General features: G+C 67.9%; 105 protein-coding genes, 1 tRNA gene and 5 pseudogenes (2 of these 111 cut by a window edge). 52 read left to right on the forward strand and 59 right to left on the reverse strand.

Annotated features, from left to right (window positions below; genetic code table 11):
- The 10 genes from H1D24_RS04765 to H1D24_RS04810 all read right to left on the reverse strand — a co-directional run.
- Positions 1–130, reverse strand: partial view of an alpha/beta hydrolase gene (locus H1D24_RS04765; RefSeq protein ID WP_181656090.1) — the start only. Its footprint begins 740 nt before the window's first position; 130 of the gene's 870 nt are visible here — the first part of the coding sequence; the start codon lies at positions 128–130; its stop codon lies beyond the left edge, outside the window.
- A 121-nt stretch (positions 131–251) separates the two neighbouring features.
- Positions 252–1,514 carry a kynureninase gene (gene kynU, locus H1D24_RS04770; protein ID WP_181656091.1) on the reverse strand — a complete coding sequence of 421 codons (1,263 nt, stop codon included), beginning with the start codon at positions 1,512–1,514 and terminating at the stop codon, positions 252–254.
- Positions 1,507–2,352, reverse strand: coding sequence for a tryptophan 2,3-dioxygenase family protein (locus H1D24_RS04775; RefSeq protein WP_181656092.1), 846 nt, complete (start codon positions 2,350–2,352; stop codon positions 1,507–1,509). The genes kynU and H1D24_RS04775 overlap by 8 nt, the downstream gene beginning before the upstream one ends.
- A 154-nt stretch (positions 2,353–2,506) precedes the next feature.
- A complete protein-coding gene (locus tag H1D24_RS04780; protein ID WP_181656093.1) occupies positions 2,507–2,920 on the reverse strand; it encodes a DUF3151 domain-containing protein in 414 nt (137 codons plus the stop codon).
- A gap of 102 nt (positions 2,921–3,022) precedes the next feature.
- Positions 3,023–4,045, reverse strand: coding sequence for a class II fructose-bisphosphate aldolase (gene fbaA / locus H1D24_RS04785; RefSeq protein WP_181656094.1), 1,023 nt, complete (start codon positions 4,043–4,045; stop codon positions 3,023–3,025).
- Between the two features lie 262 nt (positions 4,046–4,307).
- On the reverse strand, positions 4,308–4,856 hold the full coding sequence (gene pyrE / locus H1D24_RS04790) for an orotate phosphoribosyltransferase (RefSeq protein ID WP_181656095.1): 549 nt from the start codon (positions 4,854–4,856) through the stop codon (positions 4,308–4,310).
- A 43-nt stretch (positions 4,857–4,899) separates the two neighbouring features.
- Complete coding sequence (locus tag H1D24_RS04795; RefSeq protein WP_181656096.1) at positions 4,900–5,688, reverse strand: aldose epimerase family protein; 789 nt, start codon at positions 5,686–5,688, stop codon at positions 4,900–4,902.
- Positions 5,689–5,811: 123 nt separating this feature from the next.
- The gene (locus H1D24_RS04800; protein WP_181656097.1) at positions 5,812–6,723 is read right to left on the reverse strand and encodes an SRPBCC domain-containing protein; all 912 of its coding nucleotides are present in this window, start codon (positions 6,721–6,723) and stop codon (positions 5,812–5,814) included.
- A 230-nt stretch (positions 6,724–6,953) separates the two neighbouring features.
- On the reverse strand, positions 6,954–8,603 hold the full coding sequence (locus tag H1D24_RS04805; RefSeq protein ID WP_181656098.1) for a polyamine aminopropyltransferase: 1,650 nt from the start codon (positions 8,601–8,603) through the stop codon (positions 6,954–6,956).
- Positions 8,604–8,849: 246 nt separating this feature from the next.
- The gene (locus H1D24_RS04810; protein WP_181656099.1) at positions 8,850–9,368 is read right to left on the reverse strand and encodes a DUF2617 family protein; all 519 of its coding nucleotides are present in this window, start codon (positions 9,366–9,368) and stop codon (positions 8,850–8,852) included.
- 877 nt (positions 9,369–10,245) lie between these two features.
- Between H1D24_RS04810 and H1D24_RS04815 the strand changes: the two genes are divergently transcribed.
- Positions 10,246–11,499: a pyridoxal phosphate-dependent aminotransferase gene (locus H1D24_RS04815; RefSeq protein WP_181656100.1), complete on the forward strand. Its 1,254-nt coding sequence runs from the start codon at positions 10,246–10,248 to the stop codon at positions 11,497–11,499.
- 185 nt (positions 11,500–11,684) lie between these two features.
- Positions 11,685–12,797: a putative hexosyltransferase gene (locus H1D24_RS04820; protein WP_181656101.1), complete on the forward strand. Its 1,113-nt coding sequence runs from the start codon at positions 11,685–11,687 to the stop codon at positions 12,795–12,797.
- A gap of 9 nt (positions 12,798–12,806) precedes the next feature.
- On the opposite strand, the gene H1D24_RS04825 is transcribed toward H1D24_RS04820, so the two are convergent.
- Together H1D24_RS04825 and clpB are read right to left on the reverse strand one after the other, a co-directional pair.
- On the reverse strand, positions 12,807–13,334 hold the full coding sequence (locus tag H1D24_RS04825; RefSeq protein ID WP_181656102.1) for a YbjN domain-containing protein: 528 nt from the start codon (positions 13,332–13,334) through the stop codon (positions 12,807–12,809).
- A gap of 236 nt (positions 13,335–13,570) precedes the next feature.
- A complete protein-coding gene (gene clpB / locus H1D24_RS04830) occupies positions 13,571–16,168 on the reverse strand; it encodes an ATP-dependent chaperone ClpB (protein WP_181656103.1) in 2,598 nt (865 codons plus the stop codon).
- Between the two features lie 107 nt (positions 16,169–16,275).
- On the opposite strand from clpB, the gene H1D24_RS04835 reads away from it, so the two are divergent.
- Entirely contained in the window at positions 16,276–16,689 is a 414-nt protein-coding gene (locus H1D24_RS04835; RefSeq protein WP_181656104.1) for a pyridoxamine 5'-phosphate oxidase family protein, read from the forward strand.
- Positions 16,690–16,859: 170 nt separating this feature from the next.
- Here H1D24_RS04835 and H1D24_RS04840 read toward each other — a convergent pair whose 3' ends face one another.
- A complete protein-coding gene (locus H1D24_RS04840; protein ID WP_181656105.1) occupies positions 16,860–17,207 on the reverse strand; it encodes a Rieske (2Fe-2S) protein in 348 nt (115 codons plus the stop codon).
- 298 nt (positions 17,208–17,505) lie between these two features.
- Here H1D24_RS04840 and H1D24_RS04845 point away from each other — a divergent pair, with 298 nt between their 5' ends.
- The 4 genes from H1D24_RS04845 (at position 17,506) to H1D24_RS04860 (ending at position 22,074) form a co-directional block, all read left to right on the forward strand.
- On the forward strand, positions 17,506–18,516 hold the full coding sequence (locus tag H1D24_RS04845; RefSeq protein WP_181656106.1) for a helix-turn-helix transcriptional regulator: 1,011 nt from the start codon (positions 17,506–17,508) through the stop codon (positions 18,514–18,516).
- Between the two features lie 86 nt (positions 18,517–18,602).
- The gene (locus tag H1D24_RS04850; protein ID WP_181656107.1) at positions 18,603–20,153 is read left to right on the forward strand and encodes a circularly permuted type 2 ATP-grasp protein; all 1,551 of its coding nucleotides are present in this window, start codon (positions 18,603–18,605) and stop codon (positions 20,151–20,153) included.
- Positions 20,154–20,245: 92 nt separating this feature from the next.
- Complete coding sequence (locus H1D24_RS04855) at positions 20,246–21,178, forward strand: alpha-E domain-containing protein (protein WP_181656108.1); 933 nt, start codon at positions 20,246–20,248, stop codon at positions 21,176–21,178.
- A 5-nt stretch (positions 21,179–21,183) separates the two neighbouring features.
- Positions 21,184–22,074 carry a transglutaminase family protein gene (locus H1D24_RS04860; protein ID WP_258563829.1) on the forward strand — a complete coding sequence of 297 codons (891 nt, stop codon included), beginning with the start codon at positions 21,184–21,186 and terminating at the stop codon, positions 22,072–22,074.
- Positions 22,075–22,140: 66 nt separating this feature from the next.
- On the opposite strand, the gene H1D24_RS04865 is transcribed toward H1D24_RS04860, so the two are convergent.
- Both H1D24_RS04865 and H1D24_RS04870 read right to left on the reverse strand, forming a co-directional pair.
- Positions 22,141–22,800 carry a Uma2 family endonuclease gene (locus tag H1D24_RS04865; protein WP_181656109.1) on the reverse strand — a complete coding sequence of 220 codons (660 nt, stop codon included), beginning with the start codon at positions 22,798–22,800 and terminating at the stop codon, positions 22,141–22,143.
- Between the two features lie 129 nt (positions 22,801–22,929).
- The gene (locus H1D24_RS04870) at positions 22,930–23,358 is read right to left on the reverse strand and encodes an ATP-binding protein (protein WP_181656110.1); all 429 of its coding nucleotides are present in this window, start codon (positions 23,356–23,358) and stop codon (positions 22,930–22,932) included.
- Between the two features lie 254 nt (positions 23,359–23,612).
- Between H1D24_RS04870 and H1D24_RS04875 the strand changes: the two genes are divergently transcribed.
- From H1D24_RS04875 to H1D24_RS04885, 3 genes are all read left to right on the forward strand, one after another.
- On the forward strand, positions 23,613–24,494 hold the full coding sequence (locus tag H1D24_RS04875) for a helix-turn-helix domain-containing protein (protein WP_181656111.1): 882 nt from the start codon (positions 23,613–23,615) through the stop codon (positions 24,492–24,494).
- 10 nt (positions 24,495–24,504) lie between these two features.
- Entirely contained in the window at positions 24,505–24,699 is a 195-nt protein-coding gene (locus tag H1D24_RS04880) for a DUF397 domain-containing protein (RefSeq protein WP_181656112.1), read from the forward strand.
- Between the two features lie 102 nt (positions 24,700–24,801).
- Positions 24,802–25,221 carry a VOC family protein gene (locus H1D24_RS04885; protein ID WP_181656113.1) on the forward strand — a complete coding sequence of 140 codons (420 nt, stop codon included), beginning with the start codon at positions 24,802–24,804 and terminating at the stop codon, positions 25,219–25,221.
- Between the two features lie 141 nt (positions 25,222–25,362).
- Here the strand turns inward: H1D24_RS04885 and H1D24_RS04890 are convergent, their stop codons facing one another.
- Positions 25,363–26,919: a hypothetical protein gene (locus tag H1D24_RS04890; protein ID WP_181656114.1), complete on the reverse strand. Its 1,557-nt coding sequence runs from the start codon at positions 26,917–26,919 to the stop codon at positions 25,363–25,365.
- Between the two features lie 414 nt (positions 26,920–27,333).
- Between H1D24_RS04890 and H1D24_RS42095 the strand changes: the two genes are divergently transcribed.
- A complete protein-coding gene (locus H1D24_RS42095; protein ID WP_181656115.1) occupies positions 27,334–29,307 on the forward strand; it encodes a PA14 domain-containing protein in 1,974 nt (657 codons plus the stop codon).
- 60 nt (positions 29,308–29,367) lie between these two features.
- Here the strand turns inward: H1D24_RS42095 and H1D24_RS04900 are convergent, their stop codons facing one another.
- From H1D24_RS04900 to H1D24_RS04925, 6 genes are all read right to left on the reverse strand, one after another.
- A complete protein-coding gene (locus tag H1D24_RS04900) occupies positions 29,368–29,820 on the reverse strand; it encodes a heat shock protein transcriptional repressor HspR (RefSeq protein ID WP_181656116.1) in 453 nt (150 codons plus the stop codon).
- A gap of 4 nt (positions 29,821–29,824) precedes the next feature.
- Positions 29,825–31,009, reverse strand: coding sequence for a molecular chaperone DnaJ (gene dnaJ, locus H1D24_RS04905; protein WP_181656117.1), 1,185 nt, complete (start codon positions 31,007–31,009; stop codon positions 29,825–29,827).
- A gap of 54 nt (positions 31,010–31,063) precedes the next feature.
- On the reverse strand, positions 31,064–31,732 hold the full coding sequence (grpE, locus tag H1D24_RS04910; RefSeq protein WP_181656118.1) for a nucleotide exchange factor GrpE: 669 nt from the start codon (positions 31,730–31,732) through the stop codon (positions 31,064–31,066).
- Positions 31,729–33,579: a molecular chaperone DnaK gene (dnaK, locus tag H1D24_RS04915; RefSeq protein WP_181656119.1), complete on the reverse strand. Its 1,851-nt coding sequence runs from the start codon at positions 33,577–33,579 to the stop codon at positions 31,729–31,731. Before dnaK ends, grpE begins: the two co-directional genes overlap by 4 nt.
- A 364-nt stretch (positions 33,580–33,943) precedes the next feature.
- Positions 33,944–34,519 (reverse strand): arsenate reductase/protein-tyrosine-phosphatase family protein, encoded by a 576-nt coding sequence (locus H1D24_RS04920; protein WP_181656120.1) that lies wholly within the window; start codon positions 34,517–34,519, stop codon positions 33,944–33,946.
- Positions 34,516–36,012 (reverse strand): tyrosine-protein kinase domain-containing protein, encoded by a 1,497-nt coding sequence (locus tag H1D24_RS04925; protein WP_309484200.1) that lies wholly within the window; start codon positions 36,010–36,012, stop codon positions 34,516–34,518. The genes H1D24_RS04920 and H1D24_RS04925 overlap by 4 nt, the downstream gene beginning before the upstream one ends.
- A gap of 308 nt (positions 36,013–36,320) precedes the next feature.
- Here H1D24_RS04925 and H1D24_RS04930 point away from each other — a divergent pair, with 308 nt between their 5' ends.
- The 3 genes from H1D24_RS04930 to H1D24_RS04940 all read left to right on the forward strand — a co-directional run bounded on the left by H1D24_RS04930 (position 36,321) and on the right by H1D24_RS04940 (position 39,652).
- Positions 36,321–36,911, forward strand: coding sequence for a sugar transferase (locus tag H1D24_RS04930; RefSeq protein WP_258563830.1), 591 nt, complete (start codon positions 36,321–36,323; stop codon positions 36,909–36,911).
- A 421-nt stretch (positions 36,912–37,332) separates the two neighbouring features.
- Entirely contained in the window at positions 37,333–38,712 is a 1,380-nt protein-coding gene (locus tag H1D24_RS04935; protein WP_258563831.1) for a glycosyltransferase family 4 protein, read from the forward strand.
- Positions 38,713–38,887: 175 nt separating this feature from the next.
- Entirely contained in the window at positions 38,888–39,652 is a 765-nt protein-coding gene (locus H1D24_RS04940; RefSeq protein ID WP_181656124.1) for an FkbM family methyltransferase, read from the forward strand.
- A gap of 58 nt (positions 39,653–39,710) precedes the next feature.
- Here the strand turns inward: H1D24_RS04940 and H1D24_RS04945 are convergent, their stop codons facing one another.
- Complete coding sequence (locus H1D24_RS04945; RefSeq protein ID WP_181656125.1) at positions 39,711–40,802, reverse strand: GDP-L-fucose synthase family protein; 1,092 nt, start codon at positions 40,800–40,802, stop codon at positions 39,711–39,713.
- A gap of 286 nt (positions 40,803–41,088) precedes the next feature.
- Here H1D24_RS04945 and H1D24_RS43935 point away from each other — a divergent pair.
- A pseudogene (locus tag H1D24_RS43935) lies at positions 41,089–41,462 on the forward strand (hypothetical protein); the annotation flags it as partial.
- A 212-nt stretch (positions 41,463–41,674) separates the two neighbouring features.
- Here the strand turns inward: H1D24_RS43935 and H1D24_RS04955 are convergent.
- The 3 genes from H1D24_RS04955 to H1D24_RS42105 form a co-directional block, all read right to left on the reverse strand.
- Positions 41,675–42,736 carry a glycosyltransferase family 4 protein gene (locus tag H1D24_RS04955; protein WP_309484202.1) on the reverse strand — a complete coding sequence of 354 codons (1,062 nt, stop codon included), beginning with the start codon at positions 42,734–42,736 and terminating at the stop codon, positions 41,675–41,677.
- A gap of 191 nt (positions 42,737–42,927) precedes the next feature.
- Positions 42,928–43,710 (reverse strand): TylF/MycF/NovP-related O-methyltransferase, encoded by a 783-nt coding sequence (locus tag H1D24_RS04960; protein ID WP_181656127.1) that lies wholly within the window; start codon positions 43,708–43,710, stop codon positions 42,928–42,930.
- Positions 43,711–44,082: 372 nt separating this feature from the next.
- Positions 44,083–44,484 carry a hypothetical protein gene (locus H1D24_RS42105; RefSeq protein ID WP_258563833.1) on the reverse strand — a complete coding sequence of 134 codons (402 nt, stop codon included), beginning with the start codon at positions 44,482–44,484 and terminating at the stop codon, positions 44,083–44,085.
- 277 nt (positions 44,485–44,761) lie between these two features.
- Here H1D24_RS42105 and H1D24_RS04970 point away from each other — a divergent pair, with 277 nt between their 5' ends.
- On the forward strand, positions 44,762–45,688 hold the full coding sequence (locus H1D24_RS04970) for a hypothetical protein (RefSeq protein WP_181656128.1): 927 nt from the start codon (positions 44,762–44,764) through the stop codon (positions 45,686–45,688).
- Positions 45,689–46,095: 407 nt separating this feature from the next.
- Here the strand turns inward: H1D24_RS04970 and H1D24_RS04975 are convergent, their stop codons facing one another.
- A complete protein-coding gene (locus tag H1D24_RS04975; protein ID WP_181656129.1) occupies positions 46,096–46,899 on the reverse strand; it encodes a class I SAM-dependent methyltransferase in 804 nt (267 codons plus the stop codon).
- Between the two features lie 392 nt (positions 46,900–47,291).
- Between H1D24_RS04975 and H1D24_RS04980 the strand changes: the two genes are divergently transcribed.
- The 4 genes from H1D24_RS04980 (at position 47,292) to H1D24_RS43485 (ending at position 51,578) form a co-directional block, all read left to right on the forward strand.
- Entirely contained in the window at positions 47,292–47,819 is a 528-nt protein-coding gene (locus tag H1D24_RS04980; protein ID WP_181656130.1) for a glycosyltransferase family protein, read from the forward strand.
- A 266-nt stretch (positions 47,820–48,085) separates the two neighbouring features.
- The gene (gene gmd / locus H1D24_RS04985; RefSeq protein ID WP_181656401.1) at positions 48,086–49,120 is read left to right on the forward strand and encodes a GDP-mannose 4,6-dehydratase; all 1,035 of its coding nucleotides are present in this window, start codon (positions 48,086–48,088) and stop codon (positions 49,118–49,120) included.
- Positions 49,121–49,124: 4 nt separating this feature from the next.
- Positions 49,125–50,069 (forward strand): glycosyltransferase family 2 protein, encoded by a 945-nt coding sequence (locus H1D24_RS04990; RefSeq protein ID WP_309484203.1) that lies wholly within the window; start codon positions 49,125–49,127, stop codon positions 50,067–50,069.
- Between the two features lie 54 nt (positions 50,070–50,123).
- Positions 50,124–51,578, forward strand: coding sequence for an O-antigen ligase family protein (locus tag H1D24_RS43485; RefSeq protein ID WP_181656132.1), 1,455 nt, complete (start codon positions 50,124–50,126; stop codon positions 51,576–51,578).
- A gap of 88 nt (positions 51,579–51,666) precedes the next feature.
- Here the strand turns inward: H1D24_RS43485 and H1D24_RS05000 are convergent, their stop codons facing one another.
- The gene (locus H1D24_RS05000; protein ID WP_181656133.1) at positions 51,667–52,329 is read right to left on the reverse strand and encodes a class I SAM-dependent methyltransferase; all 663 of its coding nucleotides are present in this window, start codon (positions 52,327–52,329) and stop codon (positions 51,667–51,669) included.
- A gap of 233 nt (positions 52,330–52,562) precedes the next feature.
- On the opposite strand from H1D24_RS05000, the gene H1D24_RS05005 reads away from it, so the two are divergent.
- The gene (locus tag H1D24_RS05005) at positions 52,563–53,297 is read left to right on the forward strand and encodes an FkbM family methyltransferase (RefSeq protein WP_181656134.1); all 735 of its coding nucleotides are present in this window, start codon (positions 52,563–52,565) and stop codon (positions 53,295–53,297) included.
- A 261-nt stretch (positions 53,298–53,558) separates the two neighbouring features.
- Here the strand turns inward: H1D24_RS05005 and H1D24_RS43940 are convergent, their stop codons facing one another.
- From H1D24_RS43940 to H1D24_RS05055, 10 genes and pseudogenes are all read right to left on the reverse strand, one after another.
- Entirely contained in the window at positions 53,559–53,831 is a 273-nt protein-coding gene (locus H1D24_RS43940) for an IS3 family transposase (protein ID WP_181656135.1), read from the reverse strand.
- Entirely contained in the window at positions 53,777–54,073 is a 297-nt protein-coding gene (locus H1D24_RS43945; protein ID WP_181656136.1) for a DDE-type integrase/transposase/recombinase, read from the reverse strand. Before H1D24_RS43945 ends, H1D24_RS43940 begins: the two co-directional genes overlap by 55 nt.
- A 121-nt stretch (positions 54,074–54,194) precedes the next feature.
- A pseudogene (locus H1D24_RS05020) lies at positions 54,195–55,047 on the reverse strand (IS701 family transposase); the annotation flags it as partial.
- Between the two features lie 107 nt (positions 55,048–55,154).
- Positions 55,155–55,799, reverse strand: coding sequence for a class I SAM-dependent methyltransferase (locus tag H1D24_RS05025; RefSeq protein ID WP_181656137.1), 645 nt, complete (start codon positions 55,797–55,799; stop codon positions 55,155–55,157).
- 508 nt (positions 55,800–56,307) lie between these two features.
- Positions 56,308–57,882, reverse strand: a complete 1,575-nt coding sequence (locus H1D24_RS05030) for a lipopolysaccharide biosynthesis protein (protein WP_181656138.1) — start codon at positions 57,880–57,882, stop codon at positions 56,308–56,310.
- On the reverse strand, positions 57,879–58,496 hold the full coding sequence (locus tag H1D24_RS05035) for an O-methyltransferase (RefSeq protein ID WP_181656139.1): 618 nt from the start codon (positions 58,494–58,496) through the stop codon (positions 57,879–57,881). Before H1D24_RS05035 ends, H1D24_RS05030 begins: the two co-directional genes overlap by 4 nt.
- Before the next feature lie 374 nt (positions 58,497–58,870).
- Positions 58,871–59,704, reverse strand: a complete 834-nt coding sequence (locus H1D24_RS05040) for a glycosyltransferase (RefSeq protein ID WP_181656140.1) — start codon at positions 59,702–59,704, stop codon at positions 58,871–58,873.
- A gap of 101 nt (positions 59,705–59,805) precedes the next feature.
- Complete coding sequence (locus tag H1D24_RS05045) at positions 59,806–60,735, reverse strand: glycosyltransferase family 4 protein (RefSeq protein WP_309484205.1); 930 nt, start codon at positions 60,733–60,735, stop codon at positions 59,806–59,808.
- A gap of 546 nt (positions 60,736–61,281) precedes the next feature.
- Positions 61,282–62,160: a WecB/TagA/CpsF family glycosyltransferase gene (locus tag H1D24_RS05050; RefSeq protein WP_181656142.1), complete on the reverse strand. Its 879-nt coding sequence runs from the start codon at positions 62,158–62,160 to the stop codon at positions 61,282–61,284.
- Between the two features lie 53 nt (positions 62,161–62,213).
- Positions 62,214–63,224 (reverse strand): UDP-glucuronic acid decarboxylase family protein, encoded by a 1,011-nt coding sequence (locus H1D24_RS05055; RefSeq protein ID WP_181656143.1) that lies wholly within the window; start codon positions 63,222–63,224, stop codon positions 62,214–62,216.
- A 659-nt stretch (positions 63,225–63,883) separates the two neighbouring features.
- Between H1D24_RS05055 and H1D24_RS05060 the strand changes: the two genes are divergently transcribed.
- From H1D24_RS05060 to H1D24_RS05110, 11 genes are all read left to right on the forward strand, one after another.
- On the forward strand, positions 63,884–64,372 hold the full coding sequence (locus H1D24_RS05060) for a hypothetical protein (protein WP_220136379.1): 489 nt from the start codon (positions 63,884–63,886) through the stop codon (positions 64,370–64,372).
- A gap of 18 nt (positions 64,373–64,390) precedes the next feature.
- Positions 64,391–66,238, forward strand: a complete 1,848-nt coding sequence (locus H1D24_RS05065; protein WP_181656145.1) for a DUF4012 domain-containing protein — start codon at positions 64,391–64,393, stop codon at positions 66,236–66,238.
- Between the two features lie 207 nt (positions 66,239–66,445).
- Positions 66,446–67,291, forward strand: a complete 846-nt coding sequence (locus tag H1D24_RS05070; RefSeq protein WP_309484206.1) for a glutaminyl-peptide cyclotransferase — start codon at positions 66,446–66,448, stop codon at positions 67,289–67,291.
- Positions 67,292–67,515: 224 nt separating this feature from the next.
- Positions 67,516–69,816, forward strand: a complete 2,301-nt coding sequence (locus H1D24_RS05075; RefSeq protein ID WP_181656146.1) for a (Fe-S)-binding protein — start codon at positions 67,516–67,518, stop codon at positions 69,814–69,816.
- Positions 69,817–70,007: 191 nt separating this feature from the next.
- On the forward strand, positions 70,008–71,408 hold the full coding sequence (locus H1D24_RS05080) for an FG-GAP repeat domain-containing protein (protein WP_181656147.1): 1,401 nt from the start codon (positions 70,008–70,010) through the stop codon (positions 71,406–71,408).
- 74 nt (positions 71,409–71,482) lie between these two features.
- Positions 71,483–72,910: an FG-GAP and VCBS repeat-containing protein gene (locus H1D24_RS05085; protein WP_181656148.1), complete on the forward strand. Its 1,428-nt coding sequence runs from the start codon at positions 71,483–71,485 to the stop codon at positions 72,908–72,910.
- 304 nt (positions 72,911–73,214) lie between these two features.
- Positions 73,215–74,660, forward strand: coding sequence for an FG-GAP-like repeat-containing protein (locus H1D24_RS05090; protein WP_181656149.1), 1,446 nt, complete (start codon positions 73,215–73,217; stop codon positions 74,658–74,660).
- A gap of 14 nt (positions 74,661–74,674) precedes the next feature.
- On the forward strand, positions 74,675–76,078 hold the full coding sequence (locus H1D24_RS05095; protein ID WP_181656150.1) for an FG-GAP-like repeat-containing protein: 1,404 nt from the start codon (positions 74,675–74,677) through the stop codon (positions 76,076–76,078).
- 273 nt (positions 76,079–76,351) lie between these two features.
- Complete coding sequence (locus tag H1D24_RS05100; RefSeq protein WP_181656151.1) at positions 76,352–77,827, forward strand: FG-GAP and VCBS repeat-containing protein; 1,476 nt, start codon at positions 76,352–76,354, stop codon at positions 77,825–77,827.
- 131 nt (positions 77,828–77,958) lie between these two features.
- On the forward strand, positions 77,959–79,407 hold the full coding sequence (locus H1D24_RS05105; RefSeq protein WP_181656152.1) for an FG-GAP-like repeat-containing protein: 1,449 nt from the start codon (positions 77,959–77,961) through the stop codon (positions 79,405–79,407).
- 21 nt (positions 79,408–79,428) lie between these two features.
- Entirely contained in the window at positions 79,429–79,599 is a 171-nt protein-coding gene (locus H1D24_RS05110; RefSeq protein WP_181656153.1) for a hypothetical protein, read from the forward strand.
- Positions 79,600–79,821: 222 nt separating this feature from the next.
- Here the strand turns inward: H1D24_RS05110 and H1D24_RS05115 are convergent, their stop codons facing one another.
- Together H1D24_RS05115 and H1D24_RS05120 are read right to left on the reverse strand one after the other, a co-directional pair.
- Complete coding sequence (locus tag H1D24_RS05115) at positions 79,822–80,013, reverse strand: DUF397 domain-containing protein (RefSeq protein WP_181656154.1); 192 nt, start codon at positions 80,011–80,013, stop codon at positions 79,822–79,824.
- Between the two features lie 11 nt (positions 80,014–80,024).
- Positions 80,025–80,861, reverse strand: a complete 837-nt coding sequence (locus H1D24_RS05120; protein ID WP_309484207.1) for a helix-turn-helix domain-containing protein — start codon at positions 80,859–80,861, stop codon at positions 80,025–80,027.
- A gap of 232 nt (positions 80,862–81,093) precedes the next feature.
- On the opposite strand from H1D24_RS05120, the gene H1D24_RS05125 reads away from it, so the two are divergent.
- The gene (locus tag H1D24_RS05125; RefSeq protein ID WP_181656156.1) at positions 81,094–81,513 is read left to right on the forward strand and encodes an ATP-binding protein; all 420 of its coding nucleotides are present in this window, start codon (positions 81,094–81,096) and stop codon (positions 81,511–81,513) included.
- Positions 81,514–81,682: 169 nt separating this feature from the next.
- Positions 81,683–82,621 carry a Yip1 family protein gene (locus tag H1D24_RS05130; RefSeq protein ID WP_181656157.1) on the forward strand — a complete coding sequence of 313 codons (939 nt, stop codon included), beginning with the start codon at positions 81,683–81,685 and terminating at the stop codon, positions 82,619–82,621.
- Between the two features lie 60 nt (positions 82,622–82,681).
- On the opposite strand, the gene H1D24_RS05135 is transcribed toward H1D24_RS05130, so the two are convergent.
- Positions 82,682–84,082, reverse strand: coding sequence for an FAD-binding oxidoreductase (locus tag H1D24_RS05135; protein ID WP_181656158.1), 1,401 nt, complete (start codon positions 84,080–84,082; stop codon positions 82,682–82,684).
- Between the two features lie 267 nt (positions 84,083–84,349).
- On the opposite strand from H1D24_RS05135, the gene H1D24_RS05140 reads away from it, so the two are divergent.
- Both H1D24_RS05140 and H1D24_RS05145 read left to right on the forward strand, forming a co-directional pair.
- The gene (locus H1D24_RS05140; RefSeq protein WP_220136380.1) at positions 84,350–85,660 is read left to right on the forward strand and encodes a sulfite oxidase; all 1,311 of its coding nucleotides are present in this window, start codon (positions 84,350–84,352) and stop codon (positions 85,658–85,660) included.
- 89 nt (positions 85,661–85,749) lie between these two features.
- Complete coding sequence (locus tag H1D24_RS05145; protein ID WP_309484218.1) at positions 85,750–86,019, forward strand: DUF5988 family protein; 270 nt, start codon at positions 85,750–85,752, stop codon at positions 86,017–86,019.
- Between the two features lie 283 nt (positions 86,020–86,302).
- Here H1D24_RS05145 and H1D24_RS05150 read toward each other — a convergent pair whose 3' ends face one another.
- The 4 genes from H1D24_RS05150 to H1D24_RS05165 form a co-directional block, all read right to left on the reverse strand.
- Complete coding sequence (locus tag H1D24_RS05150) at positions 86,303–86,890, reverse strand: hypothetical protein (RefSeq protein ID WP_181656159.1); 588 nt, start codon at positions 86,888–86,890, stop codon at positions 86,303–86,305.
- Positions 86,891–87,032: 142 nt separating this feature from the next.
- Positions 87,033–87,548 carry a phosphoribosyltransferase gene (locus tag H1D24_RS05155; RefSeq protein WP_181656160.1) on the reverse strand — a complete coding sequence of 172 codons (516 nt, stop codon included), beginning with the start codon at positions 87,546–87,548 and terminating at the stop codon, positions 87,033–87,035.
- A 5-nt stretch (positions 87,549–87,553) separates the two neighbouring features.
- On the reverse strand, positions 87,554–88,129 hold the full coding sequence (gene dcd / locus H1D24_RS05160) for a dCTP deaminase (protein WP_181656161.1): 576 nt from the start codon (positions 88,127–88,129) through the stop codon (positions 87,554–87,556).
- 97 nt (positions 88,130–88,226) lie between these two features.
- Positions 88,227–88,385 (reverse strand): hypothetical protein, encoded by a 159-nt coding sequence (locus H1D24_RS05165; protein WP_181656162.1) that lies wholly within the window; start codon positions 88,383–88,385, stop codon positions 88,227–88,229.
- A 438-nt stretch (positions 88,386–88,823) separates the two neighbouring features.
- Here H1D24_RS05165 and H1D24_RS05170 point away from each other — a divergent pair.
- Positions 88,824–88,897: transfer RNA gene (locus H1D24_RS05170), tRNA-Gly, on the forward strand.
- Positions 88,898–88,987: 90 nt separating this feature from the next.
- On the opposite strand, the pseudogene H1D24_RS05175 reads toward H1D24_RS05170, so the two are convergent.
- Both H1D24_RS05175 and H1D24_RS05180 read right to left on the reverse strand, forming a co-directional pair.
- Positions 88,988–89,562: pseudogene (locus H1D24_RS05175) on the reverse strand (tyrosine-type recombinase/integrase); the annotation flags it as partial.
- 26 nt (positions 89,563–89,588) lie between these two features.
- Entirely contained in the window at positions 89,589–90,272 is a 684-nt protein-coding gene (locus tag H1D24_RS05180) for a GntR family transcriptional regulator (RefSeq protein ID WP_181656163.1), read from the reverse strand.
- 12 nt (positions 90,273–90,284) lie between these two features.
- On the opposite strand from H1D24_RS05180, the pseudogene H1D24_RS05185 reads away from it, so the two are divergent.
- Positions 90,285–91,211: pseudogene (locus H1D24_RS05185) on the forward strand (DUF1152 domain-containing protein); the annotation flags it as partial.
- 539 nt (positions 91,212–91,750) lie between these two features.
- Positions 91,751–92,161 carry a RidA family protein gene (locus H1D24_RS05190; RefSeq protein ID WP_181656165.1) on the forward strand — a complete coding sequence of 137 codons (411 nt, stop codon included), beginning with the start codon at positions 91,751–91,753 and terminating at the stop codon, positions 92,159–92,161.
- A 236-nt stretch (positions 92,162–92,397) separates the two neighbouring features.
- Here H1D24_RS05190 and H1D24_RS05195 read toward each other — a convergent pair whose 3' ends face one another.
- Both H1D24_RS05195 and H1D24_RS05200 read right to left on the reverse strand, forming a co-directional pair.
- Positions 92,398–93,105: an alpha/beta hydrolase gene (locus tag H1D24_RS05195; protein ID WP_309484208.1), complete on the reverse strand. Its 708-nt coding sequence runs from the start codon at positions 93,103–93,105 to the stop codon at positions 92,398–92,400.
- 1,004 nt (positions 93,106–94,109) lie between these two features.
- The gene (locus H1D24_RS05200) at positions 94,110–94,880 is read right to left on the reverse strand and encodes an SDR family NAD(P)-dependent oxidoreductase (protein WP_181656166.1); all 771 of its coding nucleotides are present in this window, start codon (positions 94,878–94,880) and stop codon (positions 94,110–94,112) included.
- Between the two features lie 105 nt (positions 94,881–94,985).
- On the opposite strand from H1D24_RS05200, the gene H1D24_RS05205 reads away from it, so the two are divergent.
- Positions 94,986–95,639 carry a TetR/AcrR family transcriptional regulator gene (locus H1D24_RS05205; protein WP_181656167.1) on the forward strand — a complete coding sequence of 218 codons (654 nt, stop codon included), beginning with the start codon at positions 94,986–94,988 and terminating at the stop codon, positions 95,637–95,639.
- Between the two features lie 18 nt (positions 95,640–95,657).
- On the opposite strand, the gene H1D24_RS05210 is transcribed toward H1D24_RS05205, so the two are convergent.
- The 3 genes from H1D24_RS05210 to H1D24_RS05220 form a co-directional block, all read right to left on the reverse strand.
- The gene (locus H1D24_RS05210) at positions 95,658–96,218 is read right to left on the reverse strand and encodes a CGNR zinc finger domain-containing protein (RefSeq protein WP_181656168.1); all 561 of its coding nucleotides are present in this window, start codon (positions 96,216–96,218) and stop codon (positions 95,658–95,660) included.
- 61 nt (positions 96,219–96,279) lie between these two features.
- Complete coding sequence (locus tag H1D24_RS05215) at positions 96,280–96,474, reverse strand: hypothetical protein (RefSeq protein WP_181656169.1); 195 nt, start codon at positions 96,472–96,474, stop codon at positions 96,280–96,282.
- A 66-nt stretch (positions 96,475–96,540) separates the two neighbouring features.
- Positions 96,541–97,593, reverse strand: a complete 1,053-nt coding sequence (locus tag H1D24_RS05220) for an alpha/beta fold hydrolase (protein WP_181656170.1) — start codon at positions 97,591–97,593, stop codon at positions 96,541–96,543.
- 424 nt (positions 97,594–98,017) lie between these two features.
- Between H1D24_RS05220 and H1D24_RS05225 the strand changes: the two genes are divergently transcribed.
- From H1D24_RS05225 to H1D24_RS05240, 5 genes are all read left to right on the forward strand, one after another.
- The gene (locus tag H1D24_RS05225) at positions 98,018–98,230 is read left to right on the forward strand and encodes a hypothetical protein (RefSeq protein WP_181656428.1); all 213 of its coding nucleotides are present in this window, start codon (positions 98,018–98,020) and stop codon (positions 98,228–98,230) included.
- A complete protein-coding gene (locus H1D24_RS43950; protein ID WP_374064166.1) occupies positions 98,227–98,349 on the forward strand; it encodes a CPCC family cysteine-rich protein in 123 nt (40 codons plus the stop codon). Before H1D24_RS05225 ends, H1D24_RS43950 begins: the two co-directional genes overlap by 4 nt.
- Before the next feature lie 105 nt (positions 98,350–98,454).
- On the forward strand, positions 98,455–98,739 hold the full coding sequence (locus H1D24_RS44470) for a VapC50 family PIN domain-containing toxin (RefSeq protein WP_508476899.1): 285 nt from the start codon (positions 98,455–98,457) through the stop codon (positions 98,737–98,739).
- A complete protein-coding gene (locus H1D24_RS05235; RefSeq protein WP_181656171.1) occupies positions 98,732–98,965 on the forward strand; it encodes a hypothetical protein in 234 nt (77 codons plus the stop codon). The genes H1D24_RS44470 and H1D24_RS05235 overlap by 8 nt, the downstream gene beginning before the upstream one ends.
- On the forward strand, positions 98,965–99,357 hold the full coding sequence (locus H1D24_RS05240) for a type II toxin-antitoxin system VapC family toxin (protein ID WP_181656172.1): 393 nt from the start codon (positions 98,965–98,967) through the stop codon (positions 99,355–99,357). Before H1D24_RS05235 ends, H1D24_RS05240 begins: the two co-directional genes overlap by 1 nt.
- A gap of 101 nt (positions 99,358–99,458) precedes the next feature.
- Here the strand turns inward: H1D24_RS05240 and H1D24_RS44475 are convergent.
- The 5 genes and pseudogenes from H1D24_RS44475 to H1D24_RS05265 all read right to left on the reverse strand — a co-directional run.
- Positions 99,459–99,815 (reverse strand): annotated as a pseudogene (locus tag H1D24_RS44475) (tyrosine-type recombinase/integrase); the annotation flags it as partial.
- Between the two features lie 438 nt (positions 99,816–100,253).
- Complete coding sequence (locus tag H1D24_RS05250) at positions 100,254–101,711, reverse strand: FG-GAP-like repeat-containing protein (RefSeq protein ID WP_181656173.1); 1,458 nt, start codon at positions 101,709–101,711, stop codon at positions 100,254–100,256.
- A gap of 242 nt (positions 101,712–101,953) precedes the next feature.
- Positions 101,954–103,168 carry an NAD(P)/FAD-dependent oxidoreductase gene (locus H1D24_RS05255; protein ID WP_181656174.1) on the reverse strand — a complete coding sequence of 405 codons (1,215 nt, stop codon included), beginning with the start codon at positions 103,166–103,168 and terminating at the stop codon, positions 101,954–101,956.
- Between the two features lie 152 nt (positions 103,169–103,320).
- Positions 103,321–104,268 carry an RNA polymerase sigma factor SigJ gene (gene sigJ / locus H1D24_RS05260; RefSeq protein WP_181656175.1) on the reverse strand — a complete coding sequence of 316 codons (948 nt, stop codon included), beginning with the start codon at positions 104,266–104,268 and terminating at the stop codon, positions 103,321–103,323.
- Between the two features lie 223 nt (positions 104,269–104,491).
- Positions 104,492–106,015 (reverse strand): glycosyl hydrolase family 28 protein, encoded by a 1,524-nt coding sequence (locus tag H1D24_RS05265; protein WP_181656176.1) that lies wholly within the window; start codon positions 106,013–106,015, stop codon positions 104,492–104,494.
- 218 nt (positions 106,016–106,233) lie between these two features.
- Here H1D24_RS05265 and H1D24_RS05270 point away from each other — a divergent pair, with 218 nt between their 5' ends.
- On the forward strand, positions 106,234–107,502 hold the full coding sequence (locus H1D24_RS05270; RefSeq protein ID WP_181656177.1) for an ROK family protein: 1,269 nt from the start codon (positions 106,234–106,236) through the stop codon (positions 107,500–107,502).
- 203 nt (positions 107,503–107,705) lie between these two features.
- On the opposite strand, the gene H1D24_RS05275 is transcribed toward H1D24_RS05270, so the two are convergent.
- Positions 107,706–108,404, reverse strand: a complete 699-nt coding sequence (locus tag H1D24_RS05275; protein WP_181656178.1) for a TetR/AcrR family transcriptional regulator — start codon at positions 108,402–108,404, stop codon at positions 107,706–107,708.
- 213 nt (positions 108,405–108,617) lie between these two features.
- Here H1D24_RS05275 and H1D24_RS05280 point away from each other — a divergent pair, with 213 nt between their 5' ends.
- From H1D24_RS05280 to H1D24_RS05300, 5 genes are all read left to right on the forward strand, one after another.
- Positions 108,618–109,295 (forward strand): SDR family NAD(P)-dependent oxidoreductase, encoded by a 678-nt coding sequence (locus tag H1D24_RS05280; protein WP_181656179.1) that lies wholly within the window; start codon positions 108,618–108,620, stop codon positions 109,293–109,295.
- A 365-nt stretch (positions 109,296–109,660) separates the two neighbouring features.
- Entirely contained in the window at positions 109,661–110,212 is a 552-nt protein-coding gene (locus H1D24_RS05285; protein ID WP_181656180.1) for a tellurite resistance TerB family protein, read from the forward strand.
- 509 nt (positions 110,213–110,721) lie between these two features.
- Positions 110,722–110,925, forward strand: a complete 204-nt coding sequence (locus H1D24_RS05290) for a cold-shock protein (RefSeq protein ID WP_037734387.1) — start codon at positions 110,722–110,724, stop codon at positions 110,923–110,925.
- Between the two features lie 299 nt (positions 110,926–111,224).
- A complete protein-coding gene (locus H1D24_RS05295; RefSeq protein WP_181656181.1) occupies positions 111,225–112,745 on the forward strand; it encodes a DEAD/DEAH box helicase in 1,521 nt (506 codons plus the stop codon).
- A gap of 140 nt (positions 112,746–112,885) precedes the next feature.
- Complete coding sequence (locus H1D24_RS05300) at positions 112,886–113,200, forward strand: SCO5918 family protein (protein WP_181656182.1); 315 nt, start codon at positions 112,886–112,888, stop codon at positions 113,198–113,200.
- A gap of 157 nt (positions 113,201–113,357) precedes the next feature.
- Here H1D24_RS05300 and H1D24_RS05305 read toward each other — a convergent pair whose 3' ends face one another.
- Positions 113,358–113,732: a GvpU-like protein gene (locus tag H1D24_RS05305; protein ID WP_181656183.1), complete on the reverse strand. Its 375-nt coding sequence runs from the start codon at positions 113,730–113,732 to the stop codon at positions 113,358–113,360.
- Positions 113,733–114,236: 504 nt separating this feature from the next.
- Here H1D24_RS05305 and H1D24_RS05310 point away from each other — a divergent pair.
- Positions 114,237–114,288 carry the 5' end (the start) of a helix-turn-helix domain-containing protein gene (locus tag H1D24_RS05310; protein WP_181656184.1) on the forward strand. 296 nt of this gene lie beyond the right edge of the window, so only the first 52 of its 348 coding nucleotides appear in the window; it begins with the start codon at positions 114,237–114,239; its stop codon lies beyond the right edge, outside the window.

The raw sequence follows: 114,288 nt of genomic DNA on the forward strand, positions 1-114,288 counted from the left end.
CTCGGGGCGCATAGAGGTCGATCACATGGTCGGGATGGTCGCCGTAGGTGACGGTGGCGTCCGGCGGGACGGCGGGGTGCGAGAAGGCCGACTCTTCCTCGGCGGCGCTACGCGCGGCGTCCTCCGACATGATCCAACCTCTCAGCGCTCCGGCGGTTGGCCGGGACATTATCAGCGCCACGGCACACAGCCGCCGCGCCCCCGTTGTGTGCAGGCGCCCTGCCGGAACGCCTGCCCACAACGGGCGCCGGTCAGCCCAGCACGTCCCTCAGCACCCGAGCCGCCCTCTCCACCTCGGCGAAGCTCACGTACAGCGGTGTGAAGCCGAACCGCAGGATGTCCGGCGCACGGTAGTCACCGACGACCCCGCGCTCGATGAGACGCCGCATCACGTCACCCGCGCCCTCACAGCGCAGCGCGACCTGGCTGCCGCGTTCCGCATGAGCCGAGGGCGTGACCGACTCGACGAGCCCCCGAGGAACATACGCGTCCACGCACTCCAGGAAGAAGTCCGTCAGCGCGAGCGACTTGGCCCGCACCGCCTCGATCGAGACGCCGTCCCAGACCTCGAGCGCCGCCTCCAGGGCGAGCATGGACAGGATGTCCGGCGTGCCGACCCGGCCCCGTACCGCGCCCGATCCGGCCTCGTACTCGGGACGCATCCCGAACGGCTCGGCGTGCGAGTTCCAGCCCGGCAGCGGCGAGTCGAAGCGCGGCTGGAGCTCCCGGCGCACGTACAGATACGCAGGTGAACCCGGCCCGCCGTTGAGGTACTTGTAGGTGCAGCCGACCGCCAGGTCCACACCGTGCGCGTCGAGTTCCACGGGCAGCGCGCCCGCGCTGTGGCACAGGTCCCACACGGCCAGGGCGCCCGCGGCGTGCACGGCGGCGGTGAGCCCGGGCAGGTCGTGCAGCCGGCCCGTCCGGTAGTCGACGTGGTTGAGCAGCACGGCGGCCGTACGCGGACCGAGAACGCCCGGCACGTCGGCGGGGAGGACCGGAACGATCCGGCACCCCGTCATCCGTGCCGCGGACTCCGCGATGTACCCGTCCGTCGGGAACGTCGAGGCGTCCACGACGATCTCGTCGCGCGGAGCGGCACCGGCAGAACCGCCCTCCCCCGCCATACGCACAGCGGCCACCAGCGCCTTGAACACATTGACGCTCGTGGAGTCGCCGACCACGATCTGCCCGGGCGCGGCCCCGACCAGCGGCGCGATACGGTCGCCGATCCGCTCCGGCGCCGTCCACCAGCCGCTCTCGTCCCAGGACCGGATGCGCAGCTCGCCCCACTGTCGGCGTACGACGTCCTCGATGCGCCCGGGAACCGCGCGCGGCAGCGCACCCAGCGAGTTGCCGTCCAGATAGACGCCCGCGGCGCCGCCCGCATGATCAGACGCGGTGTCGAGCACGAACCGGTCGCGCAGGGCCGCCAGTCCGTCAGCGGCATCCAGCTTGGCGGCCTGCGCCGCCTTCTCCTCGTACTTCTCCGCGAACTCGTACGTCTCAGACATGGCTGCGCGCCGTCCACAGCTCGGGGAACACGTTCTTCGAAGCGCGCTTCTCCAGCCAGGCCACGCCCGCCGAGCCGCCGGTGCCGGTCTTGGCGCCCATCGCCCTGCGGGTGGCGACGAGATGGTCGTTGCGCCAGCGCCACACCAGTTCGGCGACGTCGGTGAGCGCCTCGCCGAGCCGTACGAACTCGGCGTCCTGGTCGCCGCGGTACAGCTCCGTCCACACGGCCTCGACCCCGGCCGACGGCTCGTAGCGCAGCGCCAGGTCCCGCTGAAGGACCTCCGCCGGGATCGCGTACCCGCGGCGCGCCAGCAGCCGCAGCACCTCGTCATAGAGGCTCGGCTGCTGCAGCGCCTTCTCCAGCTCGGCGTGCACGCGCGGCGCGCCCCGGTGCGGGACCAGCATGGACGCGGACTTCTCGCCGAGCAGGAACTCCATCCGCCGGTACATCGCGGACTGGAAACCGGAGCCCTCGCCGAGAGCGGACCGGTACGAGTTGAACTGTGCGGGGGTCAGCCCGGCGAGCGGCGTCCAGGAGGCGTTCAGCGCCTCGAGCTCGCGCACGGACCTCTTGAGCGCCGCCAGCGCCACCGGCAGGTCGTCCTCGCGCAGCGCCCGCGACGCCGTCTCCCACTCGTGCACGATGACCGTGAACCACAGCTCCATGACCTGGGTGGTCACCAGGAAGACCATCTCTCCCGGATCGTCCGAGAGCGGGTGCTGGAGGTGGGTGAGGACGTCCGCCTGGACGTAGTCCTCGTAAGGGGTGGTTCCTTCGAAGTCGAGGTTCGGGGTCTCGGGCTGCTCCTGAGCCCCGTCGAAGACCTCGTGGGACATTGCTGTCTCCTGCGTACTCCGGGTAGCGGTCCGCCCCTGCCGTGACGGCACGGGGGCCCCGGTCCCCACCGCGCATTCTTACGCAATCGTCCCCGGAGACGGCAAGGCCCGCCTGGTCACAGGGGCCAGGCGGGTCTCAGGGTCACCGCGGGACTCAGCTCAGCGTCTGGGCCGCCGTCGGCGAGGAGTCCTTCAGGAACTGGCTGCAGCGCTCGTACTCCTCCTGCTCGCCGATCGCCTGCGCGGCGCGGGCGAGGGCGTGCAGGGCGCGCAGGAAGCCGCGGTTCGGCTCGTGCTCCCACGGCACGGGGCCGTGGCCCCTCCAGCCGCTGCGGCGCAACGCGTCCAGGCCCCGGTGGTAGCCGGTGCGTGCGTACGCGTACGACTCGACGACACGACCGCCCTGGAACGCGTCGTCGGCCAGCTGGGCCCAGGCCAGCGACGATGTCGGGTGCTTCGCGGCGACGTCGGCCGGCGCGGTACCGCTCGCCAGGAGCTCACGGGGCTCCGGGTCGTCGGGCAGATGGGTCGGGGGCGGTCCCCCGAGCAGGTTCTCGTGAATGGCCATGGCCCCAGTCTGCCTTGCCGCGCAGACGGGCCCGGCACCCCTGGGGGGTGCCGGGCCCGGATACGCACAGGCGGCCGACGAATCAGCCGGTCATGCAGGCTGTTACTTCAGCTTGGTGCCGGCGGAGCGCAGGTTGGCGCAGGCCTCGCTGACGCGCTTGGCCATGCCGGCCTCGGCAGACTTGCCCCAGGTGCGCGGGTCGTAGGTCTTCTTGGAGCCGACCTCGCCGTCGACCTTCAGGACACCGTCGTAGTTCTTGAACATGTGGTCCGCGACGGGCCGCGTGAAGGCGTACTGGGTGTCGGTGTCGAGGTTCATCTTCACGACGCCGTTCTCCAGGGCGGTGGCGATCTCCTCGGCCGTGGAGCCGGAACCGCCGTGGAAGACGAAGTCGAACGGGTCGGCCTTGCCGTACTTCGCCGCGACACCGGCCTGCAGGTCCTTGAGCAGCTCGGGGCGGAGCACGACGTTGCCCGGCTTGTAGACGCCGTGGACGTTGCCGAAGGAGGCGGCCAGCAGGTAGCGGCCCTTCTCGCCCAGGCCGAGCGCCTCGGCGGTGCGGATCGCGTCCTCGACGGTGGTGTACAGCTCGTCGTTGATCTCGTGGCTGACGCCGTCCTCCTCACCGCCGGTGGGCGTGATCTCCACCTCGAGGATGATCTTGGCGGCGGCGGCCTTGGCGAGGAGCTCCTGGCCGATGGCCAGGTTGTCGGCGAGGGTCTCGGCGGAGCCGTCCCACATGTGCGACTGGAAGAGAGGGTTCTGACCGGCCTTGACGCGCTCGGCGGAGATGTCGAGCAGCGGGCGGACGTAGCCGTCGAGCTTGTCCTTCGGGCAGTGGTCGGTGTGCAGCGCGACGGTGATGTCGTACTTCGCGGCGACGATGTGCGCGAACTCGGCGAGCGCCACGGCGCCGGTGACCATGTCCTTCTTGTACTGGCCGCCCAGGAACTCCGCACCACCGGTGGAGATCTGGATGATGCCGTCGCTCTCCGCCTCCGCGAAGCCGCGCAGCGCCGCGTGCAGGGTCTGCGAGGACGTCACGTTGATGGCCGGGTAGGCGAACTTGCCTGCCTTCGCCCGGTCGAGCATCTCGTTGTAGACCTCGGGGGTTGCGATGGGCATCTGTCCGCTCCTTGTGATGTGCGGGTGTCTTCTTGGCCCTGACCTAGGGGGGCGACGTCATCGTCGTGCCACATCTTTCCAGACCTGGCGGATTCCTCCAGCCACGGATGGGACCTTCTACGCGCAAAGGGCGGAAGGTTCCACGTGAAACCTTCCGCCCTCGACTAAAACCCCAGGTCAGAAGCCTGGTGACCGCCCCATGGCGACACGTCACGAGTTGACGTCGACCGCGTGCGCTCAGTGAGGACCGCTCGGTCGGCCCTCAGTCCAGCCCCAGCTCGTCCTTGGAGAAGGCGAAGAGATACGGCACGCCGGCGCCCTCGGAGATCTTCTCGGCGGCCCCGGTCGCGCGGTCGACGATCGTCGCCACGGCGACCACCTCGGCACCGGCCGCCCGGACCGCCTCGACGGCGGTGAGCGGCGAGCCACCGGTCGTCGACGTGTCCTCGACGACGAGGACGCGGCGGCCCTTGATCTCCGGACCCTCGACCTGTCGCTGCAGGCCGTGGGCCTTGGCGGCCTTGCGTACGACGAACGCGTCGAGGGACTTTCCGCGGGCGGCGGCCGCGTGCAGCATCGATGCGGCGACCGGGTCGGCGCCCATGGTGAGGCCGCCGACCGCGTCGTAGTCGAGCTCGGCGGTCAGGTCGAGCATGACCTGACCGACCAGGGGTGCGGCGACGCCGTCAAGGGTGACCCGGCGCAGGTCCACGTAGTAGTCGGCCTCCAGACCCGAGGAGAGGGTCACCTTGCCGTGCACCACGGCCTTGTCCTTGATCTGCTGCAGCAGCGCGCCGCGTACGTCACTCATGTCTGTCAGCTTAAAGGCACGCCAAAGCAGTGCAGGCTGTCGGCTAGAGGCGCCGCCAGCTCCAGGTCGTCGCGGTCTCCAGCGGCTCAAGAGGGGTGACGAAGCGCGGGGTGGAGTTGAGGCCGTCGGGGGGCCCGGTCTGCGGCTCCACGCACACGGCCTCCTTCTGCTCGTCGTACACGACCACCCACTGCTCGCGGCTCTTGACGTTCAGCTCCAGCTGCCCGGGCCAGGTCAGGGTGACATCGACGCCGTCGGGCATCCCGAAGCAGTCGTCCCAGGGACCGGGCCGCGGCGCGATACGCCGCCCGGTCGGCAGATGATCACTCCCACGCTCCTCCTGCCACGCCGCGGCGAAATCGAGGCGTACGTCCTCGCCGCCCAGGTTGCGGTTGAACCAGGGGTGCCAGCCGGCCTGGGCCGGGAAGGAGGACTCATACGTCTCGATGGACATGGTCAGCGTCAGCGCGTCCTCGGCCAGCTCGACGACCTGGCTGACGCGTCCCTGGTACGGCCAGGGGTCCGCGAGGTCGTATGTGAACACGGCCGACGACTTCTCCACACGGGCCGCCCGCCACTTGCCGTCGCGGGCCGTGCCGTGGATGGCGTGCGGCGCGGCGTTGAGCGGCATCTGGTGCACGACGGCGCCGTCCCGGAAGCGGCCGTTCTTGATCCGGCCGCACCACGGGACCATGGGGAAGCAGCCGTAGCGGTCGCCCTGGCGCAGGAGTTCGATGCCGTCGGTCCGCAGAATTCCGAGTCGGCAGCCGTTGGAGGGCTGCACGGTCACCTCCGCGTTGCCCGCGGTCAGCGTGATGTCTCCACTACTCACGTTGCCGACCCTACGCGTCGTGGGGGCCTGTGCCGCCCGGGTCCCCCGGACAGGGCGCCGCCCCAACGGTCAGCGGCCCCAGCCGCTCAGCGGAACCGGCCACCGGCCGGAAGAGAGCCGGAGTCAGCGGCGCCGGCGAAGCGCTCGGGTCACGATGATCGCCGAGGCGACGACGAGCGCCGCGGCCGGGGCCACCCACCGCAGCGTTGCGGTGGTGGAGATCGACTCCGGCGCCGGCACCGGCGCGTACCGACCGCGCGGCGGAGCGTGGTCCACCTCCTCCGCGCTGCGGCCGATCATCGTCCGCCGCGCATGCGCGGCCTCCGCCGGAGGCTCCTCCTCCGCCCCCTCCTCGTCCTCCACGAAGGGATCCAGCGACGACGGCGGCACCTCGGCCTCGAAGACAGAGACTTCGGGCTCCTGGGCCTCCTCGGGCAGTCCACCCGCGGGCCCGGGCGCCCCGGCGGGCTCCGATTCCGCGCCCTCGGAGTCGTCGGCTCCCTCAGCACCCTCTGACTCCGCGCCCTCGGAGTCGTCGGCGCCCTCAGCACCCTCTGACGCTCCTGGCACCTCTGAAGCGGCACCAGCCGCCCCTGCGGACCCCGTCCCGGCACCGGCGCCCGCCCTCAATCCCTCCCCGAACCGGTTCAGCAGCCGTCGCGCCGCCGACTCCACCGACTCGGGACTGAGTTCGGCGGCGCGGCCGTCCACGGTCGTGTTCGTGGTGAAGGTGAGCGTCGTGCCCCCGTCCGTAGGGGTGAGGCGGAGCATCAGCGCGAGTTTGACACCGCCGGTGCCACGGGCCTCCGTGGCCTCGCCCTCGACCGCGTACGAACCGTCGGCCTGCCCGCTGAGCCGCAGGGCACCGCGGTACGTGATCGTATGGCCGGCGATGCGGACCTTGAGGCGGCCGGACACGGGCGGCTCCCCCGCGTCCTGTTGGAGCCCGGGGACCGCGCGGGCGACCCGCGCGGGGTCTCCCAGCACCTCCCGCAGAGGCTCTACCGGAACCGGAACGAACACCTCATGCTCCATGCCGCCGAGCCTACTCACGACAACCGCCCCCTGTACCTGCGTCGCGCAGAAGTCCCGCACATTGCGAACCCGGCGGCCCACCAACCCAACTCATCCATTCCAGCAACCCACCGACCCCGGCCACCACCGAGCCCAAGCACCCGTCCACCCCGGCCCCCACAGACCCCGGCCACCACCGAGCCCAAACACCCGTCCACCCGCGCCCCCACCGCCCCGCCGAACTCAGCCCCTCAGCTCCCCGCCCCGTACCGCGGATGCACCAACGTGGAAGGCCGCAGGCCGTCCACCCGCGTACGGCCGAGCTCCCGCGCGCCCGCGTCCAGCACGGCCTGGGTGAGCGAGTCGGGCCGCGGCGCCGACGGGTCGAGCGCCAGGCCCGGCCGCGTACGCCCGGCCAGCACGAACGACCAGTCGTGCGGCGCGGGCGAACCGCCCGACGCGCTCTCGAACGCGGCCGCGGAGCGGGTGAGCCGCCCCTCCACGCGGTACGGCGTGGTCCGCAGCCCGGCGGCGCGGACGGTCGTCTCGACCGTCCAGAAGACGCGCGGGCGGGAATCGGCCGAGCCCGCGTGGACCACGAGCCGTCCCTCCTCGGCCAGCAGCCGGGAGGCCAGCCCGTAGAACTCCTGGGAGTAGAGCTTCGCGCTCCTCGTGAGCGCGGGGTCGGGGAGGTCCGAGATCACCACGTCGTACGTACGGTCCATGCCGCGCAGCCGGCGGAAGGCGCCGCCGTCGATGACATGCACCCGCGGATCCCGGTACACATGCCCGTTCAGCGCGCTGAGCGCCGCGTCGGTGCGCGCCAACCGCACGACGCCCGAGTCGAGTTCCACCACGTCGACCCGCTGCACCCCGGGATGCCGCAGCACTTCGCGGGCCGCGAGGCCGTCGCCACCGCCGAGGATGAGCACGCGCGCGTGCGGCCCGTTCATTGCGGGGTGGACCAGCGCATCGTGATAGCGGCGCTCGTCGCGGCTGCTCATCTGCAGGCGCCCGTCGAAGTAAAGATCCAGAGAACCGTTACTGCCACCGGTGAGAACGATCTCCTGTTCGTCGGTCCGGACGACGGCCCGCACATCCGGACCGTACAGCGCCTCCCGTGCCGCCTGCTCGAAGTCGTCGACGAGGACGATGCCCGTGGCGAGCACACCGAGCACGGCCGCATTGACGGCGATCAACCCGCGTCGGCTGCGCACCGAGAGGTCCCGCCGGAACAGACCGAACACCAGCGCGGTGCCGGTGAGCGCATTGACAGCGCCGGTGACCAGCGCACCCGTCAACTGGCCGCAGAGCGGCAGGAGAAGAAAGGGGAAGGCGAGCCCCCCGATCAGCGCACCCACATAGTCGGCGGCGAAGAGATCGGCGACCGCGCCCCCCGCGTCCTGCCGCCGGATGCGCTGGATCAGCACCATCAGAAGCGGCACTTCGGCGCCGATGAGCACACCGATCAGCAGCGCGAATGCCACCAGCAGATAACGGGGCCCGCCGGACCAGGCTCCCCCGAGGCCTCCGGTCCAGACGAAGACCGCATACAACGCCATCGCGCTGCACCCGCCGACCAGCGCGAGGACCGCCTCGATCGCGCCGAATCCGGCCGCCGCCCGGCATCGCAGCCGCTTGGCGGCGAGCGAGCCGATGCCCATGGCGAAGACCATCACGGACAGGACGACGGAGGTCTGGGTGACGGAGTCGCCTGTCAAGTAGGTCGCGATGGCGACCAGTTCGAGTTCGTATACAAGACCACAGGCCGCGCAGATGAAGGCGCCGAGGAGGACCAGAGACCTGCCCGTCCCGGACCGCACGGGCAGGGGAGCCGGGCTCTGTCTTCCCCGGGAGGGCGGGGCGCCCGTCGGTGCGGCGCGCGCTGACGTTTCGACCACCCTGCGAACGCTACGTCACCGCACATCCGCGTCCAGTCACCCACACGCGTGGAAACTGGTGCGGCGAACGCATACTCGGCAACACCTCAACACCACTGCCACGCAAGGGCGTTCACCATACGAGGACACAACAGGCCGACAAAGGCATAGCAGGCAAAAGAGGACGAATGTCACGACCTGCATGGCAGAGGGAGCCGCCGGACGAGAGGACAAGCGCTCACAACAAGGCGGCCTCGACGCGGCCCGTCACAACGCGACCGGCACCCTGACACCCACGCGCGTACGCGTCGCCACAAGCTGCCCTTCCTGCGGATACGCATGCCACGTACGCCAGTGCACCTGCCCCTCGTGGCGCTGCGCCAGCATCGCGGTGAACGCGTAAGGACTGCCGGGAAAGACGCCTGCCAGGCCGTTCGGATGATCGGCGACCAGCGCCAGGAGCTCCTGTGCGCGCCCGGCGAACGAGCCGGGTGAGAGCGTCTCGACGCGCGCCGCGAACTCGTACTCCCAGTCGCCGACGCGCTTGGCGACTCCCAGCGGAAGCGGTGTCCTGCTGCCCGGGATGCAGGCGACCGTCTCCGAGCAGGTGCCGTGCTCCTCCTCCAGAAGCACTTGATGGGAGGCACCCAGGAGCCGCAACTGCAGGCCGACGCCGGGAAGTTCGACGTCGAGAGTGGCGAGCGCGGGGAGCGGCTCCCTTCCGAGGGCCCAGGCCAGGTCGGCCGCGCGCGTGTCGGTATAGGCGGTGTTGAGGGTGGTGAGCATGGGGGGCTCCGCATAGCACGCAAATGAGGGGGAGGCCGGCGCGCCCCGGAGACACCAGGAGATCGGCCCGGTTGGGAACCGGGCGACCGGTGAGCCGGCTCGTGCCCACGAGAAGGTCCCCCGAGGGCTGCGTTGACGGTCACGGAAAGCTGTGTTGACGGTTAAGGACGACTATGTTGACGGTTAAAAGGAAATCATGAACAACAGCGGTGTCACAGCGCTTTTACCCAACTTCGAAAGCTTTCCATCCGCGCGAGGGCTCCACTGTTCACCTGTTCAACTGCGCAGCGCCCGCAGGGGACTTGCCCTGCGGGCGCTGCTCTGCACTCCACGGCCGGACCGCTTCACACGGCGAACCGGCGTCGCACGTACGGGTGTGTCACGTACAGATGTAGCGCGCTCCAGCAGCCCGGATTCGCGCCGGGAACCGCCCTTCGCGTCCCGGGTATTCGCAACGCTGTGTAGCGCGTTCCAGTCGCCCCCGTGTCAGCCGACCTCATGAGCGACCGGCCTCAGCTGCCGCCTCCGCAGCCGCCTCCACCGCCGCACGAGGACCCGCCCCCGCAGGACGAGCCGCTGCTGCAGGACGACGACCCGCCTGAATCACCGGCCCACGAGGCGGTGTCCGACGAACCCCGCGAACGTGAACCTTTCCGGACGGGAGTGCTGCTGCCGCCCAGTTTCGCCGCCCCGATCACGAGGACGATCACGACCGCGATCACTGCCACCAGGATGATGCCTACTGCCATGGCTTCACCCCTCCTCTCATTCCCCCGAAGCAGGCCCCCGTGGGTCTCCGCTTTCTGCGTGGCATGGGGATGCCCCCGGCCTGTCGAAGCCAAAGCAGAGTTGAGCAAGTCCAGAGCTTCGGCGCAGGATGGCCGTCATGACCTCCTCTTCCGGCGCCCCCGCCGCTTCCGGCACGGGACGACGCCCGCTGCTCAACCGCCGTCTTGCCGAGTTCGGTACGACGATCTTCGCGGAGATGTCCGCTCTCGCCGTACGGACCGGCTCGATCAACCTCGGCCAGGGCTTCCCCGACACCGACGGCCCGGAGGAGGTCCGCGAGGCCGCGGTCAGGGCGCTGCGCGACGGGCGCGGCAACCAGTACCCGCCGGGCCCGGGCGTGCCGGAGCTGCGCCAGGCCGTCGCCGCGCACCAGCAGCGGCGGTACGGGCTCTCGTACGACCCCGACACCGAGGTCCTCGTCACGGCGGGCGCGACCGAGGCCATCGCCGCCTCGCTGCTGGCGCTCCTCGAGCCGGGCGACGAGGTGGTGGCGCTCGAGCCCTACTACGACTCGTACGCCGCGTGCATCGCGATGGCGGGCGGCACCCGCGTGCCCGTGACGCTGCGCCCGCACGAGGAGGCGCCCGAGGGCCCCGACGGGGACATGGACGACGCTGCCCGGAGCTTCCGGCTGGATCTCGACGAGCTGCGTGACGCGGTCACGGATCGCACGCGCGTGCTACTGATCAACACCCCTCACAACCCGACCGGCACGGTCCTCACCCGCGAGGAGCTCACCGCGATCGCGGAGCTGGCCGTGGAGCGCGATCTCCTCGTGGTCACGGACGAGGTCTACGAGCATCTGGTCTTCGACGACGCGGAGCACATCCCGCTCGCCACGTTCCCGGGGATGCGTGAGCGCACAGTCACCATCGGTTCCGCGGGCAAGACGTTCTCGTTCACGGGCTGGAAGGTCGGCTGGGTGACGGGATCGCCGGAGCTGATCGGGGCGGTCCGCTCGGCCAAGCAGTTCCTGACGTACGTCTCGTCGGGGCCGTTCCAGTACGCGGTCGCCGAGGCGCTCGCGCTTCCCGACACGTACTTCGAGAGCTTCCGTCAGGACATGCAGGCCAAGCGCGACCTGCTCAGCGAGGGGCTCAGGGAGGCGGGATTCGCCGTCTACCAGCCGGCCGGCACGTACTTCGTGACGACCGACATCCGGCCGCTTGGCGAGTCCGACGGCTTCGCGTTCTGCCGGGCCCTGCCTGAGCGCGCCGGGGTCGTCGCCATCCCGAATGCCGTGTTCTACGACCACAGGGCCGCGGGTGCGCCCTTCGTCCGCTTCGCGTTCTGCAAGCAGAGGGAGGTTCTCGAGGAGGCCGTGAAGCGCCTGAGGTCGTAGGGGCCGCGCACCCTATTGGGGGATTTCCGCTCGCGCTGGCGTGTCGGTCGACGGAGGGTGCGGATGTGACCTTCACGCGCACTGTTGCCCCTGCTCCGCTCGAGGCGGCCGGTACCGCGAGTTGTGCCCAACCGTTCGTCCCGCAGCGCCTCAGGCGCCTGGTGGGGCCCCGGACGGAACGCCTCATGGCGACGGCGGCCACGGCTCTCGGGCTGTTCGTCGCGGCCCGGCTGTGCGGCGTGCTCGTCCTCGCCGCCACCGCGCACCTCACCGGAAAGAGCACGTTCGCGCTGCTGGGGCGCTCCTGGGACTCCCTCTGGTACCTCGGGATCGCCACCAACGGGTACGGCCGGACCCTGCACTTCGAGCCGGGTGTCGTCCACAGCGACCTGGCGTTCTTCCCGCTCTATCCCGCCCTCGTACGGACCGTCACCGCCGTCGTCCCGCTGAGCGGAGGCGCCGCTGGACTGCTGGTCTCATGGGCGGCCGCCATGGCCGCCGCATGGGGCATGTACCGGGTCGGGGTGCTGCTCCACGGACACGGCGTGGCCACCATGCTGGTCCTTCTGTGGGGTCTGCTCCCCCACTCGGTCGTCCTCTCCATGGCGTACACCGAACCCGTGCTCACCGCCTTCGCCGCCTGGTCGCTGTACGCGGTGCTCACCGGGCGCTGGCTGTGGGCGGGGACTCTGGCGGCGCTCGCCGGGGCCTCACGGCCGAACGGGTTCGCGGTGGCCGCCGCGGTCATCGCCGCGGCCGGGTGGGAGGCCTGGAAGCGCCGCGGGCGCGTTCCCCGCACCCTGTGGACGGGCGCCGCGCTCGCGCCGCTCGGCTGGTGCGCCTTCGTCCTGTGGGTGGGATTCCGCAAGGGCGATCCGCTCGACGGCTACTTCGCGGTGCAGCGCGGCTGGGGCTCACGCTTCGACTTCGGGGCGGACTCGCTCGACTTCGTCAGACATGTGCTGCTCGAAGGCGACCGCATGGTCTTCCCCATGACGATGGTGATCGTCGCGGCCGCCGTACTCCTGTACGCGCTGCTGATCGCCGACCACGCGCCGCTTCCGCTGCTCGTCCACAGCGGCACCCTGCTGCTCATCACGGTCGCAGGATCGGGCTTCTTCGAGTCCAAGCCGCGCTTTCTGCTGCCGGCGTTCCCGCTGCTGCTGCCGCTCGCGTGCGCGCTCACACGAACGGCGAGAGCCCGGCCCCTGCACGCCGTCCTGGTGGTCGGCGCCCTGGCCGGGCTCTCCATGGCGTACGGCACGTATCTGGTAGCGATCGCGGATACGCCTCTGTGACTGCCGGCCCTACTCGTCGTCCTCGGGCTTCTCGGTGTTGTCGATCTCCTTCTCGAGCCCGAGCTGCTCGACGAGCCAGCGGTCGAACTCGATGGCGGCCCGCACCCAGCTGACGGTCGACGACACGAAGTGCTCCAGGCTGACGCCGGTGCCGACCAGCATCTGCGCCTCGCCGATGAGACGGACCGTGCCGTCGTCGTGCGTGTGGCTGTACACCTTGGGCCACAGGGTGCGGCGGTTCCAGTCGTCGATGGACTCGAGCAGCTGCGGCTTCTCGTCGATCTGGTGCGGACGGTCGTAGAACGTACGCACAGAGAAGATCTGCTGGTCACCCTCGCCGCGGAACATGAAATACGTACGGAACTGCTCCCACGGCGCCGCGAGGTCACCCTCGTCGTCGACGACGTACTTCAGCTCCATCTGCTCGAGGAGCTGCTTCACGAGGTCCTGATCCGGGACGACGGGGCCGGCCGGCCCTTGGGGCTGCGGCTCTGGCTGGCCCCCGAAGTTCGGAATCGAGGACGGGTCGATGCTCACCGTGATTTTCCCTTCGTACGGATCCCGCCATCCTCCCTCAGGAGGGGCGGGGCATGGCAAGCCCCGCCCCCGGTGGTTCGGGTTCTGTGGCCGGATTCCGCTGAGAGCGTCCCGCCGGTGGCCCGGACCCGTGTTCAGACGGTCCGGGCGGCGGCCGGACAGGTGGCGCTCAGAGGGTCCGGGCGGCGGCCGGACAGGTGGCGCTCAGACCGTCCGGGCGGTGGCCGGACAGGCGCTCAGAGGGTCTTGCCGGTGGCCGGGCCGACCAGCAGTCCGTCGCCGAAAGTGTCCACGCGGACCGTGTCGCCGTCCTTGACCTCGCCGGCGAGGATCTCCTTCGCGAGCCGGTCGCCGATGGCGGTCTGCACGAGGCGGCGCAGCGGCCGTGCTCCGTACGCCGGGTCGTTGCCCTCGTCCGCGAGCCAGGCCAGTGCCTCGGGCGTGACCTCCAGCGTGAGGCGCCGTTCCGCGAGCCGCTTGGCGAGCCGGTCGATCTGGAGCCTGGCGATGCGCTGCAGCTCGTCCTTGTCCAGGGCGGAGAAGACCACGATGTCGTCGAGCCGGTTGAGGAACTCCGGCTTGAAGGACGCGCGGACGATCTCCAGGACCTGCTCTTTCTTCTCCTGCTCGCCGGTCGTCGGATCGACGAGGAACTGGCTGCCGAGGTTCGAGGTCAGGACGAGGATGGTGTTGCGGAAGTCCACCGTCCGCCCCTGGCCGTCGGTCAGCCGCCCGTCGTCGAGGACCTGCAGCAGGATGTCGAAGACCTCGGGGTGCGCCTTCTCGACCTCGTCCAGCAGGATCACGGAGTACGGACGACGGCGTACGGCCTCGGTGAGCTGGCCGCCCTCCTCATAGCCGACGTAGCCGGGAGGAGCGCCGACGAGACGGGCGACGCTGTGCTTCTCGCCGTACTCGCTCATGTCGATGCGGACCATGGCCCGCTCGTCGTCGAACAGGAAGTCCGCGAGGGCCTTGGCCAGCTCCGTCTTGCCGACGCCCGTCGGGCCGAGGAAGAGGAACGAGCCCGTGGGCCGGTCCGGGTCGGCGATGCCGGCGCGGGTGCGGCGCACGGCGTCGGAGACCGCCCGTACGGCCTCGGTCTGGCCGATGAGGCGCCTGCCGATCTCGTCCTCCATGCGCAGCAGCTTCTGCGTCTCGCCCTCGAGGAGACGGCCTGCGGGGATGCCGGTCCAGGCGCCGACCACCTCCGCGATGTCGTCGGGGCCGACCTCGTCCTTGACCATGGTGTCCTTGGCGACCTCCTCCTCGGCCTCGGACGCGGCCTCCAGATCGCGCTCCAGGGCCGGGATCTCGCCGTACAGCAGCTTGGACGCGGTGTCGAAGTCGCCGTCGCGCTGGGCGCGTTCGGCCTGGCCGCGCAGGTCGTCGAGCTTCTCCTTCAGCTCACCGACGCGGTTGAGGGACTGCTTCTCCTTCTCCCAGCGTGCGGTCAGCCCGCGCAGCTCCTCCTCCTTGTCGGCAAGGTCGCGGCGCAGCTTCTCGAGGCGCTCGCGGGAGGCCGGATCGGTCTCCTTCTCCAGCGCGAGCTCCTCCATCTTCAGCCGGTCGACGGCGCGCTGGAGCTCGTCGATCTCGACGGGCGAGGAGTCGATCTCCATACGGAGCCGGGACGCGGCCTCGTCGACGAGGTCGATGGCCTTGTCGGGGAGGAACCGCGAGGTGATGTACCGGTCGGAGAGGGCCGCGGCGGCCACGAGGGCGCTGTCCGCGATCTGCACCTTGTGGTGCGCCTCGTACCGCCCCTTGAGGCCGCGGAGGATCGCGATGGTGTCCTCGACGGTGGGCTCGGCGACCAGGACCTGCTGGAAGCGGCGCTCCAGGGCCGGGTCCTTCTCGATGCGTTCGCGGTACTCGTCGAGCGTCGTCGCGCCCACCATGCGCAGCTCGCCGCGCGCCAGCATGGGCTTGAGCATGTTGCCCGCATCCATGGAGGAGTCGCCTCCGGCGCCCGCGCCCACGACGGTGTGCAGCTCGTCGATGAACGTGATGATCTGCCCGTCGGAGTCCTTGATCTCGGCGAGGACGGTCTTCAGGCGTTCCTCGAACTCGCCGCGGTACTTCGCCCCGGCCACCATGGCGCCGAGGTCGAGCGCGACGAGCCGCTTGTTCTTGAGGGACTCGGGTACGTCGCCCTTCACGATGCGCTGGGCCAGCCCCTCGACGACGGCCGTCTTGCCGACGCCGGGCTCGCCGATGAGCACGGGGTTGTTCTTCGTACGGCGGGACAGCACCTGCACCACGCGCCGGATCTCCTGGTCCCGCCCGATGACGGGGTCGAGCTTGCCCTCGCGCGCGGCCGCGGTGAAGTCGGTGCCGAACTTCTCCAGGGCCTTGTACTGGCCCTCCGGGTCCGGTGTGGTCACGCGGCGCCCTCCCCTGGTCTTCTGGAACGCGTCCAGCAGTTTCTTGGCGCTTGCGCCCTGTTGGGAGAGTACGTCCCCGGCCTGGCCGCCCTTGGCGGCGATGCCGATGAGCAGGTGCTCCGTGGAGATGTAGTCGTCGCCCAGCTCCTTCGCGCGCTCCGTGGCGTCGGCGATGACGGCCAGCAGGTCACGGTTGGGCTGCGGCGGTGCGACGGTGGAGCCGGTGACGCTGGGCAGCGCGGAGAGCAGGCGTTCGGTACCCGCGCGCACGGCGGCCATGTCGGCCTCGACCGCCGCGAGCAGGTCGGTGATGTTCTCGTTGTCCTGCCCCTCGAGCAGCGCGAGCAGCAGGTGGGCAGGGGTCAGATCCGGATGCCCGTCGGTCACGGCCCGGTTGCTCGCCGCGCCCAGCGCGTCCCGGCTCCTGTTCGTCAGCTCGGCGTCCACGTTCGCTGTCTCCTCCTTGCGTCAGGCCATCCTCAAGCTGACCTGGCCAACGTACACAAAGTTGAGTCTATTCCACTCAAGGGGGCCGGGGAAGTAGATTCGCACCCATGGCTGCGTACCCCGTCGATCCGCTCCGACCCGACCCCGCCTACCTCAGCTTCTGGCGCGAGCGGCACCTGTGCACGTTGACGACGCTCCGGCCCGACGGCACGCCACACGTGGTGCCGGTCGGGGTGACGTACGACCCGGAGACGGGCCTCGCACGCGTGATCACGAACAAGTCGAGCGCGAAGGTCGGGCACGTGCTGGCCGCCGGACCCGAGGGGGCGCGGGTCGCGGTCTGCCAGGTCGACGGCCGCCGCTGGGCGACCCTCGAGGGCCGCGCGACCGTATGCACGGAGCCGGAGCGGATAGGAGAGGCCGAGCGGCGGTACGCGGAGCGGTACGGCCGCGTACCGTCCCCGAACCCCGACCGCGTGGCGATCGAGATCCAACTGACGGCGGCGATGGGCCGCGGCTGACCCCGCTGCGGCCGGCCGCCGTGGGCAGTTGTTCCGCTAGGGCGGAACGTCTGCCCACAACGGGAAGCCGCGCGCCAGCGCAAACTGCAGCGGCGCCACCGTGTTCAGGTCACGGTGGCGCCGCTGCGGGGGGAAGCACCTGAGCGATCTGTTACGACGGGGGAATCGCGTCAGGCACTGCGGGGGGTGGCGGAGAAGGTCTGTAGAGCTTGCGGGGCTTGCGGGGCTTCCGGCTCGACCAGCTGGTGATCCCGCTGATCGAGGTTCACGAAGATCATTCCGTACCGGACAGCGCACCGCACGGGCTGGGGAGCCCCGCGGGGCCGGCGCAGGCACCGGTAGGCCCGTACGTCCTCGTCCTCGTCGCGTACGACGACGATCGGCTCGCCGACCAGGGTGACCATCAACGAATCGCCACGGTCGGGGACCGCCGTGACGAGGTCGATGAAGTGCCACCCGGAGCGACGGGCCACCGCCATCTCGCGCCGGAAGGAACGGTCGTCGGGTGGGGTGGTCATGCGTCTGCCGAGGCCGAGTCAACCGGAATGCTGTCCCAACCCACGTCATCCTGCTGAGCGGCCTGGGCCACGCTGCCGTTCGTGGTAGCAGGAGTGGAATCCCAGCCGACGTCGGGGGGGCCACTCACCCCGAGCGCCAGTGCAGCAGCAGCTATGGCGGTGGCAAGTACCGAGCGAAGCAATCTCTTGCACATAGTCGGCTTCGTCCTCACTTGATGGGCTTCCTTTCCCCCGCGCAACAAGACGATGGCTCATTCAGGCACGTCAATGCCACAGGGGCGATGCATCATGTTCCTGCATGTTCAGGACCCTGGGGGGTGGAGATTTGCCCACAATCAACTCAAAACCGACACACCCTCACCCCATTACGGAACTATGTGAAGCCGGGGCGAGGCTCTACGCAAGTGCCCTGGGCACCGGGCGGATCGCCCGGGCCGAAGTCGAGCCTGCCCCCTGCCTGCTCGAATACGCACTGCTCCATCCCGATCCGGACGACCCGAACTGGCTCCGTCCCGTGCCCCCGACGGCCGCGCTCGCGCAACGCCTCCACCCCATAGAACGAGAGATTCAGGATCGCCGACGGCTCTCGGTGGAACTGACGGACGCTTTCGAGCCGTTCCTGGCCATCAGCGCCCAGAAGCGCGCGACCACCCACGCGATCACGGTGCTGGAGGGCTTCAACCGGATCAATGCGGCACTCGACGCGGCCATCGCCGAGAGCCAGACCGAGGTGCTCACGGTCCAGCCTGGAGGCGGCCGCAGCGAACATGTCCTGAGCGAGGCGCTGGAGCGCAGCAAACCCCTGATAGAGCGCGGCATCAGCGTCCGCACGCTCTACCAGCACACGGTCCGCTACAGCCAGAGCACCTTTGCGTACGTGGAACACATGGCCGGCGCCAAGGTCGAGATCCGCACCCTCGAGGAGCTCATCGAGCGGCTCATCATCTGCGACCGGACCGTCGCCTTCATCCCCGCCCGCGACGACCGCCAGGTCGCCCTGGAGCTCCGTCACCCCGGCTTGGTGCAGTACCTGACCAAGGTCTTCGAGCAGCTGTGGCGCCGCGCCACCCCGCTCAGGGACGAACTCCCCTACGAGTCCACCCCAGACGGCATCACCGGCGTCCAGCGCTCCATAGCCAAGCTCCTCGTCGAGGGCCACGTCGACGAGGCCATAGCCCGCCGCCTCGGCATGAACGTACGCACCTGCCGCGCCCACATCGCCAAACTCGCCGCCGCCCTGGGCAGCGGCAGCCGCGCACAACTCGGCTACCTCATCGCCCAGTCGGGGATCCTGGAACAGGACCACTGATGCGTCAGCGGCCGGCCCGAACCCCCGTGAGCTGCCGGAAACCACCGGGAGACCGGGATGTTACGTATCGCATCTAACGTCGCGCCATGGCGGACATATTCGACGCATACGCGTTGGCCGATGCATGGGACGAAATGTTTGAGCGGCCGGGTGAAGTCAGGACCGCCTATGAGCCGGTGCTGGCGGCGCTGCAGCCGATGGATCCGGCCGAGCTGCGGTTCAGGGCGGACCAGATGGCGAGGTCGTTCACGGACCGGGGTGTGACCTACGCCTTCGCGGGCGAGGAGCGGCCCTGGCCGCTGGACCTCGTGCCGCGGATACTCGACGCGCTCGAGTGGGACCTGATCTCGCGCGGGGTCGCCCAGCGTGTGAAGGCGCTCGAGGCGTATCTCACCGATGCCTACGGGTCGTGCCGGGCCTTCGAGGACGGTGTGGTGCCCTGGCGGCTGCTGCTGAACTCGCCGCACTTCCACAGAGCGGCGGGACCTGTCGAGCCACCGGGCGGGGTGCGTATCCACGTCGCCGGGATCGATCTCGTACGGGATGAGCAGGGCGATTTCCGGGTGCTCGAGGACAACGTACGGGTGCCGTCCGGGGTTTCGTACGTCATCGAGAACCGGCGGGCGATGACGCGGATCTTCCCCTCGCTCTTCGCCGAGCAGCATGTGCTGCCGGTCGACGGCTACGCGCACCGGTTGCTGGCCGCGCTGCGGGCCGCCGCGCCCGACGGGGTTGCCGACCCACGGGTGGTCGTGCTGACGCCCGGGCCGAGCAACGCCGCGTACTTCGAACACGCCCTGCTGGCCCGGCTGATGGGTGTGCAGCTGGTCGAGGGGCACGATCTGGTCTGCCGGAACAACCGGGTCTGGATGCGTACGACGCGCGGTGAGATGCCGGTCCATGTCGTATACCGGCGGCTCGACGACGACTTCCTCGATCCGCTGCACTTCCGGCCGGACTCGGTGATCGGCTGCCCGGGCATCCTCGGCGCCGCGCAGGCGGGCACGGTCACGCTCGCGAACGCGGTCGGCAACGGCATCGCGGACGACAAGCTGCTCTACACGTATGTGCCGGATCTGATCCGCTACTACCTTTCTGAGGAACCGATTCTGCCGAACGTGGAGTCGTTCCGTCCGGATGAGCCGGGGCAGTTGGAAGCCGTGCTCGACCAGCTCGACCGGCTGGTCATCAAGCCCGTGGACGGGGCCGGCGGCCAGGGCATCGTCATCGGTCCGCACGCCGACAAGGCCACGCTGGACCGGGTCCGCAAGGAGGTCGTGGCCGATCCGCGCGGGTGGATCGCCCAGCGACCCGTCGCTCTGTCGACCTCGCCCACGCTGGCGGGCGACGGAATGGCGCCGCGCCATATAGACCTCCGCCCGTTCGCCGTGAACGACGGCGACGAGGTGTGGGTGCTGCCCGGCGGCCTCACCCGGGTGGCGCTCCAGGAGGGCAACCTCATCGTGAACTCCAGCCAGGGCGGCGGCTCCAAGGACACCTGGGTCCTCACGGACGGCAGCCCGGCGTCCGCCGCAGCGGACGAACCGGCCGGCACCCCGCCGCCGGTCGCACCGCGCCAGCTGGGGCCCGACGGCACCACCCTCCAGGGCGTACCGGAAGGGGCGCAGCAGCAGTGAGGACCACCCCTGCAGGACAGCAAGCACATCCAGGACAGCCAGGACACCCGGGACAGACTTCCGGACAGCCCTCCGGCGCAGGAGGTACAGCTGTGAACGACGTGATCCTCTCCCGTATCGCCGAAGCCCTCACCTGGACCGGCCGCTACGTCGAACGGGCCGACGCGACCGCCCGCATCCTCGACGCGTATCTGCACCGCCTGCTGGAGGACCCGTGGCGCGACGAGGACACCGCGTGCCGCTCGCTGTACGCGATCCTCGGCCTGGACGCGGGCGGCGAGCCCGTAGACATGCAGCAGGTCCTCGACCAGCTGGCCTTCGACGCCCGCACCACCTGCTCCATCGAGGGGGCGCTCGGCGCGGCCCGGCTCAACGCGCGCAGCGCCCGCGAGGCCGTCTCCTCCGAGATGTGGGAGTGCCTCAACTCCACCTGGCACGCGCTCGCCGACCAGCGCACGGCGGCGCGCCGCACCGGCCCGTACGCGTATCTGGAGCTGGTACGCCGCCGGGCAGCGCTCTTCTTCGGCCTCGCCGACTCGACGATGAGCCGGGACGACAGCTGGCGGTTCGTGGTCCTCGGCCGCAGCCTCGAGCGGGTGGACATGACGGTCCGCCTGCTGTCCGTGCGTGTGCTGGATGCCGCCCATGCCCCCGACTGGCCGACGCTGCTGAGCGCGAGCGGTGCGGACGAGGCGTACGCGCGCGTGTACGGCGGTTTCGGCGACACCCCGCGGGTAGCCGAATTCCTGTTGCTGGACAGGGACTTCCCACGTTCGGCGCTGCATGCGCTCACGACTGCTGAGGAGTGCCTGGCCGCGCTCGGCCGTCCGCGCCAGGACCCGGCGCGCCGACCGATAGGCCGGACGCGGACGCGCCTGGAATACCTGGACTCGGCCGCGCTGGAGGAAGGGCTGCCGCACCTGCTGCGTGATCTGCAGCAGGCCTGCATGGCCTCGGCGGAGGCGGTGGCGGAGAGGTTCTTCCCGTACCAAGGCCCGGTCGAGTGGGCCCAGGAAGGAGCGTGAGCGGGATGACGGGAAGGACGACGACCATGAACACGATGAGCGCTATGGGGCCGCGGACGAGCAGGCTCCGGATCAGGCACGAGACGTGTGTGTCGTACGCGCAGGCGGCGGTCTCCTCGCACAACGAGGTCCGCATGACCCCCCTCACGCTGCCGGAGCAGACCACCCTGGACGCCCGGGTGACCATCAGCCCGGCGACGGCGATGTGGTCGTACTGGGACTACTGGGGCACCCAGGTCACGGGCTTCGATCTGATGGAGCCGCACGAGAACCTGACGATCACGGCACTGAGCCTGGTGGAGACCTCCCCTCCGGTGCCCCTCGCGACGCCGCCCAGCTGGGCAGAAGTGGCCGAAGAGGCCTCGAACTCGCGCCTGTTGGAGTACATGGTTCCCACCCGGCGTACCGCCGTGACCGAGGAGCTGACCGACCTGGCCCGTGCTGCGTCGGGCGGCCTGGACCCGCATGAGACGGCCGCCGCCGTCTCGGACATCGTGGCCGACCGGGTCGCGTACGTCCCCGGCGCGACAGGCGTCCAGACCGTCGCCACCGAGGCCTGGGAGCAGGGCGCCGGCGTCTGCCAGGACATAGCCCATCTGACGGCGGGCCTGCTCCGCGCCATCGGCCTGCCCACCCGGTACGTCTCCGGCTACCTCCACCCGGAGCGCGACGCGGAACTCCACCGCCCGGTCGCGGGCCAGAGCCACGCCTGGGTCGAGTACTGGGCGGGCGACTGGTCCGGCTACGACCCGACGAACCGCACCCGCGCGAACGAGTCCCACGTGATCGTGGGCCGCGGGCGGGACTACGACGACGTGACTCCGCACAAGGGGGTGTACCGGGGGGTGGCGGGCGGGCCGCCTGAGGTGCTGGTGGAGTTCACGCGGGTGGCGTGAGGGCGGGTGGGGGCGCCTCCGCCACGGGTCCATGGGTTCGGGGCGCTCCTGCAGGCCCGTACGAGGTCAGGCTCGTGCGGGACCGGTGATCCCCTCAGTGATCGCGAATCCCTTGGCCGGACCCTCGGGGATGATCACCTCCGTGCCGTACGGCACCCTGTGCACACCCACCCAGTCGGCTTTGTCAGGGCGGGGCTCCGTGAGGACGGTGACGGTGCCCTGGGCGTCGTAGTCGTCGATGATCACGTAGACGGGGATGCCGGCTCGGGCGTATTCGCGGCGCTTGCGGACACGGTCACGGTCCTGGTTGCGCTTGCCGGGTGAGACGACCTCTACGACGAGGTGAACGGCCTTGGCCTTGACCCCGAGGCCGTCTTCATCCGCATACGGCTCCAGATCCTCCGGCCCGACGACAGCGTCAGGGATCCACACCTTGCGCTTGTGGATCACGTTGGCGTCCCGATGGCATGCGTATTCGCCGCCGTCCAGGAACTTGTCCAGTGCCCGTCGCACACGGTTGGCGATTTGGGCGTGGGTCAGGCGACCAGTGGGCGACACCTCGATGGCTCCCTCGATGATCTCAGCGCGGTAGCCCTCGGGGAGTTCCATGGCCTTCCATGCCTGCCACAGGACCTCGTCCAGGTCAGACCCGTTCTCGGACGCAGACTCGGGCTCGGTCCTGATCTCAGGCATGGTCTCGGGCCCCTCGTGCGTAAGAGCGGTCATGGCGGCACCTCCTCCTCAAGTGTGGGCTTGGCGTCCGTGGGGCACAAGCAACGCCGCCACGGTAGGCGGGCACACGGCCTCACCTGCGGAAATTTCCCCGGTTCACCCGAACCGGGCAAGCAGAAACGACTAACCGGGGCCGAGCTCGAACCAAACGCCCTTCGCGTAGCGCCCCGCGCGTTCGTCCGCGACGCCCCACGTGTCCGCGACCTCGGCGACGAGCGCGAGTCCGCGGCCCCAGCAGGCGGCGACCCCTGCGGCGGGGCGCGTCACCACCGGCGGGTCCGGGCTCTCGTCGAAGACGCTGACCCGGAGGCGCGCCGGGGTGAGCCAGACCCTCACCATCGCGGAGCCCTTGGTATGCAGGTGGACGTTCGTGACGAGTTCCGACGTGCAGAGCGTTGCCGCGTCGGCGAACGGGTCTCTACCGAGGGCGAGCAGGACGCCGCGTACGAAGTCGCGGCAGACCTTGGGGGCGGTGGCGTCGCCGGGGGCGAAGAGGCTGTATTCGTACGAGGGTTGGACGGGGCGGTGCGGAGCGCTTCGGGCGGGGTGCATGAATGACGACTCCCATCGACAGGCGTGAGCAGGTCCTTCCCGTGCCGGGCGATGGCGTTGCCCGCACGCTCCTGGTGAGAGGGGCGGGTGCTCTGTCGGCTTACAGGCAAGGGGAGCTGAGCGGCTCCGTAGCGTTATCAGTGCCACACTCACGGTAGGCGAAGAGGTTTACATTGTTCAAGCTGTTCGCGCATACCGTTGGACGAACTCCGTTTACCTGGAGAGACTTTGAGCGACCAGACGAGGAGTAGCCCGTGGGATTGCGCACCACCATCAGTGAGCGGCAGCGGCGACTCGGCTTTGAGCTCAAACAACTGCGCGAACAAGCAGGGTTGACCGCCGGGGAGGCCGCGGAGCGGATCGGCATGGGCCGCGCCCAGTTGAGTCAGATCGAGACGGCCAAGACGACCATCCTGACGGAACGACTCCGCGATCTCTGTCGCCTCTATGGATGCACAGATGAGACGTACGTCGACGCTCTCGTCACCATGTCCGAGGCAACCGGCAAGGGCTGGTGGAGCGCTTACAAGGGGCCCATGGAAACGGGCGCACTCAGTTTGGCCGAGCTGGAGGCGGCTGCCGTGGCTCTGCGGGTGCACCAGACGCTGTTCATCCCGGGCCTCTTCCAGACCGCCGACTACGCCAAAGCCATCTTCAACAGCCCCAAACTGGGCTTCGAAAACGTGGACGAGGCCTTGAGGTTCCGCATGGAGAGGCAGCGGATCCTCACACGCCACAACCCGCCATCAGTACACGCGGTGATCCACGAAGCTGCCCTGCACATGCGGTTCGGCGGCACCCAGGTGGTGCGGGAACAGTTGCTGCGACTCATCGAGCTGGCCCGCCTGCCGCACGTGACCATCCAGGTCTACCCGTTCAGCGCGGAGGCGCATGCCGCGCTCAGCGGCAACTTCGTCCACATCATCCCGAGCCTCCCGCAACTGAGCACGGTGGTACTGGAACGTCCCACTGGCTCCTCCTATTTGAGCGAGCCAGCCCACCTCCATCGGTACGAGGAGCTGTTCGACCGACTTGCTGAAAACGCCCTCGCCCCCGTCGACGTATCGTTGGCCCCCGAAGCACACTCGGTGAAGGACTCGCTGGCCCTCATCCAGCACCTGCTCTACACCCTCTAAGGAGGTCCGGATGCCCGAACTGAACTGGCAGAAGTCATCGTTCAGCGGCGGCCCACAGGGGGATTGCGTATACGTCGCTGCCGCCCCCGACAGCACCATCCACCTCCGCGAAAGCGACACCCCAGACGTCGTCCTCCACACCACACCCGCCGGCCTCGCCGCCCTCCTCCACCACCTCAGGGCAGGCTCGCCCGGCGCGAAGTAGGTCCCCTGCTCATTGCTTGCCCGCCGCAGATGGGGAACCCTTGGCAGCTCAGCCCCAGCGCTGCCTTGGCGCCGGGACTCGTCGACAAGGGGGAGGACCAGAATGCGGTTCAGTTTGGTCGGCATGGCCGTGGCGGCGGAGGATCCAGCGCGCAGTGCGGCCTGGTTCAGTGCGCACTTCGGGTTCAAGGTCGGGATCGACCTGGGGTGGTACGTGAACACCCAACACCCCGAACACCCGAGCCTGAGCCTGGACTTCGTCCAGCGCGATCACGAGTCGTGGCCTGAGGCGACGCGGGGCAAGGCGGTCGTCGGCACGCTCCTCGCGTTCCTGGTCGAGGATGTCGACGTCGAGCATGAGCGGTTGCGGGCGGCCGGTCTCGAGGTGGTCCTGCCGCTGGTCACCGAGCCGTGGGGGCAGCGCCGGTTCCAGGTCGCCGGGCCCGACGGCGTACTGGTGGAAGTACTGCAGACGGTGGCGCCGGATCCGCAGTGGCTGGCCGCGAACGGCCTGGCCGGCTGAGCGGCGACGAAGCACCCTCGCACGCCAGGGCCCCCTGTCAGCAGTGGTCCGGACTCTGGTCCAGATCACTTACGTCGTTGCGCCATCGTCATGTCAGGGGCAGCGCTTCCCGGTTGCGCGCCGGCGCTGATGACCGCCGGCCTAGCAGAACCCGAGCCTCCCGAACCGCGACCCCCACACGGTCGCGCTCACGTGCCGCTCGTTCACGAACCACGCCCGCTGGCCGACCGGGCAGCTGCTGGTCCCCACCGGGTCGATCGAGACGGCGGAGTAGTCGCCCCAGCGTTCGACGGTGTCGGATGAAGGGTTGTACGCCGTGGTGGCCCGGGCGAAGCTCGTGCCGCCGGTGACGTTCGCCGTGTCGGTGGCGAGGCGGCCGCCGGCCTTCACCGTCGCCTGGCGGGTGGTGACGCCGCTCGCGACAGTGGTGGACGTCCAGGTGAAGAACATCCGCCCGATCGGGTTCGCCGATGTGCCGCCCACGGCGGAGCCCGCCACCGAGGGATTGAAGTCGTCGGAGCTCGCGGACTCGAAGACGAATCCGGAGTGGCCGGCAGGAACGGTGTTGGTCGCCGTGTCGATCTGGTACCACTTCGCCGTCGCGCGGTTGTCCGCGTTGATGGTGTGGACGTTCAGCAGCTGGTTGCCGATCTGCGTACTGACGTTCTGGAAGCGGGCGTTGAGGGTGTCGAGGCGGTCGGTCGTGCCCGGCTGGCGGGCGTCCGGCGGAACGGAGAACGCCGGCACCGGCACATGGGCCTGGAGCACGATGCTCGCGGTGCTCCGGCCGATGCCCGTGGCCCGGAACAGCTTCAGATGGGACGGGTTCCCGGCGCTCGCCGCCACCAGGAACGCGTTCGCGTTGTTGTCCTCCACGATCGGAGGTGCCACGGTCCCGGGCGTACCGAGGTCGAAGTACGGCCGCGCGAACGACCGTCCGTTGTAGGCCGCCGCCTTGGGAATGCCGAAGGCCCGCGTACGGATGTAGGAGTCCCCGCTGAAGATGTTGGCGGTGACGATCAGGGCGTCCTGGTCCATGCCGAGCTGCGGGTAGTCGAAGATGTTGCCCGTCGACTCCGGCACGTCGAACTTGTAGAGGTAGTACGCCCCCGTGGGGTCGGGGGTCCTGGACACCCCGAGGAAGACGTACTGGACCGTCGAGCTCTCCTGGAAGGCCACGCCGAAGACGACCCAGCGGTCCCACCGCCGGTCGTACACGACCCGGGGATCGAAGATGGTCCTGGCCGTGTAGCCGAAGAAGCTGTTGAGGGTCGTGTTCTTGACCAGCGCGCCGTCCGACTTCCGGAAGACGCCCACGCCCCTGTGGTTGGTGATCTCGACGAAGTGGTTCACACCCACGGCTCCATGGGTGTCCGGCGGGCGGGAGCAGCAGGAGCCCGCGTTCAGTCCCTCGAAGTTGGCCTGAGGGGCGGGCGGTGCCAGGCGCCGGGGGGTATCACCGGTTCCGTCCGCGGGGCGCTCCTGCGGCCGGATCTTCATGGACCTGCGCAGCTCCTCCTCGGTCTCCGTGGGCCTGGGTCCGAGCGGGGGCGGCTGGGCGGCCTGGAAGTGCCCGGACGGAGTGGCGGTCCTGGCCGCGGGCGCCCGGATCTCATCGGTGGCCTCGATCGCCCGTTCCGGGGACCGTTCCTGAGCCTTCGTCGGCCCCGGAGCCAGGCCCAGCAGCAGCCCGAGCACGGCCGGCAGGACGGGCAGGAGGTGACGCGCTCTTCGCCTGATCGCTCTTCGCGTGATCGCTCTTCGGCCGATCGCTGTACGCCTGATCGTCACGGTGGGACCTCTTCTCGTCACCGAGGGGTGCGCATGCGCCGCGTACGGGTCGGCGCCCTGCCGGACACCTTGGTGAGCGAGGCGAGGTCGGAGACGGAATGACCGGGCGATTCCACCCGATGTCACTCTTTCCAGCCAGGTTGTGGGCTCCGATCAGCGCTGGTCAGCACTCGGCCCCAGCCGCTAAAGTGCCCCCACCGGCGGACTCTTCAGCCCCACCTGACCCGCAGGTCCCCCCACGGTCCCGCTGTCCCGCCTCCCCCGCCCGCGCGCCACGGCATCCCACGCCGCTGTCGGTCCGGGCCTGAAAGAGCCTCACACGTGACCACTCGTGCCCGTACGACCGCCGTGTCCGCGGCGGTCGTCCTCGCCACCGCGGGCGGCCTGCTCACCGCGGTCTCCGCCTCCGCCGCCGTAAGCTGCACGTCCCCCGTGTACAAGCGGCAGTTCTTCGCGAACACCACCTTCTCCGGTACGCCGAAGAAGACCGACTGCGACTCGAAGATCGACCAGAACTGGGGCACCGGAGCACCGGCTTCGGGGCTGCCCAGCAACAACTTCGGCGTCCGCTGGACCGTCACCCGCGACTTCGGCTCCGGCGGCCCGTTCGCCTTCCCGGTCGAGTCGCGCGACGGCATCCGGGTCTACCTCGACGGCGTCCGCAAGGTCGACCTCTGGAAGAACGTCTCGACGACCCAGAAGAAGACCGTCAACGTCACCATCCCCTCCGGCAAGCACACGCTCCGTATCGACTTCGTCAACTGGACCGGCGCGGCGAACGTCAAGTTCGGCTATGTGCCGAGGACTTCGGCGGACGTCGACAAGGTCAAGCCCCTGGCGCCGACGGGGTTCAAGGCCGCGTACGCGAACGACACCCAGCAGACCAAGCTCACCTGGTCGAAGAACGTCGAGATGGACCTGGCCGGATACCGCGTCTACCGGCGCGTGGCGGGCACCACCAGCTGGCAGATCCTGCGCGAGCTGGGGACCACCACCACCTCGTACACCGACACGCCGCCCGCCACCGGGGAGACGTACGAGTACCTGGTCCGGGCGTACGACAAGGCCAGGAACTACTCGGCCGACACCTCGCGCGCCACGGTGACCAGCATCGCCGTCACCACGCCGACCGGCCTCACCGCCACCGGCACCGACGCCGGGATCGCCCTGAGCTGGGACGCGGTGCCCGGGGCGGTCAAGTACAAGGTGGTCCGCTCGTCTCACTACATCGACGGGGGCGCCACCTGGCAGCCCACCGGCACCTCGCTCACCGACACCAGCGTGACCCGCTCCGCCCAGCACGAGTACCGGGTCGCCGCGATCGACGCGAGCGGCCGGGTCACCGCCTACTCCACGGCCAAGACCGCCCGCCGCCTGGTGGCCGCGCCGACGATCGGCAAGGCTTTCCCCGCCACCAGCGCGGTCACCGTGACCTGGGACGCGGACTACGACACCGGCGGGTCCTACATGGGCTTCCGGATCTACCGCGCCACCGGCACGAGCACCGACTGGGTCGAGGTGACCGATCGCTGCCACTGGACCGAGCGCGAACTAGCCGACGGCACCGACCAGTACCTGTGCACCGACTGGTCGGCCGGCACCAACACCGCGTACCGCTACGCCGTCAGCGGCTACGACGTCAACGACAAGGAGGGCCTGCGCAGCGGCGAGGTGGCGGCCACCACCGGCACCGACAAGCAGGCGCCCGCGGCTCCGGCGTCCGTGACCGCGACCGTCGAGGATTGGGGCACCACTCTTGCCTGGTCGCAGGTGGCCGATGCCGATCTCGACGAGTACACCGTGTGGCGTGGCACCACCGTCGACGGCGTCTGCACGGACACCGAGAAGCTCGGCTACACCCGCGTGACCGAGACGTCGTGGCGGGACGTCAATGTGGCGGACGGCGAGAACCTCTGCTACGTCGTGCGGCCCGCCGACTTCGCCGGCAACCTCAGCGCCGGCACCACGGTCCACGTCACCGAGCACGATCTGCGGCCCACGGTGGAGACCCCGGCCGGCGCCACCCACGCCGCCGACGCGTCGCTCTCCGCCATCGGCAATGTGCAGGTCAGCGCCTGGTCGCCCGCGGGCACGGAGGAGTACGCGAGTTTCCGCGCCGCCCGCTGGAACCCGGGGACCGCCACCTTCGACGCGCTGCCGGAGGACTCCTACCCGCTCGACGACGAGAACGTCCCCACCGGAACGTCCCTGTGGTACCAGGTCGTCGGCGTCCACGAGGACGGCACCACATCGCTGCCGGTCCTGGTGAGCGTGGCCGTACCGCCGTCCTCCTGACGGCATGACGAAGGGGCCCGGAGGTTCGGCCTCCGGGCCCCTTGGCATGTTCGACGTGCGTCAGTCGGACTGCTGCTGCCGCTTCGGCCGCCACACCACCAGCGCGCTGGTCTGCTGCACCTCCTGGTACGGCACCAGATCCCGGCGGTACGACGCATGGACCGCCGCCTCGCGCTGCCGCATCGTCGCCGCCGCGCCGTCCAGCGCGTCCTGGAGCTCCGCGACGCGCTGCTGGAGCGCGACGACCTGGTTCTCCAGCTCGATGATGCGCTTGATGCCGGCGAGGTTGATGCCCTCGTCCTGCGACAGCTGCTGCACCTGGCGGAGCAGCTCGATGTCACGGGCCGAGTAGCGCCGGCCCCGGCCCGCGGTGCGGTCCGGGGAGACCAGGCCGAGACGGTCGTACTGACGCAGGGTCTGCGGGTGCAGCCCGCTCAGCTGGGCCGCCACCGAGATGACGTACACCGGCGTCTCTTCGGTGAGTTCGTAAGGGTTCCGCCGACGGCCGTCCATTGCGTCATGCTCCCTTCGCGGCCTGGAACAGCTCCGCCCGCGGGTCGTCCCCCGCGGTCGCCTCGCGATACGCCTCCAGGGCGTCCCGGGCCTTGCCCGTCACGTCCTTCGGCACGGCGACCTCGACGGTGACCAGCAGGTCGCCGCGGGTGCCGTCCTTGCGGACCGCGCCCTTGCCACGGGCGCGCATCGTGCGCCCGTTGGGCGTGCCCGGCGGCAGCTTCAGCGTGACCGGCGGGCCCCCGAGCGTGGGCACCTTCACCTCCCCGCCGAGCGCGGCCTCCGCGAAGGTGACCGGCACGGTGACGGTGAGGTTGTCGCCCTTGCGGCCGAAGACAGGGTGGGCGTCGACGTGCACGACCACGTACAGGTCGCCCGCCGGGCCGCCCCGCTCACCGGGTGAGCCCTTGCCGCGGAGCCTGATCCGCTGGCCGTCCGTCACCCCCGCGGGGATGCGGACCTGCATGGTCCGGGACGACTTGGCGCGGCCACTGCCATTGCACTCCAGGCAGGGGTGCTCGGCGATCAGGCCGCGACCCTTGCAGTCGGGGCAGGGATCGGTCAGCGAGAAGCCGCCGCCCGAGCCGCGCGCCACCTGGCCGGTGCCGACGCAAGTCGGGCACACACGCGGCGTGCCGTTCTTGTCGCCGGTGCCGGAACAGGCCTTGCACGGCGCCTGCGACGACATCCGCAGCGGGACGGTCGCGCCGTCCACGGCCTCCGTGAAGCTCAGCGTGACCTCGGACTCGATGTCCTGGCCGCGCCGCGGCTGCGTCCGCGTGCCCGCGCCCGCGCCACCGCGGTTGAACAGTCCCCCGAAGACGTCACCGAGTCCGCCGCCGAATCCCCCGGCACCGCCAGCGCCGCCCTGGGCTCCCCCGCCGAAGAGGTCGCCCAGGTCGAAATTGAACGTTCCGCCGCCCGCGCCCGGCCCGGGACGGAAGCCGCCGTTGCCGAAGAGGGCGCGCGCGTCGTCGTACTCCTTGCGCTTCTTGGGGTCGCCGAGGACGTCGTTCGCCTCGGAGATCTCCTTGAAGCGCTCCTCGGCCTTGGCGTTCCCCTTGTTGGCGTCCGGGTGGTACTCGCGGGCGAGCTTCCGGTACGCCTTCTTGATCTCGGCCTCGGTGGCGTCCTTGGGGACGCCGAGGACCTTGTAGAAGTCCTTCTCGATGAAGTCCTTGGTGCTCATCCCCGACGTCCCTCCTTCCTCGTCCGTACGGCGATCCGTACCGTTCGTATGACGTCAGCCCTCGTCCGGGCCACCGTTCTCCTTGTCCGCCGCTTCCGAAGAACCGTCGTTCCCGTCGGCCTTCTCGGCCTTGACGGTCTGCGCGCCGGGCTGGGGCTCGGCGACGGCCACCCGCGCGGGGCGGATGGTGCGCTCGCCGAACCGGTACCCCGGCTGCAGAATCGCCACGCACGTCGTCTCCGTGACGTCGGGCGCATACGAGTGCATCAACGCCTCGTGGATCGTCGGGTCGAAGGGCTCGCCCTCCTTGCCGAACTGCTGCAGGCCCATCTTGGCGGCGACCGTCTCCAGCGATTCGGCCACCGACTTGAACCCGCCCACGAGTTCGCCGTGCTCCCGCGCGCGACCGATGTCGTCGAGCACGGGCAGGAGCTCGGTCAGGAGGTTCGCGATGGCGATCTCCTTGACCGCGATCCGGTCCCGCTCGACACGGCGGCGGTAGTTCTGGAACTCCGCCTGCAGCCGCTGGAGGTCCGTCGTGCGCTCGGCGAGCGCGGTGCGCACCTGGTCCAGCTCGGCCGTCAGGCCTGCCGTCTGAGTTGCGTCCCCGGCCGGGGCCGCCGCGCCCTCCTTGGGCTCGGCGGCCTTCGACTCGGCGTCTTCTGCGGTGGCGCCGGAGGGGACGTCGGGCTGCTCTTCGAAGCCCGGGGTCTCCTCCGTCACGCGGCACCGTCCTTGCGGTCCTCGTCGACGATCTCGGCGTCGACGACATCGTCGTCAGCGGCCTTGGCCTGACCGGCACCGGCGTCACCGGCGCCGCCCGCGGCCTGCGCGGCCTGGGCGTCGGCGTACATGGCCTGGCCCAGCTTCTGCGAGACGGCCGCGACCTTCTCCGTGGCGGTGCGGATCTCGGCCGTGTCCTCGCCCTTGAGCTTCTCCTTCAGCTCCTCGACGGCGGACTCGACCTCGGTCTTGATCTCGCCCGGGACCTTGTCCTCGTTGTCCTTGAGGAACTTCTCGGTCTGGTAGACGAGCTGCTCGCCCTGGTTGCGGCTCTCGGCGGCCTCGCGGCGGCGGTGGTCCTCCTCCGCGTACTGCTCGGCCTCCTGGCGCATGCGGTCGACCTCGTCCTTCGGCAGCGAGGAGCCGCCGGTGACGGTCATCTTCTGCTCCTTGCCCGTGCCGAGGTCCTTGGCCGTGACGTGCATGATGCCGTTGGCGTCGATGTCGAACGCGACCTCGATCTGCGGGACGCCGCGCGGGGCCGGCGGCAGACCGGTGAGCTCGAACATGCCGAGCTTCTTGTTGTACGCCGCGATCTCGCGCTCGCCCTGGTAGACCTGGATCTGCACGGACGGCTGGTTGTCCTCGGCCGTGGTGAAGATCTCCGACCGCTTGGTCGGGATGGTCGTGTTCCGGTCGATGAGCTTGGTCATGATGCCGCCCTTGGTCTCAATACCGAGGGACAGCGGGGTCACGTCGAGGAGCAGGACGTCCTTGACCTCACCCTTGAGGACACCGGCCTGCAGGACGGCGCCGATGGCGACGACCTCGTCCGGGTTGACGCCCTTGTTGGCGTCCTTGCCGCCGGTCAGCTCCTTGACGAGCTCGGCGACGGCGGGCATACGGGTCGAGCCGCCGACGAGGACGACGTGGTCGATCTCGCCGAGCGCGATGCCCGCGTCCTTGATCACGTTGTGGAACGGGGTCTTGCAGCGCTCGAGCAGGTCGGCGGTGAGCTGCTGGAACTGGGCGCGCGTGAGCTTCTCGTCCAGGTGCAGCGGGCCCTCGGCGGACGCCGTGATGTAGGGCAGGTTGATCGAGGTCTCGGTGGACGAGGACAGCTCGATCTTGGCCTTCTCGGCGGCCTCACGGAGGCGCTGGAGGGCCATCTTGTCCTTGGACAGATCGACGCCGTGGCCGCTGTTGAACTGCTTGACCAGGTAGTCGACGACGCGCTGGTCCCAGTCGTCACCACCGAGGTGGTTGTCGCCGTTGGTGGCCTTCACCTCGACGACGCCGTCGCCGATCTCCAGGAGGGACACGTCGAAGGTGCCGCCACCGAGGTCGAAGACGAGGATGGTCTGGTCGTCCTTGTCGAGGCCGTACGCCAGGGCGGCGGCGGTCGGCTCGTTGACGATACGCAGAACGTTCAGACCGGCGATCTCGCCGGCCTCCTTCGTCGCCTGGCGCTCGGAGTCGTTGAAGTAGGCCGGGACGGTGATGACCGCGTCGGTCACCTTCTCGCCCAGGTACGCCTCGGCGTCCCGCTTCAGCTTCTGCAGGATGAAGGCGCTGATCTGCTGCGGGTTGAAGTCCTTGCCGTCCAGGTTGATCTTCCAGTCGGTGCCCATGTGGCGCTTGACCGACCGGATGGTCCTGTCCACGTTCGTGACCGCCTGGCGCTTGGCGACCTCGCCGACGAGCACCTCACCGTTCTTGGCGAAGGCGACGACGGACGGCGTGGTCCTGGCGCCCTCGGCGTTGGTGATGACGGTGGGCTCACCGCCCTCCAGAACGCTGACGACGGAGTTAGTCGTGCCCAGGTCGATGCCGACCGCACGTGCCATTTCAATTCCTCCAGCATGACTTGAGTGGAACAGGCTCAAGGATGCATGAAGGATGTGGGCGAGTCAACAGACCTGAGTCGACGAGGCTCAACTTTTTATCTAGGGCTTATGGGCAAGCGCACCACAGGCCGCGTCGCTGGCACTGGTGGCGCCTGGCGCCCCGGCGCTGGCGCTGGCGCTCGGTTGGAGCTTACGCCCCTTTTGTCTCGTGAGGTCGGGCCCGAATGTCCTCTGTGCGAGCCCTTAGGTCCATGCGAGCTCTCAGGCCATCGTCGCTCGGGCGTCCGCCCTGCGATCCGTGTTCACGCGACCCCGTCGCGGGGTCATACGACCCTGTCGCGGGGTCATACGACCCCGTGGTGGGTCACACGACCGTGTCGAAGGGCCTCCCAGTCGCGACGCCGGAGAGCGTCCTCGTGGAGGCCGGGTCCAGCAGCCCGGCGAGCCGGGTCACGATGACGTCGATCTCGTGCGCGCAGGCGCGCAGGACGCCGATCGGCTGGGCCCACGGGTCCTCGACGTCGTCCTCCAGGCCGGGGACCGCGGCGACGAGGCCCCTGCGGCCGGCGGCCTCCGCGACCACATCTGCGGAGGCCCCGTCAGCGAGCCGTACGAACTCCTTGAGCGTGAAGCAGCGCCGCATCGCCAGCGGTGAGATCCGCACCGCGGCCTCCCGGTGCTCGCGTGCGAGCCCGAGGATCAGGTCTGCCCCGCCGACGAGGTCCTCGGTGAGCGGGCGGGACACGAACCCGGCCCCGTCGCCGCCCAGTTCCTCCAGAACCCGCCGGGTAGCCGCGTCCATACCGCTGTGGTGCCGCGCCCCGGTGCCGGCGCTCTCCGGCCACACGGCCGACCCGGGCGCGAGCCTGGCCGCGAGCAGCCGCTCGGCGAGCGCCGAGCGGTGCACATTGCCCGTGCAGACGAAGAGCACCCGGGTCATTTCTCGCCCGCGAGGTGGGTCACGGCGGGCTCGGCGGCCTCCTTGCGCCGGCCTGACGGCCGGGGCGCGGGCAGCTCGCCGTAATTCCCGTAGCCATAGCCCTTGCCCTTGTTGAGCGGGGCCATGCTGAAGACGGTGCCGAGGGTGCGTACCCCCACCTGGCTGAGCGATTCGGCGGCCGAACGGACCTGGTCGCGGCCGGTCTTCGAAGCGCGTACGACGAGCAGCGCGCCCTGGGCGAGCGGGGCCAGGCCGACCGTGTCGGCGACCGGCAGCAGGGGAGCGGTGTCGACGATCACCGCCTCGTAGCGCCCGGCGAGTTCACGCAGCAGCTCGCCCATCCGGTCCGACGACAGCAGCTCCGTCGGGTTGGGCGGCACCGCGCCGCTGGTGAGCACCGACAGGCGGCTCCCGGCCTGCTGCATCACTTCCTCGATGCGGGCCTGTCCGATGAGCACGGTGGTCAGTCCGGCGTTCTGCACCAGACCGAAGGTGCGCGCCACGCACGGCCTGCGGAGATCGGCGTCGACCAAGCAGGTCACGATGCCAGCCTCGGCGAGTGAAAGGGCCAGGTTGGCAGCGGTGTTGGTCTTGCCCTCGCCGGGCACCGGGCTGGTCACGACGATCACCCGCGGCCGGTCGTCGACCTGAGCGAACTGCAGATTCGTGCGCAGTTTCCGGAAGGCCTCCGCGCGGGTCGAGTGCTTGGCGGCACCGGTGGCCAGTGGCTGCTTCGTGGCGTCCTTGTCGAACGGGATGGACCCGAGGACCGGCAGCGCGATGAGCTCGCTGAGCGCCTCACTGGTCTTGAGGGTCGTGTCGAGGGTCTCGCGCAGGGCGACGACTCCGGCGCCGAGGAGCAGCCCGCCGATGAGACCGGCTGCCAGGTTGAGCAGGTGTCGCGGTGAGACCGGGGCACTGGGAACGGAGGCCCGCTCGGTGATGCCGAGCGAGACCGGCGAGACGGGAGCGGGGGCCGGGTCGGCCTCGGCGGCCGGGTCGCCCGCCGGCGGAGAAGGCGCGGGCTCCGCCGCCTGCTTCGGCGTCTCCAGCTGCTCGACGACAGTGCCGAAACGCGCCGCAACGGCATTCGCGATACGGGCGGCACTCAACGGCGACGTGTCCCGGACCGTGATGTTGATGAGCACCGTATTGAGCGGGACTTCCGCCGTGATCCGGGACGCCAGCTGCTCCGGCGTGGTCCGCAACCCCAGCTCACGCACCACTGGTTCGGTCACCTGGCGGGTGGCGACGATCGCCGCGTACGACTGGACCCGAGCCTGCGAGAAGCTCTGGCCCTGGTTGAGCTCAGCGGTGCCGGCACCGGTCCGGGTGGCGACGAAGAGCTGAGTGCGGGCCTCGTAGACGGGTCTGATCAGCTCGTTGGCGGCCTGACCCGCCCCGATGCCGAGCAGCAGGCAGACCATGATAGTCGGCCAGCGTCTGGCGAGAACCTTGAGATATCCGCGGAGATCCAACGTTGTACCCCTCACAGGGCTAAAGAAATAGTCAGGGAAAATTCCGGTTTGCTCCCTATGTGCATCGCAGAGGATAGGCGCTCCGGCATCTCAAACACGGGAGTCACCCGTTCGACGGCACGTCAGTCATACAGAGCGTCAGGACCCGCTCCCCGGTCACTACGGCAGGGGAGCGAGTCGCCTCCCGACCTCGGCGACCCCTCCGTGGGCACGACACGCGCGGCGCACCACCCATCGTGCCCCGGGCGTCGTGAGAGAGTCCTAGCCTCAAAAAGGGCATTTCTCAACAGAGCATGTTGAATCCCAACGAACGGATGCGAGTCATGCTGGTCAAGCGGTTCATCGATGTGGTCGGCAGCCTGGCGCTGCTGCTGCTGACGGCCCCTTTGATCACCGTCATCGGCGTCGCCATCGCCACCACCTCCCCAGGCGGCGCGCTCTTCCGGCAGGCTCGGGCCGGGCACAACGGACGCCCGTTCAAGATGCTCAAGTTCCGCACCATGCAAGCTGGTGCGGACGCCCAACGGGACGCCCTCGTGGCATGCAACGAGACGAACGGCCATCTCTTCAAGCTCCGTGACGACCCCCGTATCACCCCGGTGGGGCGGCTGCTGCGCCGCCTCTCGTTGGACGAACTACCGCAGCTGATCAATGTGTTGCGTGGAGAGATGTCCCTGGTCGGTCCCCGCCCGCTGCCGCTCGAGGACTCGGGCTATACCGGTCCGGCCCGCGCCCGGCTCTCCGTACCGCCAGGGCTGACCGGCCTGTGGCAGGTCAGCGGGCGCTCCGAGCTGCCCTGGGACGAGATGGTCCGGCTGGACCTGTACTACGTGAAGCACCGCTCACTGGGCCTGGACCTCGCCATTCTCCTCCGTACGGTCCCAGCGGTGCTGGCCATGCGCGGCGCACACTGAGTCAGCGGCCCGCTGGAGCCTCAGTCCACCTGCGCCACGGGGTTGGAGCGGCCAACACCCGCGAAGACGTGGAGCGGCAAGCTGACCCAGAACCACGTCGCCGATCAAACGGTCAGTTTGCTCGTTCCCTCGCCGAGGCAATGCAGCCGGTTTGAACCGCAGTCTGTGGAGTCTCCAACTCCCACTCAGCAGAATGCCCGCGGCATGAGCCCCCATTACACCGGTGAGCTGCAGGCCCTGCCCCACCCCGGCGCACGCTGCCAATCAGGGGAGCTCTGGCGAGAAACAACGTTCCTTCGCCGAATTCGCCCATTTCAACAGGTATGCATTGTCCGGCGCCGGAAGATCGACACCGCAGACATCTCGTCGCCGATGCCTCGCTGGCAGAGCGGGTCTCCCGCACAGCGGAAGAAAGGACTCCATGTCTGAGAGAGCGATCACCAGCGCGGGACGTTGCCCCTCCACCATCGAGCAGCATGCGGATTCCGGCCCGTACGCACGGTCCCGCCATCTCCGCATCGTACTGGTCGCGTTTGCCTGCGATCCGACCCGTGGGAGCGAACCAGGGTTCGGCTGGGCCTGGGCGGAAGCACTCGCGAGACGCGGACACACCGTGGAGGTGCTGACCCACTCCGCACATGACAACACACGGAATATCAGGCGCCGAGTCGACGAACTCGGACCGGTGGGCAACCGCATCAGACCACATGTCATCCCGGTGCCGCCCTACCCCTCTTGGGTTGGACTTCTTCCTGGCACGTTGAAGGAAATGGCTTCGGAGTTCTTTCGCTACCGCGGCTGGCAACGCCTGGCCCTGGACTACGCCCGGAGTCGGGGACTCGACCGGACCGATCTGATCCACCACGTTTCCTACGGCTCTCTGGAAGGCGCCTGTGAACTGCGCCGTCTGGGGCCACCCTTGGTGTTCGGGCCGGTCGGCGGGGGTCAGACGGCACCGCACAGTCACCGCCGCTACTTGGGCCGCGCGTACTGGCAGGAGGCGCTAAGGACACAGCTGTGGGTTCGCGGCCTCAGCCTCCGGTCCTCCTGTCGTGCGACGATCCGCGAGGCGGCGGCGGTGCTCACCACCAACCGCGACACAGAACAGCTCGCCCGCCGCCTGGGCCGTACGGACTCCCTCATGATGCTGGCTGACGGCGTCCAGGAGACTCTGATCCGCCCTCAGGCAAGGAGTGCATCGGCCAAGGGGGGTGATCCGCCAACCATCCTGTGGGTCGGGAAACTGATCCCCCGGAAAGCCCCGGCACTGGCATTGCGGACCTTCGCGCTTCTCCGGTCGGACGTTCCGGAGGCGCGCCTCGTCATCGTGGGTGACGGACCCCTGCGGTTTCAACTGGAGAGGCTCTCGGCACAGCTGGGGGTGCACGAGTCAGTCCACTTCCGTGGTCGACTGCCCTGGGAACAAGCCCTACGGACGTACGACAACGCCGATGCGTTTCTGATGACCAGCCTGCGGGACTCCTTCGGCTTGCAGGCATTGGAGGCATGGGCACGAGGTCTGCCCGTTGTGCATCTCGATCACCAGGGCATCCGGGATTATTCCGCACCCGGCGGCGCGATCCGTGTGCCACTGGGTGACCCCGCCGATCTTCCGCATCGGCTCGCTCAAGCACTCGGCAACATGCTCGGCGATCAGCAGGTACGTCGCCGCATGGGAGGCGCGGGGGTGGCGTGGGCACGGCAGCACACATGGGCAGTTAAAGCGGAAGCGGCCGAAAAGCTCTACCACTCCGTTCTGGCCAGTGGGCGGTCTTCAACTGAGGCTGTGTCGATGTCCTGACCGACACAAGGTCAAACCACCTGCCTGTTCCAGCGTCCAACTGAACGACAGTACGCGGTGAAACATGTCACTTCTGAGTAAAGGCCTGTGGGCACTGCAGCGTCCGGCGGCCACAACTCCTCCAGCCACCATGCTGACCCGACTGGGTGCCTGGCGGGTACGTACCGCCCTGCATATGGGTGCGACCGTACCCATCGCCGGTGGCAGCATGCACTTCTGGTGCCCGCCCGAGTGGCGCGGCAACGCCAAGATGACGTACGTGTGGCGCGACGACTACGAAGTTGAGCTGGCCCAACTGCATCGCTGGGTCCGGCCTGGCGACGTGGTCGTGGACGTGGGTGCGCACTACGGCAGCTACACGCTCCCTCTGGCCCAGCTCGTGGGAGCCCAGGGCTGCGTCTTCGCTGTGGAGCCGGCCGAGCATGCACGTGCCGTTCTGAGCCGGAACATCCGAATGAACCACTTGCGCAATGTGCGGCTCCTGCCCGTAGCGGCAGGCGCCGAGTCCACGCGCGGCAACCTCCACCTGCACGACGACCGCTCCCGTGCGTCCATGCAGGAGACATGGGAACAACGGACAGACGTGCAGCAGGTGGAGGTGGTCCGGCTCGATGACGTGGTGCCATCCGGGCATCGGATCTCTCTCATCAAGATGGACATCGAGGGCTATGAACCCCAGGCTCTTCGAGGCGCCACAGGAATTCTCATCCGGGACCGCCCCATCGTGATCTTCGAGCTCCTGTCGCACCACCTCGGTACCGCCGGCTCGGCTCGAGCGGCTTGGGATCTTCTCGTGGAACACGGTTACCGTATGCACCGGGTCACGGATGAAGGAGCGCTACTTCCCGTGGAAAGCCCTGAGCAGCGTTGCGGCTCGTCCAACAACGTCGTCGCCCTCCACCCGGACGAACGGCACCGAATCGGTACGACCGCGTCGTGAGCGGCGTCCACCCGATGAACCACTCCGCAGAGCGCGACATGGACACGATCAGGGGCTTCTAGGAATCGTTGTCCGTGTGCTGCCGCTGACCAAACCTTGACATCGTTGACGTTGCCCGGCACGACTTCCCGAGCGGGAAGCCTCGCGACTGGTCATCAGGAGAGGTCGTCCGCCTGTTTGCGACGCCCCATGATGTGTACCAGGCATACGTACTGACGATTCCGTCGTACAGTTTGATCTCGGGCGTCCATCCCAGTGCGGCGATCCGCGAGATGTCCAGAACCTTGCGGGGCGTGCCGTCCGGCTGGGTGGGGTCCCATTCCAGGACGCCTTCGTAGCCGACGACGGACGCCACCATCTCTGCGACCTCTCGGATGGTGAGGTCCTCCCCGGTACCCACGTTGACGGGTGAGTCGGAGTCGTATCGCTCGAGAAGGACGAGACAGGCGCGGGCGAGGTCGTCGACGTGGAGGAATTCTCGACGGGGTGTTCCGGTCCCCCAATTGACCACTTTGGGCGCCATCTCGACGCGGGCTTGATGAAATCGCCTGATGAGGGACGGCAGCACATGCGAGTTCTCGGGATGGAAATTGTCGCCGGGCCCGTACAGATTGGTCGGCATGGCGCAGATCCATGGCAGGCCGTGCTGCCGCCGGACGGCCTTGACCTGCATGATTCCGGCGATCTTGGCGATCGCGTATGCGTCGTTCGTTTCCTCCAGAGGACCGGTCAGCAGGGCGTCCTCACGGACGGGCTGGGCGGCGGCCCTCGGATAGATGCAGCTGGAGCCGAGGAAGAGCAGCCGTTGCACGCGGTGTTGCAGTGCGGCATCCAGGACATTTACCTGAATACGCAGGTTGTCCGAGATGAATTCGGTGGGCCGGGTGGCGTTCGCCTTGATGCCGCCGACCCGGGCTGCGGCCAGGATCACCACCTGGGGCTGGTTCTCCGCGAACCAGTCGAAGACGGCCGGTCGGTCCCTGAGATCCAGTTCGTACGAACCCGGCCCGAGCAGTGAGGTGAACCCCTCGGCAGTGAGATGCCTCCAGAGCGCGGACCCGACGAGTCCGTTCCGTCCGGCGACAAAGACCGGAGCGGAGCGGTCCAGCGTTCGGTTCGTGCCGGTCGGCACTGTGGATGCGACGGTCATCAGCGAGCGCTCCTGTCTGGCATTTGCTGCGGGATGTTCGATCAGTCCGCTCTACAGAGCCGGAGCCCCAGCGTATTACCCAAACCACAAACCAGACACATCGCCACAATGCACCGAAAGTAACGATGAATTCCCTACGCTGGCGTACGACGGTGGAGGTAGGCCTCAGGGACTCCGGATCCGAACGTCAATCCACCAGCATGGAGTGCACGTGGCAGGCAAGAAGGCGCTCATCACCGGCATCACCGGCCAGGACGGCACCTATCTCACGGAGCTGCTGCTGGAGAAGGGGTACGAGGTCCACGGCATCGTCCGCCGGACTCCGACCTTCAGCACGGACCTCATCGACGATCACAGTCCGCAGGCGCGGTTGTCCCGCTCCACTACGGCGATCTGACCGACGGCACCCGGCTGACCAGCCTGCTGGAGACCGTGCAACCCGACGAGGTCTACCACACCACCGGCCTGGGCACCAGACGCCTGCTGGAAGCCATCCGCTCCACCAGAATCCCCTGCAGTACCTGGTCGGCGTGGGGGAAGGACAGGCCGGGGACGGTGGCCGCCTTAAGGGTCGTCGGGCAGATCGCCCGGCATGTGGTCGTGGTGGCGGGTGACGGTGGAGATCAGGGAGGATGGCGTGCAGACGCGGCTTTGTTGTGATCAACGGCTTCAGACCCTTGATCATCCGGAGCCGCGTCCCGTTTCACCAAACCTGTGAAACAGGCATCCCTCCTACACCGTCATGACCGTGATGTCTCGTCACCCGAGAACGCTCGCGCCCTGGGAAGGCGCCGGACATTTTGCTGGAGGTCTGGTCGAAGCGACAGGGCAGGCCGACGGGGCGACAGGCGGCTGATTGATAGAGCCTGTGCTCAGGAAAGCACCTCTCGGTAGACATCGATCGTCCGTTGAGTGGTTTTGCTCCAGGGGAACATCCGGGCCCGCGCCAGACCGCGCCTGGTCAGCTCCTCACGGGTTGAAGTGTCCAGCACACGTCCGATCGCATCAACTAGTTCGTCGAGATTACATGGGGAGAAGAGCAGTGCCGCATCGCTCACTACCTCTGGAATGGATGCTGCCCTGGAGGCGATTACTGGAACCCCTCGTGCCATCGCTTCAAGCGGCGGTAGTCCGAACCCCTCGTAGAGTGACGGGTACACGAGCGCCACAGCGCTCTGGTAGAGTCGGCAAAGCGTCTCCTCGTCGGCTTGTACAAAGTCAACACGACGCGATAGCCTGCTGTCTGCCAGCAGACGCTTCTCCTCGTTAGTCGGGGCGCCGCCGCCGGAACACATCAGGCGCAAGCTGGCGAGTTCTGGAGCTCTGAGTGCTTCCACGAGAATCCGCCAGTTCTTATAACCGCTCCGACCCCCTACGTACAGCAGATGGTCACCGCTGGCGTTCCTCGTCGCGACGTTCGGGATGTGCACACCGTGGTGGACAACCGTGATCTTGCTGCTCGGCACGCCGAGCATGGACACCAAGTCCTGTGCCGTCGCTTCCGAAACCGCAATGATCCTGTCGGCTCGGGCGGCCCAAAATCGCTGCCGGTCGACCGTATTGTCGCTCGGCGCGAAGTAAAGCGGGTATCTGAGGTGAATCAAGTCATGGAATGTGCAGACATGTGGTCGGGCGCCGGGAAGCATGCTCGACGTGTAGTAGGTGGGGTGGACCACGCACGCCTTGGGCTGAGTCATGGAATATGCAGCGAACGCCGCCTTGCTCAGTAGAAGGCGGGATCCTACTGGTAGTTGCCGCAGTCCCGTCCTTGCTCCGCGGCGTGCAATGTACTGGTTGTTGTGCAAACCAGGGAAGATTTGCGCGTCGATGCCTGCTTTGATCAATCCAGTGTGCAGCTCGGCAAAGTATCGGCTGACTCCACCGAACCTCTGCCGGACGAATACATCTGGTGAAAAAAGGACTCGCACGTGCACCTCTCCCCTGTCGTGGAAAAAGCAGAACGCCGCTGCCTCGCGTCCTGTCGATGACTCTGCGCGCAAACGGCCATGCGCGGGGCCTCGGACGGCACCGATGCGGCGGGGCCGTCATGCCCAAGTCACGGAGAAGCTCACCGCCTTGCTGGACCAGCGTATCCGCGGGTGCGAGGCCCGAAGCCAGCGCTCGACTACTGTCGCAGCAGCGCGCAGAAGTGACCGGCACTGCTGGGACCGATCGTCAATTCGAAGCGGGCGTCCTCGGCTAGGAAGTCCCGGACAGCCTGCTCCGGTCCAGTACAGAAGTGCCCATAGTCGTCGACCATCAGTACCGAGCCTGGTCGAGTCCTGGGGCCAAGTAGCCGCAGGCCGGACAGGATGGGCTTGTACAGGTCGAAGTCTAGGTATGCGAAGGCGACGACGTCTGGCATGTCTTGGACGTCAGGGCTGATGAAGCCCACGACGACGTGGGTCCGTTCTTGCGGGAAGCCCACCGAGGCGAGTTGCTGGTGCACAAGCCGCTGAGGAAACGACATCGCCGACTCGTAACAGTCCATTGACCCTCGGTTCTCGATGTCATCGATGAGTTTATCCTCCACCGTCGGACGTGACAGACCTTGGAACGAGTCGTACAGCCACAGGTGCCGTCCGGTACCGATGATTTCATTTGCCAGCAAGGCTGACGTGGCGCCCTGGGCAACGCCCATCTCGACGATGTCGCCGTCACCACTGTCCTGGGCTTTCTGTAGCCAGTGAAGAAGGAACATCGCCTCACCGATATCCGTCCCAATGAGCCTCGACATCAGCGGGATCCGGCCATCCCGCTCCCGCAGGCCAGGAAACACGCGCTCGACATAGACGTCGTACAGACTCTTTACCACGCGGGTGTACCGTCCGCGGTTGGCTTCTTCTTCGCGCTCCGTGATCACACGAGCCCCAGCAATGCGGAGCACGCGATCCAGAGTGTTCCTCACGGGAGTCCTTACATTCGGCATGCAGCGACCCTAGCCATCAGCTGGTGGCTCATCCGGTAGCTAGGGCGGTGAGTCGAATTCGATCGCACAGGAAGTCCAGCCTCGATCTTGCATGAGGGTCCGTCAGCTTGCTGACGGACCCTTTCTGCTCGTTCAGAGCGGAGATTTCTGCTTGTGTGTGGGCAGGTTGAGGGCCTGGCCCCGATTCTTCAGCGGGATTCGGCCGCTGACCGGCTCGGTGGTTCGCCCGTAATGTCCTCTGCCGTGTGAGGCGGGCCGTCGTGTGACGCTGCGGGCTGCGCCGGATTCCACGGGCCCGGGATGCTGACGGTTGTCCTCCTTCCTGGTCCTCGTCGGGTCTGGGTGCGGCCGTCAGGTGACGGCCGGGAGCTGGGTCAGCCGCCTCCAGCTGGTGGTGAAGGCCGATGCCCAGGGCCAGGTCCGCTCGATGCGTAGGTAGCGGCGGCGGGCTTGGCGGGCCAGGCGGGCGGGCAGGTGGCAGAGGCGGAAGCGCATGGTGTCCGGTTCGGCGTTGGCCAGATCCTCGCTGTTGTGCAGGGGCAGCAGACGGAGCACGGCTTTGCCGGTGCGGATGCCGTCTTCGACTTCGGCGTGGTCGCGGTGCAGAGCGTCGAGGAACTGGATCTGGTGGGAACCGGCGATGCCCCACATGTGCCGGATGCTCGTCGCCGTGATGGAGTAGCGCCAGCTGGTTTTCTTCTCGAAGGCGGTCAGCTTCTTGATCTGCCGCCGGGAGGGCTTGACGCGGTACACGATCAGCCGCAATCCCTCCGGCCAGCCCGCGGGCTAGACTAACCAGAGATGAAGCGTAGGTCCAGGCATTGCGGACCTGCCAAAACGGAAAACAAGGGGAGCCCCTTCAGGACGCCAGACCGAGAACCTTTGGCAATTCACGACATCCGGCATTTTATAACGCTCACTGCCGACGTGCAACATGCGGATTACCCCAAGCGAGGGAAGTTGTGCATGATGCATCTGCAGATCGGGACGGGCACTCTCGATCACCTACGAGCCTTGATATCATCCCCGAGTGTTGAAAAAGCGTGTAATGAACCTGACCCAAAGGGTCATTAATCACGGAATCCAGGCCAAGATCGATGAATTGCGCTTTACCGTCGGCGCGATGGAGAGTCGACTGGCGACTCTGCTCCCACACCCAGAGCGTCTCCAGGACACCGAGTACAAGGTCTTCTCCCAGGGAGGCGAAGACGGCATCCTGGAGTTCCTCACGTCACGGCTCTCTCCCCCGGACGTATTCATCGAGATCGGCGTCGGCGACTACACCGAGTCCAATACCCGGTTCCTGGCCATGAAGGACAACTGGCGCGGAGCCATCATTGACAGCGGAACCGCACACATCGATTTTCTGCGCTGCAATGGCATGGCATGGCGCTGGAGCATCTCGCCTGTTTCCGCCTTCGTCACGGCAGAAAATATTAACGAACTGATCCACGGGGCCGGAATTGAGGGCGAGATCGGTGTTCTCTCCATCGACATCGATGGAGTCGATTACTGGGTCTGGAAGGCCATCTCGACCGTATCCCCCTGGGTCGTGGTCATCGAATACAACAGCGTATTCGGGCCGGACAACGCAGTCACTGTTCCGTACGACCCTGAATTCGTCTCCTCCGAGGCGCACCACAGCTTGCAGTTCTATGGGGCGTCTCTGTCCGCCCTGCATCACCTCGGCGTGGCGCGGGGTTACCGGCTCGTCGGCGTCGGGAGCAACGGCGTCAATGCTTTCTTTGTCCGCAACGATGTAGCCGGCCATCTGTGGGACCTGTCGCCCAGCCAGGCCTTCGTCCGTTCCCGCGTCCGGACCGCCCGCGGTGCGGACGGAAAGCTCACCTACACCGGGGATGACCACGGCCAAGTGCTCCACTCGATGCGGGACAAGCTGCTACATGTAGTCGACATGCGAAGCAACCTCCCGATCGCCGAGGTCTTCGGAATCTGACTCACGGGAGCCAGATGACGTTCTGCCGGGTTCTGGGACGGGATTTCCCCGTCAGGAGCCGGTTGGCACGACCACGTCCGCTGCGCCCCCGGAAAACGACCACGTGGTCGAAGACGCCTCCGAGGCCAACGCGTCCTCGGCTGGAATCCCACCGTGCACGCCCGGAACTCGCCCGACTCCGATGGTCGACTCCGGCGCGCCGCCGCCGCTCCATGCTGGAATTGACGCGTACGCCGGGAGCATCTGTCGCCAGCTCTCCGTCGGCACCACGACGGCCGTCACCCCGCGCGCCCTCCGGAAGGAGACGCACGGGCGGAGCGTCAGGTCCACGGGGATTGGGGAATTCCGTACCGCCGAGCGCCGACCAGGTGCCCACGCGGCAGTGTGCCGCAGCAGGTCTGCGCGCATCAGGCCGGAGCCGCACCAGAAGCGCAGCGGATCCGGCGAACCAGCTGTTCGTGGTCCTGCATCCATCGCGGACGCAGCCGACGCTTGCGCAGCGGGTAATAGCAGCGATGAAACCTGACGGCACGGTCGAAAGCGCCCTTGCGGAACTTCTGCCTGGTCAACAGGTGCAAGGTGCCGGCCGGATGATATGCCATTCCCAGGCGGTGCGCTAGCGTGCGCAGGGTCAGGGCGGCGTAGAACGAGACGTGCTGGCCGGCCTCCGGCGCCAGGTACCACCACGACGGATTGGCCGTACCGTCGTGGAGGTACTGGGTGAAGACGAAAGAGTTCGCTCCGGTTTCGCGCAAGGCTGTGTCGACGAACGCGAGCGGATCGGCCACGTGCTCCATCACCTCGACGGCAGTCACCGCCGTCGCGAACCCTTGCCGGCCTCCGTCCCACTCGAAACCGCGGGCGAACAGATTTTGGCAATGCGGGTCCTGCCAGTAAAAGTTCAGACCAGCGTCACGCAGGAGCCGGACCAGGAGCCCGTAACCACCGCCATAGTCGACATATACGCCATCGGGACCGAACATTCCCGCCAGGACGGATGTCAGCACGGGAGACAACCGCAGATTTCGTTGCGCGACGCCGGTATCGATTGCCGCGACGGCCTCCGAATAGGCTTCCTCCAGCCAATACGGCTCGTCGATGAACCAGTAGGCGCAGTCGACGCACATGTGATACGTCGCCTGATGGCGCCCGAGGACCGTGCCCCGATGTGTAGCCCGGGATTCACCGTCACAGATTTTGCACAGGACCATGGAATGCGAGTCTACGGACGCGGCGTCCGCCGGGCCTGAAGCCATACGGGCGGTGGGCAATGATGAAGTTGCATGTTCACCCGTTGAGTGCAGTACCGCTTCCGAGAACTATCGACGGCTCTCTTGGAACGGGTAAATCTCAGCGACCTGACATCACTCGTGGCCGCGGAGGCTGGCCCGTTTTTTTGCTGAACCAATCGGCACTGCACGACGATGCCATTGGCTCGCGCTCCCAGGGCCTGCAGGCTACGTCACACCGGTTTCTGCTTTGTGCGACAAGAGGTAGGCGCAGGTGCAGGTTCTTTTCTCACCGGACGTGTTCGTCCGGCAGAGGTTCGGCGGAGTCAGTCGATACTTTGCCGAACTCCACACCGGATTGACGGAAGCGGGCGTTGACGCACGCATCTTCGCCGTATTACACGACAACCAGTACATCGCAAGGCGCGAAGCAGGGCGGGCTCGGCGTGCCGAGTGACAAGATCACGGTTATTCATCTCGGCGTGCGCATTCCTGATGTCCTGATCAAGAGAGAAACGAGCGACCACATCGTGGACGCCCCTGAGATCCCCGGAACTCGCGGCGCTACGGCTCGTCTGCTCAGGAGGTGGCGCCCCCACAAACGAGGAGAAGGCGCTGCTGGAGGACGCGGGGTGTCGCATCGCGTTGAATTCGTGCAAGCCGACGAGGAGACGCTCCGCCGGCTCTACCAGACCGCGGTGGCACTTTTATCCATCGCTCTACGAGGGATTCGAGCTGCCGCCACTGGAAGCGATGGCCGGGGAGTTCCGGTGGTTGCCGCCAAGGCGGCATCCATTCCAGAGGTCGTGGGCGACGCGGCGCTGCTCTTCGACCTCATAGCCTCGACGAACTTGCTCATGCCCTCGGGCGCATGCACGACACGTCAACCCGCGAGGAGCTGACGAGGCGTGGGCTTGCACGGGCGCGAATGTTCACCTGGAGCAAGACCACTCAGCAGACGATTGACGTGTACCGCGAAGTTCTTTCCTGAGCGGGCCGACAAAGTATTACTCAGGAAGGTCTCCAATGCCGTACACAGCTAATCCGACACACTGGGCGATACCCTAGAACATGGATAGAAATTCCTTACCCTGACCACGTGCCGGTGTCCCTTCCGCCGGGAGGCGAACTCGGCGACTACGGATCCGACCACCAGCAGGGAGTGCACGTGGCAGGTAAGAAGGCGCTCATCACCGGCATCACCGGCCAGGACGGCTCCTATCTGGCCGAGTTGCTCCTGGAGAAGGAGTATGAGGTCCACGGCATCGTCCGCCGGGCCTCGACGTTTAACACTCAGCGGATCAACCACCTCTACGAGGACCCGCACGATCCGCAGGCGCGGTTGTTCCTGCACTACGGCGATCTGACGGACGGCACCCGGCTGGCCAGCCTGCTGGAGACCGTGCAACCCGACGAGGTCTACCACCTGGCCGCCCAGTCACATGTCCGAGTGTCCTTCGACGAGCCGGAGTTCACCGGGAACACCACCGGCCTGGGCACCACACGCCTGCTCGAAGCCATCCGCTCCACACAACTGCCCTGCCGTTACTACCAGGCCTCCAGCTCCGAAATGTTCGGCGCAACCCCACCACCCCAACACGAAAACACCCCCTTCCACCCTCGCTCCCCCTACGGAGTCGCCAAGGTCTACGCCTACTGGACCACCCGCAACTACCGCGAGGCCTATGGCATGTACGCCGTCAACGGCATCCTCTTCAACCACGAATCACCCCGCCGCGGCCCCACCTTCGTCACCCGCAAAATCGCCACCGCCGCCGCACGCATCAAAGCCGGCCTCCAGGACACCCTCTACCTCGGCAACCTCGACGCCCGCCGCGACTGGGGCTACGCAGCCGAATACGTCCACGCCATGTGGCTCATGCTCCAACAAGACCAACCCGACGACTACGTCATCGCCACCGGCACCAGCTGCAGCGTCCGCGACTTCGTCGACTACTGCTTCACCCACGTCGGACTCAACTGGCGCAACCACGTCCACTTCGACGAACGCTACCTACGCCCCTCCGAAGTCGACCATCTGGTCGGAGACGCCTCCAAAGCCCGACACACCCTCGGCTGGAAACCCACGATCCACGCCCCCGAACTCGCCCGGCTCATGGTCGACGCAGAGCTCGCCACCCTGCCGCGACCCGTCGGTCCGGACTCGGCCTCCGACTCGACCCTCACCCTGACGGCAGGGTGAGGGGGTGACATCCCGGACCGTTACGGCGTCCCAAGCGCCTTCGAAAGTCGCCGTCCTGATGACCTGCCACAGCCGGCGGGAACGCACGCTCGCAGCCCTGACCTCTCTGAAGGCCCAGGCCGGCCTTCCGGCAGGAACGGCTCTGACCATCCACCTTGTCGATGCCGGAAGCACGGATGGCACCTCCGCCGCCGTGCGCAGTGCCTTCCCGGAGACCGATGTGGTCACCATGGGTCCGGACATCTTCTGGGGCGCGGGTACCCGCATGGCCGCTGCCCGAGCCGATCCTGACGCTCATGTGCTCTGGCTCAACGACGATGTCGTACTGGCCCCCGATGCCCTCGCGGTGCTGCTGAGCACCGCCGTCCCGCTGGAACGGCCGGTCATCGCAGCCGGCGCCATGCGGTCCAGCGACGGAACTCGCACCACATACGGCGGCTACCGCGCCAAGAAAGCGGCATTTGGTCCACTGAGACTGGAGAGAGTGAAGCCGGGTCCAAGGCAACACACAGCCTGCGACACATGCAACGGCAACGCTGTGCTGGTTACGAACGCTGCGAGACGCATCCTTGGGGACATCGACGACGCGTTCCCCCACCGCATGGGCGACCTGGACTACGGCCTGCGCGCGCGCAGGGCCGGTATCCCCGTCCTGCTCTGCCCCGGTCATCTGGGCACCTGTGACGACCACCCACCGCACGCCCCTGGCACTTCAGGTGAACTCGGCATCACAGCAAGCACGGCACTGCGCCGACTGGCATCGGTACGAGAACTGCCACCACGGCCTTGGTGGCGGTTCTGCCGACGATACTTCGGCGTCTGGGCCCCGCTCCTCTTCTGCTCCCCCTTCGCAAAAACGCTGGCTGTCACGCTCAGCCCTCCGAGGCGGAGGCCATGGCGAGGTGCGCCCTCGCAGGCACCTGCGCTGACATCCGAAAGCGACGCCTGAAGATCTGGTCGACCGGCTCCGTTATGCCCTTTGGCGCCGCAACCCTCAGATTCCGTGCATTTCGTATCCAACTTTAGGACGACCACGGTGCAGCACCTTGCCGTCGCTCTCGAAGCGGCACCAATCCTGGCCGCCCAACTCGCACTTGCCGCTCTTACCCTGTGGATCTTCGCGCGACATTCCTCCACAGGCATCGCGCTGCTCTTGGCCGCGCAGGTGTGGACGACAGCGGCCCGCGGGCAAGTCCCTGCACTCGACCTCGGCTTCAACGCATACCCTGTCGACCTCGTTGCCGCCTGTGCGTTCCTGGTGGCTTGCGCTCGCCTGCTGCGGCACGGTCTGCCGGCTCGAGCGGGGGTGCTGCTCATCTTGGGAATGATCGGCCTGACTGCATGGTCGGTCGTTCGAGGAATCAGCGTCGGCGGGTTGCTGGCCGCGGCCCACGACTCCCGCGTCTACTTCTTGCAGGTCTTCGCCTTCGTCCTGTACGTCGCAACAGCTCCATTGAGCGCGGCCGCAGGCAGAGCCGTCAGTCGAGCGTGGCTGGCTGCTGCTGCCACGTACGGGCTGTTGAGCCTGGCCGGTTGGGCCGGCACAGGACTGCATTCGGCGTCGACCGCAATCACGTTCGCAGGCGGGACCATCGATGCCAGGCCTGTGTCCGCCAACGCAGCACTCATCCTGCTGCAAGGCGCGGTGCTGCTGCTCTGTCCGCTGGCATCGAAACCGTCGGCACACGGCGCAGCACACAACGAAAAGTCGAGTGCCAGGCGTCACCATCCGGTTAGGATCGCGATGGCCCTGCTGCTCCTCGTATTCGTCATCCTGTTGCAGCATCGGACCGTTTGGGCTGCTGCAGCCGCCGTGGCAGTCATGTACTGGGGGCTCCGTCCCTCCCAGGCGGGCAAGCGCATCATAGTCGCCGTTGCGGGCGGCCTCGTGAGCTGCCTTACCGCTGTGTGCTTCGCGGTGGGCGCCTTCGGCTCGGTCGGCAGCACGCTTGCGGCCACCTTTGCGGAGGCGCAGCAGACGCACAGTACGTTCACCTGGCGGATGCTCGGCTGGCAGGATCTGTTGAGCGCATCCAGGTCCTGGGTGGAGTGGCTGCTCGGAGCGCCATTCAGCTCCGGCTACGCGCGCACCGTGGAGGGCGGGCTTACCACGGTCTCCCCGCACAACTACTACGTGCACATCGTGCTGCGCCTGGGTCTGGTGGGTCTGGTTCTGCTGCTGGCCATGTACGCCCTGGCCTGGCGGCGACTTCCCCGTAGCAGCCCCGCCAGCCTTGGGCTTCGTCTGTTGATCGTCTCCCAGCTCGTATTCTGCGTGGGCTACTCGCTATTCCCCGAGCAGGGGTTGCTTCTGGGGCTGTGTCTGTGGCGGGTCCGTGCCTGTATGGCAGATCGGGACCCAGAAAAGACACTGGCGGACATGCCGACGCCATCCGTCGATCAAGGGCTCCGAGAGCAGCGGAATCGGGTGATCTTCCGGTCCGGGGCTGCGGTGTGACGTTGTGTCCGGTTGCACAGCAAGACTCTGGGCGGCTTGCACACCGCCGACCGGCCTTCGTGGCGCTGCCGGGGGCGATAAGAGGTCTCTATCCGACAGAACGTTCCAGCGTGACCAGGAGCGTTCCCGCCGTCACTGCCGTGAGTTCTCGCGGATGGTCCTGGACCTGCCTGAACCGGAAAGCAGCCTCCTGCACCGCTACAGCCGTGACCTTGAGGTCGTCGCCGCTGGTCAGGATCTCGTATGCCTCGGAGGCTGAGTAGGGGCGGACGTGGTGGATACGGTCCGGGTGGTTGATCGGAATGCTGCCGACCAGAATCCCTCCCGGACGCAGCACCCTGGAGAACTCGGCCATGGCCCTCTCGGGCCGGTGGATGTGCTCGAGTGTCTCGAATGTGACCACAGCTCCGAAGCTTGAATCCTCGAATGGGAGGTCGAACACAGAACCCTCGACGAAGGAGAATCCCGGGAACCAGCGCCGGGCCTCTTTCAGCGCTCGGCGGTCCAGGTCCAGCCCTTGGTATGTCGTCGCGCCGTACAGGATGTGAGCGCCGTACCCGCTTCCGCACGCGGCGTCGAGCACATCGCGACCGGCCACCACTTCACTGGCCATGACGTAGCGCGCGATATGGCGTAGGGCGACAGAGTCGATGCGAACGTGCACGTCGCTATGGAGTACGTGCTTCTTGAACAGGTGATAGAGGCCCTTCATCTGGGCGGGCGCAACGCGGTATGCCGTTTGCTTCAGCATTTCAGGTATTCCTGTTCAAGTCGCTTCTCGCATGGCTGAACCAGATATAGCCAGCGTCTGGCCATAGTTGCTGACTGGGCGTGCCGCGGCAACCGCACACGCAAGATGAGCGCCAAGTATCCGATAGCAAGGGATTGGAGTTCACTCCGACGACCGCTCTGTCGGCTGGTCGTCGGTGGAACACAATCCGGCGGGTCCCGCAATAACGCATCAAGAGAACAGACAATGGACGCGTGACTCTTCTCCATGGAGTCCGCACGGTGGCACGGCGTTTTGGCATCGATGTGGACAGATTCCCCGAGTGCTCGCTTCACTATCGCGTTGTCCAACTCATGTTGCACAACGACATTAACGTCGTCCTCGACGTGGGGGCGAACAGCGGTGAGTACGGCGCGATGCTGCGAAGGTTCGGGTACCAGGGGCGCATCGTGTCCTTCGAGCCCGTGGAGGGGCCGCGGCGTACTCTGGAGCGCCGGGCGGCGGCAGACGCGTTGTGGTCGGTTCAGCCGTATGCACTCGGCCGCGAGAAGGCAACGGTAACCATCAATGTCGCTGGGAACGGTTCAGCCAGCAGTTCCGTGCTGTCCATGCTGCCCCGGCACACCGAGGTCTGTCCGGAATCGCGCTACGTGGACCGGCAGAAGGCCGAGCAACATCGCCTCGACGAAGTCTGGAACCATGTAGCAGATCCAGGGGACCGTGTCTTCCTGAAAATCGACGTCCAAGGTTACGAGGAAGCCGTTCTGCAGGGAGCCGGGGATCTCGTCGGCCAATGCTCCGGGCTGCAGGTGGAAGTCTCCTGCGTTCCGCTGTACGAGGACGGCATGCAACTGCAGCAGGCGTTGGACTTGGCGCAGCACAAGTACGGTTTGACTTTGATGTCCATCGTGCCGGGTTTCACTGATCACCGCACAGGCCAGATGCTACAGTGCGATGCGGTCTTCCTCCGAGGTGGCACACGGACCTGACGGCGGTGTCTGCTCGAATTGCGGCCAGGTGGGCGGTGGACAGCACGTGCTCAGCCCGCATCACGACGAGCATCGCCACGGGGGATGACTCCGTATCGGATGAGATCGGCGCTGCGTGGGCCGAGAACCGCTTTCGTCATCAGGAAGTCCGTCAGCCAGGACCGCAGCTGGCCGCTGGCGTCCACTGCCACCCCGCGCGTGGCCGGCAGACCGGCACTCTGCTGCTTCTTTGAGGTTCCCCCGGCCTGCGGGAGGTGCTGATCAGCTGGTCAGCACGGGTTGACGGGGGTTCAGGTTCGTTCGTTCGGCCGTTGCCTGGTCGGCGTAGTGCTTCTCCTCGAACTCGACCGGGCTGAGGTAGCCGAGCCGTTTCTGGATTCGCCGGGAGTTGTAGAAGCCGTCGATGTACTCGAAGGGCGCGAGGTTCGCCTCGGCCCGGGTGGCGAAGACGCGGCCGCGGATGCACTCCGTCTTGATCACTATCCACAAATTCTCCGCGAGAGCGTTGTCGTACGAGTCCCCGACCTTGCCCATTGATGCTTGAACTCCGCCCGCTCCAGGCGAGTTGTCAGCTTCACAGACGTGTACTGACAGCCGTGGTCGGCGTGGTGCACGAGTGTGCCGGGCTCGACCTCGCGGGAGGCGAGCGCGTATTCGAGCGTGGTGAGGACCAGGTCGGCGTCCGCGCGGGCGGAGGTCTCCCAGGCCACCACCCGACGTGAGAACGCGTCCCGGATCGCGGACGGCCACAAGGGCCCCTCACCGGTCGCAATCATCGTCAGGTCGGTGACCCACAGCCGGTTCGGTGCGGGCGCGGTGAAGTCCCGCTCGACCAGGTCCGGAGCGAGGGTGGCCGTGGGATCGCGGCGCGTGAAGCCGCCCCGCCGCGGGCTGATCCCCGGCCCAGGCGGGCGTCGGCGGCCCACCAGGTCTCGGTGTGCCAGTCGCGGAAATGACGCTCAACGGGCGTCCACTCGCCGGGATGACGGGTGTCTTGCCAGGTCCCGGCGTGGGCGGCATCGATGGGCGTGTGCGGCTGGTCGGCCGGTGCCCAGGTGCCGTTGCGGGGTTTGAGTGCCACCACGTAGGCCAGCTCGGCATCCCGCAGCGCGAGGTACCAGTCGTCGCTGACGGAGTAGGCGCAGTCGGCGACCACCGCCCGGCATCCGAAGCCCGCCTCCTTTCCCCGGGCCGCGAGGGCGGCTGCCAGCTGCGGTTTCGTGCGGAAGGCCGGGACGGATCGGCCTCGGGCGAAGTGGTGGGCGGGCGTGTAGGGCTGTGCGTGCAGCGGGTAGTACACGCGGCCGTCGGTCCACACCGTGGTCACCGTGACGATGCCGTTGTCCGTCTTGCCGTACCGGCCCAGCCACTGCCGGCCCACATGCGCGGTGGCCGTGCCGTCCTTGCGGTCCCCGGAGTCGTCGATCACGATGACCCCGCCGTCGTGCGGAGCGGTCACCCTCTGCTCGCGCAGCAGCTCAAGCCGCCGGTCGTTGACCTGCTCGGCGTCCCAGGTGGACTCGGACAGGAAGAACTGCAACCGCTGCACCCCTGGTATCCCTGCGCCGGCCACCGGCTCCGCCCCGGCCAGGCAGGTGATCGTCTTGTTCCGCTCCCGCGGCGCCAGCAACCCGGTCAGGTACTCGCGAAACCCCCGCCGCTGGGCGAGGCTGACGAAGAGGTCATCGAACCCGGCCGCATACTCCTCCAGCGGCCCCGACGCGGGCGGACACGGACGGCGAGCAGTCATCTTCAGCCCCCACCACGGCAGTTGACTCGCTACCACCGCTCTACGACCAGCCCACGTCGCCGTCAACCCAAACTACCGACGAGTTCAACGAACTATCGGTAAAGAGCTCAGTCAACAGCCGCCTCGACGATCAAGGCGAATTGGGGTCGGGACTCCAGGTTTCGGAGTTCAGGGTCATCGCTCTGGCCGGGTGCGTAACGGCGGACGGCGGAGAAATCAGCTGACCGGAGCTCCGCCTCCACCGCCTCGAAGTCCCACAGGAATCCGGCGTGATGGCCGCAGTCCTGGAAGGTCATGCGCAGCAGATCAACCGGATGCTCGACCTGGTACCCCCTCCGCCGACACTCCTCCATCTCCCGTCGCGTCTCGTCGTCACGTGCCAGGTACAGCCGCACAGCGTGCTCGACATCGGGTGTCGACAGCCGGATGCGCCCGCCAGGTGCCAGAACGCGCCGCGCTTCACGGAACATGCGGCGGGCGGGCTCGAGGCGGATGTGCTCGATCATGTTGTCGGAGTAGATGTGACTCGCCGAGCCGGAGCGGACGGGCCACGTCCTGGTGGCGTCCAGATAAGACCGCGTGTGCCAGCAGACATCGGTGCAGATCCAGCCGGGCCGACGGCTCCGGTAGCTCCCCACTTCGATCTTGAGGAGGGGCCCTGATGACCTGGCCGCATGCGCGAACCGGGCCTTGGCGACGGGGCGGTTGACGGTGCCGATGACCGACTTGGCAACGCGTTTCGCAACGGACACGCGAGCGACGCTACAGCGCTGCCTCGGAGCGGCTTTGGTGCCACACCCGGCATGCGGCATGCATCACTCGCCCAGTCGTCCGGCACGCAGCCTGTTGGTATTCCTGACGGGTCTTCCGCAGACCCGACGCAGCCCGAATCGCATGTCGTCAATCGCCGCAGCCATCCTCGCCCTGGAGCGGCAACGCTGAAAGGGCTCAGTGACTCGAAGCTGACCTTCGTCCGGTACCCCGGCACTCGTGACATTTTTCCTCCGGAAGGTGTCCAAGCAGCAAGTTCCGCAGGTAGTTGCGGGAACCGTCGATGCCGAGAAAGCCTCCGGACATGCTTCCGTGCAAAAAGTTCAATGAGCGCCGCCGAGACCAGCCGAACTCGGCATCAAGCACCTGCATTGCCGCTGGCCTTGGGCCAAGGGAAACCCTCGTCACCAAGACCCGCGCTCCGCCATCCGCCGACGCAGCGAGACATGCAGACCCTGCCGGGGATTCCGAGCCGACCGTTCCACGACATCAGCCTTCCTTTCGATGGGTGGTCACCGATCGGGGAATCGTTGTGAACACTGTTGGGACCAACGCACGTTGGTGCACCACACGGATGCCTTTGAGCAGTTTTCCGTATCGGAGGAGGACGCCGGCGAGCAGTGCAGCCGTGAGGAGTTGCGCCGCCAGCGCCGCGGTGGCCGGAACGATCCCGTCGGCGGCGTGCCCGACGGCCAAGACGCAAAGTCCGACCATGAGGGCCACCAACGAGGCCTCCATGTAGGAGACCACGACATGACGCACTGATCCGGGAATCACTCTCCCCATCCATAAGACATAGGCCACGTGTTGCACGAGCCTGCACATCAACAGAGCAATGACCAAGCCGTGGATCCCCGATTCGGAAGCGATGGCGAAGCCGACCCCAGCGACGAGGGCGGCCAGATGCAGGATCTCGATGACTGCCTTCTGCCACACTCGTCCCATTGCCGCAGCCGTCGCAGCGGGAAAATACGTGACGACGTTGAGCGTACCGAGGAATGCCAGCGGTGGCACCAAGTCGGCGGTCTTCTCCCAGCCTTCGCCCAGCAGTACTTGCACGGCATTCCTAGAGCACGCGGCGATGGTTGCCGCCATGAACAGGAAGAGCAGGGTCGTCATCGCAAGGCTGTCGACATACGCGCTCTTCAGCCGTGCATGTTCGGCCTGGATACGGCTGAAAGCCGAGAACAGGACCTTGTTCACCGCGGTGGCCACCTGATGCAGAGGCAGCACTGCCATGAACCAGGCCCGGTTGTAGTATCCCAGAATTTCCATCCCGGCATACCTGCCGATGACAAAGGTTTCGCCACTGGTTGTCAGAAACTCCAGGAATCCTACACAAGATACCTGGGTGCTAATCGACGCCATCTCCCGCATAGCGCAGAGACTGAACAGCGGGCGCGGATCATGCCTGACCAGAGCGATACTGGCTGCCGTCATGACAACGGACTGACCGACCCCCGCGTAGACCAGGCTCCATACTCCACTGCCCGCGAGTGCTGAGGTCAGACCGATACCGCAGTAGCCGAACAGATACGAGCCGAATTCAGTCAGAGCAAGGCTCTTGTAGCGCATGTCCCGGCGAAGGAGTCCCACAGCGGTCGAGCCGATTGCGGAGATCACGAAGGTCAGTGCCAGAATCCGGCATACCCCGACCAGTTCGCCGGGGCCGTTGACGACGCGGACACCGAAGGGAGTGACGAACCAGCAGACGGCAAACATGCCGACTCCGGTCGCGATTCCGACCGCGAGAGCGGCCCGGACATGCCGGACTTCGAGAACCGGCCGCTGCACGACCGCCAAACTCAGACCGCTCTGAGCGAAGTAGATCACAAAGCGAAGCATGAACATCGCCAGCCCCACGAGCCCGAAGTCTGCCGGTGTGAGCAACCGGCTCATCACGGCCGTGTAGGGCACCTGGACCACAAAGGAAGCGACCGCTCCGAGCAGGGTCCACCTCACCCCATCGGCGGCAGTCGAGGTCAGACGGGCCGGCGACGCTCGCCGGGCGGAGACACTGTCCGCGAGGGCTACGTCCGAGACATAGGGCTTCCCGTCGGTCACAGGCCCAAGGCTGACGTCGCTGCCGTCCGGCTCCGTGGCAGACGTCGCAGCTCCGGAAGTCCTTCCAATTCCACTGCGGGCACGGCACCTGGAGCCACGAGGACAGCGCACCCGCGCCGGGCACCGGCTTCCTCACGCGAGGGGCAACGGGGCCAGAAGACCTCGTAGGGACCGATGGCCTCATCTCCCAGATACTCGATCGACAGCTCCCGGTCGCCATACGTGTCGAAGGCATAACCGCTGTCGTCGAGAACCTTGAAGTCATCGATCACGATGACGGAGTCGGTCCACTCCTTGGTGATGAGTGCAACTTCTTCCCGCAGGGGCAGATCCTCTTTCCAGTGGGCGTCGAGATAGAACAGGACATAGGATGGGGGAAAGTGGTCGGCGTTGCGCAGTTTTTTCAGCGCGGCTCGAGAGTCTCCAACGAGTACCCGTACCTCCGGGATCTTACGGAAGCGCCGCTTCGCGCAGTACGCAAATCCTCGATTCTTCTCGACTGTGCAAACGGGCTGCTCCGACACATTCAAGAAGAACTGGGCAGAAGCCCCGTAGAACGTACCGGACTCAAAGATCGCTTCAGGATCGATCGTTCGGACCAGTGAGCGGAACAAGCTCTGCCGAAAGCGTTGCCCATTGAGGTGAGGGTACGGTCCATACAGGCAGGGCTTAACTGCACGAACTATCCTTGTGATCGACCGTTGGAGCGATCCGGACACACGTTCCAAAGGTCGGCGGCCGATGTCGCAGCCTACGGTAACCTGCATGCAAGGCATATGGTCACACCCTTCCATAGCACCCAACCCCGATCGTATTGACCTGCCCACCTCTCATAACCGTATGAGGAATGGGTGTCATTTGAGAACCACTCATCCGGATGAGCCAAGAGGAATTTAATTCCCGTATGGGGATGAGCCGCGAGAGCGTTTTAAGCAGGCCGTGGGTGTTGTCGCAGGACCAGCACGGCCAACGTCAGCTCAAGACGGGATTAGTTCGTCAGGTGGGACCTGATCGCATTGCGGAGCCTGGCTCGCTTCGCATCGTCCTGCAGAGAGCCGGTGACGAACCTGAGGGCCGATGCGGCGTGTTCAGCAGCCATCGTCACAACCGAGTCGTTGTTGGTCAGGTACTGCTCGGGGACGCCGAACAGGCGCGCTGGCATCCGGCCCGCGGAACGAATGCCTGTGACCTGGTTGGCGAGATTGTGCCCATGGATCACCTGAAGCCACGCGGGTCGGCATCGGACCTGCACCTGAGGGTGATCCGTGATCATATGGTGAGATCTGCAGAACACCGTACCCCACGGACGCCCGGGCAAATTCGGCTCGATATAGGAGATGAACGGGTTAGCGATGTACGGGCGCAGGTAGAACCGCCCGGCAGACATCTGGTAACCAAACACAAGGTTGACGAAGTAGGCACCGTCGACCTTGCCGAGCTGTCTTTGAACGGCCTCGACGTAATGTGGCGCCAGCGCATCGTCACAGTCGAGACGACTGGTGATCAAATATTTCTGCCGACCCAGCCCGGCTGTGGAGATGGCCTTGTTCACTGATGTCGGACCGAACCCACCTTCCACCCAGACAGGTTGGAAAACACCGTCAGCCGAGAGCTTCTCGATCTGGCCGCGCCAACGCTGCGGCGTTCGAGCGTCACAGAACACGAACCACTGTCGAGGCGCACGTCGCTGGCGACGGACGGATGGCAGGCACAGGTCGCGAAAGATGGGAAACCTGGCAGCCACCCATTCCTCAGGAGGCGGTTCCTGGTCGTCCATGAACCGCACATTGAACCGCGTGAGGAGAATGTGCTCAACAGCCATGGCTGCAGTATCGAATGGACTGATTCAGGTCTGCTGTCACGTGTCGAATATCCGGCTCGGACAGCATGGCGGACCGCTGGACCACAGCTAGCCTCGATTCGTCAGTGGTCGTGAACACTGCAGGCAGACGTGGGTGTTCCCATCAACTGGAGCAATCCGTCGCAAAAACGCCGGGCCATTTCCTCGACCGTGTAGGCGGCGGCGTCCTTCCGGCAGGCGGCCTGGAGCACGTGCAGGCGCCGAGGGGCGTTCAACAGCGCCGTCACGGCCCCAACATAGGCATCCAGGGAATCCGGCGTGATCAGGGAGTTGCGGCCGTGAGTGAGGTACTCGAACTCCGGGGCGTGCCAGGGCCAGTCTGTGGTGACGACCGGTGTCCGCAGGGCGAAGGAGTCAACCGCGCACAGGCCGACACGGCCCGGCATCAGCATGACGTCGCTGACCGCGCCGAGCAGCGCGGTGCGCGCTCCCGTCGCACGCCCCAGTGCCACCACCGGGCTGCCGGGCTGAGAGGCGGCGTCGTCCACCAGGAGCCGGTCGGCGCCGTCCCCTGCGACCAGCAGGCGGAAGCCGGGAAGTTCCGCGGCGATCTGCCTTGCGGATTCCAGAAGGAAGGGGATTCGTTTGGGAGCGTCCAGTCCGCCCAGGAACAGCGCGGTGCGGCCGGGGACCAGATCGAACTGTTTCCTCAACAGCGCGGCCTCGACATGCTCCCGAGTCCCGGCCTCCTCGGCGCGTTCACAGTCTTCGGCGAGCGCCGTCGTATCGACAGAGTTGCGTACGACGGTGATCCGGTCGGCGGGAAAGCCCCGCGCGGTGAGATGTGCAGCCCCGCCTTCTGTATAGGCGAAGAACCAGGCACCGCGCCGCGTCAGCGCGTCCTTGGCCAATGACTCGATGCGGGTCACCGGCTTGGTATACGTCCGGCCGTGTCCCCAGAATGCCACTGGAGGAGCATGGCCGGCGAACCGTGCGATCTGCTGCCTCAGCAGCAGGGGATACGTGTCGAGGTTCTGCAGTGCCTGCTCCACTACGACCGCGTCAGCGGAGGCCGCCCGATTCCGCAGGTGGCGCCAGGTCAAGGATCTTCCACCCGGAATGGACACTTGTCGCGTGGGCACCTGCCTCGCGCAGGCGCAGTGCGCGGAGTCCCTTCTGGCCGCCTGGACGGAGGCAGGGGTCCCGTAGAGCACCTCCAGCGTGATGCCCTCGGTTTCGAGGAGTGTCTGGAGCCGTTCGTAGAAGCCGGTCCGGTAGCCAGGAAGGTACGGCTGCACCAACAGGACCCGCCGTCGGCTTTGCCTGGGGCCCCCGCCGCCTCGGCCACTCGCGGATCTGTGCGACCCCCGCGCGCTCTTGGTTGCGGAATCTTGCCAGGCCCTTCGCGCATGGCTTTTCAAGCTGGACACACCTCCAGTGCCTGAGGCCGGTGCCATGGCGACCTTGCTTCAGTCACCATCGGCGCGGCTGTTCCCCTGTGCGGGACGCCCTCGGCGCCCGTACACCGAGAGCATTCTTGGTTTCGGGTATGCCTCCCCCGACCACACGTGCGGCGAGTCGTCGCGGGGAAGCCAGGATCAACTGGCCGGCCTGCATGCCTTGCGTTGGGCACCAACTGGGCTTCCTGCCCCTGCGGACCGGAGCACGCCCTTGCCGAGCGCCTGGCAGGCGACACCTTGGAGAAACCGGGCGTTGCCGAACAGGTAGCGACGCCACAAGCGGCGCGGTTCGCACCCCAGCCGGAACAGCCATTCCAACCCGTTGCACTGCATCCAAGACGGCGCCTGCCGTTTGGTTCCGGCGATGAAGTCGAAGGCGGCACCGACCGCCACGGCGACCACGGGCAGTGAGACACACAGTTCGGCCGCCTTGCGGTCCTGCAGCGGGGTGCCGAGGCCCACCCAGACGATGTCCGCACCGCAGGCGCGGATCTCCTCCTCCTGTCCCCGCCGCTCCTGCATGGTGAGAGGCCGGAAGGGCGGCGAGCACGCGCCTGCGATGACGGCACGGGGAAACCGCCTGTGTAGCTCCCGTCGCAGGGAGCCGAGCACCTGCGGGGTCGAGCCGAGCAGGTAGTGGCGCAGTCCGGTGCCCTGGCTGAGCTCGAAGACGTTCAGGACGAGGTCGGGGCCGTAAACCCGGATGCCCGGCATGGTCTTGTCCCGGTGCAGCAGACGGTTGGCCCACACCACCGGCTGGCCGTCCGGGAGGTTGAGGGACGCCGATCGCAGGACGTCCCCCAGCTCCGGGTCCCGGTCGGCGAGCGCGAGCGTGTAGGCGTTGCACAGATGAACGTCACTGCCACGCCCTGTGCCGACCCTTGGGGCAGCCCCCGTGGCTGTCCCTGTGGCGGCCTCGGGATCCGCGGCCTCGCGCGTTCTGCGCATCTGATCCGCGAGCGTCAGGACCTGACGCGCCGCGCCAAGAGGCGTGTGCGCGGTGATGGGAATGCCCATGCACTCGACCTTGGCCGTATGACGGAGGGTTTTGTCCGACTCTACTGACTTGATCACGACTGCACCGCGGTGCGGGTCACGATCACCGGAGGGGTGCGCTTCTGCTGCAGGCCGATCCCTCCGATGCCGTCTGTGCTCAAGCGGCGACGGAAGCACGCGATCGTCTCGCGCAGCCCGTGCTCGACAGGCGTTGTGGGCTCCCAGCCCAGCAGCTCACGGGCCAGGGTGATGTCCGGGCGCCGTCTCTCCGGATCATCCTGGGGCCTCGGAATCGTCGTCAGCGGGGATGCAGATCCGGTGAGCTTGGTGATCCACTGGGCGAGCTCGTACATGGTGACCTCGTGCGGATTGCCCAGATTGACCGGTCCCCCGTGGTCGCTCTCCAGCATGCGCAGCAGTCCCTCAACGAGGTCGTCGACGTAGCACAAGGACCGGGTCTGGCTGCCGTCCCCGGTGACAGTGAGGGGTTCTCCGCGCAGTGCCTGGCAGATGAAAGTGGGGATGGCACGTCCGTCGTCGGCGCGCATCCGCGGGCCGAAGGTGTTGAAGATACGAACGATCTTGGCGTCGATGCCGAGAGTCCGACGGTATGCCGCGGTCAGCGCCTCGCTGAAGCGCTTGGCCTCGTCGTAGACGGACCGCGGGCCGACGGGGTTGACATGCCCCCAGTAACTCTCGGGCTGCGGATGAACCTGCGGGTCGCCGTACGACTCCGACGTCGAGGTCAGCAGGAAACGGGCACGTTTCTCTGCGGCCAGATCGAGAGCGTTCCATGTGCCCGCTGACCCGGTACGCAGCGTTTGCAGCGGGAGCCGCAAATAATCCACGGGGGAAGCTGGAGACGCCATATGAATGACGGCGTCCACAGGGCCTTCCACATTCAGTCCCTGATTCACATCCGCGCGAATGAAGTGAAATCCGGGAGAGTCCCTCAAATGGTCGATGTTATGCGGCGTGGAGGTAAGGAAGTCGTCCACGCACACGACGTCGCCGCCTGCAGCAAGCAGGCGTTCACACAGGTGAGAGCCAATGAAACCGGCACCACCAGTAACTACTGCACGCATCACTGCCCTCTCGTCCGCACCCTGAGGTGCCCTCACCGGACAGCTCGGAATGTCGCCGACAACCCAGGCTGGCATATGTTTTTGACCCGCCCTCAAGAAGAGTTACTACAGGCCGGGAGTCCGCCGTTTCACGCACGTACCCAAGGAGTCGTTCGTTTTCCCCTGATCGGCAGTATGAAGAATCAGCTGCCCGGGTTCGGCGATCCTGCCACTGGAACCCCGCACAGGCGACGAGCACTCGCAGCCAGCCCCGTCACCATCACGCCGGTCGCAACACCCACCTGACTCTGTCTCAACGCGTTGGACATGGCAGCACTCACGCTCCCGGCCCTGCACCCGTCAAGAGCCACCACGTCCACAGCGCACCATGCAGCCGATGTTGGAATCGGCGCTCCGGCGAGCAGAGCTGACGGGTTCTCTGAATGCGTGGTCACGGCGCGGGAACCTGTGCGCCCATCAGGGACCGGCTGCTCCCCCATCCGGTGACTTCTGAGGACCGCCCTGTTATTCGATGTCGCTATGTCCCATTTATTCAGGTATCCAATCTTGCTGTCACGGCCTGCGCTGCCGCCGGCCCTGAACTCGATCGAGGAGCGTGGGGAAAGATGCCGACATCGTCAAAATGGCGAGCCTCAGTGGCCTCAGCAGCTGCGGCTGCTGTGCTCGTCACCGCACCACTGGTGGGCGCAGGGACCGCCCACGCGCAGTACCCGCCAGGGCCGGGTCTGACCCTCACCGACACCACAGGGCTCCCAGGACAGACGATCAGCTACAACGCAACGGGCTTGGAGTCGTTTGAGGAGGGGAACGAACTTTTCTTCTCGCGAGTGAAAGTTCTCGGCACATTCCGCGCCGACGCGGAGGGCAACGTGTCAGGGACGTTCACCATTCCCAGAAGGGCCAAGCCAGGTCTGCACGTCTTCGAACTCGTCCCCGAGGACCGGGACCCTATCCTCGCGGCCAACATCACCGTGATCGGCCGTGGGAAGGACGGGTACCCCGGCCCCGGGTATGGGAAGGGGGAATACCCCCACCTCGCGGACACCGGTAGCGACACCAAGTTGCTTATCACCGGTGCGGCGGCGGCAGGGTTGATCGTCGCTGGCGCAGGAACCCTGGTGGTCATGCGCCGGCGCACGCGTTCTTGACGGAGTCAGAGCATGCACATGCCGCGCTCTTACGTGCGTCCTGGGCCCGTCCAGGACGCACGCGACCTCCGCCTCGGTGGCCTCCGCCGTCCAGCAAGAACTCTGCTGCTGGTCGCCACCGGTCTGCTCCTTGCGGGCGCGGCCTGGATTGTCGTCACCGGTCTACTCGCCCGGTCCGAGCTGCTGGCGGCCCAGCAGGACCTGGACAAGCTGCGGCAGTCGTTCGGCACCGCTTCGGCGGCGAGCAGCACTGCCGCAGCTGCCACACGACAGTCCGGCCTGGATGCAGCGATGCGCTCCGCGGCGGAGCATGCCGCGCGAGCGCATCGTCTCACCACCGGTCCTGCCTGGTATCCGGGCGCTCACCTGCCCTTCATCGGGGAACCTGTCCGAACAGTGCGCGGTGCCGCGTACGCCGCCGACAGGCTGACCGGCGAGGTCCTGCCACCGCTGGTGCGTGCCGTCCCCGAAATCACTGTCGACGCACGCAAGGGCGGCGTTCCACAGATCCTCGCGGCGTTGCAAGGCCAGGCCCCGGCGATCGCCCGAGCCGCGCACGTCGCAGCCGAGGTGCGGAGCGAAGTCCGCGAACTGCCCAGCTCCACCTGGCTGCGGGCTGCGGACCGGGCACATACACAGTTGTCCCGGCAACTCGACCGTCTCAGCACGGCCGCGGCCGACGCCTCTGTCGCAGCTCGCGCGCTTCCGCCGATGCTCGGGGCACAGGGGACACGACGCTACCTCCTGGTCTTCCAGAACACAGCCGAAGCACGCGGTACTGGTGGGCTGCCGGGGGCCTTCGCCGTGCTCAGCGCCGACAACGGCCGACTGCGTTTCGAGCGCTTCGGCAATGACACTGAGCTGGGGCACACCAGCGCCGACGTGAATCTGGGAGCCGAATACGCGGCCCTGTACGGAAGACACGCCCCCACCCGCGTCTGGGTCAACTCAAATGTCAGCCCGCATTTTCCCCATGCCGCCCGCATCTGGACCGCGGCATGGCGGAAGCACAGCGGTCAGCGCGTGGACGGTGTCATCGCTCTCGACCCCAGCACCCTGAGCCTGCTTCTGCGTGCCACCGGACCGGCCCGACTACCCGACGGGACAGCCCTCACCGCCGACAACGCGGTGGATCTCACCATGAGGGCCAGCTACGCGACCCACGAGGACGTCCTGGCACGCAAGGCATTCTTCATTGATGCGGCCCGCGCCGCCGCCGCTCGGCTGATGGACGCGGCCGACGATCCGCGGCTGATCCCCGCGATGGTCCGTGCTGTTCACGAGGCCCAGCAGGAGGGACGTCTCAAGCTCTGGAGCGCCCGCCAGTCCGAACAGCGTCTTCTCGAATCACGTCTGTTCGGTGGTGCGCTGCCCGACACCCCCGGGCCGTTCGCCGGACTCATCGTGAACAACGCGGCCGGCACCAAGCTGGACTACTACCTGGATCGCCGCCTGACCTGGACGCCGGGCCGCTGCACCCCGAACGACCGATCCGTCACCGCGACCGTGACTCTCGTCAACCGGGCACCGGCCTCCGGACTCCCCACCTACGTCACCCAGCGGCTCGACAAGCGGCCCTATCGCACGCGGCCCGGCGACAACCGGCTGCTGGTGTCCTACTACGCCAGCGTGGGCGCCAGCCTGACCAGGACCACCCTCGACGGTCGCCCGGTCATGTTGCACTCCTCCGTCGAACGCGGCCATCCCGTCTACACCTTCGATCTGGAACTGCCCGCCCAGTCCAGCCGCACGCTGGTGCTGCACCTTCGGGAGCCGCTTTCAGACCGCGCCCCTGTGCTTCAGCGGCAGCCACTGGTGATCCCGCTCCAGGCCACGGTGACGCCGGGGCGATCGTGCCAGGCCTGACCAGATGCCCGCCCCTTTCTGCGCATCCCAGTCCACCGAGTTGCCCGAATTCGAGTCGACCGAATCCGCTGATCGGAACCGTCTGTGACGAGCAAGCACTGTCGGACGTCACCAGGCGCCGCAGCTCCGATGACTCAGAGTGATGCTCGGAACCAGCCGCGAAGGATGGTGTCGATGGGTGCCACGAAGCCGAGCAGGCCGAGGCCGGTGACGCCCATCGTGACGGCGGCTGTACTCCTGACGGCGCTGCTCACTTCCTGTGCCGCGGCGGCAGAACACGGAAGCCCGGCTGCGGTTGCGCCGGTGCGGGCTGCAAGAGGGACCGAGCAGTTGCGACCAAAGGTGCTCGAGACCCTTCCCCATGACGCCGAGGCATTCACCCAGGGACTGGAGATGGCCGGCGGCACGCTTTACGAGAGCACCGGCATTGCCGGGCAGTCCTCTGTTCGGGCGGGCCTGCCCGGCAAGAGCCCCACACTCCGCGTCACGATGCCCGCGCCGCTCTTCGGTGAGGGGATCACCGTCCTCGGCCGCACTCTGTGGCAGCTCACATGGCAGAACGGCATCGCGATCGAACGCGACGCAAGGACCCTGTCAGAACTGCGCCGGGTCTCCTACCAGGACGACGGCTGGGGCCTCTGCCACCAGCGGGAACGCAACCGGCTGGTGACGAGCAACGGATCGTCCCGACTCACCTTCCGGGATCCGAAGACGCTGGCGAAGCAAGGCGACGTGGCCGTCACGGCCCATGGGCGGCCGGTCACGGCGTTGAACGAACTCGAATGTGTCGGCGATCTCGTGTACGCCAACGTCCTCTTCACTGACCGGATCGTACGCATTGACGCCAGCACCGGCGCGGTGACGGGGGAAATCGACGCCACGGGCCTGTTGCCCCCGAACGAAAGAGTGCACGGAGCCGTCCTGAACGGCGTCGCCGCCGTCCCCGGCACCGATCAGTTCCTGCTCACCGGCAAGCTGTGGCCCAAGATGTTCCGTGTCAAGTTCGTCTCCTCCCCAGCACCAGCAGTGCGGCAGATGCCATCCGAACGGTAGCGGCGAACACATGGGCCCTGTTCAGCAGCGGCCGGATGGGGCCGCCACCGCAGCCAGGGGCAAGGCAACCCTCAGCGACGCAGATCACCGCACGCGCGACTACAGCACGGCGGCATATGTTGGGTAGTCTCAGACGGACTGCATAAGTTACTGCTTAGTAATCACTGAAGATCCGCTGAAGCACCCCGCTGAAGCACCACCTCGCAGGCCCGAGGAGCCCCCAAATGCAACTCGCCGCGATCATCGTGTCGCTGGTGCTGACCGTGGTCGGCGTTGCGCTCATTGCCCGAGCCGTCGCCCAGATCTACCGGTTCATCACGCTCGGTCAGCCCGTGCCCGCCGGCAGCCGCACGGACAACCCCAAGCAGCGGACGATCACCCTGGTCAAGGAGTTCCTGGGCCACACCCGGATGAACCGGTGGGGGATCGTCGGCTTCGCGCACTGGTTCGTCGCGATCGGCTTTCTGACCCTGCCGCCGACGCTGGCCCAGGCGTACGGGCAGCTCTTCGAGGCCGACTGGACGCTGCCGGCGATCGGCGGCTTCCTGCCGTTCGAGATGTACATCGAGTTCATCGGCCTGATGACGGTCGTCGGCATCCTGGTGCTGATCGTGATCCGGCTGCTGAGCCTGCCGTCGCGGGCCGGCCGCAAGTCGCGGTTCGCGGGCTCCAAGGCCTGGCAGGCGTACTTCGTCGAGTACGTGATCCTCACCATCGGTCTGGCGATCCTGGCCCTGCGCGGTCTCGAGGGCGCCATCCACCATGTGGAGCACTACGAGGCCGCGTACTTCGTCTCGTATCCGCTGGTCCTGGCCTTCAAGGGGCTGAGCGTCGGCGCGCTGCAGAACCTCATCTACTTCACCGCGATGATCAAGATCGGCACCTCGCTCATCTGGATGATCACGGTCTCGCTGAACACCAACATGGGTGTCGCCTGGCACCGCTTCCTCGGCTTCCCGAACATCTGGTTCAAGCGGAACGCCGACGGCTCCACCGCGCTGGGCGCACTCCAGCCCATGACGTCCGGCGGCAAGCCGATCGACTTCGAGGACCCAGGCGAGGACGACATCTACGGCGTCTCCCAGGTCGAGCAGTTCTCCTGGAAGGGCCTGCTGGACTTCTCGACCTGCACCGAGTGCGGTCGCTGCCAGTCGCAGTGCCCCGCCTGGAACACCGGCAAGCCGCTGTCGCCGAAGCTGCTGATCATGTCGCTGCGCGACCACGCGTACGCCAAGGCCCCCTACCTGCTCGCCGGCGGCGGCAAGACCATGGAGGGCGAGGAGAAGGCGACCGCAGAGCAGCTGAAGGACGTCCCGGCCGCGGCGCTCGCCGAGGCCGAGCGGCCGCTGATCGGCACCGTCGAGGCTGCGACTGACAGCGGCTTCGCCGCGGGCGGCGTCATCGACCCGGACGTCCTGTGGTCCTGCACCACCTGCGGTGCGTGCGTGGAGCAGTGCCCGGTCGACATCGAGCATGTCGACCACATCGTCGACATGCGCCGCTACCAGGTCATGATCGAGAGCGCCTTCCCGAGCGAGGCCGGGACGATGCTCAAGAACCTGGAGAAGAAGGGCAACCCCTGGGGGCTCGCCAAGAAGCAGCGTCTCGAGTGGACCAAGGAAGTCGACTTCGAGGTGCCGGTCGTCGGCAAGGACATCGAGGACCTCAGCGAGGTCGACTACCTCTACTGGGTCGGCTGCGCGGGCGCCCTGGAGGACCGGGCCAAGAAGACCACCAAGGCCTTCGCGGAGCTGCTGCACATCGCGGGCGTCAAGTTCGCGATCATGGGCGGCGACGAGAAGTGCACCGGTGACTCCGCCCGCCGTCTGGGCAACGAGCCGCTCTTCCAGCAGCTCGGCCAGGAGAACGTCGCCATGCTGAACATGGCCTTCGGCGAGGACGACGAGGACGAGAGCACCAAGAAGCCCAAGTCCGCCAAGAAGATCGTCGCCACCTGCCCGCACTGCTTCAACACGATCGCGAACGAGTACCCGCAGCTCGGCGGCGAGTTCGAGGTCATCCACCACACGCAGCTGCTGCAGCACCTCATCGACGAGGGCAAGCTGATCCCCGTCACCCCCGTCGACGGTCTGATCACCTACCACGACCCCTGCTACCTGGGCCGCCACAACAAGATCTACACGCCGCCGCGCGAGATCATGGACAAGGTCCCGGGCCTGCGCCAGCAGGAGATGCACCGCCACAAGGAGCGCGGCTTCTGCTGCGGCGCCGGCGGTGCCCGGATGTGGATGGAAGAGCGGATCGGCAAGCGCATCAACACCGAGCGCGTCGACGAGGCGCTGTCCCTCAACCCGGACATCGTCTCCACCGCCTGCCCGTTCTGCCTCGTCATGCTGACCGACTCGGTCAACGGCAAGAAGAACGACGGAAAGGCCAAGGAGTCGCTGCAGGTCGTGGACGTCGCGCAACTGCTGCTCGACTCGGTGAAGACACCTGCCGACAACCCGCCCCCGGCGGGCGAGGCCGAGGCGGAGAGCGAGCCGGAGCCGGAGCCCGTCAAGTAGGCAAGGTTCGTACCGTTCCGTACGCTTCGTACGCAACGCGAAGGGCCGGGTTCCCGTCTGGGGCCCGGCCCTTCGCATGCCTCCTCGTGCCGCCTGGTGCCTCGTTGTCCGCCCTGCCCTTACGTGGCCGGTGAAACAAGAGCATCATGAGCCGGTTGTTGTTGTCCGTGATGCCGATGCCATTGAGGTGGATGGTGCCTATACCGAGCGCAGGAAGCAGAAGTCAGCGCCACCGCCACACCGGTCTACGAGCCACCGCCGCCGTCCTGGGCTGCGCTCTCCTGCTCTCCGGCTGCGGCGAACTCGCGCATGACGGCGGGTCCGCCACGAAGCATCAGCAGGCGACCAGGACGGCTGGTGCTTCCAGGGCTCCCGGCAAGGACGGGGGCACCCCGCGCCTGCCCGTGCCCCGCGGCAAGGGCAGCCGCGTCGCCGACGACTTCAATGGCGACGGGCACCGCGATCTCGTCCTCAACGACCTGGTGAAGGGCCCGGACGAGCTGCACGGCGACGACGCCGGCATCGGGGTCGTGTACGGCGGCGGGCAAGGGCGAGGGCAGGGACTCGTGCCCGGTGCGCGGCAGTTGCTGAGCCCCGCCGAGTACGCCGCACCGACCAAGGGTCAGCTGCCCGCCGCCTTCGACGCCGAGGCCTCCTGCGATCTCGACGACGACGGCTTCACCGACCTCGTCGTCTCCACCGACCCGCCGTACGACGGTCAGGGGCAGCCGCCGGTGCCGTTGCAGCTGCTCTTCGGTTCGCCGAAGGGGCTGGCCGGCAAGGCCGTGACCGTGCGCATCCCCGCCCGTGCCCGGTTCGGCAACGACTGGCCCGACCAGTCCGTGTGCGGCGACTTCGACGGGGACGGCGCCATGGACCTCGTCGTGCACGCGTCGGACAGCCGGATCAGTTATCTGCGCGGGCCCTTCAGCCGTAAGGGCTCCCCCCGAGCCGCCGGCACTCCGCTGGCCGCGCCCGGGAACGTCCCCGTCGGGCCCTCCGTCGACGTCAACCGCGACGGCTACGACGACGTGCTGGTGCGCGCCACCGCCTCCCCCGAGTCGGCGTCGAGCCTCGTCCTCGGGGGTCCGGCCGGCCCCACCCGTACCGGGAGCGTCTTCCCGGCGGGCTCCGCCGTGGCGTTCGGCCGTTTCGGCAAGGGCCGGGGCACGGACGCCGCGATCGGCACGAGCGACGGGGTCGCCTTGCGCTACGACGTGCCCGGCACCCTGCGCGGAAGCCTCTCCCGGTCGGGTACCGCCGGAGCCGGCGCAGTCCTGGCGGCCGGTGACCTCGACGGCGACGGGCTGAGCGAACTCGTTGTCGGCGGCGACCGGTTGCAGATCTTCAAGGGGCGCTCGAAGGGTCTCTCGGCGGCAGGCGCGGTCACCGTGGCACCGGCGGCGCAGGGCTCCACCCAGCTCCTCGCCGTCGCCGACTTCGACGGGGACAAACGGGCTGATCTCGTCGTACGGACGTATCGCGGGGAGACGAAGGATACGGTGGCGCTCTTTCCGGGGAGGAAGAGCGGTCTGGTCGCGGTGGAGCCGGAAGTGACCTTCTCCACCGCCGAGTTCTTGGGGGGATCCTGATGACGCGGAGGCCGCGGAGGCGAGCGGCGAGGCGCAGGGCGGTCGGACGGTGCGCGGTCGCCCTGTGCTGCGCCATGGCGCTCGCCGCGTGCGGCGGTGGCGGGGGCGGTGACGGCGGCAGTGACGACCAGAAGTCCAACGGCACCCCGCCCCCCGGCAAGCCCGCCGCCGACCCGGATCCCGGCGACTTCAACGGCGACGGTTACGACGACTACATCCACGTCGTCACCGCCACCGACCGCGACCGCAAGCGGTCCAAGACGACCCTGGTCATCGTGTACGGCTCGAAGAAGGGCCTCAACACCGACTGGGCGGTGCGCATCCCCGAGGGCTCGGGCAGCGACGCATGGTTCACCGGTCCCCTTCTCCGCGCCGACCTCGACGGCGACGGCTTCACGGATCTGGTCGGCAGCCGCGGCCCGTCGGCACCGGACAGCACATCGCCGCGCCAGCAGGTATTCGTCATGTACGGCGGTGCGCGCGGGCTGGACACGCCCAAGGCGCTCGACGTCCCTCAGGGCACCCGGCCGCTCGCGGTCGCGGACTTCGACGGAGACGGCTCGGCCGATGTGCTGGATGCCGGCACCAAGGGCTCCGGCCCGCCGATGGGGGGCACATCGGCGACCAGCGGGCGCCTGCTCTACGGCCCGTTCGGCCGCTCGGGAAAGCCGGAGCGGACCGCCGATCTCGATCTCGGGCAGCACGGTTACGCCGCCCCGTCCAGCGCCACCACGGGAGACTTCGACGCCGACGGCCGCGCCGAAGTGGTCCTCACCTACAGCTTCGACGCGGAGGAGGACGAGACGGCCCCCTCCGACCTGCACACCGTCGCGTACTACGAGGGCAGCGAGCAGGGCCTCGTGCGCGTCGGGGGCCCGGAGGCCCGTATCGCCGAGGCCGTTTCCACCTTCGACGGCCCCCGCACCCCGGCCACGGGCGACGCGGACGGCGACGGCACCGACGATCTGCTGCTGCCCACCCAACTCGCCGTCGCCCCCGCTGACATGCCCGGCACCGGTGGGGCGCTCACCATCATGTACGGAGCGAAGTCCGGCCTCGGCACGGGCCGTGAGGCGACCGTCATCGCTGGAAAACGCCGTATCGACTTCGGATCGTCGCCCGCCGTCGGCGACGTCAACGGCGACAAGAGGCCCGACGTCGTGGTGAACACCCCGGACTTCCGGAGGCACGACGGCAAGGTCACACTCCTGCCGGGCAGTTCGGCGGGCGTGCCGTCCGCCACGGGCGAGCAGTCCGTCGACGCAGAGACCGCGGGCCTGCCCGGCACCCCCAACCCGCACTACTGGAACGCGTTCAACCATCAGCCGCCGCTGCTCGATGTCGACGGCGACGGCCGCTCCGACGTGATCGTCTTCGGGCCGCTGTACGAGAAGCGGCGTGGAGCATTCCTGGTGCTGCGCGGTACGGAAAAGGGGCTCGACCCACAGAAGGTCCAGTTCTTCACGCCGGCCGACATCGGCGTCTCACTCCGGCTCACGTAGGACCCGTCCACCGCCAGTCCAGCAAGTCGGGGGCGGTCGCGTACGGAGCGGTGCTCGGCACGCAGGGCGTGGGGTGCGGGGTGGCCGACAACCGAGTGCGGGGTGGCCCGACAACCGCCTCACCAACCCCTCCGGCCACAGGAATCTCCGAACTTCCTTACAACCGTCACCCGGTCCCATCGGTCTCCTGATCGCCGAACCGCCGTGCAAAGCGCGGATGAACCCCGGGCAAACCCGGGTGGTTCGGCACCCATCGACTGCGGGCGCCCGCCAGGCGCCCCCGCATGCCGCAGGAGAAACCCGCATGCACAAGCACCTGCGACTCGCCCTCGCGACGGCCTCCGCGGCCACGCTGACGGCCGGTCTGCTCGCCTTCTCGGCCACCACCGCCTCGGCGGCCCCCTCCGGCCTTTCCGGCGACTTCAACGGCGACGGCTACCGCGACCTCGCGATCGCCGCGCCCATCGCCAAGGTGACCACCAAGTCCGGCGCCGGTTACGTCGCCGTCGTCTACGGCACCGCGAGCGGCCTCGACACCTCGAAGCGCCAGATCATCAGCCAGGCCACCACCGGCATCCCCGGAACCCCGGAGTCGTACGACTACTTCGGCGACCGCCTGACCACGGGCGACCTCGACGACGACGGCTACACGGACCTGGTCGTCGGCGTGCACGGCGAGCAGATCGGCTCGACCGGCGACTCGGGCACGATCACCGTGGTCTGGGGCGGCGCCGACGGCCTCAAGACCGCGACCAATCTGACCTCTCCGCTTCCCGAGAACCTCAACGAGCTGGGCTGGTCCGTGGCAACCGGCGACTTCGACGGGGACGGCGACACCGACCTGGCCGCGGCCAACCTCGCCTACCCCGAGCTGAACGTCTTCAAGGGCCCGATCTCCCGCACGGGCGCGGCTACGGAACTCGTCGGCATCGACACGTACGAGCAGACCGGCATCAACACCGACAAGATCGTCGCAGGTGACGTCACCGGCGACGGCACGACGGACCTGCTGGTCATGGGCCAGCAGGAGATCACCGGCGGCTACCGCACCCGCAGCGTCCTCTACAAGGGCTCGGCGAGCGGCCTGACGGCCGGCAGCAAGGTCGCGGGCGGCTACGACGCGGTCATCGCCGACGTCGACAAGGACGGCTACGGCGACATCGTCACCGGCAACTTCATGGAGAAGTCGACCAGCGAGCCGAACGGCGGCCTCGGCGGCGCGGTGACGGTGACGTACGGCGCGTCCACCGGCCTGAGCTCCCGCACCCCCGTCCGTATCAACCAGGACACCACCGGCGTGCCCGGCACCGCTGAGAAGGGCGACGCATTCGGCTGGAGCCTGGCGGCGGGCGACGTGAACGGCGACGGGTTCGCGGACATCGCGGTCGGCGTCGCGTACGAGACCATCGGCTCGGCCAGGCGCGCGGGCTCGGCGGTCGTCCTGCGCGGCTCGGCGTCGGGCCTGACCGGCACCGGCGCCAAGGCCTTCTCCCAGAACACCTCGGGCGTGCCCGGCACGGCCGAGTCCGAGGACCACTTCGGCGACGCGGTCCGCCTCGTCGACGCGGCCGGCGACGGCCGTACGGAACTCGTCGTGGGCGCGATGGGCGAGAACGACGGCGCGGGCGCGGCCTGGCACCTCAAGGCCGCCTCGACCGGCATCACCGCCACGGGTTCGAAGTCCTTCAACAGCACGACGCTGGGCGGGCCTTCGGGGCTCGCGTACTTCGGCAACGTGCTCGCGGGCTGACCAGGAGAGACTCCATGCGCAGAACCACCACGGCGGCCCTCACCGCCGCCCTCCTCGCCGCGGGCCTCGTCCCGCTGACCCTGGCGGCACCGGCCGCCCACGCCGCCACCACCGTCGCGAAGGACGATTTCAACGGCGACGGCTACCGCGACCTCGCCCTCGGCAACGAGGGTGCCACCGTGGGCGGAAAGACGAAGGCGGGTGCGGTCGTCGTCATCTGGGGCTCCGCGACGGGCCTCGACCCCGCGCGTCGCACGGTCGTCTCGCAGAACAGCGCGGGCATCCCCGGTGCGGCCGAGACGTCCGACTTCTTCGGCAGGGACATCACCACGGTGGACCTGAACAAGGACGGCTACGCGGACGTTCTCGCCAACGCCCCCGGCGAGAACGATGGCGACTACAACGGCACATTCACCGTCCTGTGGGGCTCGGCGTCCGGCCTGACCAGCGGAAGCGCGTACCGCAACCCCAAGTACAAGGACCGTGGCTTCGCCGACGACATCGCCGTCGGCGACTTCAACGCCGACGGCAGGCAGGACGTGGTCGCGGTGGACGGCGACAACATCTGGTACCTGCGAGGCCCGTTCACCAAGTCCGGCTCACGCGGCACCGCCACCAACTTCGACCCGATCGACGGCGAGAACATCTCCCCGGACATCGTCGTCTCCGGAAAGGTCACCAAGGACGGCATCGCCGACTTCGCGGTCCTCGGCCTCGACTGGGACACGGACAGCAACCGTGTCTGGTTCTACAAGGGCGGCTCCGGAGGACCCACCAAGACGAAGAAGGTGAGCCTGCCAGCGTCGGCCTCCCTCATGGAGGCGAGCGGCACCATCGCCGACTTCGACAAGAACGGATACGGCGATCTGGCGGTCGGCGGCCGCCGCTCGGGCACCGGCGGCGCGGTCTATGTCCTGCCCGGCACCTCCACCGGCCCCAGTAGCTCCGTGAAGACCATCTCCCAGTCCACGTCCGGGGTCCCCGGCACCCGAGAGTTCGGCGACTACTTCGGCAGCGACGTCTCGGCCGCCGATGCCAATGGCGACGGCTACCCCGACCTGGCGGTGGGCGTCGCGTCGGAGGCTATCGGCGACACCGAGACACCCGCTGGCGGCGTCACGGTCCTGCGCGGCTCGTCCTCCGGCCTGACCGGCAACAACGCCCGCATGTACGACTACGCCACCACCGGCGTCGACGGCGAGCCCACGGACTACGCCTGGTTCGGCGAGTCGGTCCTGCTGCGCGACTTCACCCGCGACGGCCGCGCCGAACTCATCGCCTCCGCACCGGAAGCGGGCCGCCTCCACATCCTCCCCGGCACGTCCTCGGGTCCGACAGGCACGGGCTCCCTGATGCTCACCACCGAGGTACTCGGCCTGGAGTCCCTCACCAACTTCTGGGCGGAACTGGCGGACTAGCGGCCGCGCAGGCAACGCGTAGCCCCTGTGGTGTGGGGGCGTGGCGCCTGTATGGCCCACGCCCCCTTCAGGCCCCACCTGCCCCATGGCTTCAAAAAAAGATTCATCAGCCACGTACAACCCTCCGGCCCCGACGCGAGTCTCCTGTTCGCCGACCGCACCCGTGAACCCGGCGCCAACTCCAGGCGAATTCCCGGCAAACGCGGGCGGAACGCACCCCATTGACTGCGGATGCCACGCACGGCATCCCCGCATGCAGCAGGAGACACCCGCATGCACAAAAACCTGCGACTCGCCTTCGCGACGGCCGCCGCGGCCACGCTGACGGGCGGGCTGCTCACCTTCTCGGCCGCGACGGCGACGGCCGCCGACTCCGTCCACCACCACGAGGCCGACTTCAACGGCGACGGTTACGGCGACCTCGCCTACTCCGCCGGTTCGTCGACCGTCGGCGGCAAGAAGGGCGCCGGCAACATCGTCGCCCTGTACGGCTCCGCGAACGGCGTGACCGCGACGGGCTCGAGGAGCTTCAGCCAGAACAGCACCGGCGTACCGGGCACCGCCGAGACGAACGACTACTTCGGCTGGATCAACGCGTACGGCGACTTCAACTCCGACGGGTACGACGACCTCGCGGTCTCCGCCGAGGCCGAGGACGTGGACGGCGACACCGACGGCGGCACCGTGCTGATCCTGTGGGGCTCGTCGAGCGGTCTGTCCGGCGGCACGACGATCAAGGACCCGTCCCCCTCGTCCCACGACCGCTGGGGCTCCGTGCTCGCCGCGGGCGACTTCGACGGCGACGGCACGGAGGACCTCGCGGTCGGTTCGTCGTCGAGCACGATCTACGTCTTCAAGGGCGGCATCAGCAAGACGGGGACGTACGGCGGCCGTTACACCATCAAGCCCGCCATCCAGTCCGGCGGCGACACCGGCCCGCTCAACCTGACGGCGGGCGACGTCAACGGCGACCAGAGGACCGACCTGGTCGTCGACGGCTTCGAGACCGACAGCGATTACGGCTGGAACACCAACTTCTACGTGCCCGGCACCGCCTCCGGCCTCGACGTCGACTACGCGCAGGAGGTGAAGCGCGGCGTCATCACCGGCATCGGCGACGTCAACGGCGACGGATACGGCGACATCGTCACCGGCGAGCACTGGGACCCGGCGAAGGACGCCTCCGAGCCGTCCATCCCGGAGTCCGTCACCGGCGGCAAGGTCACCGTCACCTACGGCTCAGCCGACGGGCCGACGACCACCGCGGCCGTCAGCCAGAACACCGGCAACGTGCCCGGCTCCTCCGAGCGCGGCGACTGGTTCGGCAGCGAGCTCTCCCTCGGCGACATCAACGGCGACGGCTACCAGGACCTGGTCGTCACCGCGCCCGGCGAGAATCTGAACGGCGTGGTGAACACGGGCGCGGTGACCGTTCTGTACGGCTCAGCCTCCGGCATGAACACGTCCTCCGGCTACCAGTACTTCGCCCAGTCCACGGCGGGTGTCCCCGGCTCGGACGAGAAGAACGACTACTTCGGCTCCGAGGTCAAGCTCACCGACGTCAACGGTGACGGCACGTCCGACCTCACCGTCGGCGCGCTCGGCGAGAACACCGGCAACGGCTCGGTGACGTACCTGCCCTCCGACGGCTCCAAGATCACCACGACGGGCGCGCGCTCCCTGTCGACCTCGTCGGTCGGCGTCTCCACGGACGCGTACCCCCAGTTCGGCGCGAACGCCGCGAACTGAGGCACCGCTTCACGCCTGCCACCGGGCCCGCACCCCTCCTCCGGGGGTGCGGGCCCGTCCCCCTGGATCAGCACCGGTACGAACCGGCCGAGTGCCCCCCACCTCACTCGATCCCCCACTTCAGGAGACACATGAGCACAAGGCATCCCCTCCGTACGACCTTGGCGGCCGCGACGGCCGTCGCTGCCCTTGCGGGCGGGCTGCTCACGGTCGTCGCAGACCCGGCGACCGCGGCAACGAAGTACGCGGACGACTTCAACGGCGACGGGTACCGGGACCTCGTGACATCGGCTACCCGGGCCACCGTGGGTGCCGCGAAGTACGCCGGAGCAGTCGTCGTCAACTACGGCTCTGCATCCGGCATCAGCTCATCGAGACGCACGGTCCTCACCCAGAACACGAGTGGGATCCCCGGTACGGCCGAGGCGAACGACTTCTTCGGCTCTGCTCTCGCTTCCGGCGACCTCAACAACGACGGGTACGCGGATCTCGTGGTCGGAGCGCCCGGCGAGGACGTCGGCGACGACACCAACGGCGGGACCGCCGTCGTCGTCTGGGGAAGCGCGGCCGGCCTGTCCGGCGGACGGACCATCGGCGACCCCGCCACCTCGGCCCACGACTGGTTCGGCCAGTCGCTCGCCGTGGGCGACTTCAGTGGGGACGGCAAGGCGGACCTGGCCGTGGGCAGTTCGGGCAAGGACATCTGGATCCACAAAGGCGGCTTCACCAAGTCCTCAGGTGCCGCGTCCAGGTACAAGCTCGCCACATCCCTCCAGAGCGGCAGCGGCTTCGGCGCCGTCTCCCTCCTCACCGGCGACGTGAACGGCGACGGCACCGACGATCTGATCGCCAACGGCACGTACTTCCCGAACACGTCCACCAAGTACTACGGCACCCTGGTGTACCTGGGCGCGTCCTCAGGACTCGCGTTCCAGGCCGTACTGGAGAGCGACATACAGGCAGCTGTCGGCGACATCAACGGCGACGGCCACGACGACGTGGTCACCAGCGCTCACTCGGGCGGGCTGGACGGCAACAAGGGCGGGTCCATCAGCACCTACCTCGGTGGCTCCGGCGGGATCGCCACGGAAGCGTCGCAGACCATCGACCAGGACACGTCCGGAGTGCCGGGCGAGGACGAGACGAGCGACAACTTCGGATTCGCGATCTCGCTCGGAGACATCGACGGTGACGGACGCGCCGACGCGGCCGTCTCCGCGTTCTACGAGACCCTCGGTTCCGACACGCTCACCGGCGCCGTAACCGTGTTTCGCGGCGCGGCCACCGGACTGTCCACGTCCAGCGCGAAGATGTTCCACCAGGACACCGCGGACGTTCCGGGTGTGGGCGAGGACAACGACCACTTCGGCTCGGCCGTACGCCTTGCCGACCTCAACGGCGACGGCCACGCCGACCTCTCCGTCGGCGCCGACGGGGAGAACGGCGCAGACGGCGCCCTGTGGAGCCTGCGCGGCTCGTCATCGGGCGTGACCACGACGAACGCGGTGGCTTTCGGCGCTGCGTCCGCGGGCGTCTCCACGTCCGGTTACCCGAAGTTCGGCGGCGGGATGCTCCCGTAGCCGTCGTCGCTCAGGTGCCGTATGAGGGCGGCGAGTCCGGGACGGTCCTTCCACCACCGTGTCGGGCTCGCCGCGTCCCCGCGCGGCACGACGACCGCCGCCACGCCCACCAGCTCGACGCCCTTCGGCCCGTCGGCAACAGGGCTCCCGACCACGGGCAGCCCCGGCTACGGGACGGTGCTGGGCAGCTGAGCCCATACCCCCACACGAATCGGCTGGCGTCCCCGGTACGGCGGAGTCCGCCGACCGCTTCGGCGCGTCCGTACGCCTGTCCGACCTGAAGGACGACGGCAAGGCGACCTGTCCGTCGGCGCCGACGGCGAGAACCACCCGGGCTCGGTGGGCCTGCCGACATCCGGCTACCTGAAGCTGGGCCAGGGAATGCTGCGGTGACGCCGCCGAGGTAGCGCCCCTTCAGTAACGGTCGTGCTCACGAAGATGGCGTATGAGAGCGGCGAGTCCCGGCCCGGTGGTGGCTATCACAGTGCCGGGCTCGTCGCTTTCGCGGAGCCGCAGGGCTCCTTGGAAGGCGGCGAGCTCGATGCAGTTGGGTGCGTCGCCTCCGTCCGAGAACGACGACTTCTGCCACGCGACGACCGCTGTCACTTCGAGACCCCTCAGATGCTCTTCGCCAGTTGGTGGATGAAGTCCCTCGACTCTACGACTCCGAGCGCTGCGCACTCCACGTCGGCGATCACCTTGCGATACAGGCCCAACTGAGCCTCCGCATCCATGAATGTCCCGCCGTGCACGGAGTCGAGAAGCACGGTGTCCAGTTGCGGAACGGGCCCACCAGCGAGCAGCACGGGGTTGCCGATCCAGGTGAAGCCGTCGACGTCGAACGGGACGACTTTTACGGTCACTTGCGGTCGCTCTGACTGCTCAAGGACGTGAAGCAGCTGGCTCCGGGCCACCTTGCGATCGGCGACTCTGACTCGCAGAGCCGCCTCATGGATCACCACCGCGCAGCGGAAAGGCTCGGTCCTTTCGAGCACCTCCTGTCGCCGCAGGCGAAACCGGACTCGTGCTTCCACCTGCTCCTCGGAAAGTGCCGAGACCGCGGAGCCATACATCGCCCGCACCTGCTCCTCAGTCTGCAGCAGACCGGGGATCCGTACGTTCTCGAACGACTTCAAATGCGCGGCGTGGTGCTCCAGTTCGGCCAGGTCGAGAAAGCTGGCCGGGAGCAGGCCCCGGCACTCCTCCCACCAGCCCCGTTCCCGTTCGGTAGCCATGGCCACCAGGGCATCGACGTACGCAGTGTCGGGACAGGCGTACTCACCAGCGAGGTAACGCACGCGCTCCGCACTCACGCCGACTCGGCCCGCCTCCATCATGGAGATCTTGCTCTGCGCGATACCCGTGGCCTCGGACGCCTCCCTGATCGACGTACCCGCCCGTTCTCGCAGCTTGCGCAGCTCGGCGCCAAGCCGCTCCTGCCGGGCGGTGACCACATTCCTAGCTGGCATGTACCCCTTCTTCCCCGGGAGTTGAAGGAACCAAGTATCCCAGTCGAGCTTGACCGGGGTGATAACTCACCCCTACCTTAAGTGACGCGACGCACACGCTGCGGAATCGCCGGGACACCGGAAGCGCACCGCCCCGCCCTGCCATGGCGGTCGCGACAAAACCACCGCCCGACCCCGCCGCGCTCCCCCAACTCCCTCCACCTCACCGGAGTCCCGTATGCCCGAATGCGACGACGAACCATGGGAGTACACCCTCTACATCCCCCACGACCCCCGCGCCGTCGCGATCGGCCGGCGCACTCTCCGCGACATCCTCACCACCCACCGCCTCCCGTCCCTCCTCGAACCGGCCGAACTCCTCGCCTCCGAGCTGTTGAGCAATGCCATCCGCCATACGAAGGGCCCGGCCGCGCTCAAGCTGAGGCGGTCCGGCGGGGCTCTGCGGCTGGGGGCGTGGGACTCGGACCCCACGCCGCCGGAGGCGACCGTCGCGCCACCGCCCGCCGCCGAAGCGGGCCGCGGGCTGCGGATCGTGCGGGCGTACGCGGACGACTGGGGCTGGTTCCAGGTGAATCCGGGGTTCGGCGGCACCTCGGGCAAATACATCTGGTGCGAACTGTGGGCGACTGCCCCGTGACCCGCCGTCGCCGAAAAGCGCCCGCACTGACGTAAGCCTTCCGCGTCCCCCAGAGGTCCCCCAGGTTCACCTCAGGATCCCCGTAAGGGATGTCACAGCTCGGCCGCAAAGCCCACGCCTTGTCCCAGGCTGGGCACGCCACCCGGCGGGACCAGGTACGTTCGATTACGTGGCTGGATTCAGGATCGGACGCGGCCGGGACAACCGCACCCCGCAACAACAACCGCGGCAGCAGCAGGCGCCCGGACAGAACGCCCCGCACAGCGGCGGCGGCCGGGCCCCGTACGGCTACCCGCCGCGCGGCCCGCAGACGCACCCGCAGTACGGCGGGACGCAGCCGGGCGGACCGCAGTACGGCGGACATCAGTGGGCCCAGACGAACGGCGCCGGTGGCCATGGCGAGCCGGAGTACTTCGGCGACGGCGGCCACCAGCACGGACACCAGCAGGGCCCCGACCCGTACGCGGCGGACAACCCCGGTCACACCCGGGCGTTCACCGTCGGCGAGGACCCGTACAACCAGGGCGGGACCTACCGCGCCGGCCAGACCACCGCGCCTCCCGCCGGCCCGCGCCTGCACTGGAAGGAGCTGCTCAGCGGCATCGTGCTGCGCCCCAGCGCGACCTTTCTGCAGATGCGCGACTACACGATGTGGGGCCCGGCCCTCGTCGTCACCTTCCTCTACGGCCTGCTGGCCCTCTTCGGGTTCGACGGCGCCCGCGAGGACGCGATCAACGCCACCCTGTCGTCGGCGATCCCGTACGTCCTCTTCACCGGCATCGCCATCGTCATCAGCTTCTTCGTCCTGGGTGTGGTGACGCACACGCTCGCGCGCCAGCTCGGCGGTGACGGGGCGTGGCAGCCGACGGTCGGCCTCTCCATGCTGATCACGTCGCTCACGGACGCGCCCCGCCTCGTCGTGGCGCTGTTCCTGGGCGGCGACGAGTCCTTCGTCCAGGTTCTCGGCTGGGTGACCTGGATCGCGGCGGGAGCGCTGCTCACGTCGATGGTGTCCAAGTCGCACGACCTGCCGTGGCCGCGCGCCCTGGCGGCCTCCGCGATCCAGCTGATCGCCCTGCTGTCGCTGATCAAGCTGGGCACGTTCTGACGCGACGCCCATCCCTGTTACGGGCCTTACATGGCCTTACCGGCGCCGTCTCCGGCGGCACTATGCCGCCGGGGCCGGGGCCGGCTGGATGTTCTGGGTCGCGTGGAAGATGTTGTGCGGGTCGTACGTCCGCTTGATCTCCGCCAGGCGGTCGTAGTGGTCGCGGTACGTGGCCTTCACACGGTCCTCGGTCTCGCCCTCGCCGATGAAGTTCACGTAGGAGCCGCCCATCGAGTGCGGATGCATCGCGGTCTGGTAGTCGACGCACCACTGCTTGACGATCCCGGCGTTGGCCGGATCGGGGTCGATGCCGGCGAAGACGCCGGACCAGAGGGCGTGCCGGTACGCCCACGCCGTGTCCTCCGGAGCCACGCGGTGGGCCGCCCCGTCGATGGGATAGAGGTGCATCAGCGACAGGTCGGTGGGGATGCGCTCCGCGTACTCGGCGTGCACGTCGATGGCCTCGTCGGTGATCCGGTCGAAGAAGTCCCCGCGCCAGTACCACTGGTAGCCGGGAGGCAGAAGATCGTCGAACATCGACTGCAGCGCGGGATACGGCATCGGCGCGGCGAAGTGGAAGGCTGGCTCGGCGGGCTCGGTCACCGGCGCGAAGGCCTCGTCCACGCGGCCCATGTCCCCCGTCCAGCACCACACGATGCCGGCCATCTTCTTGCCGTGGATCTCTTCCGGGAACGGCGGTTCGGGCGGTACGACGAAGGAACTGAAGAAGCCGTTCAGGTCCTCGGTCGCCTGCGGGATGAAGCCGCGGTACCACTCCAGCACCTCACGAATGTGGTCGAGCGTCCACAGCGTGACCCCGACGGCCACGGTGTGCACGGGGTGGAGCTGGAAGGTGAAGGACGTGACGACCCCGAAGTTCCCGCCGCCGCCGCGCAACGCCCAGAAGAGATCCGCGTGCTCCTTCTCGTTCGCGACGACGAAGCTGCCGTCGGCCAGCACCACGTCCGCGGACAGCAGACTGTCCAGCGTCAGGCCGTACTTGCGGGTGAGGTAGCCGTGCCCGCCGCCGAGGGCGAGGCCTCCGACTCCTGTCCTCGAATTGATCCCTGACGGAACCGCGAGACCGAAGGCGTGCGCGGCATGATCGAGGTCGCGGAGCAGACTGCCACCACCGACCTGCGCGGTCTTCGTCGCCGGATCGACGCGCACCCAGCGCATCGGGGACAGGTCGACGGTGACGCCGCCGTCCACCAGGCACAGCCCGGCGCCGCTGTGTCCGCCGCCACGGACGGCGAGCTCGAGACCGTGGTCCCGTATGAAGTCGACCGCGTTCATGACGTCCGCGGTGTCCATGCAGCGCACGATGGCCCCCGGGCGGCGGTCGATCATCGCGTTGTAGATCTTGCGGGTCTCGTCGTACTCCGGGTCCTGCGGGGAGATGACCGGACCGCGCAGTACGGTCCGCATCGCCTCCAGGGTCGTGTCGTCCACGTTGGCCATGACGATCTCCTTGCGGGGCAAGGTATGGGAACGGGTGCGGGTACGGGTACCGGTCCGTTCTCCGTGACCCTGCGGGCGGTTGCCGGGACAGGTGGCGCGCGCCGGTGCCCGTCTCGTCCGGGTTCGGGGACCGTCCGGGTTCGGGCACCTCATGGGCCGCAGAGCAGAACCGACGCCACACGGCTGACGTCACCAGCGTCCCGCTGTACGGGGGGACTCGCAATCGCCGCCCTCGCGCGGCCCGGGGCACGAGCGCACCATGGGGACATGGGCGGACGCGACGGTGAGGCACACGGGGCCGGCGGTCAGGCACATGAGGCCGACGGTCAGGCACGCGAGGCCGACGGTCAGGCCCACGGGGCCGGCGGTCAGGCACGCGAGGCGGCCGGTCGGGCACGCGAGGCGGCCGGTCGGACACATGAGGCCCGTGAGGCCCACATCAGCGCCCTACGGGCCGTCAGCGCACCAGCGCGCCTCGCCGAGCCCGTCGAGGGCATCAGCCAGGAGGAACTCGCGCTCGCGGCCCGCAACCACGGTCTGCCGCTGGAGGCCCTCCGCTACGACCTGACCCCGCCCGGACTGCACTACGTACTCGTCCACTACGACATCCCCGTCGCCGACGCCGACGACTGGACGCTCACCATAGGCGGCCGCGTACGCACACCGCTGAGCCTGGACATGACGGCCCTGCGCTCGTTCCCGCCGGTCACCCACAGGGTCACGATGGAGTGCGCGGGGAACGGCCGGGCCCGGCTGACACCGCGCCCCGTGAGCCAGCCCTGGCTGGTGGAGGCGGTCGGAACCGCCGACTGGACCGGGGTCCCGCTGCGGACGCTGCTCGCCGAGGCCGGTGTCGAGCCGGACGCCGTCGAGGCCGTCTTCACCGGCGCCGACCACGGAGTCGAACGCGGCGTCGAACAGGACTACCAGCGGAGCCTGCCGCTCGAGGACGCCACCGCCGACGACCCCGAGGTACTGGTGGCGTACGAGATGAACGGCGCCCCGCTCCCCCCGCAGCACGGACACCCGCTACGGCTGGTGGTCCCCGGCTGGTACGGCATGGCCCATGTGAAATGGCTCCGCGACATCGCCCTGACCAGCACGCCCTTCACGGGCTTCCAGCAGGCGGTGGCCTACCGCTACCGCGAGTCGCCCGACGACCTCGGCGACCCGGTCACCCGTATCTCCCCGCGGGCGCTGATGATCCCGCCGGGTTTCCCGGACTTCATGTCCCGGACCCGCGTCGTACGGCCGGGGACGGTCAAGCTGGAGGGCCGGGCGTGGTCGGGCCACGCCCCGGTCACGAAGGTCGAGGTGAGCACGGACGACGGAGAGTCCTGGCAGGAGGCGGAGCTGCCATTGCCGGAGAGCCCGGACGGGGACGACGGCCGCGCAGGATGGGCCTGGCGAAGCTGGCGGACGACATGGACGGCCACACCCGGCACCCATGTCCTGAGTGCCCGCGCCACCGACGCCGCGGGCCACTCTCAACCACTCACCCAGCCCTGGAACCGAGGCGGCTTCCGCAACAACCTCGTCCAGCGGATCGCAGTGTTCTGCCTGCCACAGGGCGACTGAACCGGACAGGCTGGATCACCACCGCCCGAAGTACTCGCACCGCCCGAAATGCGCGGTCCCCGAGGGCCGGGAAAACTGGGTTCATGGCGATAAAGGCAGGCGCATCAGGCAACTCAGGCAAGGCGGCACAGGCGGACAAGGCGGCAAAGGCGGACAAGGCAGCCCTCGAGGGCGGCCCGGACGATCTGCGCGAACAGATCGTGCCCCTTACTGCTCCCGAACCTGCCTCCCAACAGGACCTGAAGATCCCGCACCGCGGCGGCTACGAGCACTACCGCGCCACCCAACGGCAGAAGAAGACGCCGGAGGGAAAGGTGCCGGTCTACGAGTGGTGGGAGCGGACGGAGATCGCCGAGTAGCACGGCGCCACCACCCACCCGTCAGGCGTCAAGAACCTGCCCACCGCGCCGCACGACCGGCGACTGAACACTCCAGGCGTCGTTGACCTTCCGACTCGACGGCGGCCAGCTCGGGAGCCTTCGGCCACTGTTCGACTGGATCAGCGGCACTGGTCATGATCACTCGCACCTCTGCAGTGCGCCGTAGCACCGTTTTCCGATCGTCGCGTCGGCGGCCGCAGTCCCAGGACGGATGCTCAATCGAACTTAGAGCTCGCGCAGACAGGCGCGAGCTCCAAGTAGTTCAACGGTCGGCATCAGGTGTCACGGCGACCCTGCCGGGCCGGAAGAGGGCCAGGGCGAGCATGAAGAACCCGGGTACGAGGAACAGGTCGGCGCTGAGAGCGATGAACTCGACCCTGGTGGCACGGCCGAGCGGGAACAGAACACCGCCAAGAGCGACCAGGACGGCGATCACAGTGGGCGCCAGGCGGGTGAGTCGCAGCGCCAGGCCCATGAGCACGAACGAGCCCGGCAGGATCGGCCCAAGTAACCAGAGCACCAGACCTGTGGCGACCGGGTGCTCGGCGGAGGCGTCGAGGGACTCTTGTGCGGATACGTCGAAGAGCGCCCCGAAGAAGCCCTGCAGGCCGAAGGCTACGCCGCCCAGCATCCCGAGCAGAGTGGCAAGAACTCCTACGGCACCGAGCCACGGGCGGCTCGCGCCGATGCGCTCCCAGACACCTAGCAGGCCGTATGCCCAGATGCCGATTCCGTAGAAGACAAGCATGCCGCCGACGAGGCCATACCGGCCGTCAGACCAGAAGAACGTGGAGAGCGCAAACAGCACTGACCCCACGATCAAGGACGCCAGGCGAAGACGATCGAACATCGAATGTGATCTAGATAACGTGACTATTCTGCCCATATTGGTTCTATGCGGAAGCCTATGGACCGAGAGCCGTTACGGGTAGCTCGACACGCTTACGAGGCGGATGTCGCCGCCAACGTGCCCGTCGTGCGAGTCCCGCAGGTCAGCGCGCTTCCTTCGACGAAGTGATCGGCTCCCCCGACCTACGTACTGGAGGCAGGACGCTCCAGGGGAAGTTGATCCACTCGTCGGTCCGCTTCCACACGTACTCGCACTTCACGAGCGACTGCGACTTCTCGTAGATGACCGCGGAGCGCACCTCGGCCACGGTGTCGAGGCAGAAGTCGTGCACGAGCTTCAGGGTCTTGCCGGTGTCGGCGACGTCGTCGGCGATCAGGACCTTCTTGTCGGTGAAGTCGATCGCGTTGGGGACGGGCGCGAGCATGACCGGCATCTCGAGGGTGGTCCCGACGCCGGTGTAGAACTCCACGTTCACGAGGTGGATGTTCTTGCAGTCGAGCGCGTACGCGAGCCCGCCCGCCACGAAGACTCCGCCGCGCGCGATGGACAGCACGATGTCCGGCTCGTACCCGTCGTCGGCGATCGTCTGCGCCAGCTCACGGACGGCGACGCCGAAGTCCTCGTACGTGAGGTTCTCGCGCTTTATGGGCTCGCTCACAGCGCTCACACCTGGGTCCGATGGAAGTTGACGAACGAGCGCGAGGCGGTGGGCCCGCGCTGCCCCTGGTAACGGGAGCCATAGCGCTCGGACCCGTACGGGAACTCGGCCGGCGAGGTGAGCCGGAACATGCACAGCTGGCCGATCTTCATGCCCGGCCAGAGCTTGATCGGCAGTGTGGCGAGATTCGACAGCTCGAGCGTCACATGGCCGGAGAAACCGGGGTCGATGAAGCCGGCGGTGGAGTGCGTCACCAGCCCGAGCCGCCCGAGCGAACTCTTCCCTTCCAGCCTGGAGGCGAGATCGTCGGGAAGCGTGATGACCTCGTACGTCGAAGCGAGCACGAACTCACCGGGGTGGAGAATGAACGGCTCGTCGCCCTCCGGCTCCACGAGGCGGGTCAGATCGGCCTGCTCGACGGCGGGGTCGATGTGGGGGTAGCGGTGGTTCTCGAACACCCGGAAAAAGCGGTCGAGACGCACGTCGATGCTGGAGGGCTGCACCATCGATTCGTCGTACGGGTCGATGCGCACACGCCCCGCGTCGATCTCGGCCCGGATGTCCTTGTCTGAGAGAAGCACGTCCTGAGGATACGCAGAGGGCGCGGGCTCGCCGAAACGCGGTCACCGCGACACTGCGACGGACCCGCGCTCCTCGGACGTACGTACGCGCGTGCCGCTAGCGCTTCTCGAGCGCCACCGGGACGGCGTTCCTCAGCCGGGAACACCGCGGACACCGGATGAGCCGGCCGGGGCCGAGCCGGTCGGCCTGCTGCATCGGGAACGAAGAGGTGCTGAACACGTGCCCCTCGGCACAACGGACGACGGTGCGCTCCATCAAGACCTGGAGTCCTTCCCCACGAGCCGCTGAATGACTGCCGCCGAACAACCGGAAACGACTGACGGCGAACGCCACATTACGGGATGAAGAGGACGGCTCTTCAAGCGGCACTCCGGCCACATTCAAGCCCCCGGGCACGCGCGGGTCACGCCCCACCGTACGCCTCAACTCACGCCGTCCGCAGCTGAGTCCGGCCCATACCCCAGCCGCGTCGAAGGCACGTCGGTGTCGTGCCGGCGCCGTGTCGGCGGCCGCGCCCGAGGCCGAGCCCGAGCCCGCGCCGAAGCCCCATCCAGGCCCAGCCCGTTTCCACCAGGTCCAGCCCACATCGGCCCAGGCCCGGACAGCAAGCGAGCCCCCAACGCCTGAGCATCAGGGGCCCTGCATGAGGTACAGTGTGCGACGGTAACGACACCGATCAGGTCGGCGTCTTACGCGGGTGTAGTTTAATGGTAGAACATCAGCTTCCCAAGCTGAGAGCGCGAGTTCGATTCTCGTCACCCGCTCCATGTGAAACCCCCAGGTCAGAGACCCGGGGGTTCTTTGTTGTCTAGACCGGTGGGCGGCTGCCGCACCACAACCGCACCATTAGCTCGCGGCTAGCTTCCGGTGGGCTCCTCCTCGTTGTGCGCAGGGTTGTCCTTGTGGTGCTTCGCACGCTCGGCGCGCACCATCTCGTCGAGCCCGTCCGCCACCTCGCGCTGCCGCTCGTCGTCGGAGTGCTGATAGATCAGCGCAGCCTTCTCGGAGGACTGTCCGGCCCGGACCATGGTGTCCTTCAGCGTCGCGCCGGAACGCGTCGAGAGCGTGTGTCCGGTGTGACGAAGGTCGTAGAAGCGGAAGCCGTCCGGGAGGCCGACGGCAGTACGAGCGCGCCGCCACTTCCGGCCGAAAGAGGTGCGGCGGAAGGGAGCTCCCTTCTCACCGACGAAAAGGAGGCCGTCAGGCCCCTTCTCGGCGTACCAGGCGAGGTGGCGTTTCACCTCCTTCTCCAGGAAGGCCGGAAGAACAACGAAGCGTGCGCCCGCATCCGACTTGGTCGCACCGGGAGCGCGTTTGCCGTTGGTCCGCTCAGGCTCGGCAACCCGGACCGGATGACGAGGGAATCGAGGTCCACGTCCCGGCGCCGCAGCCCGGCCAGTTCCTCGGCGCGCATCGGGCCGTAGGCGGTCAAGCGGAGCGAACGGCCTGGACCAGGCATCAGTTCAAGCGATAGGTGTCTTCGAGCTCCTGACGATCAGCAGGAAGCAGCACGTCAGAGACTTGCAGCGCCTGCCCGGAGGCGTTGCATGCGATGACCAAGACACTGAGCACGGGCACGCCATCCGGCAAGCCCAGAAGCTCGGCTTCACCACTCTCAGGCAGTCGAGCCGAGACCCGTTCCGTCACATGGTCGAAGCGGACCTTCTTCCGGGCTTCCACATGCTCGCGCACACTGCCGCTCAGGGCTTCGGCGCTCGCCAGCTCGGTGTCCTGGACCAGGCCGGCGGGGAAGTACGACGAAATCAACTCGACCGCTTCGCCGCCCTCCTCCACCGGGAAACGGCGCATGAGGACCTTGGCCCGCTTCGGGAGCCCGAGCGCGGAGGCGACCCGCGCCGGAACAGGGACTTCAGCGACTTCGACCAGGCGCCCCGAGGCCCGCGCCTCACCGCGCTCCAGGGCCTCTCGTCCCCGCCGGTCCTTCTGCTCCACGACCTCCGGACGGCCCCGAACGATGGTGCCGTACCCCTGCCGGGACTCCAGCCATCCGTCGCGCTTCAGCAGCTCCAGCGCCCGCACGACGGTCGGGCGGGACATCCCGAAGGCTTGCACCAACTGATTCTCGCTGGGCACCCGAGTGCCGGGCGGATCTTCGTCGCCGTAGAGAGCGGCGTGAAGCATTGCGGCGGCGACCTCCAACAGCTCACCCCAGCAGTCTGGGCAGTGCCGGCCGGGGCCCGCCCGATCGCTCCGGCAGGCTCTACCCTCCCCCGACTCGCCGCAGAGGTCCCGCACACCTTCGCGCTGATCGACCCAAGCCACGGAGCCGAGGGCATCACCCGCCAACTCGAAGAGCTGGTAGGCCACTTGTCACCGGAGTCGATCGATCTCCTGGACGTAGGCGGTGACATCCTTGCCCGAGGCGATGAGCCGACACTGAAGAGCCCGCTTGCCGACGCCGTCACGCTCGCCGCGTGCTGCCAGGTGAACGCCCCTATCCGACTCCTGGTCGCAGGCCCCGGTCTGGACGGCGAACTGCCTCCCGATGAACCGCGCGGAATGCTCGGCTCGCTCGTCCACACCTTCACCGCCAAGGACGTTGAGCCAATCAGCTCGGTCCTGGAGTGGCACCCCTCCGAGGCAACCGGGATGCTCGCGGCGACAGCCCGAGGCGTACGTGGCACGTGCGAGATGCGGGACGCCGGACTACCCGTCCCCCTCACTGACGAAGGGCCGACCGTCCATGAAGTCGACCTGGACGAAACGCTGAGCCGCAACCAGCTGGCCCGCGCCATCATGGCAACCACCACCCTGGACGAGGTAGAGGCACACAGCCGCGAAATCTGCGGCTACTCGGAGATCGACTACGAACGCAACAAGGCCGCATGGCTCAAAGAACAGCCACCGGTGCAGCTCGACCCCCAGGCCGTGCTGTCCGAGCTCGACCAGTTCGAAGCCGAGGCCCAGAACCGCGGAGTCACTCACACGACGTTCCGCCGCATCACCGAGGCACTGAACCTCAACGGCTCCCTACGCGAGGACCTGCGCCAACTGCTCATCAGCAGCCGCCCGGAGAAGTACGACGCACCCTTGTGGCGCATCACATCCACTGCTGAGTAACAACCTTCTTCGGTTCAAGGCCCGCGCACAGCGCGGGCGCGCGCCGCCTCTGCGGCGCGGCCTGCCTCCTGTCTTCGCCCCGGCTGGCCGCGCCCGGCGGCGCGCTACGTGCAGCGGGCAAGCAGGGGAAGCCTCAGTCAGGCCGTAGAGGCCTAGGGGCACGGCGGCATCGCTGAGCGGTTTACGTGGCTCGAGCACGGCCGTCTACGGCCATAGCCGTAGTGCTGTTTACCAGGCCAGCAGCGGGTGAGGTGGCGTCCGTGCCGAGCAACGGGGCCGGGCAGAAAAGGCCGGCACGACCGGGCGGCCGTACCGCCACCGTCACGGATGCAAGAGCGTGAGCGGACCAACGCCGACGGATGGGCCGAGGGGGGGAGCAGCTGCTGCCGCGCTGTGGCCGAGCCCGTCATGGGCGCTCCGCTAGGTGCATACCGTTGCACTACATCCCCACCCTGGCTCGGCTTGAACACGGCCAGTCGGTGCCGGGTCCTCGGCTAAAAACTGGATGCGCCTGACAATAAGACCTCATACTCGCGGGCATGAGCGCAAGGATGACCCGCATCAACCCGGACGAGCTGCATGAAACACCCGGCTACCACCACATCACCGTGGTCGAGGCTGGTCGAACGGCTTACTTGGCGGGTCAGTGCCCGCTTGATCGGAGCGGCTCACTCGTCGGCCCCGGGGCCCTCGACCTCCAGATAGACCAGGTCGCGGCGAACGCGCGGGTTGCTCTGACAGCGGTAGGTGCCCAGCCCGAGCACGTCGTGCGCTCGGTGATCTACGTGTGCAGCGATGACAGAGGCGTTCTGGGCGCTGCATGGCGTCGGCTCACCGACTCGGTCATTGGCCTGGCATTCACCACTGCCAGCACGCTCGTGGGCGTTACACAGCTCGGCTTCGCGGGCCAACTCGTCGAGGTGGACCTCACCGTGGCACTGCCCGACTAACTGATAGGCCACGATGTGAGAAAGGTCACCGAGGCTCTCCAGGCGCATAGAAGGCGACCCGTGCCCTTCGCGTGCCCGATCGAGTAGGACCCGGCGGGGAACAACGGGGAAAGTCGGAGACCCGCCCGAGAAGGCCCAGGTCACAGGCCTCCCAGGTCAGCGGGCGTCCGCATACGCGATCTTCCAAACTAGTGCCGCATCAAGCAACGTTCGCCCTGTCGCCGTACGGTCGGTGCTCAAGACGGTCTGCGGACCGTCTGACAGGCGCGAGGTGTGATGTTGGCGGCGCGGGCGAGGAGGTGGGCGGTCTGGCTTCCGGCCTGTACGGCGTGGTCGGCGTGGCTGGGTCGGCAGCGGCGGGACTCGGGATCGTACTCGGTCATGATCACACCGGCGTGGTCGGTGTCGGGCTCGTCGAGCGACGTCGGCCAGCCCCGGTGCTGAAGAGCCGCATGGAGTCGGCGTGACTGCTGGATATCCACGACCGGATCAGCAGTGCCGTGGATCAGCCAGATAGGGATAGCAGGCAGCGATTCTTCGGCCCCTGTCAGTTCATCGATCGGGGCGCGGCCCGTCAGCGGTTCCGGGCGGGTATATCCGCCGGCGATGCCGACGACGGCCCGAGGCCTCCAGCCGTCGAGTGCGCTGGGGTCCAGGGCGGCAGCCATCGCGGCCTTGCTCCCCAGGGACCAACCGGCGAGCGCGATCCGTCGAGTGTCCCCACCGAAGTCGGCCGCGTTCCGCTGGACGAACATGGCGGACTCGCGCAAGTGGGTTCGCCCGCCATCGTGGCCGTCCGGCCGCCAGTCCGGGACGAAGCACACGACGCCCAGTGAGGCCGCTGCCCGGGCGAGCGGCGCGAGAACGTCCCGCTCCTCGGGACCTCTCCCGTGCCAGAGCAGCACGACCGGCGAAGCCTCCGATGCCGTCGTAGGCCGGTACACGTCCAAACGCTGTCCACTGGCTCCATAGACGAGCCCGCTCACCACAGCGACATCCACGGTCAATCCCACCCGCCCCGTTCTGCACGACGTCCTGGCGCATCACACGCCCGGCCCGACCCTACCGATCAGACTGCTCGCTCAAACTCTCGCCGACAGGGCGAACGTTGTCTGATGCGGAACTAGGCCTGCTGGGCGGCTGTTGGACGCCCGACACCTGTGCAGGCGATGAGTGATTGACCATCCGCTGTCATCCACACCATGAACCTCCAAGAGCCGCTGTCGACGTGGCCAGCGAGAACCGGTTCATCGCAGCGCTCAAGGAGTTCAACCGCTTCTTCAAGACCGAGCGTGTGCTGGCCTGTCCTGCGTGTCAGCCGCAGGCGTCTCCGGAAGGTGTGGAAGAGAGGCGTAGGAGAGCCCGCTGTGTCGCCGACGAAGTAGGGGGCGCCTGCCTCAACTGCGAGCCGACAAGCCCGCACTGCCTCCGAGTCGCCAGTGAGGACCTGGGCGAGGTCGCTGCGCTCCATGGCCCCCTTGCCGACAGGCTGCGGTACAGCAGCGAAGTACAGCAACCCTATCGACTCACCTTGGACCGCCAGGGCTCCGAATGACCCTGGCGAGGCCGGTTCGGACGTCGCTGACCGTTCTGCATAGAGCTACGGATCAGAAGGTCGGCCACTCCCGCCTCGAGGCAGAGACTCAAGGTCGACGACGAGTGGCCGGCCGGGCTCATTGGGGCTCCCACCCTCGCTTCAGCGCCGTGCGAATCCCGAGGGCGACCACGGCAGGACGAACCCTGATGGCAGGAGCACCCATCCAGTTGCTCGGGTGAGGGTGTGCCAAGCTGAGAGCGCGAGTTCGATTCTCGTCACCCGCTCCATGACTGAGGCCCAGGTGAGAGACCTGGGCCTTGTTTGTTGTCCCGTCGATCGAGGGCGGCGGAAGTCGCTGGTGCCATGCATCTGCGGCAGGCGCGACAGGTGCGGGAACTTCCGATCCGTGCGCTACGCGGCGATAACGGCAACCCCTGTCCTGCCCCCGTCGACGTCCACCACGGTCCCGTGCACGAAGGCCGCTTCGTCGCTGGCCAGCCAGACCACGGCATGCGCGATGGCGTCCGGGGTACCGACCTCCCCGGCCGGGGTGCCCTTCATCATCACCTCGCCCGGATGGGGCTCGCCGCCCCCCGGGGCCGGAGGCAGGACGACGCCGGGGGAGACGGCGTTCACGCGGACGCCCATCGGGCCGAACTCCGCGGCCCATGCGCGGGTGAGTGTCTCTATGGCTCCCTTGGTGGAGCTGTAGAGCGCGCCGAGAGGGACGCCCAGGCGCGCGATCCACGAACCGAGGTTGATGATCACCCCGCCACCGGACTCCACCATGGCCGGCGCTACGGCAGCGGTGAGGAAGAACGGGGCCTTCACGTTCACTCCGTAGACCTCGTCGAACGTCTTCTCGTCCGTGGCGGTGGTGGCGGGGGCCGGGTAGATGCCGGCGTTGTTCACGAGGATGTCGATCCGCCCGCCCAAGGTCTCCCGTGCCCGATCGGCCAGGTCCTGGGAGTTCTCCGCGCTTCCGTCGAGGTCCGCCGCCAGGAAGTCGGCCCGGCCGCCGGATGCGCGGATCCCTTCGACGACCTGTGCTCCCCGTTCCCGATTGCGCCCGGAGACGATGACGTGAGCCCCTTCGGCGGCGAACGCTTCGGCGATCGCCTGCCCGATGTTGCTGGTGGACCCCGTGACCAACGCCGTCTTGTTCCGCAGTCGTTCGCTCATGACGTGTTCTCCCTTGTGCGGCCGCGTACGTCTTGCCGTGCGCAGACCACTGTGCGTCGTAGAAAATGGACCAGCAAGTCCAGAAATTCGCGATGAGGAGGCCGGATGTCGGACGCGCCGACCGAGAAGGGCCGTGCCACACGGGCCCGCATCGTCGAGGGTGCGGCCGAGGTGCTGCGCGAGCAGGGCGTCGCCTTCACCACGCTCGACGACATCCGTGGCCGCACCGGCACGAGCAAGAGCCAGCTCTTCCACTACTTCCCCGACGGCAAGGACCAACTGCTGCTGGCGGTGGCACAGTTCGAGGCGGATCGGGTGCTGGAGGACCAGCAGCCGCACCTGGGGCGGCTGGACTCGTGGGAGTCCTGGCGGCAGTGGCGGGACGCCGTGGTGGAACGCTACGAACTACAGGGCGACCACTGCCCGTTGGGGTCGCTGTTCCTCCAGGTGGGACGGTCCGGCCCCGGCGCCCGGGCGATCGTGACGGGGCTCATGCGGCAGTGGCAGGAGCAGCTCGCCCGCGGGATGCGCGCCCTTCAGGCAAACGGCCTGGTGCCGTCGGACCTCGATGTGGACCGGACGGCCGCCGCACTGTTGGCGGGCATCCAGGGAGGCGTGACCATCATGATGTCCACGGGCGACTCGTCCCACCTCAAGGCAGCGCTCGACACCGGGATCGAGCATCTGCGCACGACAGGACGAACGGGAGGGTCGGGAGGGGACCGGTGCGGGACTGACGGGGCACCGCGGTGGCCGTGACCGGCGCCGCGTGCGCGGTCAGCGGGTCACCGCGGGCGCGGTCTTCTTGCGGGCGCGATATGCGGCTGCCTTGATCTTGTTGCCGCAGGACTCCATCCCGCACCACTGTCGGCGCATGCCCCGCGAGCGGTCGATGTAGGTGCGGGTGCACTCCGGGTTGCCGCACTCCTTGAGCAGGGGCACGTCCGGTCCGCTCAGGAGCTCGACGGCGTGGCGCGCCACCACGGAGAGGGCTTCTTCCGGCGTCGCCTGAGTCCATCGCCCCGACGGAGTGAGCTGCGGCACCGCCGGCGGCTTACGGGCCGCGTTGTTGACCACGGTCAGCGCCGCACCGTCGTACTCCTCTCCCAGTCGACGGGCGGTGACCAGCTGGTAAATGGCTTCCCTGACGGTCGTCGCCTGCTCGACGTCGGCCTCCTGGCCGGGTGAGACCGCGTCGACGATGCCGGACTCCACGTACCATGCGTTCAGCCTGTCCGGCGTCACGAACATCTCGAAGCGCACCGTACGGCGCGCACGGAGCGTGGCGGCGAAGTCGAGTGCCGGGTTTCCGCAGACGAAGACATGCTCAAGGTCCATGTCACCATCCTGACAGGTGACTCGTACGCCGGGCAAGGTGCGCCACCTCGGCCGCTACCGCTCAGAGGCCCAGGTCGGCGGCGAGACAGGAGAAGGACGTCCACGATCTCTCGGGATCGTAGGCGTACCGCGCCGGGTCATTCGGTGCGACCGCCTTCTCCTCGACCATCTCGTCGTGACGGATGCGCTCGGGCAGCTTGCCGAACCGCGTTCGGCGTGCCGCCGCGGCACTGTCCGTGGCCTTCTTGCCCTCCATGGTCGAACTCCTTTCAAGTCTCCCGTTGAACTGGTCGGTCACCTGTCGAGAGGGTGACTGAGAGGGTCAGAGATGGTCCACGTCGATGACGGCCTGGGCGAAGGCGGTGGGTGCCTCCTGCGGCGCGTTATGGCCGACCCCCGCCAGGGTTCGGTGCTCGTATGCGCCAGTGAACCTGTCCCGGTACGAGGTGCCGCCGCCCGGCGCGGTGAAGGGGTCCTGGTCGGGGTCGAGGGTGATGGTGGGCACCTCGATGAACGGCCGTGTGGCGAGCCGCTTTTCGATCCCGTCGTAGCGGCGCTCCCCGTCGGCGAGGCTCAGGCGCCAGCGGTAGTTGTGGATGACGATGGCCGCGTAGTCGGGATTGTCGAAGGCTGCCGCCGTGCGCTCGAACGTGGCGTCGTCGAAGTCCCAGGTCGGGGAGACGGCCTCCCAGACGAGCCTGGTCAGGTCATGGCGCAGGCCCTTGTCCTCCATGGCGAGCCGGCCTCGCTCGGTGGCGAAGTAGTACTGGTACCACCAGGCGTACTCGGCCTTGGGTGCCAGCGGCTTCAGGTTGGCCTCGCGGTTGGTGACGAGGTATCCGCTCACCGACACAAGGGCCTTGCAGCGTTCGGGCCAGAGCGCGGCGATGATGTCGGCGGTGCGCGAGCCCCAGTCGAAGCCGGCCAGCACGGCCTTCTCGATCTTCAGGGCATCCATCAGCGCGACGATGTCGAGGGCGATGGCCGACTGCTGGGCATTGCGGAACGTCCTCCCGGAGAGGAAGCGCGTCGTGCCGTGGCCGCGCAGATGCGGGACGATCACCCGATAGCCCTGGTCGGCCAGCAGCGGGGCCACATCGACGTAGCTGTGGATGTCGTACGGCCAGCCGTGGAGACAGATGACCACCGGACCGCGCGCGGGGCCCAGTTCGGCGTACCCGACGCTCAACAGGCCGGCCCTGATCTGCTTCAGCTGCGGGAACACGGTGTGTGCACCCGGGGCGACCTCGGGAACAGGCGACGCCACGGATGCGCTCCGGGCGTCGGCGGACGCGGTCGGCAGGCCGGTCAGCGATACGGCGGCCGCACCCGCACCCAGACCCAGGGCCTTGCTGAAGACACGCCTGTTGATCATGTGAATCCCTCCGTACCTCTGCGTCTACCGGCTTGCGCAATGGCCTGACTGTGGCACGACCATCCGTCACCGGTCAAGACGGTGAGCACCCTCTCCACGGCAAGGCAGACTTGGGAATTGCCTCGAAAATGTCACCAGCTTGACTGGTGACATAGCTGTTGCAAGCATGCGGTCACCGCCTTAACGGGTGACGAAGCCGCAGGAGACCAGCCATGACAGTCAGCTACACCGCCGTCGTGAAGGTCGACGGAGAAGGCCGCAACGGTGGTCCGGGGGCCCGACTTCTTCAGAAGACTCCGGCCATCCCGAAGGAGTTCGGCGGCGCCGACAACGCCGCCAGCGCCGAGCAGCGGTTCGCGGCCGGCTGGGGCCGCCTGTTTCCTGGGAGCCGAGCGCCGCGCCGCCGCCGAGCGCAAGGTCAGAGATGTGGCCGCTGGACTCCCGCTCCCGCGACCACTACTTCCAGGGCACGGTCGCGCAGTGGCGGAACGAGAACGTGGCTGGGCTGCGCCCCGGAGACGCCGGCTACCGCGCCTTCTCGGTGCGCCCGACGCCCGCACGGGAGTCAGCTGGGCCTGTACCGGGCAGGACGACCATGATGCCGACCGAGTTCGAGGCGGCCCCAACGGCCGGCTGAGCCTCACGGAAGCACGAAAGAACTTCCACGTTATGGGTGCTTGCGACGAGCGATGTACCCAGTTCGTCCGCGCCCCCCTGCCGAACGAACACCCCCCACGGTCTGACATCACCAGCTGACATCAACGTCGCCACACGACAACGGATCCTGGCGGCTGGAGCTGGACTGCGGACCGCCCGGCGAACACGAGTCCGAAGCAGCCGCGCGGGGGAGGGATCGAAGCCATGCATCCGGACGCCTTCCTGGAGGCACAGATCGATCTGGCCCCGCCAGGTCGTATACGGCGCGGTGCAGAGAATGGCGGACAGCTGACGAAAGTGCCGCCAGGCACAGTGTGTGACGTGATCACCAGACTGGAGCGGCAGGGCCTGGTCGCCTCGGCGGCAGCCCTACGAACCCTTGCCTGCCGTCCCCTCGGCGGGGCCGTGGCGCTTTCCTGCACGGAGAGGGGACGGCAGGCAGGGACTTGCCATGTAAGACACATCGTCTTACATTGGCTGCATGGCTGACACCATCACGATCCGCAGCGACGCGGAGACCGAGCGCGCTCTGGATGTTCTCACCCATGACGGCAGCTCACGCTCGGCGGCCATCCGCCAAGCCGTGCTCGAAGCCGCCTTGCGCAAAGAGCGGGCTGCCGCGATGCGCCGCGCCGTCCTGCGTATGCCGCTCGGCGAACCGGACGGCATCGACATCGCCGCGGAGATCGCCCGCAGCCGCGAGGACGAGCGCTGATGATCTATCTCGACTCGGCCGCCGTCGTGAAACTCGTCCACGCCGAGTCCGAGTCGCAGGCATTGCGCGACTGGCTCGACGAACGGGCAGAGACCGGATGGACGAGTTCGGTCCTGGTGGAGATCGAGTCGTCGCGGGCCCTGGCGCGCTACGCCCCAGAAGCCGTTGCCCGGCTCCACCCGGTCCTTGACCTGATCGAGTTGGTGGAGCTGGACGCCGGTATTCGCATCTTGGCCCAGACCATGAAACCGGCGACCGTACGGAGTCTGGACGCCATCCACCTGGCAACGGCTCTCCGTATTCGCTCCCAGCTCACCTCCTTCGTCACGTACGACAAACGACTGGCCGATGCCGCCCAAGCAGCCGGACTGACCGTCGAAATGCCTGCCTGAGACGTCGCCCAAGCAAAGCGCCAAGTCACCGCTCAACTCGACTTCAGTGGGGCGCCAGTCGACGTCCCACTGAAGTCGCCCGCACTGACCTCGTTTCGACCGCGTGCCAGATTCGTGCCAGAAGGCTTGTCGGCCTTCTTCTTGGCGGCCTCGGCCTGAGCCTTCCGGACGGTGGCGTCGAGGCCGGCTGCGACCTCGTCCTGCCGCTCCCCGTCTGAGTGTGTGCTGATAGATCAGCGCGGCCTTCTCAGAGGACTGCCTCACTGCCCGGCCCACACCATCGTGTCCTTCAGGGTTGCGCCGGACTGCGTGGGCAGAGTGTGCCCGGTGTACCGGAGGTCGTAGAACCGGAAGCCCTCGGGCATGCCGACGATCTCCCGCGCCCTACGCCACTTCCGCGCGAAGGTGCTGCGCCGGAACATGTTCCGGCTCGGCGAGGCGAACACGGATCCGCAGGGTGTCGAGGTCGACGTCCCGGCGACGGAGGGCGGCCAACTCTGGGAATCGCGGTCACCACCCTCACCGACCAGTGCCGACTGTCCATGCCTCTCACGTCCGCCTGAGCAGCCCGGCAGACCTCTGCGACCTTCGTGCCCGTAGTTCGCATCGAGGGGCAGGGTGGTGTCTGACTGCGTGACGACGCAGACGAACAACGGCGGACAAGCACGCACACCTGCGGACCATCGCCGCAGGTGAGAGGCACACCGGCTCAAGGTCAAGAACTCCCCCACGTTGCTTCGGGACGAAGCGGTCGGTCCGGCATGACCGACGACTCCCAGGCCTGTCCCGAGTGCAGCCAGCCCATGAAGTCACGCTCCAAGTCGTAAGTCAGCACAACGGAAGGGGCGGCGCCGGAATCCTCCGATGCCGCCCCTTCCGGCTGTCTGTCTACGTGCTCAGGAGCCCGACATGGCGTCCCCGAACATGGGGTCGTCCCCCGAGTTCCCGATGCCCACGGACGACGCACCGAAGCTCACCGCGCCGGTGGCCGTGACGCCGCCGGTGGAGCCGCGCAGGACCCACACGGCGCCGTCGTCGCTGTTCTCGCCGCCCGCGCCCACCGACAGATCGGCGCGGCCGTCCTTGTTGTGGTCGGCGAGGTGGATGGCGTCGCCGAACAGGTCCGACGACTCATTGGCGCCCGGGACACCCGAGGTGCCCTGGTTGAAGGACTGGGCGCCGGTCCCCGTCAGGCCGGAGGCGCCGCCGCGCAGCACCCAGACGTTGCCTGGGTGGCTCGCGGAGCCGATGGTCTCGAAGGGCGCGCCGACGGCGAGGTCCGGGTAGCCGTCGCCGTTGGTGTCGCCCGCGGCGAGCGTGTTGCCGAACAGGTCCCACGACTCGTCCGCGCCCGGCACGCCCTCGGTGGCCTGGCTGAAGACGCCGGTGCGGGCGGTGTCGACGCCGGCCGCGGCGCCGTAGTACACGGTGGCGTAGCCGCCGAGCGCCGTCTGGTCCCCGATGGGGTCGTCGTCGGTGCCGATGACGAGGTCGTCGTGGCCGTCCTTGTCGAAGTCGGCCGCGGTGAGCGAGGCGGGGTTGTCGTCGCTCACCTGGGTCTGCAGGGTGAGCCCGGCCGAGGAGCCCCGGTAGACGAAGGCGCCGGCGAAGGAGCCCACCACCACGTCGTCCGCGCCGTCGTCGTCGAAGTCGCCGGCGGCCAGATCGACGGCGCCGTTCGGGTACGCGCCGGACTCGATCTGCGCGTCGAAGCGCAGCTTCCCGGCCGCGCCACCGGACTTGGTGAAGCCGCCCTTGAAGATCCACACGTCCTTGCCGGTGGAACCGACCGCCAGATCGGCCTTCCCGTCACCGGTGAAGTCACCGACCGCAAGGGACTGGCCGAACCGGTCGTGTCCCGACGCGTTCGGGTCGCTGATCGTCGTGCCACCTGACAGGCCGGACGAGCCGCCCCACAGGATCGTGACCGAACCGCCGTCGACATCGCCGCTGACGTCCTCCAGCGGTGTGCCCACGACGAGATCGCCGTAGCCGTCTCTGTTGAGGTCACCGTGCGCCAGTTCGGTGCCGAAGCGGTCGGAGGTCTCGGAGGCGCCCGGCACGCCGGAGGAACTCTGCGATGTGGTCTTGTGGCGCGCGGCGCTGATACCGCTCGACGAGCCGTAGTTGACGACCACGGCACCCGCCTTCGCTTTGCCGCCCGCTACAGCACCCGGCGCGCCGGTCGCCAGATCGCGGTAGCCGTCACCGTTGAAGTCGTCGGCGAGTCCCGACGGGGCGGCACTCGCGCCGCCAGGCAGGGTGATGAGCAGGCCACCGGCCAGGGCGGCCGCGACGGCGGTGGCGCCCAGAACTACGGGACGCCGGGAGCGCTTGTGATGGGGTCGGGACATGGGTTCCCCTCCAGGTCATACGTGTAGGGCTCACGTATGACCTCTGGTGAACCTGAAGGGTTGTACGGGAAAGGAGAGGCAAGGCAGCAGTACAGCAGCGAAGTGCAGCAACCGCGTCCCTGCCCCCGGTCGAGGACCCTCCTCCCGCCATCGTCGCCCCATAGGCCGACAGCGGCCCGTAGACCGACATCGGAACGGGCGCCCTCGCATCGAGGGCGCCCGTTCCGATGTGCGTGTGCGAGTCAGGCCGGCGCCTTGACCGCCGAGCCCGCCTGGGCCGGCTCCGGCACGACGCGGCGGCGCCGGGTCGGTATCCCCATCGTCGGGTTGGCGACGCCCCAGGCCGCGCCTTTGCAGACCAGTTCCTTGTAGACGGCGGCGAGCCGTCCTGTCAGGGCCGCCCGTACGGCGCGGTCGTCGGCGGTGACGTACTGGATCAGGCCATCCTTGCGGCCCAGCGAGATGCACTGGTTGAAGTAGCGGAGCGGCACGTTCGGGAACTTCCCGCCGGTCAGACGCGCCGCGACGGCGTCGACGGCCTGCCATGCGGTGGGGACGCCCGAGGCGCACGACATCCGCAGCGGCTTGTCGCCGGGGCCCATCACCATGGCCGCGTCGCCGACGGCGTACACGTCCGGGTGCGAGACCGACCGCATGGTCCCGTCGACCACGATCTGGCCCGTGTCGGTGACTTCCAGGGTGGTGGCCTTCGCGATCGGGTGGACGGCGAAGCCGGCGGTCCACACGGTGACCGCGGCCGGGATGGGCGTGCCGTCGGCGGTGGTGATGCGGTCCGCCTCGACGCCGGTGACGACGGTGTGCTCGTGCACGGTGATGCCGAGCCTCTCGAAGACCTTCCGCAGGTGCCCGCGGCCCTTGTCGGAGAGCCAGTCGCCGAGGCCGCCGCGGGCGGCGAGGGCGACGTCGAGGTCCGGGCGGGTCTCGGCGATCTCGGTCGCGGCCTCCAGGCCGGTGAGGCCTCCGCCGACCACGACCACACGCTGCCCGGCGTCCAGGCGGGCCAGGCGCGCGCGCAGCCGCAGCGCTCCGGGGCGGCCGGTGATCTCGTGGGCATGCTCGGCGGTGCCGGGGACGCCCTGGTCGTTCCAGCCGCTTCCGAGGGCGTACACGAGGGTGTCGTACTCCAGTTCTTCGGCTTCTTCGGCTTCTTCGGCGCCGTTCGCGTCGATGACGGCGACGGTCCTGCGATCGACGTCGACGCCGGTGACCTTCGCGAGCTTCAGTTCGACGCCGGTGCCCGCGAACATCTCGCTGAACGGCCGGGGCTTGAGGGACTGACCGACCGCGAGCTGGTGCATCCGGACGCGCTCTACGAAGTCGGGCTCGGCGTTGACGAGGGTGATGGCGACGTCTTCGCGGCGCAGCCGCTTGGCGAGGCGCCCGGCGGCGACGGCTCCTGTGTATCCGGCTCCGAGGACGACGATGCGGTGCTGCATTTCCGTACTCCTGTCTTGGGCGGGTTCGCCACTGTCTTGGGCGGGTTCGCCCCTGTCTTGGGCGGGTTCGCCACTTGAACCGGGCGGCCCGCCGTTTCCTGACAGGAATGTGGTGTGATGCAGCTCACATCTGGAACGTCTGGATCACCGGGTCAGAAGGCGGCGCGAATCAGGGGTTCGCCGTGGTCGGCGGCCGCCCACCGCTGGGTCGCGCGGTCGAGCTTGTCGGGGTTGACCTGGTTGCGGAACGCGGCGATGCCCTCGGCGGTGACCTCCAGGCACATGACCCCGATGACCCGGCCGTCGAAGACCGCCACGATGGCGGGGTCGCCGTTGGCGGTCGTGGCGTAGACCTCCGGTGAGCCGCCGACCAGGGCGCGCTTGGCCTTGCCGGGTTTGAACAGGCCCCGCATGAACTTCGCGACCGCGAGGGCGCCCTCGAACGCCTTGGCGCGGGCCGGGACCTTCCCGCCGCCGTCGCCGATCGAGATGGCGTCCTGAGTGAGCAGCCGTACGAGCGGCTCGGTCCGTCCGCTGGTGGCGGCCGCGAGGAACTCGTCGACGATCCGCCGGGCGGCGGCCTCGTCGATCTCGGTGCGGGCCTTGCCGTCCGCGATGTGCTTCTTGGCGCGGTGGAAGATCTGCTGGCTGGCGGCCTCGGTGATGTCGAGGATCCCGGCGATCTCCCGGTGCGGGTAGTCGAAGGCCTCCCGCAGCACGTACACCGCCCGCTCGTTCGGGGAGAGGCGCTCCAGTAGGGCGAGCACCGCGTACGAGACCGATTCGCGCTGTTCGGCGGTGTCGGCCGGGCCGAGCATCGGGTCCCCGGCGAGCAGCGGCTCGGGGAGCCACTGGCCCACATAGGTCTCGCGCCGCGCGCGGGCCGAGGTGAGCTGGTTGAGGCACAGGTTGGTGAGAACCTTCGTCAGCCAGGCCTCGGGGACCTCGATGTGGTCGACGTCGGCGGCCTGCCAGCGCAGGAACGTCTCCTGCGCGGCGTCCTCGGCCTCGCTCGCGGAGCCGAGGAGGCGGTAGGCGATGGCCTCCAGGCGGGGCCTTGACGCCTCGAACCGGTCCACGTCGCTCATGGTCATGGCCATGCCCGGATCCTAGCTCTCCCGGCGCGCTCTCGTCGGCCGGGTCGGCGACGGCGACGGCGCCGGCGAAGTCGACCACCTGAGTTGCCACGTCCCGCAGGCCTGATCACTCGTCGGCTGCGCCGCAGGAGGCACGGTGCCGCGCCTCAGTCGTGCGGCGGTCGGCCCCGGCGTCCCCTCGGGAGGACGCCGGGGCCGACCGCCGGCGGTTACAGGGCGCCGGCGGTTACAGGGCTGCGGCCTCCTCGGTGGTGAGGAAGCGGAGGTTCTGTACGTGCTCGTTGACGAACATGGGCACCCCGTCGGAGGCCAGGTACCAGCGCGGCTTGCCCGTGCTGTCGGCGATCACCCTGCCGTTGACGCGGAGGTTCTCGAAGGTGACGTCCTTGACGACGTGCTCGGCGTCGAGGCCGACGATCATCGAGAGGTCGGCGTTCTTGCCGTTGTAGCTGAGGTCCTTGACGTAGACGTTCTCGATGCCGCGGCCTGCCGAGGTGTTGTACTTCGGGTTGTACTCGACCCGCATGTGGATGAGCTGGCCCCAGCGGAAGTCCTCCACGCGGATGTTGTCGAACCTGACGTCCCGGACGAGGTTGCTGTCGCCGACCATGAAGGCGATGGCGCCCTGGTAGGTCACCTGCGGCTCGCGGTGGTCGAGGATGTCGATGTTCTCGTAGCGCAGGTTCTCCAGCATCTCGGGGGTGTCGGAGTTGCCGTGCACGCCGATGTTGATCGGGTGGGCGACGTCGGCCCAGAGGGTGCAGTTCTTGACGGTGATGTTGCGGGTGTCGCCGTAGAAGTCCCAGCGGTGGGTGTAGAGGGCGATGGAGTCGTCGGACGTGCGCAGGAAGCAGCCGTCGATCGTGACGTTCTCGGAGCAGTAGAGCTGGATGCCGTCGCCCCACCCCTGGTGGCTGAAGGCGCGCAGGTTCTTGATGTCGATGTTCTGGGACTCGGCGACCCTGATGTTCTCGTAGCGGGGGTTGAGGATCGTGACGCCGTCGATGGTGACGTTCTCGCACTTGCGGATGAGCATCGCGCCCCACTTGGAGTTGTAGAGCACGCCACGGCCGATCACCCGGGAGTTCTCCACCCCCTGGATGTCCACGAAGGCCTGGACGACCGCACCCGGAGCCAGGTAGACGGTGGTGTTGCTCGGCACCTTCAGCTCCCCGTTGGGGGGAGTGTGGAAGCCGGGCCCGAAGTACATGACGTTCTTGTCGCCCTCGGCGGGCACGTCCTGCTCGATCGGGTTCGCGAGCAGGTGCAGGCAGTCGAAGATCTTGTCGTCGACCTGGACGACGACGTTGCGGGGCCGGTCCAGGGTGAAGCGCACGGTGCTGCCGAGCACCTCGGGCTTGATGCCGTACGAGTCCGGGCGGATGCGGACCTTCTCGAAGGCGCCCGGGTTGTAGGTGACCTCGACCTCGACGGTGCCGGAGAAGTCGAACATGGCCACGGAGGAGTTCTGAGCCCTGTTGCTGCCGGTGGTGGCGTCTATCAGCGCGAGCTTGGCCAGGTACACGCCGACTCGCTCCCAGGCGCCGCCGAGCGGACGGACCTTGACGGTGAAGGCGTTGTTGACCGGCACCGACGGGAGGGTCGGGTGGATGACGACTCTGTCGCCGGCGCTATCGGTCTCCTCCGCCGCAGCGGCCTGCGTGGTGCCCGCGATGCCGCTGGCCAAACCGGCCATGGCGAGGGCTCCGGCGGCCTGGAGGGTGGACCGGCGGGACAGGGACGAGCTCATGGGGACTCCTTGAGAAACACGCGTGGGTGGCCGCCTGCGTCCGGAGGTGGAGCGTCCTGCGCTGCGGCCGCCCTGCGCGGCCGGCCGCCGGAGCGTGCAGGCGAAGCCCCACCTTTCGTACAGATATGGCGTTGGGGTCGGCTGAGCTTGCGGTCACACGGAAATGTGTGTCAAGAGTGTTGACTCACTTTCGAAACAATTGGGTAGCCTCGGACTCCATGAGCCAAAAGCCCGGAGGATCCCTGCGCAGTCTGCGCCGTACCAACGAGGAGCAGTTGCTGGCCCTCCTCCTGGCCTGCGGCCCCCTGCACCGTGCCGCTCTCGCGCGCCGGGCGCGCATCTCCCGGACCACGGTCTCGACGATCGTCAACGACCTGATGGCCCGTGGGCTGGTCGTCCAGTCCGACGAGGAGCCAGACGAAGGCCACGACGGACGGGCCCGGGACCTCCTCTCGGTCCATCCGCGCGCGGCCGCCGTGGCCGGCGTGAACCACACCTTCGACGGCGTCTGGGTCCATCTCCGCGATCTCTCCTCACATGAGATCGCGAGCCGGGGCGCCGCCCTGGACCCCGCGTGCGGTCCCGCCGAACGCATCACCGCCGGCGTCGGCATCCTGCACGAACTCCTGGACGATCACGGGTTGCTGCCCGGCCAGATCATCGGGGCGGGCATCGGAGTGCCCGGTCCGATCGACCACACCACCGGGGTGGTCGGCGTCTCCCTGCCGGGCCAGCCCTGGTCGCACATCCACGTGGTCCAGGAGTTCGAGCGAGCGCTCGGCCTGCCCGTCGCCGTGGAGAACAACACTCGCCTGGAGGCCGTCGCCGAGGCGCGCTGGGGGGCGGGGCGCGGCGTGCGGAACCTGCTGTACGTCGGGCTGTCCAACGGCATCGCCGCCGGTCTGATCCTCGACGGACGGCTCCACCGCGGCGCGATCGGGGCGGCGGGGGAACTGGGACACGTGTCGGTGAGCCTCGACGGGCCGACGTGCCGGTGTGGCAACCGCGGCTGCCTGGTCCTGCACGCCGGCATACCGGCCGTGCTCGCCGCGCTGCGACCGGCCTTCGGAGAAGGTATCGGACTGGACGAGATATTGGTCCGGACGGCGGCCGGCGACCGGGCGGGGGAGGCCGTCTTCTCCGACGTAGGTGCCGTGGTCGGCCAGGTGCTTGCCAACCTGTGCAACCTGCTCAACCCCGAACGCATCGTGGTGGGCGGCGAGTTGTCCCTGGCCGGAGGTGTGCTGCTCGAACCCATGAGGGCGGCGATCCGCCGGTACGCGCTGTCGCTGGTCCGCGACGTGGACGTGGTCCCGGCCGAACTGGGGATCGGGGCGCGGGTCGGCGCGCTCGGCGGTGCCGCGCTCGTGCTCGGCGAAGCCCCGGACCTGGCGGCGGCACTCAACCGTATGACCGTGGGGACGACCACGCGGTCCGGCGTGGCGGGCCTGGGCGCCGAGGAGGTGGACAGCGGGGGAGCATCGTGACGCGACACGCTTTGCAGGTGACAGCGCCGCTCCACCGCGCTGGCGTACCCGCGCCTTGCCCGCCGTTCTTCGAAGCCGTGCCCACAGCGTGCCCGTAAGAGCGGACAACTGCGGTCAACAGCAGTGCGATCAGGTCCGCGCAACGGCGCCAGCACAACGAATTGTTTGTTGCCACGCACTTCCGCGTCCGCGTCGAGTGCGGCTCAGCTGCTCTTCCGCGGCTCCGGCGAGGTGACGCCTGCCGGGCTGGCGCGGAGCATGGCCTTGTATAGGCTGTCGTGCTCGGGCGAGGCGGGCAGGGGGCCGCGGGCAGGGGCCTCCAAGGACTGGATCATCAGGGCGACGACGCGTCGCCAGGCATCGGGAGCAGCATCGCCGCAGGCGTTGACGACGCCGGCGTTGGCCATGTGGATCAGCACCAGGTCCGAGGGGTCGAAGTCCTCGCGCAGACGGCCCGTCGCCTTGGCACGGTTGATGAGCTCCACCATGGCCTCGTACGCCTCGTTGCGGCGCTTCTCCAGAGCCTTGGCGGTGGGGAAGGTCATGGTCAGGACGTCGGCGAAGCCGTAGTCGGCGGCCTGCATCGCACAGGCGGCCTCGATGTAGCCGGTGAATCCGTTCCAGGGGTCGGGGTCGTCGAGGGCGACGGCGACCGCGTCGGCGTAGGCCTCCATGCGGTCGAGGAAGACGGCGGCGACCAGGTCCTCCTTCGCGGGGAAGTGGCGGAGGATGGTGGCGATCCCCACTCCTGCCTCACGGGCCACGGAGGCCATGGAGGCGTTCAGGCCGTCGCGCCCGAACACCGTGCGCCCGGCAGCGATGATCCTGCCCCTGTTGCGCTCGGCGTCGCTGCGCAGGGGCTGGGTGGCGGGGTTGTCGGGGGGCTGGGCGCCAGGGTTCATGCCGGCGAGTCTAACAATCGGATTGCCCTATCCGTTTTTGGTGGTACGGTGGTCACGGCGAACCAGATAGGGCTATCCGGTTCGAAATCGGATAGCCCTATCCGAATCGAGGGCGCCTCGTGGCGCCTGGTGTGTGCCTGCACCGGCGGCAAGGAGCTCTCGCCCTCGCCCGACACACCGATATCCCCGACAAGGTCTTACGAAAGGAATGCTGTGACCAGCATCGCCATCATCGGAGCCGGCCCCCAGCTGGGCCTGGCCATCGCCCGCACCTTCGGCTCCCAGGGCTTCGACGTCGCCCTGATCTCCCGTAATCGCGAGAAGCTCGACGGTCTCGTGGGCCGACTCACCGCCGAGGGCATCACCGCCACCGCGTTCCCCGCGGACGTACTCGACCGCGACGCGCTCACCCAGGCGCTCAAGGACGCCGCCGCGCAGTTCGGCGGGATCGACGTCCTGGAGTACTCCCCGGTGGGGACTTTCGGCTCCACCGCTCTGACGACTCCGTCCGAGACCGACCCGTCTCACGTGCAGCACGAGATGGAGTTCCAGCTCTACGGGGCCATCGCCGCCACGAAGGCGGTGCTGCCGGCGATGCGCGAGGCCGGCGCGGGCACCCTGCTCTACACCACCGGCGCCGGCTCGATCGACCCCGTCCCGCAGGTCGGCAACGTCAACGCCGCCGCCGCGGCCCTGCGCAACTGGGCGATCAACCTGCACAAGGAGCTGGCCGGCACCGGCATCCAGGCCGCCCACGTCGGCATCGACGTGTCGATCGGCATGTCGGTCGTCCCCGGCTTCCCGACGGCCCAGCCCGAGGAGATCTCCCCCGTCTACTGGGAGTTGCACACCACTCACCGTGACGAGGCCGAGCGCGTCTTCAGCCTCTGACAGCGCACCGGCTGTCCTGACCGGACCCCCTCGTCGAACCCACACCAAGTCCCGCGAGCAGCTCCGTCCGGCATCGCGTCCGCAATGCCGGACGAAGCCCCGGAGCGCAGCACCAGCGGAAGTCGCGGAGACCAGGATCGCGCCGGCCTGACCCCACGGCCCGCGCACGGGAGAGGGCCTGATCCCGGTGCGTGTCCCGGCGCACACGTCGGGGCAGGCGCTCCCTTCCGTGAGCACCGGTGCCACACTCCGCGAGACCGGAGGCCGGCCATGGAACTTCGGAGGGCTGGGAGGAGTTGGCAGGAGGAAACGCGGAACGCACGCGGACGACCGGAACGACATGGGCTGAAGCCGAGGTGGCACGGATGGCGATGTGGGATCGGATCAAGGACCAGGCCAAGGGTCTGCAGCAGCAGGCGCAGGGGGCGAGGGGCGCCGGCGGACACGGGCGACCCGGCGCAGGGTCCGCCGGGGGATCACGGGCGCAGCTGGTGAACACGCTCAAGTCCCAGCTCACTTCCCTCAAGACGGAGCTGAAAAGCGGCGCCTACCGGGACGCCAGCATGGCCATGTGCGCCCTGGTCGCCGCCGCCGACGGGCATGTCGACCCGGCCGAGCGGCAGCATGTGGAGTCTCTGATCCTCCACAACGACGTTCTGCAGAACTTCCCGCCCGACCAGTTGCGGCAGCGCTTCAACAAGCACGTCGACCAGCTGGCGCTCAACTTCCAGCAGGGCAAGGCCGAGGCCCTGCAGGAGATCGCCAAGGCTGCGAAGAAGCCGACGGAGGCGAGGGCGGTCGTGCAGACCGGCTTCGTCGTCGCGGGTGCGGACGGATACGTCGCGCCGACCGAGGAGCAGATCCTGCGCGAGGCGTGCTCGGTACTCGGCCTGTCCACGCAGGAGTTCGGCATCTGACGACACGCACCGCCGTAGGTGCCGGACCACTCGGCGGACGCGAGCGGACGGCTGCTGCCCCGCTCAGGACTCCCGCTTTCGAGCGCGGAGCCGAGTACCGACCAGCGGCGTGGCGTTCGTACTGGCCGCGACCCGCGACGTCGTGAGCGCGGTATCGGCCCCCGCCGCACGTCCACCTTGGCAGAAACGCTGCGGTCCGGGCGGGCCAATATCTATGGCCATGAAATGAGAAATCGACGCGATGCCCGATGAGGATTCCCGTGATGCGCGATGAGGATTCCTCCGTCCACGGGCGGAGCGGAATTATTGACCGTGCATGACCGATCGCGCCGTGCTACTGTCGATCTCAGTTGCAGTTGTGGTTACCAAAAGCTTTAGGCCTCCGCACCGGTTTATGGACCGGTGGAGCATTTTCGTGTGCCCGGTTATTTTTCCGGCGGGGTGATCATCACGGCGACACGGAGTCCGCACAGGGCGAACTCCGAGCACCGCCCCGAAGGAGATTCAACATGGCCTCTGGCACCGTGAAGTGGTTCAACGCGGAAAAGGGATTCGGCTTCATCGAGCAGGACGGCGGCGGCGCCGACGTCTTCGCCCACTACTCGAACATCGCCACCCAGGGCTTCCGCGAGCTGTCGGAAGGCCAGAAGGTGACGTTCGACATCGCGCAGGGCCAGAAGGGCCCGACGGCCGAGAACATCGTTCCCGCCTGACGCGACGCCTACTCCGCAGCTGGGGCCCGCACCTTGGGGTGCGGGCCCCAGCTCGCTGCATTTCAGGGTGCCTTACGGGAATGCTCCACCCCTTACGGGAACGCTCCACCCCTTACGCGAATGCTCCACCCTATACCCAGCGCGCTCGGCATGAATTTCATCTCGGCATAAATTCACCAGAGCCGACCGGGTGGAATATCCGATCCGGCCCCATCATCTTTGGCTCGTTCTTGCGATTTCTGGGCTGCTCATTCGCTGCGGGAATTCCTTGATACGTGCCACATCAAGGAAGGTTCCGTATGAACCGCGCACGCACAAACGATCGATTCTCCCGCACTCGCACGGGGAGTTCGGGCTCCGGAAGGAGCGGCAGCCGCATAGGAGCCACTGCTGCCAACGGCTCCGGTGCGCAGCGCCGCCCCAAGGGCTACGGACACCGACAGGCCGCAGCACCAGGCGAGTTCGCGTTGCCTGCGACGATCACGCCCGCCCTGCCCGCCGTCGAGTCGTTCGCCGATCTCGCCATGCCGACGAGGTTGCTGGCAGCACTTGGCCACGAAGGCGTGACCGTACCGTTCCCGATCCAGGCGGCGACCCTGCCGAACTCATTGGCCGGCCGTGACGTACTCGGCCGCGGCCGCACCGGTTCAGGCAAGACTCTCGCCTTCGGCCTCGCGCTGCTGGCCCGTACAGAGGGCCGGCGCGCCGAGCCGCGGCAGCCGCTGGCCCTCGTCCTCGTACCCACCCGCGAGCTCGCCCAGCAGGTCACCGACGCCCTCACTCCGTACGCCCGCTCTGTGGGGCTGCGACTGGCCACCGTCGTCGGCGGGATGTCGATCGGCAAACAGGCCGGTGCGCTGCGTGCCGGGGTGGAGGTCGTCGTCGCGACGCCGGGGCGGCTCAAGGACCTCATCGACCGTGGCGACTGCCGGCTGAACGACGTCGGCATCACCGTCCTCGACGAGGCCGACCAGATGACCGACATGGGCTTCATGCCCCACGTCACCGCCCTGCTCGACCAAGTGCGTCCCGAGGGGCAGCGGTTGCTCTTCTCGGCCACCCTTGACCGCAACGTCGACCTGCTGGTCCGCCGCTATCTGACCGACCCGGTGGTCCACTCCGTCGACCCGTCGGCGGGTGCGGTCACCACGATGGAGCACCACGTACTCCATGTGCACGACGCGGACAAGCATCGGACGACCACCGAGATCGCGGCCCGAGACAGCCGGGTGATCATGTTCCTGGACACCAAGCACGCAGTGGACCGGCTGACCAAGCACCTGCTGAGCAGCGGCGTCCGGGCCGCGGCCCTGCACGGTGGCAAGTCCCAGCCGCAACGCACGAGGACCCTCGCGCAGTTCAAGAGCGGGCATGTGACGGTACTGGTGGCGACCAATGTCGCGGCGCGCGGCATCCACGTCGACAACCTCGACCTGGTCGTCAACGTGGATCCGCCAAGCGACCCCAAGGACTACCTGCACCGCGGCGGCCGGACGGCCCGCGCCGGCGAGTCCGGCAGCGTCGTCACCCTGGTGACCCCCGACCAGCGCCGCGGCATGAGCCGGCTGATGGCTTCGGCCGGCATCACCCCGCAGATCACCCGAGTACGTTCCGGTGAGGCGGAGCTGAGCCGCATCACAGGGGCCCAGGCCCCTTCCGGTGTCCCGGTCGTCATCACCGTGCCGGCCGCGGAACGTCCCCGCCGCACCGCGTCTTCTTCGTCCCGGGGCGGCCGTGGCCGCACCGGCCAGGCCCGGCCCACCGGTGAAGCGGCGCGCCGTAGGGCGCAGCGGCAGTCCGCCTTCGACCCGGCGGCCTAGGGCGTGTGTCGAAAGTCCCGCCTGCCCCGCGCTCGACCCGCCGCCGTCGGGCAGCATGGCCGGGCCCTGGGCATTCGCACCCTCACCCGCTGATCCACCTCGCCCCGGCCGGCCCTTTCTCCTTCTGTCTGTGAGGCATCATGCGCTGTGTCATCGCCCGGTACCCGTTCGACCTCTCCAAGAGCGGAGTGCTGGCCTCGATGAAGGGCGTCAAGCCCGAGCTCATCACGGGTGAGTCCGTGACCATCGGCCGCCGCCGCTACCCCGTCAAGCAAGTAGGCGAAGTCATCACCCGACAGGACCGCCGCGACTTCACCAGCGGGGAGGTCATCCGGGCCATGGCCCGCCTGGGCTTCACGTGCCACGACCACCCCGAGGCCGCGCCCGTGCGTGTCCTCACCCCGCTCCAGACCGCGTCGGCGCTGCTCGGCAGCCCCGTCCCCCTGGAAGTGTGAGGACGGGCGGAGACCGCCATCAGGTCAGCGGTGAGGGCCCTGCCGACACCTGTCGGCAGGGCCCTCACCGCTTCTCGTCGTCCTCCTCCCGGAAACTCCCGGCCAGTAGAGGGCGCCAACCGAGCGGCGGTGACAGCTGGAGGGCGTCAACAGCGTCCTACTTGTCGGAGTAGCTGAAATCGCCCACGGTCCAGGCGCTGACGCCCTTGATCGCGACGCGGTACATTCCGCCCGTCTCGGGAATACCGAGGGTGCCCTGCAGGATCCTGGCGAGATGGAAGTGCAGATGCGTGGGCGCCTCGCCCCGGTCGGGCCGGTCCTCTCGCCGGTCGAAGGTGAAGACGTCGGCGAACGGGCCGAGACGGTCGGAGTCCCTCAGGACCTCCGACACACGCTCCCTCCACACGGCTTCGGGAGCCAGTCGGCCTGTGATGACGGCACCGCCGACGACCACGGTCAGTGACATCTGATTGCTCTGCTCGGACTCCACCATGGCGCAGATGGCGACCAGCAGCTCGTCAGCGTTCGGCATGAGAGCCCATTCTATTCAGCGGCCGGTCCGGGCGGACCCCTGGGCGTGAGGCGGCTTCGGGGGCGTTGAGAGACAGCTGCCTCATACCTACGGCCCACGAGAGCTGAAATCTACTTTTGCTGGAGTAGACATTGACCCTTGGGCTGGTTAAGGTTTCTCTCGAAGACACGGTCAGAAGAGACCCGGCAGACACGAACTGGCGGGTGGTAGTACCGCAGTACCAGTTCTGCAAGTGGTTGATTCAGAGGAAGGACGGAGGAGCAGACGCCATCAGGATCGCCCGGCCCGAGAAGCATTCGGTCCGGGTACCGCAAGACCCCGGAATGGAAGGTGGTCCCCGGTCACGCAGCCGCGATCCCCGCACACCCCGCCCGTCTGCCGGGCCGGGTAGCGGAAACAGAAGGTCGGCACAGCAGTAGGGCCGACAGATGGTGTTGAATTTCCTTCGGGGCCCTGGTGCCGTACGGCGCCAGGGCCCCTCGACGCGTTGCACTACGAGGTGACATGACAGCAGATACTCCGCTCAGCGGTCGTCTGGACGACGACGACTACCCCG

Source organism: Streptomyces himalayensis subsp. himalayensis (genome assembly GCF_013778455.1).
GTDB classification, from domain to species: Bacteria; Actinomycetota; Actinomycetes; order Streptomycetales; family Streptomycetaceae; genus Streptomyces; species Streptomyces himalayensis.

What these genes read in the sequence shown, in the direction of transcription:
- kynU (WP_181656091.1), bottom strand. Translation starts at nt 1,514, where the DNA reads ATGTCTGAGACGTACGAGTTCGCGGAGAAGTACGAGGAGAAGGCGGCG.
- H1D24_RS04775 (WP_181656092.1), bottom strand. Translation starts at nt 2,352, where the DNA reads ATGTCCCACGAGGTCTTCGACGGGGCTCAGGAGCAGCCCGAGACCCCG.
- H1D24_RS04780 (WP_181656093.1), bottom strand. Translation starts at nt 2,920, where the DNA reads ATGGCCATTCACGAGAACCTGCTCGGGGGACCGCCCCCGACCCATCTG.
- fbaA (WP_181656094.1), bottom strand. Translation starts at nt 4,045, where the DNA reads ATGCCCATCGCAACCCCCGAGGTCTACAACGAGATGCTCGACCGGGCG.
- pyrE (WP_181656095.1), bottom strand. Translation starts at nt 4,856, where the DNA reads ATGAGTGACGTACGCGGCGCGCTGCTGCAGCAGATCAAGGACAAGGCC.
- H1D24_RS04800 (WP_181656097.1), bottom strand. Translation starts at nt 6,723, where the DNA reads ATGGAGCATGAGGTGTTCGTTCCGGTTCCGGTAGAGCCTCTGCGGGAG.
- H1D24_RS04810 (WP_181656099.1), bottom strand. Translation starts at nt 9,368, where the DNA reads ATGCTCACCACCCTCAACACCGCCTATACCGACACGCGCGCGGCCGAC.
- H1D24_RS04815 (WP_181656100.1), top strand. Translation starts at nt 10,246, where the DNA reads ATGGCCGTCATGACCTCCTCTTCCGGCGCCCCCGCCGCTTCCGGCACG.
- H1D24_RS04820 (WP_181656101.1), top strand. Translation starts at nt 11,685, where the DNA reads ATGGCGACGGCGGCCACGGCTCTCGGGCTGTTCGTCGCGGCCCGGCTG.
- H1D24_RS04835 (WP_181656104.1), top strand. Translation starts at nt 16,276, where the DNA reads ATGGCTGCGTACCCCGTCGATCCGCTCCGACCCGACCCCGCCTACCTC.
- H1D24_RS04840 (WP_181656105.1), bottom strand. Translation starts at nt 17,207, where the DNA reads ATGACCACCCCACCCGACGACCGTTCCTTCCGGCGCGAGATGGCGGTG.
- H1D24_RS04845 (WP_181656106.1), top strand. Translation starts at nt 17,506, where the DNA reads ATGTTCAGGACCCTGGGGGGTGGAGATTTGCCCACAATCAACTCAAAA.
- H1D24_RS04850 (WP_181656107.1), top strand. Translation starts at nt 18,603, where the DNA reads ATGGCGGACATATTCGACGCATACGCGTTGGCCGATGCATGGGACGAA.
- H1D24_RS04860 (WP_258563829.1), top strand. Translation starts at nt 21,184, where the DNA reads ATGACGGGAAGGACGACGACCATGAACACGATGAGCGCTATGGGGCCG.
- H1D24_RS04865 (WP_181656109.1), bottom strand. Translation starts at nt 22,800, where the DNA reads ATGACCGCTCTTACGCACGAGGGGCCCGAGACCATGCCTGAGATCAGG.
- H1D24_RS04870 (WP_181656110.1), bottom strand. Translation starts at nt 23,358, where the DNA reads ATGCACCCCGCCCGAAGCGCTCCGCACCGCCCCGTCCAACCCTCGTAC.
- H1D24_RS04880 (WP_181656112.1), top strand. Translation starts at nt 24,505, where the DNA reads ATGCCCGAACTGAACTGGCAGAAGTCATCGTTCAGCGGCGGCCCACAG.
- H1D24_RS04885 (WP_181656113.1), top strand. Translation starts at nt 24,802, where the DNA reads ATGCGGTTCAGTTTGGTCGGCATGGCCGTGGCGGCGGAGGATCCAGCG.
- H1D24_RS04900 (WP_181656116.1), bottom strand. Translation starts at nt 29,820, where the DNA reads ATGGACGGCCGTCGGCGGAACCCTTACGAACTCACCGAAGAGACGCCG.
- dnaJ (WP_181656117.1), bottom strand. Translation starts at nt 31,009, where the DNA reads ATGAGCACCAAGGACTTCATCGAGAAGGACTTCTACAAGGTCCTCGGC.
- dnaK (WP_181656119.1), bottom strand. Translation starts at nt 33,579, where the DNA reads ATGGCACGTGCGGTCGGCATCGACCTGGGCACGACTAACTCCGTCGTC.
- H1D24_RS04920 (WP_181656120.1), bottom strand. Translation starts at nt 34,519, where the DNA reads ATGACCCGGGTGCTCTTCGTCTGCACGGGCAATGTGCACCGCTCGGCG.
- H1D24_RS04930 (WP_258563830.1), top strand. Translation starts at nt 36,321, where the DNA reads ATGCTGGTCAAGCGGTTCATCGATGTGGTCGGCAGCCTGGCGCTGCTG.
- H1D24_RS04935 (WP_258563831.1), top strand. Translation starts at nt 37,333, where the DNA reads ATGTCTGAGAGAGCGATCACCAGCGCGGGACGTTGCCCCTCCACCATC.
- H1D24_RS04940 (WP_181656124.1), top strand. Translation starts at nt 38,888, where the DNA reads ATGGGTGCGACCGTACCCATCGCCGGTGGCAGCATGCACTTCTGGTGC.
- H1D24_RS04945 (WP_181656125.1), bottom strand. Translation starts at nt 40,802, where the DNA reads ATGACCGTCGCATCCACAGTGCCGACCGGCACGAACCGAACGCTGGAC.
- H1D24_RS04975 (WP_181656129.1), bottom strand. Translation starts at nt 46,899, where the DNA reads ATGGTCCTGTGCAAAATCTGTGACGGTGAATCCCGGGCTACACATCGG.
- H1D24_RS05000 (WP_181656133.1), bottom strand. Translation starts at nt 52,329, where the DNA reads ATGCTGAAGCAAACGGCATACCGCGTTGCGCCCGCCCAGATGAAGGGC.
- H1D24_RS43940 (WP_181656135.1), bottom strand. Translation starts at nt 53,831, where the DNA reads ATGGGCAAGGTCGGGGACTCGTACGACAACGCTCTCGCGGAGAATTTG.
- H1D24_RS43945 (WP_181656136.1), bottom strand. Translation starts at nt 54,073, where the DNA reads ATGATTGCGACCGGTGAGGGGCCCTTGTGGCCGTCCGCGATCCGGGAC.
- H1D24_RS05040 (WP_181656140.1), bottom strand. Translation starts at nt 59,704, where the DNA reads ATGGCTGTTGAGCACATTCTCCTCACGCGGTTCAATGTGCGGTTCATG.
- H1D24_RS05050 (WP_181656142.1), bottom strand. Translation starts at nt 62,160, where the DNA reads ATGGGCATTCCCATCACCGCGCACACGCCTCTTGGCGCGGCGCGTCAG.
- H1D24_RS05055 (WP_181656143.1), bottom strand. Translation starts at nt 63,224, where the DNA reads ATGCGTGCAGTAGTTACTGGTGGTGCCGGTTTCATTGGCTCTCACCTG.
- H1D24_RS05065 (WP_181656145.1), top strand. Translation starts at nt 64,391, where the DNA reads ATGCCGCGCTCTTACGTGCGTCCTGGGCCCGTCCAGGACGCACGCGAC.
- H1D24_RS05075 (WP_181656146.1), top strand. Translation starts at nt 67,516, where the DNA reads ATGCAACTCGCCGCGATCATCGTGTCGCTGGTGCTGACCGTGGTCGGC.
- H1D24_RS05080 (WP_181656147.1), top strand. Translation starts at nt 70,008, where the DNA reads ATGGTGCCTATACCGAGCGCAGGAAGCAGAAGTCAGCGCCACCGCCAC.
- H1D24_RS05085 (WP_181656148.1), top strand. Translation starts at nt 71,483, where the DNA reads ATGGCGCTCGCCGCGTGCGGCGGTGGCGGGGGCGGTGACGGCGGCAGT.
- H1D24_RS05090 (WP_181656149.1), top strand. Translation starts at nt 73,215, where the DNA reads ATGCACAAGCACCTGCGACTCGCCCTCGCGACGGCCTCCGCGGCCACG.
- H1D24_RS05095 (WP_181656150.1), top strand. Translation starts at nt 74,675, where the DNA reads ATGCGCAGAACCACCACGGCGGCCCTCACCGCCGCCCTCCTCGCCGCG.
- H1D24_RS05100 (WP_181656151.1), top strand. Translation starts at nt 76,352, where the DNA reads ATGCACAAAAACCTGCGACTCGCCTTCGCGACGGCCGCCGCGGCCACG.
- H1D24_RS05105 (WP_181656152.1), top strand. Translation starts at nt 77,959, where the DNA reads ATGAGCACAAGGCATCCCCTCCGTACGACCTTGGCGGCCGCGACGGCC.
- H1D24_RS05110 (WP_181656153.1), top strand. Translation starts at nt 79,429, where the DNA reads ATGAGGGCGGCGAGTCCGGGACGGTCCTTCCACCACCGTGTCGGGCTC.
- H1D24_RS05125 (WP_181656156.1), top strand. Translation starts at nt 81,094, where the DNA reads ATGCCCGAATGCGACGACGAACCATGGGAGTACACCCTCTACATCCCC.
- H1D24_RS05135 (WP_181656158.1), bottom strand. Translation starts at nt 84,082, where the DNA reads ATGGCCAACGTGGACGACACGACCCTGGAGGCGATGCGGACCGTACTG.
- H1D24_RS05140 (WP_220136380.1), top strand. Translation starts at nt 84,350, where the DNA reads ATGGGCGGACGCGACGGTGAGGCACACGGGGCCGGCGGTCAGGCACAT.
- H1D24_RS05150 (WP_181656159.1), bottom strand. Translation starts at nt 86,890, where the DNA reads ATGTTCGATCGTCTTCGCCTGGCGTCCTTGATCGTGGGGTCAGTGCTG.
- H1D24_RS05165 (WP_181656162.1), bottom strand. Translation starts at nt 88,385, where the DNA reads ATGGAGCGCACCGTCGTCCGTTGTGCCGAGGGGCACGTGTTCAGCACC.
- H1D24_RS05180 (WP_181656163.1), bottom strand. Translation starts at nt 90,272, where the DNA reads ATGCTTCACGCCGCTCTCTACGGCGACGAAGATCCGCCCGGCACTCGG.
- H1D24_RS05190 (WP_181656165.1), top strand. Translation starts at nt 91,751, where the DNA reads ATGAGCGCAAGGATGACCCGCATCAACCCGGACGAGCTGCATGAAACA.
- H1D24_RS05200 (WP_181656166.1), bottom strand. Translation starts at nt 94,880, where the DNA reads ATGAGCGAACGACTGCGGAACAAGACGGCGTTGGTCACGGGGTCCACC.
- H1D24_RS05205 (WP_181656167.1), top strand. Translation starts at nt 94,986, where the DNA reads ATGTCGGACGCGCCGACCGAGAAGGGCCGTGCCACACGGGCCCGCATC.
- H1D24_RS05210 (WP_181656168.1), bottom strand. Translation starts at nt 96,218, where the DNA reads ATGGACCTTGAGCATGTCTTCGTCTGCGGAAACCCGGCACTCGACTTC.
- H1D24_RS05215 (WP_181656169.1), bottom strand. Translation starts at nt 96,474, where the DNA reads ATGGAGGGCAAGAAGGCCACGGACAGTGCCGCGGCGGCACGCCGAACG.
- H1D24_RS05220 (WP_181656170.1), bottom strand. Translation starts at nt 97,593, where the DNA reads ATGATCAACAGGCGTGTCTTCAGCAAGGCCCTGGGTCTGGGTGCGGGT.
- H1D24_RS05225 (WP_181656428.1), top strand. Translation starts at nt 98,018, where the DNA reads ATGTGGCCGCTGGACTCCCGCTCCCGCGACCACTACTTCCAGGGCACG.
- H1D24_RS44470 (WP_508476899.1), top strand. Translation starts at nt 98,455, where the DNA reads ATGCATCCGGACGCCTTCCTGGAGGCACAGATCGATCTGGCCCCGCCA.
- H1D24_RS05235 (WP_181656171.1), top strand. Translation starts at nt 98,732, where the DNA reads ATGGCTGACACCATCACGATCCGCAGCGACGCGGAGACCGAGCGCGCT.
- H1D24_RS05240 (WP_181656172.1), top strand. Translation starts at nt 98,965, where the DNA reads ATGATCTATCTCGACTCGGCCGCCGTCGTGAAACTCGTCCACGCCGAG.
- H1D24_RS05250 (WP_181656173.1), bottom strand. Translation starts at nt 101,711, where the DNA reads ATGTCCCGACCCCATCACAAGCGCTCCCGGCGTCCCGTAGTTCTGGGC.
- H1D24_RS05255 (WP_181656174.1), bottom strand. Translation starts at nt 103,168, where the DNA reads ATGCAGCACCGCATCGTCGTCCTCGGAGCCGGATACACAGGAGCCGTC.
- sigJ (WP_181656175.1), bottom strand. Translation starts at nt 104,268, where the DNA reads ATGGCCATGACCATGAGCGACGTGGACCGGTTCGAGGCGTCAAGGCCC.
- H1D24_RS05265 (WP_181656176.1), bottom strand. Translation starts at nt 106,015, where the DNA reads ATGAGCTCGTCCCTGTCCCGCCGGTCCACCCTCCAGGCCGCCGGAGCC.
- H1D24_RS05270 (WP_181656177.1), top strand. Translation starts at nt 106,234, where the DNA reads ATGAGCCAAAAGCCCGGAGGATCCCTGCGCAGTCTGCGCCGTACCAAC.
- H1D24_RS05275 (WP_181656178.1), bottom strand. Translation starts at nt 108,404, where the DNA reads ATGAACCCTGGCGCCCAGCCCCCCGACAACCCCGCCACCCAGCCCCTG.
- H1D24_RS05285 (WP_181656180.1), top strand. Translation starts at nt 109,661, where the DNA reads ATGGCGATGTGGGATCGGATCAAGGACCAGGCCAAGGGTCTGCAGCAG.
- H1D24_RS05290 (WP_037734387.1), top strand. Translation starts at nt 110,722, where the DNA reads ATGGCCTCTGGCACCGTGAAGTGGTTCAACGCGGAAAAGGGATTCGGC.
- H1D24_RS05295 (WP_181656181.1), top strand. Translation starts at nt 111,225, where the DNA reads ATGAACCGCGCACGCACAAACGATCGATTCTCCCGCACTCGCACGGGG.
- H1D24_RS05300 (WP_181656182.1), top strand. Translation starts at nt 112,886, where the DNA reads ATGCGCTGTGTCATCGCCCGGTACCCGTTCGACCTCTCCAAGAGCGGA.
- H1D24_RS05305 (WP_181656183.1), bottom strand. Translation starts at nt 113,732, where the DNA reads ATGCCGAACGCTGACGAGCTGCTGGTCGCCATCTGCGCCATGGTGGAG.